This window comes from Mariniflexile jejuense (assembly GCF_042675665.1).
In the GTDB taxonomy this organism is placed as follows: Bacteria; Bacteroidota; Bacteroidia; order Flavobacteriales; family Flavobacteriaceae; genus Mariniflexile; species Mariniflexile jejuense.
This window is the reverse complement of record NZ_JBHTJI010000001.1, coordinates 2,185,665-2,301,007: the sequence shown is the minus strand read 5'-3', so window position 1 is coordinate 2,301,007 and position 115,343 is coordinate 2,185,665. Positions and strand designations below refer to the sequence as shown.

The window sequence follows — 115,343 nt, the reverse complement described above, 5'->3', positions numbered from 1 at the left end:
TTACTGGCAGTGTTACTTTTTCACCGGGGCTTAATTTCCGCGGAAGCGTAGCCAATACCATTAATGGTTTTTTAACTTCAACCGATTTGTCTGTGCTTCCATAGGCTTTGGTGGTATGGTTTCCAGCAATAACCATGGTTCTTACCGCACCAATATAGTTGGGTAATTTGATGTTGTGCTTTTTGGTTTCGCCTGCTTTTAATGTAAACGGACCCAAATAGGTTACAACGGGTTTAAAACGGTTTGCTTTTTTGTTTTTTCCTGCTGTGGCATTGCCATCACCACCAATTGCAAATACTTGGTCTATGCTACCGGAGTATGCACCAATAACATCATCAAAAACATCCCAAGTTTTCACACCCAATGCTTCACGTGCATAAAATTCATCCCACGCATTTGGTGTTTTAAAACGAGTTAAATCCAATAAGCCTTCTTCAACAACCGCAACAGTATAGGTCATGGCTTTTTTGTTTTTTTCTGACACATATATATCAAAAGCCTGTTCTGGTCGCAATGTTTCAGGCATTTTTAATTGTGGCTGTAATATGGTACTTGGGTCTTTAACAAGTATTGGAATAACGCCATATAAACGAATTGGTAAATCGTTGGCAGTAATGGCATGTGGTTGTAAAAGTGAAATATTGATGAATACGTTTGGCGCCATATCATCGGTTATTGGAATTTCAACCATTGTTTCACCTTGTTTTGTTTTTATCCATTTGAAATTTAAAACTTCAGTGCCATTTTCAACACTTACCAAGGCGCGCCCTTCACTACCCGATTTGAATTTAATTTTAGCTGTTTCACCAACATGATACTGTTCTTTATCTGCTGAAAAAACTAACATTTTTGCCGCTTCTTTATCACCTGCGGGCACATACCAATTTTTGTAAAAATAGGCGGTTTCACCTGTAGAATGACCACTTTCAGGATCTGTAACTCTTATTAGATAACGCCCACGTTCGTTATCAGGAATATTTAATTTGAAACTGGCTTTTCCATTAGTATCTGTATTAATTTTGGTATCGTAAAACGGTTTATGGTAGCTGCTTGATACGTAACTGGACAAATTATCATACGATGAATTCCACCACCATCGCCATTCAATTTTATACACTTTTACCTCCACATTACTGCGTTTTACGGGTTTGCCGTTGGCATTTACAATCACCACATCAAACATTTGATTTTCGTCGGTAGAAAAGGCGCCATAATCATTTCCTTTTGGGGCATGTAAACCAACAAACGATTCGTAAGGTGCGTATTGTTTGGTAAAGGCATCCATGGAAAAATCGCCGCCATTCTCAAAAGCTCGGGCTAAAAACTGCACCTGCAACATACCTGGGGCATTTTTACTAATTTCCATTTTTTTGTTAATTTTTGCTAATCCATCAGCGTCAACAGCACCTTCAAACACAGTGATTTCTTCAGTCTCAAATTGTTTGCTTGGGTCGTTAAAAACATAGCCTTTATAGTTTTTAAACGACGTTTTAGTACTGCTAAATTTCGCTTTAATTTCAGCTTTTAAGTTTTTACCGGGTGCACCGTGAAGCCATTTTACATCAAGAGTTCCCTTTAATGGCTCTTTTTTGGTAAGAATCACATTTTCAAAATCTATTTTTATTTTTAAGCGATTGGGTTTAACGGTTTCAATTTTTAAATCTTTATAAAATGTTGCGCCACCAAGTGATACTTTGGCTTTATAGTTTCCTGTTTTATCTTCGGTAGCTGTTGGTACCGTAAATTTGTAGAAGTTATTAACGTTATATAATGTAACTTTTTTATAAATAAGTTTGCCATACGGATCTGTAATTTCCATTTTAACGGGATGGCCTTTTGGTAACGGATTTGTAAAATCATTCAAAATAAAAGTTAGGTGCAAGGTATCTCCAGGTCGCCAAACACCACGTTCACCATAAATGTAGCCTTTAAGTCCGCGTTGTATTTTGCTACCAGCAACATCAAATTTACTTAACGATAGCGAGTTGCCATCTGCCAGTTTGATGTAGGTTTTGTTTTTCCCTTTTGAAACAATGGCAAATGCAGCATTTTTGTTTAAATCAACCAATGTTAACCCTTCATTATCAGTTATGGTGCTTGCTAATTCTTGTTGCTGAAAATTATAAAGTTTTACCGTAGCGCCCGCTTCTGGACTGGTAGTTAAAATATTAGTAACTGCAAAATAATATGAATTGTTTGACCCTTGTTTTACAATAACACCAATATTTGAAGCCAATAAATTTTGAGTTACTATTCTTGATTCGTTATAGTAGGCATTATGGCATGGGTTGTTTTCTTCACGCCAGTTATAGCTATAGTTTTTGTAGCGATATATTAGATTATCCCAATAAGCCTGCTCGCGTAATTCTTCATTTTCTGGTGTGTTACTTTCATTGTCATCATTGTCATAATATTCATCCTCGTAGTATTCATCTTCATTATTTTCAGAATTTGAAATGGCGCTATTTTCATCACAATTGTATAATGAAAAGTTTTTGTTAAAACTTACTTCTACACGGTAAATAGCACCGGGATCTGCTTTAAAAAATTTGGATAAATCTATACTGTAGGCTTTCCATTTACCTGTGTTTTCTATTTCAGATTGCAGTTGAATGGTTTGTTTTGCTATACGGCGACCTACTTGCCGAACATTATAGGAGTTGGCATCATTCAACTCATTGTCTTGTAAAAATTGAAGTACGTTATTTTCAAAAATCTTGATAATTCTAACATCTACGGCTTTTAAATTAACTGCTTCAAAATTAAATTTCAATTCTTGTGAATTTGGCAAAATAGTACCATTGTTTAATAAGCGTACTTGAGGCTTTAATTCTTCAAAAGCAATAAATTCAGAAAATTGTTTTTTAAGCTTAAAACCATCGGTATTTGCTATACCTCTATATATATCAACTTGAATATTTCCAGTTAATCGACTTTCTGGATATACTTTTAAAACATTACCATCAACAATATATTTAGGGTTTTTTACACCTTGAAGCGTTACCAAACCATCAAAATTTTGTTGTTTTTTTAGTGGATCGGAAAAGTTAATTGACAAACATTGTTCTGGAGCTTGAATCACTTCTACATTTACAATAGTGAAGTTATTAATCCCTGGGATAAATACTTTATTTTCTCCTTTGTTATCCGCTTTTATGGCAGCACCATCCCATTTTATAAGAACTTCGCTATCTTCAATTTTTCGATGGATGCTATCAATTTTAAACTCAAAGATTTTAGAATGATTAGTAGCTTCGTTAAACGCAATTGAAAGTTTTTTATCAGCTTGAAAAGCTTCAACCAATTTTTTTGCATCGTTAAGCGATATTACATCGGCCGAACGAAGTACCGCTTCTAAATACTGCCAATTCTTACTATACGATTGTAAATTATTGGTTTCAATACTAAAATTTGGTGTTATGGTTTTAAATTGAAAGGTGTACGTTTCAAATTCCTTGGAAATTTTTTTGTAAATGTCTTTTAAATTAACACTTACGGTATATTCTGTTGAAGGTTCCAAATGCTCGTCAGGTATAAAAAGGAGTGCATGGTTGTTTGCTACTGTTAATTTTCCTTGAACATGGGGCGTAATGGTAATGAGGTTTTCTGTTAATTCTTTGCCCGTTTCCCAGCCATTAACTTCCTTCGCTAAATTAATTTCGACAGGGTCGGCAACCGATACTAACCCAGATGTTGTATAGCTTATATACTCTCTAAACTTGAATAAATTATCGGTTTCAACTTCTTTCTTTTTGCAGGATACCACTAAGAAGATTAACATTGCGAAGGTGAAAAGCTTTTTGAACGACATAGAATGCTGATTTTTTTTGAACGATGAAATTTACGAAAAGAAAGCGTAGGTTGTTTCTTGTTAAGAAAAGTACGGAAGATTTTATGAAATAAGATTTTAGTTTAGCGTTAAATTGTTCTTAAAGTTACGTTTTTTATAAGGTTAGTCAATTTAAAAAAAGTGATTATATATTAGTATCTTTACTTTTTACTAAATAATTCGCAAATATTCAATATATATGAGTACAATTTCTGCAAATTTCGGAATTGAAAAAACTTTAAACCTATTAGGAGTTAAGCATATAAATGAAGGCACATCTACAGGCCTTAATAATTTTTCGTCAGGAGATGTTTTAGAATCCTATTCACCGGTGGACGGAAAATTAATTGGAAAAGTAGCCACCACCACCAAAGAAGATTATGAAAAAGTGATGGATGCAGCTACCAAGGCTTTTAAAACTTGGAGATTGATGCCTGCGCCACAACGTGGAGAAATTGTACGCCAATTTGGTGATAAACTCCGAGAAAAAAAAGAAGCCTTAGGAAAACTGGTTTCCTATGAAATGGGGAAATCGTACCAAGAAGGGTTGGGCGAGGTTCAAGAAATGATAGATATTTGCGATTTTGCTGTTGGCTTATCGCGCCAGCTTCATGGGTTAACCATGCATTCAGAGCGTCCAGGACACCGGATGTACGAGCAATACCATCCTTTGGGTGTAGTTGGTATTATTTCAGCATTCAATTTTCCCGTGGCTGTTTGGGCGTGGAATACCGCATTGGCTTGGGTTTGTGGCGATGTTACCGTTTGGAAACCCAGCGAAAAAGCACCACTTTGCGGAATCGCTTGCCAAAATATAGCAGCCGAAGTTTTTAAAACAAACAACTTGCCCGAAGGCATTTCGTGCTTAATAAATGGCGATTCTAAAGTTGGTGAATTTATGACGAAAGATACTCAGATTCCATTAATTTCCGCAACAGGTTCTACCCGTATGGGTAAAATGGTGGCACAAGCTGTTGCAGGTCGTTTAGGTAAAAGTTTATTAGAATTAGGAGGAAACAATGCCATTATTATAACACCAGATGCCGATATAAAAATGACAGTTATTGGTGCCGTTTTTGGTGCTGTTGGTACCTGCGGACAACGTTGTACTTCAACACGTAGGTTAATTATTCATGAGTCTATTTATGACAAGGTGAAAACTGCAGTTACCGATGCGTACAAACAACTTCGAATAGGCAATCCTTTGGATGAAAAAAATCATGTTGGCCCTTTAATTGATACCGATGCTGTAAAAATGTATGAAAATGCATTAATTAAAGTGGTTGAAGAAGGCGGAAACATTATTGTTGAAGGTGGCGTATTGCGTGGAGCAGGTTACGAAAGTGGCTGTTACGTAAAACCAGCCATTGCCGAAGCAAAACCCGAATTTAAAATTGTGCAGCACGAAACCTTTGCGCCTGTTTTATACTTGTTAAAATATTCGGGTGATGTTGAAAATGCCATTGAAATTCAAAACAATGTTGCTCAAGGATTGTCTTCAGCTATTATGACGAACAATTTACGTGAAGCAGAGCGTTTTCTATCGGTTTCTGGCTCCGATTGTGGTATTGCCAACGTGAATATAGGAACTTCAGGTGCTGAAATTGGAGGTGCTTTTGGTGGCGAAAAGGAAACAGGTGGCGGTCGTGAATCTGGTAGTGATGCTTGGAAAGTATATATGCGTCGACAAACAAATACTATTAACTACACAACAGAATTACCTTTGGCACAAGGCATTAAATTTGATTTGTAAACTAGAGAAAATAAAAAACCCTGCTTCAATGCCGAGTATTTCGGGAGAGACAGGGTTTATATCTTAAAAAGATTAATAGCGAGACAAATATATGTTTTATTTCGTGAGAAAAAAAGCACTAAAGTTATTTTAAGGTTAAATTAATTTAAAATTCGATTAACTGTATTTCACCTTTCTTAAAACACGCATTGCCTCTTTATGTAAGTGGTATAATTCATCACTATATGCTCTTAAATAGGATTTAGCTTCTTCTAGTTTATCAATGGCTTCATGAAATAAATTGAGGTAACAAATAAGGTAAGTTACAGGCAAATTTTTTAAATCTGCTTCTTCAGCTTTTGTAAATGTTTGTCCTTTTTTAAGCTTTTCTAAAATGGCATTTGTAGTATTGTATATGTGATGAAGCACTTTCTTATCGTATTGTGGTGCTTCAAATAATAGTTTTGTTTCAATAGTGTAGTTCGCATTATTTTCAAAATTAATAATGGTTTCCTCTAATTGATAATATTTATTAGAATTTTGAAAACCAAGATTTACATATTCAATAATTTTAAATGAATCTTCATCAATAAAAATGGCAACTTCATCTAAAGCCGAAAAAAACAAGCGTACTTGCTCGTTAATTAATTCAATATCAACTCTAGAAAAGAAGGTTTCATGTTTTACAACCTTTTTTTGTCCTGCCCAACATACTACAAAATATTCTTTAAAAACCTTGTATTTTGGGTTATAGTCTTTTCGGTTATTCATAAAATCGAAAACACCTTTTAGTGTATGTTCAATATTGTTTTGCGAATTGTTTTCAATAGCTTCAACAATTTTAGAATTGATGTCTTTTATTTCAATATCAAATACTTTTGGCATACTCATGCTACCATCTCTAAAAAACACCGAACCGCCATAATATTTCCAAATGTTTTTACGTAACGATGTAATTTTTCCTGTTGGGCGAATGGTAACTAGACCAACAACTTTATGGTCTGGTAGATGCGGAAATGGAATGTTTTCGTATTGAACAATAGGCGGATTGGTTAAATAGGCATTGATGAGGTTTTGAATTTTACTATCGTCAAAAAAATCGACACCAACTATATCATTATCAACATCTTCAACGCCAATAACAATATAGGAATTGTTTTTTGGGTTGCTGTTTGAAAGGGCACAAATGTGTTTTAAAAACTTCGCTTTTCCTTCTTTAAAACTGATATCAATCTTACGCTTTTTATCATAAAAGCTGTTTTCATCGTTATGCGATAATAAGTTTTTTATGAGGAGGCGTTTGTTGATCATTTTTTGTTTCCGCTAAGGTGAAAATCTTAAGGTTTGTGTTAACTATTTTTTTTCAACGTAAAAGCGTTAGCCTGCGCCGTTGGAAACACTAATAAATCTGCAATATTTACATGGTTTGGTCGCGACACAACAAAGTATATAATTTCTGCAATATCTTCAGCTTGTAGCGCATCAAAACCTTGGTAAACAGCATCAGCTTTTTTATCGCCTTTAAAACGTACTTGCGAAAATTCAGTTTGTACCAAGCCAGGACTAATAGCACCAACTTTTATTCCAAACGGATTTAAATCAATACGCATGCCTTCAGTAATTGCTAATACCGCATGTTTACTAGCACAATATACATTTCCGTTAGGGTAAACTTGCTTGCCTGCCGATGAGCCAATATTGATGATGTGACCAGATTTTCGTTCGGTCATTTGGGGTATAATAGCTTTACTTACGTACAGCAACCCTTTTACATTTATATCCATCATGGCATCCCAATCGTCAATATCACCTTCGTTTATAGGGTCTAAACCATGTGCATTTCCTGCATTGTTTATTAAAATATCTATAGTTTTAAAACCTTCAGGTATCGATTTGATGGCTTTAAACGTTTCTGTTTTATCTTTAACATCAAAATTTAATATATGCACATTGGTTAGCTTTTCTAAAGCTTCTTTAATGGTATTAAGCCTATCTAAGCGTCTGCCACATAAAACCAAATTGATACCATGTTTTGCAAATTCATAAGCTGTAGCATGACCAATACCACTTGTAGCACCAGTAATTAAGGCTGTTTTTGTCATTATATTTTAATCTTATTATTTTAATTATGTATAAAAATACTTAAAACTTGTTTTAATATTAAAAAAGTGGTAGTTATAGTTTTATTAAACGCTATTTTTAACCTATTATTAACGGGAAATCCAAATTATTTTAACCAATATTTAACAGCGTTCAAAGAAAAATTTTAACAATTTGCATGCCTCAAATATGCTTACTATATTCGGGCTTTTAAAAATAAAACATGATGGAAGATACTGGTACAATTGATATTAAGACAATTAACGAGAAAATTGAAAGAGAGAGTGCTTTTGTTGATTTACTAATGCTTGAGATGAACAAGGTTATTGTTGGTCAAAAACACATGGTTGAACGTTTGCTTATAGGTTTGCTTGGTCAAGGACATATTTTACTTGAAGGTGTTCCTGGTTTAGCAAAAACCTTAGCTATAAATACCTTGGCACAAGCGGTTGATGGTAGCTTTAGCAGAATACAATTTACCCCCGATTTATTACCTGCCGATGTAACCGGTACATTAATTTACAACATGAAGGTTAACGATTTCTCCATCAAGAAAGGACCAATTTTTGCAAACTTTGTGTTGGCAGATGAGATTAACCGTGCACCAGCAAAAGTGCAATCGGCATTACTTGAGGCAATGCAAGAAAAGCAGGTAACCATTGGTGATGAAACTTTTAAATTGGACAAACCATTTTTAGTAATGGCAACCCAAAACCCAGTAGAGCAAGAAGGAACCTATCCATTGCCAGAAGCGCAAGTAGACCGTTTTATGCTTAAAACAGTAATTGATTACCCAAAAATAGCCGAAGAACAATTAATTATGCGCGCAAACATGAAAGGCGCTTGGGATAAAGTAAATGCAGTTGTTTCCGTTGAACAAATTTTGAAAGCACAATCTGCTGTTCGTGAGGTGTATATGGACGAGAAAATTGAAAAATACATTCTCGATATTATTTTTGCAACACGTTACCCAGAAAAATACAAACTTGCCGATTTAAAACCACTTATTTCTTTTGGCGCATCGCCTCGTGGAAGTATCAATTTAGCTACTGCAGCAAAATGTTATGCGTTCATTAAACGTCGGGGTTATGTAATTCCAGAAGATGTTCGTGCCGTAGTTTATGATGTATTAAGACACAGAATTGGCATTACTTATGAAGCGGAAGCTGAAAATGTAACGTCGGTAGACATCATCAACAAAATAGTAAACGAAATAGAAGTACCTTAAAATTGACAATTGATAATTGACAATTGATTATTAAGTGAAAATTAATCAATAAAAATATTCAATAGACAATTGAAAAATGGATACTAAAGAATTACTAAAAAAAGTACGAAAAATAGAAATCAAGACACGTCGTTTGTCTGATCATATTTTTGGAGGCGAATACCATTCTACCTTCAAAGGGAAAGGTATGACTTTTAGTGAAGTTCGCCAGTACCAATTTGGTGATGATGTTAGAAATATCGATTGGAACGTTACAGCACGTTACAACGAACCTTTTGTAAAAGTTTTTGAAGAAGAACGCGAGCTTACCATGATGCTTATGGTTGATGTTTCGGGTTCTGAATTATTTGGTACTGAACAACAATTTAAAAATGAGGTAGTTACCGAAATAGCTGCAACCTTAGCATTTTCGGCAACACAAAATAACGATAAAATAGGTTTAATTCTTTTTTCCGATAAGGTTGAACTTTATATTCCACCAAAAAAAGGACGCTCGCATGTACTTCGTATTATTCGCGAGTTGATAGAATTTGAACCAGAAAGCAAACAAACCAATTTAGCCGAAGCTTTAAAATTCATGCAAAACGTGATGAAGAAAAAAGCGATTGTGTTTGTACTGTCTGATTTTATTGCAGACGATTACCATCAAACCATGAAAATTGTTTCAGGTAAGCACGATGTTACAGGTATTCGAGTATATGACAAACGTGAAGAGGAAATTCCAAATTTAGGTCTTGTTCAAATGCAAGATGAAGAAACGGGCGAGTTGATGCTGGTAAACACAGCATCAAAAAAAGTACGTTTAAATTATGGTAAGTTTTACCAAGAAAAAGTAGATTATTACAAAGAAAGCTTCAATAAATCGGGTGCAGGAAGTATTGATTGCAGAGTTGATGAAAGCTATGTTAAGAAACTATTGGGCTATTTTAAAAGAAGAGGATAAACAAGTTATGAATTACGAATTACGAGTTATGAATATGAAAACGATGGTCTTTGGTCTTCGGTCTTCGGTCTTTTTTACTTTCGTTTTTGTTCTTTCATCTTGCTTCTCATTTTCTCAAGTAAAAACCTCTATCGATTCAACAAAAATCAAAATTGGCGCACAAATTACCTATAAAATTGAAGTAGAGGCCAAAGCCAATAGCTTGGTGGTTTTCCCCGAAGGGCAAACATTTTCACCACTAGAAATGATAGAATCTTATGCTGTTGATACCATTAAAAAGAACGATAAATACAACCTTATAAAAAAATATGGGTTAACCCAATTCGATTCTGGTAAATACACAATTCCAAGGCAAAAAATTATTATTGGCGATAAAACATTTTTTACCGATTCGTTAAAAGTTGAGGTAAATAATGTGGTTATTGATACCACAAAACAAGGACTTTACGATATAAAACCCATTATTGAAGTTAAAAAACAAGGTAGCGATTGGTGGAAATATCTATTACTAACACTTTTAATACTAGGCATCGTTGGTTTTTTAATGTATTGGTTTATTTGGCGAAAAAAACCATTAACTGAAGAAGAAGAAATAGCCCTTTTACCGCCTTACGATCGTGCGAAGTTAGCTTTAAAAAAGCTGGATGAAAGTCATTATTTGCAAACCGATTCTATCAAAGAATATTACTCTGAGTTAACCTTCATCATCCGTAAATATCTAGACGAAAAAGTATATGACCGTGCTTTAGAAAGTACAACAGACGAGCTTATTAGTAGACTTCATTTACTAAAAGAAGGCAATCAAATTGAATTGAGTAAAGAAGATATTAGAAACTTAGAAAGTATTTTAAAGCGTGCCGATTTAGTAAAATTTGCAAAATCTGGCGTTGATGTAGAGCTTGCTAAAATGGATAGAAATACCATTGACATTGAAATTGACCACGTTAAAGAAGCACTTCCAGAACCAACCGAAGAAGAAAAGCTTTTAGATGAAGCTTACCGTGAAACTTTAGAACGTAAAAAGAAACGTAAAAAAATAATCATTACCGTAGTAATTGGTCTGTTTTTATTAATGGCAACATTTGTTGGTTTTGGTTTAAAATATGGTTTCAACTATGTAAAAGATACCATTATTGGGCACGATAGCGTAGAGCTTTTAGAAGGCGAATGGGTAACCAGCGAATATGGTTTTCCACCCGTTACTATTTCTACACCAAAAGTTTTAACGCGTGATTTGAATGGAAGTTCAGAAAACGAAAAGGCAACAATAACAAGCTTTTATTACGGTAGTATGATTGACTTTTTTGTTATTGACGTCACAAATATTAGAGCAAAACAAAATGTTTCAAAGGAAAATATTGATTTGAAATTAGCACAAGAAGAAGCACTTAAAAAGCTTGAACAAGCTGGAGCAACAAATATTGTTGTAAAAAGTGAAAAATTTGTAACACCTAATGGTGCCGAAGGTTTAAAAACCTATGGTTCAGTGGATTTACCTGAGCCTAATAAGGCAGAAACTATAAAGGGAGAATATGTTGTTCTGCATTTTTCTGCCGATAATATTTTGCAAAGAATTTCAATGGTTTGGAAACAAGATAACATCTATTCTAAACAGATTATTGAGCGTATTTTAAATTCAGTAGAACTTAAAAAAGCAGAAGAATAATGTTTGAAGGCGTAGAGTTTGTAAATAAACAATGGTTTTGGGCACTTTTAGTGCTTCCAATTGCTATTGTATGGTATTTATTTAAACACAAAAAACAAACTGCAGAACTTAAAATATCCAGTTTAAAAGGTTTTAAATTAACCAGTTCAGTATTGCCAAAATTAAAACACGGCTTGTTTATTTTACGATTGTTGGCAATAGCTTTACTTATAACGGCATTAGCAAGACCACAAACGGTTGATGTTTCTTCAAAAACAAAAACTACACGCGGTATTGATATTGTTATGGCAATTGATGTTTCAGCAAGTATGTTGGCTAAAGATTTATCACCAAATAGATTGGAAGCTTTAAAAAATGTTGCGGCAGAATTTATAAAAGGCAGGCCAAACGATAGAATAGGTTTAGTAGAATATGCAGGTGAAAGTTATACAAGAACGCCAGTAACGAGCGATAAATCTATCGTGTTACGTTCGTTAAAAGACATTCAATACAATACCATTATTGAAGGAGGAACAGCAGTAGGAATGGGTTTGGCAACTGCTGTAAACCGTTTAAAAGACAGTAAAGCAAAAAGTAAAGTAATTATTTTACTAACAGATGGTGTAAACAATACAGGTTTTATAGACCCTAAAATAGCCAGTGAATTAGCTATAGAATATGGTATTAAAACATATACAATAGGTTTAGGTACAAATGGTATGGCGCTATCGCCAGTGGCTTTAGACCCACGAACTGGTGGTTTCCAATATGCACGCGTGCAAGTAGAAATTGATGAGGTTTTACTTAAAGAAATTGCTGCAGTTACAGGTGGAAAATATTTTAGAGCAACCAATAATAAAAAGCTTGAAGAAATATATAGTGAAATTAATAAGCTTGAAAAAACAGATGTAGAGGAATTTAAATATTACAATCATCAAGAAAAGTTTAGACCCCTAGTATTATTAGCAGGTTTATTATTACTGATAGAATTTTTACTAAGAAACACACTTTTTAGAAGTTTTATTTAGAAGGAAGTATGTCGGGTCGACGACAGTCGAGACCTATTTATATATTAGTGAATTCGTGGTAAAACAATTAAATAACGCCACGACAAACAAATAAACAATTAATGTATCAATTAGACGAAAAAATATGGTTTTGGGTATTAGGTGTTATTCCAGTAATAATCCTAATATTTTTGATGCTTCAATTTTGGAAACATCGTACCCAACGCAAATTTGCCGATAAATCTTTGCTTAAAAGGCTAAGTCCAAATGCATCATTATTTAAGTCAGTTTTGAAAATTGGCGTGTTATGTTTAGCATTTGCATGTATAGCAATTGCCTTAGTAAATCCTAAAATTGGTACAAAATTAGAAACCGTTAAGCGCGAAGGCGTTGATATTGTATTTGCTGTCGATGTTTCAAAAAGTATGTTAGCTGAAGACATTGCACCAAACCGATTGGATAAAGCAAAACAATTGGTAACTCAAATCATTAATAATTTAGCAAGCGACCGCGTAGGTATTATTGCTTACGCAGGAAAAGCATTTCCGCAATTGCCTATAACAACCGATTATGGTTCTGCAAAAATGTTTCTTCAAAGTATGAATACCGATATGCTATCTTCACAAGGAACAGCAATTAATGAAGCAATCAAATTAGCCACAACCTATTTTGATGATGAAGAGCAAACCAACAGAATTCTCATTATAATTTCCGATGGTGAAGACCATAGTGAAGAAGCTACAGCCATAGCTGAAGAAGCAAATGAAGCGGGTATTCGCATTTTTACCATTGGCGTTGGCGATGTAAAAGGCGGTCCAATACCAGAAAAACGCAATGGTATTGTTTTAAATTATAAAAAAGATAGTCAAGGCGAAACCGTAATTACACGCTTGGATGAAGAAACATTAAAAAACATTGCCGCTGAAGCTAATGGTGTTTATTTAAACGGAAGAAACACCAACGATGTAGTTAAGCAAATAGGCGATATTTTAAATGGCATGGATAAGAAAGAATTTGAAACTAAAGAATATGCCGATTTTAAAGACCAATTTCAATGGTTTTTAGGCTTTGCAATATTTTTCTTGTTGTTAGATATTTTCTTATTAGACCGAAAAACAGCATGGTTAAAAAGATTGAATTTATTTAACGAAAATTTATAATTCCCGTGAAAGCGTCGTTTAATTTTTATAAAACCTTTAACTATAACCGGTTGCTAGGTTTTATATATTTATAAGTCGAATAAAGAACTAAAAAAATGAAACATTTAGCATTATTCATAATCACATTTACAAGCATTTTTTCTTTTTCACAAGAGAAAGATAAAGAAGCATTACAGGCTGCAAAAAAAGCTAATAACTATGTGTATGAAGCTAATAATTTAATTGATGAAGATGATTTTGTTGCCGCTGAAAAGGAATACCGAAAAGCCATTTCAGAACAATCAACATCTGTTGCAGGAATTTATAATTTAGGAAATTCATATATAAAAAAAGGTAGTTTAGATGAAGCTATTTACCGTTTAGATCAAGCGGCTAAAATAGCGACTTCAAAAACCGAAAAGCACAAAGCATACCATAATATTGGCAATGTGCTTATGCAAAACAAAAAGTGTAAAGAAGCTGTTGAAGCTTATAAAAGTGCCTTAAGAAACGACCCTACCGATAATGAAACACGTTACAATTTAGGTTTAGCAAAAATTTGTGCCGAAAAACAAAAAGACAAAGACGACCAAAATAAAGACGACAAAGACAAGGATAAGAAGGACGATAAAAAAGACCAAGACAAGAAAGAAGGCGACGATAAAAAGGACGATAAAAATCAAGACCAAAAAGATCAAGACAAGAAGGAAGGCGACGATAAAAAAGATGATAAAGGCAAGCCTAAAGATGAAAAAGACGATAAAGGAAAAGGTGACGATAAGGAAAAGCAACAACAACCAAAACCACGTCAAGGACAAATGTCGCCACAACAGGTTAAAAACTTGTTAGAAGCCATGAATAATCAAGAACAAAAAGTTCAAGAAAAAATAAATGCCGAAAAACAAAAAGGCACAAAAGTAAAAACTGAAAAAGACTGGTAAAAGCGAATCTAGATTACAGAATAACGATTAACGATTTTTGAAGTAAAGCGTGTTATGAAAACAAACGATTTAGAAGAACGGGTAATTAATTTTGCGGTATTAATTATAAATATTGTTGAAGAATTAAAATCTAGTTACGCTGCCAACTATTACTGAAATCAATTAATTCGTTCTTCGGGTTCACCAGCATTAAATTATGGCGAAGCTAGAAGTGCTGAATCGCATAAAGATTTTGTTCATAAAATGGGCATTTGTTTAAAGGAATTGAGAGAAAGTTATAATTGTTTAAAAATTATTAACAAAGCTAATTTATACACAGGAAACCAAGAAAAAATGGATAGAATTTTAGATGAAAACAATCAATTAATATCAATTTTTGTTTCGAGTATCAAAACATCTAAAAGTAAAAATTCAACAACAAATAATCAATAATATGTTCGTAAATTCATATTTATCAACCACCAATCCCTGTTCGTTATTCGTTACTCGTTAATCCTTGTTCGTTAATCTTTCATGAAATTTATAAAACACATATCAATATTACTAATCATACTTTCAACAAGTATGCTTTCTGCTCAAGTTAAATTTGAAGCAAAAGTTAGCAAACAAAGGTTAGGTGTAAATGAACGCTTACGAATCGATTTTGAAATGAATCAAGATGGTGATAATTTCAATCCACCCGATTTTTCAAATTTCACAGTAGTAGGTGGTCCAAATCAATCGGTTAGCAATTCGTGGATAAATGGTGTTCGAAGCTATAAAAAAGTTTACAGCTATTTTTTAGCACCAAAAGGTAGAGGTAATTTTACCATTTCGCAAGCAACCATTCATATTGCAGGTGAAACTTATAAAACGGTGCCAATTACTATTGAAGTTACTGCAGCTATTGATATACCTAAAGACCCGAACGACCCTAATTATATTGCTTCAGAAAGTATTCATTTGGTTGCAGAAGTTTCAAAAACCAATCCGTATTTAAACGAAGCTATTACGGTTGTATACAAGCTTTACGTATCGCCAAACATTGCAGTTGATAATTGGAATGAAATTGATAGTCCAAGATACAACGATTTTTGGAGTCAAAACATAGACACACAAGGTCAAAAAGTTCAAAATGGCACATTTAAAGGAGAAGAATACCGGTTTTTAATATTAAGAAAAACGGTATTATATCCACAAAAAACAGGCAAACTAAATATAGAACCACTTAGTTTAGATATCGCCTTGCGAGTACCAACCAACAGACGCGATATTTTTGGTAGTATTTTAATGACTAGAGCAAGCAAAGTAGTATCTGCAGGCAATAGTACAATAACCGTTAAACCATTGCCAGAAGAAGGAAAGCCGTTAGATTTTACAGGTGCTGTTGGTAATTTTAGTTTCGATGTTGCAGCTTCAAAAAAAGAGCTTAAAGCTTCAGAATCGTTAGAACTTAAAGTGAGTGTAAAAGGTAATGGTAATTTAAAACTTTTCAAATTACCTAAAGTATCATTACCAAGTTCTTTAGAAGTTTATGAACCAGAACATACCGAAAATGTAAATACCAGTTTAGCAGGTATGCAAGGTTCAATTTCAGATAGTTATACGGTCGTGCCACAATATAAAGGCAAATATCCTATACCTAGTATTTCGTTTTCGTATTTCGATTTAAAAACAGAAACTTATAAACGATTAACTTCTGAAGAAATTATTTTAGATGTTTTAGATGGTCCACTTAACGGCTCTAATACAGCAAATGCAACAGGCGGAAACAAGCAACCTGTGGTTTTAAGTAAAGACCAATTTGCATATATTAAAACCAAATCGGACTTTGTAAATACTAATACTTCCAATTTTTTTAAAACCACAACCTTTTGGAGTTTGTTATTGTTACCATTTTTGGCAATACCAATAGCTATAGTTGTTAGAAACAAAAAAGCAACTAGAGATGCCGATGTGTATGGAAACAAAATAAGAAAAGCCGATAAATTAGCTAGGAAGTATTTAAGTAGTGCTAAAAAATCTTTAGGCCAAAAAGAAGCGTTTTACATTGCCTTAGAAAAAGCACTTCATAATTATTTGAAAGCGAAATTACACATTGAAACTTACGAATTAAGTAAAGACAGAATTACCAATTTACTTTCAGAAAAGAAAGTAGAAGCCAGTGTAATAAAAGACTTTGCTAGTATATTAGAAAGTTGTGAATTAGCACGATATACGCCAATTGATATTGTAACCATGCAGGAAGATTATGAAAAAGCTGCAGCAACCATTTCATTAATTGATAAACAAGCACGTTAAGATGAAAAAGTTACTATACATACTATCGTTTTTGTTAAGTTTAAGTGTTTTTGCACAAAATAATGCCATTTTTGATAGTGCCAATGCGTTGTATAATGAAGGTAAATATGCCGAGGCTATTGATAAATACAACACCATTTTAACCACAAAAAAGCATTCTGCCGAACTGTATTTTAATTTAGGAAATGCGCATTACAAGTTAAATCACATTGCACCTAGTATTTATTATTACGAAAAAGCATTGCAATTAGCGCCAAATGATGCTGATATAGAAAACAATTTAGCCTTTGCTAGAAACATGACTATTGATGCTATTGATGTTATTCCAGAAGCAGGTTTATCAAAACTATTAAATAATGCAGCAAATTCGTTTACGTTTGATGCTTGGGCTAAAATAAGTATAGCTTTCGTGTTTTGTTTTGTAATCTTATTTTTAATCTACTATTTTGCTTATACATCTTTAAGAAAACGCCTAACATTTTTAGGTAGTTTAGCATCATTAGCATTTATGTGTATAACACTATTATTTGCGTTTCATAAATTTAATTTAGATAAGAAAGACAAGCCAGCAATTGTTTTTGCAAAAGAAAGTTTAATTAAAAACGCACCAAATAACAGAAGCGAAGAATCCTTTAAATTACACGAAGGCACTAAAGTACAGGTTATTGATACCGTAAATAACTGGAAAAAAATTAAGCTTCAAGATGGCAAAACAGGTTGGATTCCTTCAGAAGATATTAAGGCACTATAATTTTTTTTCATTTATCTTTAACTAAAGAAATTTTTTACACATGAATTTAGATAAAGTATTTCAGAATAATGAAAAATGGATTAAAGAAAAACTAACTTCTAATCCAAATTATTTTGATGCCTTAGGTGAAGGACAAAATCCTGAATTATTATTTATTGGTTGTTCTGATAGTCGTGTTACAGCAGAAGAATTAATGGGTTTAGGTCCGGGCGATGTTTTTGTGCACCGAAACATTGCAAATATGGTTATAGGCACAGATTTAAATGCCATGTCTGTTGTAGAATATGCTGTTGTACACCTAAAAGTGAATCATGTTGTGGTTTGTGGGCATTATGCCTGTGGCGGTGTTAAAGCTGCGATGCAATCGGCAGATTTAGGAATTCTTAATCCGTGGTTACGAAACATTCGTGATGTGTATCGCATTCATAAAAAAGAACTTAATGCTATTGTATCTGAAGAAGAAAAGTACGATAGATTGGTTGAACTAAATGTTCAAGAACAATGTGTTAATTTAATAAAAACTGCGGCAGTTCAAAAAGCACATAGAGAACGCGGTTTAAAAGTACATGGTTGGGTTTTTGATGTTCATACAGGAAAACTTATCGATTTAAAAATAGATTTTGATATTATTTTAGAAACCATAAGAGAGATTTATCACTTAGATTGATTTTTCACAAATAAAAAAAGGATGTTTTACACTGTGTAAAACATCCTTTTTTTTTAACACTTAATTATATATTAATGCTCATTTAACCTGAAGTCTGGATAGGCATCCATACCATGTTCGTGAGCATCTAAACCTTCTAATTCTTCTTTTTCAGAAACGCGTATTCCCATTGTTTTCTTAAGTGCAAATATGATTATAAATGCAGTAGATAAACAGAATACAGCATAAGCACCAACACCTATTAACTGGCTAATAAACTGGTCAAAACCTGCTAAGTTTCCAAAGATACCAACCGCTAAAGTTCCCCAAATACCACATACTAAGTGAACAGCAATAGCACCTACTGGATCGTCTAATTTTAATTTATCAACCAAAGCAACGGCAAATACTATTAAAGCACCAGCAATAGAACCTATTATAACAGCATCGGTAGGACTCATTTGGTCTGCACCAGCAGTAATACCAACTAAGCCACCTAAAATACCATTTAAAAACATGGTTAAATCTAAGTTTTTGTACATACCAGCAGACACTAACATAGCTACAACACCACCAGCTGCAGCAGCTAAACATGTAGTAACTAAGGTTAATGAAGTTAATGTAGGATCTGCAGAAAGTACAGAACCACCATTAAAACCAAACCAACCTAACCATAAAATTAACACACCAGCAGTAGCTAATGGAATATTATGACCTGGAATAGCTTGAGGTTTTCCTTCTTTAAATTTACCAATACGTGGGCCTAATAAACAAACAGCAACAACAGCTGCCCAACCACCAACAGAGTGAACTAATGTTGAACCAGCAAAATCATAAAAAGGAGTAGTCATTGTTTGTAAAAAACCACCACCCCATTTCCAAGAACCAGCAATTGGGTAAACTAAACCTACATATATTATTGTGAAGATCATGAAAGGCACAATTTTAACACGTTCTGCAACTGCACCCGAAACAATGGTTGCAGCAGTAGCAGCAAACATACCTTGGAATAAGAAATCAGTCCAATATGTATAACCTGCATTGTATGTTAAATCTAAAGTGCCTTCAGGTGTTAAAGGTGAACTTAAACCAAAACCTGAAAAGCCTAAAAAGCCATTAAAGTCGCCTGGATACATTAAATTGAAACCTACAAAGCAGTATAATAATAAGCCAATAGTAACAATAAAAATGTTTTTAAATAAAATGTTTAAGGTATTTTTTTGTCTTGTTAAACCTATTTCTAGTAGTGAAAAGCCAAGGTGCATAAAAAATACAAGTGCTGTACAGATCATCATCCATACATTATTAGTAGTAAGTAATTCCATAATATTATTTTAGTTTGATGATTAATTATTTTAAAGTGTCTCCGCCTTTTTCGCCAGTTCTAATTCTGTAACATTCTTTTACATCTGATACAAAAATTTTACCATCACCCACTTCCCCAGTTCCAGCAGATTTAAGAATGGCTTGTACGGTTATTTCTTCAAAATCATCATTTACAACAATAGCAATATGTCTGCGTTGGATGTCGCTAGTGCTGTAAGATACACCGCGGTATACGTGACCTTCTTTTTCATTTCCTATACCAGTTACATCCCAATAAGAGAAAAAGTTTACACCAACTTCGTGTAAAGCTTCTTTAACTACACGATATTTGGATTTTCTAATAATTGCTTCAATTTTCTTCATTGTGTTAAAATTTTAAATTTGAAAGCTCAAAAGTAAAAAATAAATTTAAAAAGGGTACAAAATAGAAGGTGTTGCTTTCAGATTAATGATAAAAAAACAAAAGTACCCCTAAAATTTTAGGGATACTTTTAAAAAATTATGTTTTTATTATTAAATATTGTGTAGTTAATGCTCGTTTAATCGGAAATCTGGGTAAGCCTCCATGCCATGTTCGTGGATGTCAAGACCTTCAACTTCTTCTTTTTCAGAAACGCGTAAGCCCATTGTTTTCTTAAGAATGAATAAAACAACAAAGGACGTTGCTACTGCCCAAGCACCTATTCCAAAAACGCCTGCTGCTTGCGCGCCTAATTGCCCAAAGCCACCGCCATAGAATAAACCACCATCTGTAGCAAATAGACCAACACACAATGTGCCTACTGCGCCACAAACGCCGTGTACTGAAACAGCACCAACTGGATCATCAACTTTTAATTTTTTATCTACAAATTCAATAGAAACGACAACCAATATCCCGCATATAAGGCCTATTGCTGTTGCACCAAAATTATCTACAGCGGCACAACCTGCTGTTACGCCTACCAATCCTGCAAGCACACCATTTAATGTCATGGATGCATCCGGTTTACCGTATCGTAACCAAGTATAAAACATTGCGGCAAGTGCGCCAGCTGCACCAGCTAAATTTGTTGTAATTATTACATTAGAAACTGCTGTTACATTTTCACCTGAAATAGCTAATTGTGAGCCGCCATTAAACCCATACCAACCTAACCATAGAATAAACACGCCTAATGCACCAAGCAAAATGCTATGTCCTGGTATAGCATTGGATTTTCCGTTGGTATATTTTCCAATTCTAGGACCTACCATTATAGCTGCAACCAAAGATGCCCAACCGCCTACGGAGTGAACAACTGAAGAACCTGCGAAATCTATAAATCCTAATTTAGTTAACCAGCCGTCACCTTGCCAAACCCAATGTCCTGAAACAGGATAGATAAGCACTGTCATTAATAAGGAAAATACTAAATACGTAGTGAACTTGGTTCTTTCAGCAATAGCACCAGATACTATGGTTGCCGCTGTTGCACAAAAAACTGTTTGAAAGAATAAATTGTGCATTTCTCCTGCAGTATTAAAAAACAAAGAAGGTGTTCCAATAAAAGATCCTATATCATCACCATACATAAGTGCGTAACCTATTAACCAAAATCCAACAGACCCAATGCAAAAGTCCATTAAGTTTTTCATAATAATGTTAATTGTATTTTTAGATCTTGTAAATCCAGTTTCTACAAGTGTAAATCCTGCTTGCATAAAGAAAACTAATGCACCTGCAATTAATATCCACATGATGTCTAATACACCATTTATATCGGCTATATTTTTTACTATTTCTTCCATAATTATATTATTTAAATTGATTGTTTCAATAAGTTATCTCAATGTTTCTCCGCCTTTTTCGCCAGTTCTTATTCGGTAGCATTCTGTAATGTCTGATACTGTAATTTTGCCATCTCCAACTTCACCTGTTGCTGCAGAACTAAGAATTGCTTTAATGGTTATTTCTTCAAAATCATCATTAACAACAATGGATAAATACCTGCGCTGAATATCACTTGTGCTATAGGATATGCCGCGGTATACATGTCCTTCCTTTTCGTTTCCTATACCAGTAACATCCCAGTAGGAGAAAAAATTTACGCCAACTTCGTGTAATGCTTCTTTTACTACACGAAACTTGGATTTTCTAATAATTGCTTCGATTTTTTTCATAATAAGTATATATTTATTTAATGTTTATATTCAAATTCAATAAATCTTTAAAAGCTTTTTTTGTGTTATTCTTTAAATAATTTAGTTTTTAGAACCCAAAAAAGCCTTATTAAAATTAATAAGGCTTTTTTCGATTTTGTGTTTTTAAATTGAGTTATTCTATTTCTCTTTGTCTTTTGCCAGGGTAAGCTAAAGAGCCATGTTCAGAAATATCTAATCCAGCTATTTCCTCAGCTTCAGAAACTCTTAATCCAATAGTCTTTTTCAAAATAAGTAAAAAGATGTATGATAAACCAATTGACCAAACTGCATAAGCTAAAACTCCAATAGCTTGAGCACCTAATTGAGCAGCACCTCCACCATTAAAAAGACCTATGCCAGTATCACCATCAACACCCCAAAGACCTATAACTAAAGTTCCCCAAGCACCTGCAACACCATGTACGGATATGGCACCAACGGCATCGTCAACTTTTAATGTTTTTTCAACAAATCCTATCGAAAAAACCACAAGTAATCCGCCAATTAAACCAGCTAATACGGCACCACTTTCGGTCATATTTCCACAACCGGCAGTAATACTCACTAAACCAGCAAGCGAGCCATTTAAGGTCATTCCTAGGTTAGGCTTACCGTTTTTAATCCAAGTAAATAACAGGGCAGCAATAGCACCTGCGGCTGCGGCAAGATTGGTAACTAATACTACTTGCGAAGCGGCAGTAGCATCATCACCACCCCAAGCTAATTGAGAACCACCATTAAAACCAAACCATCCTAACCATAAGATAAATACACCTAGCGTAGCATACATTTGGTTATGACCATGCATTTCAATTGGTTTGCCGTTTAAATATTTACCAATTCTAGGGCCAACCATCCACGCGGCAACTAATGCAGCCCATCCACCTACAGAGTGAACAATAGATGATCCAGCAAAATCAATAAATTCAGCAGGCATGATATCGGTATTGTTTAACCAGCCGCCATTCCATTCCCATCCACCTGCTATCGGGTAGATAACGGCAGTCATGATAATACTAAAAATAGCATAAGTTGTATATTTTGTTCTACCTGCAATAGCTCCAGAAACAATGGTAGCAGCAGTAGCAGCAAATACAGTTTGAAAAAATAAATCGGCTGCACCTTGAGAAAAGGTGAAACCTCCCCAGTGGATGAAACCACCTGAAGCATCAGCTCCATACATTAAAGAATATCCAACAAACCAGAAAGCTAATGAGCCAACTGCAATGTCTAAGAAATTTTTCATGGCGATGTTTACAGCATTTTTTGAATCGGTCATTCCAGATTCAACTAAGAAAAATCCTGCTTGCATGAAAAACACTAAGATACCTGAGATAAGCATCCAAAGCATTCCCATGTCACCTTTAACAGATTCGGCTAGTACTTCAACTGCTGTGGCATCTTGAATTATTAGGGGCATGTTGTTAAATATTGACATAATAAAAAAGTTTTAATGGTTAATTAGAGAAAATAAAGCAGTACATTTTTTAAATGTTAAAGCTGTAATGCTTTATTTTCTGTTTTAATATAAGTTGTGTTTATTTCATTCTTAGAAAGAATAGATAGCAGCTAGTACAAAAGAACCTAAGCTTTTCACTGAATCACCATCGTTGTTAAAGAATGGCTCATAGTCTTTATTCCAAGAGTCTAATCTTATCTCAGGTTTAATAGTTAAGTTGTCTATTGCATAACTTCCTGTTAATGTTAAACCTAGTACGCTTGGAATATCGTCAACATCTTTTTCATGGTAACCAAAAAGTTCACCTCTTAACCCAACAGAGAAAGCATCTGATGCAGCCAGTTGAGGGTAAAGAGCAACACCGTAAAAACCAGCATCATCTTTAGTTTGGTATGCTCCATTAATACCTAAGAAGAAAGAGTCAGATAAATCGAAACCTCCAGTATAATCAACTTCAAAGCCTAGACCTGCGTCGTCGTATAAGAAATTAAGAAATTGTCCTGAATAGCCTAATTGAGCTCCAAAAGCATAACTTCCATTAGGATTAAACTCAGTTAAATCAGTCCCATTCATTACACCAACCATTAAGCTAAAATCATCAGATAGTGTAAAATCTGCTTTTAAACCTGTATGGCTGAATGGACCATTTGTAAATAAATATGAGGTACTATAGTTAAAGTTAGCAGTTGGAGAAATTACTTCGTACCCTAAAAAGGTATTAAAGTTACCCATGGTTAATTTAACAGATTCACTAACATTCCAGTAAGCATACAATTGGTTTACAATATCACCAGTATTAGAGTACATTGGTGAGTTAAATATCGCATCAGTACCTCTTGGTCCAAAAACTAAATCGGCTACAAAACCAACTTTTTCACCTTCGTAAGAAGCAATTACGTTTGCCATACCTAATGCAAATCCAGGTAGATTAGCAAAAGAAGTTCCAGGTGATTGAGTTAATGTTCCTTCATTATTTGGAGCGTTTAAATTAGCTCTATAATAAGCATCAATACTACCACTCAAAGAAAATTTAGGAGTTTCTGTAGTTTCTTCTTGCGCAAATAGTGCCGTAGCCATTAAAAGCATTGAAAGAGTTATTAGTTTTTTCATAATGTTTAAATTTTAAGTTATTAATTTTTATTGGTTATGTTCCTTAAGAATGCTTCAAAACTAGATTAAAATTTTTAAACCCCATAAAAAGCAGGGGTTACATTTAAATTTTTATGAATATTTCATTTTTAACCCTATTTTTTAAAGGGTGTTGTTTAAAAAATTATATTTTTTTGTTTTTTTAACAAATAGCAGAATTGAATTATTGTTAGTATTTTTAATTTTTTTATGATTTTATTCTTATTTAATTGAATAAATTTTAGCATTAATTCACTTATTTGTATTTATTCTTAATTAATAGGTGTTGAGTATTTATTAAAAAAACACTTTATTATTGATATATAATTATTTTTAACTCGACTTCCTTTCTAAAATCGAAATAATATATAAGCCCTTATTGTTATTCAAAAACTAGGTCATATCTTAGCGTTTCAACTCAAGTTTTAAACCAATATTTGTTGATTATGCTGAAGAAACAAGGAATGTATTTGCCTGAATTTGAACACGAAAATTGTGGTGCTGGTTTTATTTGTAATCTTAAAGGAGAGAAAACAAATCAAATCATTCATGATGCTTTAGAAATTCTGGTAAAGTTAGAACACCGTGGTGGTGTAAGTGCAGATGGAAAAACTGGCGATGGTGCTGGTTTGTTAATTGATATTCCTCACGATTATTTTAAACGCGTATGTAGTTTTGATATACCTACACAACGCGAATATGCTGTAGGTATGGTATTTTTACCCAAAGTACCTAATCAATACCAATACTGTAAAGATACGTTTGAAAAAGAAATAAAAGGACAAGGACTTTCCGTTTTAGGATGGCGAAAAGTGCCTGTAGACTCTACACAATTGGGTGCAATAGCATTAGCTTCAGAGCCTACTATCGAACAATTGTTTATTGGTAAAACTAGCGAGATTACTGAAGCTACTTTCAAAGCTAAATTATACGCTGCAAGAAAAATTACCGAACATACTATTAGAGAATCTAAAATTTCTGAAAGTAGTTATTTTTATGTGCCAAGTTTATCAACTACAACCCTTATATATAAAGGTATTATAATGCCTGAAGATATTGGACCATATTATACCGATTTACAACAACCAGATTTAGTAACGCGTTTAGCATTAGTACACCAACGTTTTTCTACGAACACCATGCCAACATGGGAGTTGGCGCAACCATTTAGATATATGTGTCAAAATGGGGAAATTAATACGCTTCGTGGTAACGTAAGTAGAATGCGTGTGCGTGAAGAAATCATGAAAAGTGATGTTTTCGGGCCACAAATAGAAAAATTATTCCCAATTATATTACCAGGAAAATCAGATTCTGCATCAATGGATATGGTTGTAGAGCTATTAACTCATACTGATAGATCACTACCAGAAATTATGATGATGATGATTCCTGAAGCATGGGAAAAGCATAAAACCATGTCTGAAGAACGTAAAGCTTTTTACGAATACAATGCATGTATTATGGAACCATGGGATGGTCCTGCGTCAGTTCCTTTTACAGACGGTGATTATGTTGGTGCACTATTGGATAGAAACGGTTTAAGACCTTCCAGATATACGGTTACAAAAAGTGGTAAATTAATCATGTCTTCTGAAATAGGCGTGGTTGATATTGCTCCAGAAGATGTTGAAAAACACGGAAGATTAGAACCAGGAAAAATGTTCTTGGTTGATATGAATAAAGGTCGCATTATTGAAGATGAAGAAATTAAGAGTAAAATTGTTTTAGAACGCCCATATAAAGAATGGTTAAGCAAAACACGTTTACACTTAAAAGACGTGCCTTATACTAATGAAACATGCCCAATAGAAACGATTGATATCAAAACTCGTCAACGTTTATTTAATTATACGTTTGAAGATATTCAAGATGTTATTACGCCAATGGCTGTTTCCGGTAAAGAAGCTTTAGGTTCTATGGGAACTGATACACCATTAGCAGTATTATCGGATAGACCTCAATTAATTTCAAACTATTTTAAACAATTATTCGCGCAAGTTACCAACCCACCTTTAGATGGTATTCGTGAAGAAATTGTTACTGATATCGCCTTAAACTTAGGAAAAGACAGAAATATTTTTAGTATTACTGAAAGACAATGTAGAAAGCTAAGAATACAAAATCCTGTAATTTCTAATGCCGATTTAGAAAAAATTAGAACAATAAATATAGAAAGCTTTAAAGCAGAAACTATACATATTTTATATACAAAAGCACAAGGGCTTAATGGTTTAGAAGATGCCTTAGAAGACATTATAACTCAAGTTTCAAAAGCTATTGATAGAGGTGTAAACATCATTATCTTATCAGATAGAGGTGTGAATAAAGATTTTGCACCAATACCAGCATTATTAGCCTGTTCTTATGTAAATCATCAAATGAATCGTTTACGTAAACGTTCTTATTTCGATATCATTATCGAATCTGCAGAACCACGTGAGCCACATCATTTTGCAACCTTATTTGGCTATGGCGCAAGTGCTATTAACCCATATATGGTAAATGAAATTATTAGATCGCAAGTAAAAGAAGGCTTTATTACAGGAATGGATGAAGATAAAGCTGTTAATAACTTCAATAAAGCTATTGGTTCAGGCATTTTAAAAGTTATGAATAAAATTGGAATCTCTACGCTTCATTCGTACAGAGGTTCTCAAATTTTTGAAATAGTTGGTTTCAATTCACAATTTGTTGAAAAATACTTCCCCTATACCGCTTCAAGAATAGAAGGTATTGGCTTGTATGAAATTGAAAAAGAAATTACAGAACGCTATAAATACGCCTATCCAGATAATTTGATAGACAAACGTTTAGGTTTAAATATTGGAGGCGATTACAGATGGAGACGTAACGGTGAACGCCATATGTTTAACCCAACAACCATTTCAAAATTACAACAAGCGGTTAGGCTAAGTGATCAAGCAAGTTATGATGTTTATGCAAAAGCCATAAACGAGCAGTCTGAAAACTTAATGACCATTCGTGGTTTGTTTGAATTTGATAAACTAGATCCAATTCCGTTAGATGAAGTAGAACCTTGGACAGAAATTGTAAAGCGTTTCAAAACAGGTGCCATGTCTTATGGGTCAATTTCAAGAGAAGCCCACGAAAACTTAGCTATTGCCATGAACCGTATTGGTGGTAAATCAAATTCTGGTGAAGGTGGAGAAGATAGAAAACGTTTTCATCCAGATTTAAATGGCGATAGCAGAAATTCAGCTATCAAGCAAGTTGCTTCGGGTCGTTTTGGTGTAACATCACATTACTTAACCAATGCTAAGGAAATTCAAATTAAAATGGCTCAAGGAGCTAAACCTGGTGAAGGTGGCCAATTACCTGGCGAAAAAGTATTACCTTGGATTGCTGCGGCAAGAAATTCAACACCGTTTGTTGGGTTGATTTCACCGCCACCACATCACGATATTTATTCTATTGAAGATTTAGCACAATTAATTTTCGACTTAAAAAATGCAAATCGCGAAGCTAGAATCAATGTTAAATTAGTATCTGAAGTTGGTGTTGGTACCATTGCTGCTGGTGTAGCAAAAGCCAAAGCCGATGTAGTATTAATTGCTGGTTATGATGGTGGTACAGGCGCATCGCCATTAACATCATTAAAACATGCTGGTTTACCTTGGGAACTTGGTTTAGCCGAAGCTCAACAAACACTGGTTTTAAACAACCTAAGAAGTAGAATTGTTGTAGAATGTGATGGTCAATTAAAAACAGGTCGTGATGTTGCTATTGCTGCATTGTTAGGTGCTGAAGAATTTGGTTTTGCAACCGCACCTTTAGTAGCTTCAGGATGTATCATGATGCGTAAGTGTCACTTAAACACATGTCCTGTTGGTATCGCAACCCAAGATAAAGAATTACGTAAAAACTTTAAAGGTACACCAGAACACGTTATTAACTTCTTCTACTACATTGCTGAAGAATTAAGAGGTATTATGGCGCAATTAGGGTTTAGAACACTGGCTGAAATGGTTGGTCAAACACATAAAATTAACGCTAACAAAGCTATTAAGCATTATAAAGCTAAAGGCTTAGATTTATCGGCAATTTTACACCGTCCAGAAGCTTATAAAACAATGCCTGTTAGAAATACTGAAAAACAAGACCACAACTTAAACGATGTTCTTGATTTTCAAATATTAAAAGATTCGCACAGAGCATTATATAGAAAAGAAAAAATGACGTTGGCTTACCCAATACATAATACCGATAGAACAGTTGGTGCCATAGTAAGTAACGAAATTTCTAAAATATACGGTCATCTTGGTTTACCAGAAGATACGCTAAACATCAATTTTACAGGATCAGCGGGTCAAAGTTTCGGAGCTTTTGGAGCAAACGGACTAACATTTACACTTGAAGGAAATACGAACGATTATTTAGGTAAAGGTTTATCAGGCGCTAAATTAATAGTAAAAAAACCTGCTAAAGCCACATTTATTGCAGAAAACAATATCATTGTTGGTAACGTTTGTTTATTTGGTGCTATTCAAGGTGAAGCTTATATTAACGGTATTGCAGGCGAGCGTTTTGCAGTTCGAAATTCAGGAGCTATTACTGTTGTTGAAGGTGTTGGTGATCATGGTTGTGAGTATATGACAGGCGGAAAAGTAGTCGTGCTTGGTAAAACAGGAAGAAACTTTGCTGCAGGTATGAGTGGTGGTATTGCTTATGTTTACGATCCTGAAAATAAATTTACTAACGGATTATGTAATACAGGTACTATAGAATTTGAAGAAGTTTTGAATTCAGATGCAGAAGATTTAAAAGCTTTAATTGAAAACCATGTAAGATACACTAACAGTAACCGAGGTAAAGAATTATTAGCCGATTGGGAAACTAGCGTGAAAAATTTCGTAAAAGTAATGCCTACCGAATATAAACGAGCTTTAATACGTTTAGAGACAGAAGAACAAATGGTAGAAGAATTAACAACAGCATAATTGTCATGGGAAAAGTAACAGGATTTAAAGAATTTGAAAGACAAGATGAAAGTAATACGCCAGTAGCTGAGCGTGTAAAACATTATAATGAATTTACCATTCCATTAAGTGAAGCCGAATTAACAAAACAAGGTTCTCGTTGTATGGATTGTGGTATTCCTTTTTGCCATAGTGGTTGCCCACTGGGTAATTTAATACCCGATTTTAACCATATGGTACACCAAGGGGAATGGCAAAAAGCTTCTTGGTTGTTACACTCAACTAACAATTTTCCAGAGTTTACAGGTCGTTTATGTCCTGCGCCTTGCGAAAAATCGTGTGTATTAGGTATTATAGAAGATCCAGTTTCTATTGAAAATATTGAAAAAAATATTGTAGAACGTGCTTTTAAAGAAGGTTGGATAAAACCACAACCACCAAAAACTAGAACAGGAAAAACCGTTGCAATTGTAGGTTCAGGACCTGCAGGATTAGCTGCAGCACAACAATTAAACAGAGCTGGTCATACAGTAACTGTTTTTGAAAGAGATGATGAAGTTGGAGGGTTGTTACGTTATGGTATTCCAAATTTCAAAATGGAAAAAGGTATTATAGACCGAAGAATTGCCATTTTAGAAGCTGAAGGAATTACGTTTAAAACCAATGTAAATGTAGGTGTAAACTATGATGCTAATCAATTAAAAGATTTTGATGGTGTTGTACTATGTGGTGGCGCTACAGAAAGACGCGGCTTACCAACACCAGGAGCAGATGCCGATGGCGTTGTTCAAGCCATGGATTTCTTAACACAACAAACAAAAGTAGTTTTTGGTAAAAAAGTTGAAAATCAAGTATTAGCCACTGATAAGCATGTTATTGTTATTGGTGGAGGAGATACAGGTTCAGATTGTGTTGGAACATCAAATCGCCAAGGAGCGAAATCGGTAGTTAATTTTGAAATTATGCCAAAACCACCAGGACATCGTTCACCAACTACACCTTGGCCTTTTTGGCCACTACAGTTAAAAACATCATCATCGCATGAAGAAGGTGTTGAAAGAAACTGGTTAATTAATACCAAAGAGTTTGTAAAAGATGCTAAAGGTAAATTAATCGCTTTAAAAACGGTTAATGTAGAATGGAAAATGATTCCAGGTGAACGACCACAATTAATAGAGGTTGCTGGCACTGAAAAAACATGGCCTTGCGATTTAGCATTACTTGCTTTAGGTTTTACAGGACCAGAAAGCACTATAGCAGACCAATTAGGTATCGATAAAGATGCCCGTTCTAACTATAAAGCTGAATACGGTAAATATCAAACAAATATACCTAACATATTTACAGCTGGTGATATGCGTCGCGGACAATCATTAATTGTTTGGGCAATTTCGGAAGGTCGTGAAGCAGCACGTCAAGTAGATATTTATTTAATGGGTAAATCTGATCTGCCAACTAAAAATCAAGCGGGCGATTTAGTTGCTTTATAAATAATTAAAAAAAACTCCTTATTGTAAACTTACTAAGGAGTTTTTTTGTATTTTTTCAAGGGGATTTAAATTTTATTTAACAGGATTAATTAAGCTAAAAGCTTATATTTGGTTTTTAAACTTTATAAATGAATAAAAGAATAACAGCATTTTTCTTTACAATATTATTTACTGCACTTATAACAGCACCCACAATAATTGTTGTTTTAGATGATTCTGTTGATACTTCTATTTTTTATTCAATTACAGAAGAAGAAGAAACGGGTAAAATAAAAAATGTGGTATCACCATTTTCTTTGGTTTCCTCTGAGTTTGCTATACATTTTACATTAAAAAATAACCAAATTTTTAATTATAGGTTTAAGAGTTATCCTAAACCTCACCTTAATTTAATTTCACCGCCTCCTGAGTACGTCATATTATAATTTTAATTTTGTAACCTTTTTTTAAAAGGGTTATTATCAAGTTTAACACCTTTGGTTTTTATAACCTAAAGGAAAAAATATTTATAATATGTTTAAAAGTTTTAAAAGCGACTTGCCTGCAAGTATCGTTGTGTTTTTTGTAGCCTTACCATTATGCTTAGGAATTGCTCTTGCCAGTGGAGCACCATTATTTTCAGGCGTTATTGCTGGTATTATTGGTGGCGTTGTAGTTGGTGGTTTAAGCGGCTCTAAAGTAGGAGTTAGTGGTCCAGCTGCTGGTTTAGCAGCCATTGTATTAACAGCTATTGGGACTTTAGGTGGTTACCAAAATTTTTTGGTAGCTGTTGTTATAGCAGGTATTATTCAAATAGTATTTGGAATACTTAAAGCTGGTGTAATTGGGTATTATTTCCCATCATCAGTAATTAAAGGAATGCTTACTGGTATTGGTATTATTATTATACTAAAACAAATTCCACATTTTTTTGGTTATGACAATGAAGCTGAAGGTGCCGATAGTTTTTTTGAAGCATCAGGAGAGAATACGTTTTCTGCTATCATCAATATATTTGGTAATATTACTTTAGGTTCCATGCTAATTGGGTTAATTGGTTTAGCAATTATTCTTTTTTGGGATAAAATATTATCAAAAAAAGCAAAGTTTTTTCAAGTTATTCAGGGACCTTTGGTTGCTGTTGTTATTGGTATTATTTATGTTTTTGTTACTAGTGGAAATGAAGGTCTTGCTATTTTACAAAAACATTTAGTAAGTGTACCTATACCTGAAGATGCTACATCGTTTTTCAATCAATTTAGTTTTCCTAATTTTGCTGCTATTACTAATACCGAAGTATGGGTAGTAGCTTTTACAATAGCTTTGGTAGCAAGTTTAGAAACATTATTATGTGTTGAAGCAACCGATAAACTAGATCCACACAAAAACGTAACACCTACAAATAGAGAGTTATTGGCTCAAGGTACAGGAAATATTGTGTCTGGTTTAATTGGTGGATTGCCTATAACACAAGTAATTGTTAGAAGTTCGGCCAATATCCAATCTGGTGGACAATCAAAACTTTCAGCTATTATACATGGTTTCTTGTTACTAATTTCGGTAATTATAATACCAAAATTGCTAAACATGATTCCACTTTCTGTTTTGGCAGCCATTTTATTAGTTGTAGGGTATAAACTTGCAAAACCTGGACTTTTTAAAACCATGTATCAATTAGGTTGGAAACAATGGTTACCATTTATTACAACTGTACTTGGTATTGTGTTTACAGATTTGTTAGTAGGTATTAGTTTAGGGCTTTTAGTTGGTATTATAGTTATATTATTGAAAAGCTATCAAAACTCTCACTTTCTTCATATTGAAGATAAAAGTAATGGAAAACATATAATAAAAATGACGCTTGCCGAAGAGGTGACTTTTTTCAATAAAGGGGCTATTCTTAAAGAATTAGAAGGTTTGCCAAAAGATACTCATTTAGAAATTAATTTAATTAATACTAGATACTTAGATAATGATGTTATTGAGATTTTAGAAGATTTTTTATTCAAAGCAAAGGAAAGAAACATAGACATTAAGTTGGTCTCTAAACGTGGTGTTATTGAAAATCCATCAAGTTTTATTAAGTTTTTTAATGAAAATCCTAAATCTGAATTAAGTTTAAGTTAAACCCTAAAACTTTATTTAAGATAAAATAATAATAAACTTTTAGTATTATAAAAAATAAATTAAGCTGTTATGAAAGCACATACAAGAGAAACACAGGCAACCATGACGCCTCAAAAGTCATTGCAATATTTAAAAGAAGGAAATCTTAGGTTTCAAAACAATTTGAAAGCAAACCGTAATTTACTAGAACAGGTAAACGATACCAGTGAAGGACAGTTTCCATTTGCTACCATTTTAAGTTGTATAGATTCCAGAGTTTCTGCTGAACTGGTTTTCGACCAAGGTTTAGGTGATATTTTTAGTGTACGCATTGCTGGAAATTTTATAAATGAAGATATATTAGGAAGTATGGAATTTGCCAGCAAACTAGCAGGTACTAAACTAATAGTTGTATTAGGGCACACAAGTTGTGGCGCCATAAAAGGTGCTTGTGATGATGCTAAACTAGGCAATTTAACCACCATGTTAGGTAAAATAAAACCAGCAGTTGAAGCTGTTTTAGAACCTTCAGATGAAAGTTTAAGAAATTCAGCTAACCCAGAATTTGTAGATAGTGTTGCTGAAAAAAATGTAAGAATTGCCATTGAAAACATAAGAAAACTGAGTCCTGTATTAAAAGAAATGGAAGATAAAAACGAAATAGATATTGTTGGTGCTATGTACGATATAAATACAGGTGAAGTACAATTCTTTGAATAAGAAAGTAAAAAATAATACAAATCTGAAAAGCAATTATGGTAGCGCTATTGTTAAAATTAGTGCTACCTAATGCAATTGGCATAACATAACAATTACATTCCAAAAAAGAACGACTATAATAGCTATTTATTGAATGATGAAAGTAAATTACCTAGGTAATTTAAAAACAACTAAAACCAAAACAAGTTTAATCTCAACATTAAACGAAATCAAAATGAAATACATAGCAAAAAAAACACTAAAAACACCAAAAACACCAAATTTGTAGGTTAAAACCAATAGGATGTTAAAAAAACTTAAACTCTTTTTTTAAATTTTATTTAAGTTTGTTTTATAACACACGTTTGTTCTTAAACATTAGGAGTTTCATTTTATGAAACCAATACTTTCATGTATTGCTTTTTTTATTCAAAAAGGCATTATTGTGCGTTACGCATAAATTCTTCACATTTTTCAACCATGTTTTTGCTTCCACAAATAAAAGGAACACGTTCATGTAATTCGGTTGGTTGTATATCCATAATTCTTGTAAAACCATCACTAGCCTTACCATTTGCTTGTTCTGCTAAAAAAGCCATTGGGTTACATTCATAAAGTAAACGCAGCTTTCCGTTTGGGTTTTTAGAACTTTGAGGATACATATAAATACCACCTTTTATCATATTTCTATGAAAATCTGAAACTAGCGAACCAATATATCTTGAAGTATAAGGTCTGTCGCCTTCGTCTTTTTGACAATATTTAATATAATCTTTTACACCTTGCGGAAATTGAATATAATTACCCTCGTTTACAGAATAAATATTTCCATCTTCAGGAAATTGCATGCTTGGATGGGATAAATAAAACGAGCCTATAGCAGGGTTTAGTGTAAAGCCATTAACACCATCACCAGTTGTATAAACCAACATAGTAGATGTTCCATAAACTATATAACCTGCAGCTACTTGCTGGTTACCTTTTTGTAAAAAATCTTCAATAGTAACAGGCGTACCAACAGGTGTAAGACGTCTGTAAATAGAAAAAATAGTTCCAACAGATACGTTTACATCAATATTTGAAGAGCCATCAAGCGGGTCAATTAAAACAATATATTTATTCTGATGGTTTTCATCAATACTATTTATAGAAATAAAATCATCTTCCTCCTCACTAGCAATTCCACAAACAATATTACGCTTCGTTAGTGTTTGTATAAACTTTTCGTTGGCATAAACATCCAATTTTTGTTGGTCTTCACCTTGTATGTTTGTATCACCAGCAGCACCAATAATATCAACTAAACCAGCTTTATTAACTTCGTGGTTTACAATTTTAGCAGCTAATCGAATAGAGTTAAGTAGGCTTGATAATTCGCCTGAAGAATATTTGAAAGACGATTGATTTTCAATTATAAATTCTCCTAAAGTTTGCTTTTTGTGAGACATAAACTGGGTTTTTATACTGCAAATATCCATTATTTTTTAATGAACTACAACGTTTTCGTCAAAGATTAATAGTTTAAATATTCAACTTTAAGCTATCTTTGAAATAATTAAAAAATATTATGAATTTTACAATTAGAAAGGCAAAAAAAGAAGATATGCCACAAGTGCTAGCGCTAATAAACCAGTTAGCACACTTTGAAAAAGAACCCGAAGCGGTAGTAATAACCGTTGAAAATTTACAAAACGATGGTTTTGGCGAACATCCTGCATTTTTTTGTTTTGTGGCAGAAATAAATTCTAAAATTGAAGGCATAGCTTTAGGGTATAACCGTTATTCTACATGGAAAGGAAAAACAATCCATTTAGAAGATTTAATAGTTAATGAAACTAGCAGAGGTATAGGTTTAGGTTCGGCACTTTTAGATGAAATTGTAAAATATGGGCATCAACTTGGGGTAAAACGTATAAATTGGGAAGTTTTAGATTGGAACGAACCAGCAATAGCATTTTATAAACAAAAAGGCGCACAAATTAAAGACGAATGGCGCGTGGTTCATATGGATGAACAGAGTATAAAAAATTACATATCAAAATTATAGTATGCAAGTTTTCAAATTTGGTGGTGCATCGGTTAAAGATGCTGATGGTGTAAAAAATGTAGCTTCAGTATTGCAAAAAGTAGGTTACAAAAACACACTAATTGTCGTTTCTGCAATGGGAAAAACAACAAATGCTTTAGAAGTTGTTATTAAAAATTATTTTGAAAATAAGTCAGAATTGCAAAGTGCTATTCAAGATGTGAAAAAGTACCACAATCAAATCTTATTAGACTTATTTGAAAATGATAACCATCCTGTTTTTAAAAAAGTAACTACTTTTTTTAATGAGTTAAACGCTTTTTTTAACACAAACAAATCACCTGATTATAATTTTGTTTACGACCAAGTTATTGGTTATGGTGAATTAATTTCAACCCTTATTCTTAGCGACTATTTTAATACAATTGGTATAAAAAATAATTGGATAGATGTGCGAGAGCAAATTAAAACCGATAATTATTACCGTAGAGGCAACGTAAACTGGGAAGATACACAGCGTTTAATAACAACCAATTTCAATACAACTGTTTTAAATATCACACAAGGGTTTTTGGGTAGCGATACAAACAATTTTACTACAACATTGGGCAGAGAAGGAAGTGATTATACAGCAGCCATTTACGCCTATTGTTTAAATGCTGAAAGCGTTACCATTTGGAAAGATGTACCTGGTGTTTTAAATGCAGATCCGCGGTATTTTGAAAACGCCCAATTACTTAACCAAATAAGTTATAGAGAAGCTATTGAATTGGCTTTTTATGGTGCATCGGTTATACATCCAAAAACTTTGCAACCACTTCAAGGAAAAGAAATTCCGCTGTATGTTAAGTCGTTTTTAAACCCCGAAGCAGCAGGAACTAGAATAGGAAAAAACATTACCTTAGAGCCTATGGTGCCATGTTTTATTGTAAAAAAAGACCAAGTATTAATTTCGTTATCATCGCTAGATTTCTCATACATTGTTGAAGAAAATATTAGCGAAATTTTTAATTTGCTACACTTATACAAAATGAAGGTAGATGTTATTCAAAATTCGGCCATTAGTTTTTCAGTATGTGTAGATAATGTTTACAATAATCTTGATAAATTATTACATCATTTAAAAGCAAAATTCAAGGTTACTTGTCACGAAAATGTTTCACTTTACACAATACGTCATTACAACCAAGCTGCAATTTCACAAATTGAAGCAGGTAAAACCGTGTTGTTAAAACAATTAACACAAGAAACTGTTCAAGTAGTAAGTAAATAAACAATTTAGTACATTTACAGTCATGACCAAACAACAAGATTCAGGATTAGTCTCAGCTAAAGAAGTAGCTAAAGTAATAAACGTAGATAACTATGGGTTTGTAGGAACGTTTATAGGTTGGTTACTTATGAAAGTGTTAAAAATATCTACCTTAAATAAATTTTACAAACGCCATAAACACCTAGAAGGTGTCGAATTTTTAGATAAAATTTTAGATGAATTTCAAATTAAATTCGAGATTCCAGAGGAAGATTTAAAACGGCTGCCCAAAGATGGTGCTTATATTACCGTGTCAAACCATCCGCTAGGAGGTATTGATGGTATATTGCTTTTAAAATTAATGTTGGAGCAACGAAACGATTTTAAAATAATTGCCAACTTTTTATTGCACCGTATCGAGCCTATGGCACCTTACATCATGCCTGTAAATCCGTTTGAAGATCGAAAAGATGTTAAATCTAGCCTTGTTGGATTTAAAAATTCAATTCTTCATTTACGAGAAGGTCGCCCATTAGGTATTTTTCCAGCGGGTGAAGTTTCTACTTATAGAGATGGCAAATTAGTGGTTGATAAACCATGGGAAGCTTCTGCCATGAAATTGGTTAAAAAAGCAGAAGTTCCTGTAGTTCCTATATATTTTCATGCTAAAAACAGTAGACTATTTTACAAACTTTCAAAAATTAGCGACACGTTTAGAACCGCTAAATTACCTTCGGAAGTATTAACCCAAAAACGACGCACAATTAAAGTTCGTATAGGAAAACCAATTTCTGTAGAAGACCAAAAAGAACATACATCTCTTGAGGATTTTTCAGAATTTTTAAGACGAAAAACCTATATGCTTTCTAATGCTTTTGAAGATAAACCGAAAATATTAGACAATATACAATCTACTTTAAAAACCCCAAAAACCCCAAAACGTATTGTTACACCAGTAGCAACAGAATTAATGATGCAAGAAGTTGAAGCTTTGCGCAGTGATGATTCTAGGTTATTACAAAGTAAAAACTACGAAGTTTTTTTAGCGCAGGCAAATAAAATACCTAATATACTTCGTGAAATTGGTCGCTTACGCGAAATCACATTTAGAGAAGTAGGTGAAGGCACCAATGAAGCGATTGATTTAGATGCGTTTGATAATTACTACCACCATATGTTTTTATGGGATAATGAAAGTAATGTGCTTGCAGGAGCTTACAGAATGGGTTTGGGTTCAGAAATTTTTAAAAATTATGGTATAGATGGTTTTTATTTGCAAGACCTTTTTAGATTTGAACCCGAACTACATAAAATGATGAGCCAATCTATAGAAATGGGACGTGCATTCATCATAAAAGAATACCAACAAAAACCAATGCCCTTATTTTTACTTTGGAAAGGCATTGTACACACAACGCTTCGTTACCCCGAACATAAGTTTTTAATAGGTGGTGTAAGTATCAGTAATCAGTTTTCAAACTTCTCAAAATCACTAATGATTGAGTTTATGAAATCGCATTATTATGACCCATATATAGCACAATATGTACATCCTAAAAAAGAATTTAAGGTAAAATTAAAGGATGCCGATAAAGACTTTGTATTTGATGAAACCGAAGCAGATTTAAATAAATTTGATAAGGTAATTGATGAAATTGAACCAGGAGCGTTGCGTTTACCAGTGCTATTAAAAAAGTACATAAAGCAAAACGCCAAATTAGTAGCGTTTAACGTAGACCCATTATTTAATAATGCCGTAGATGGTTTAATGTATATTAAAATTGCCGACTTACCCGAAAGCACCGTTCGCCCTGTTATGGAAGAATTTCAAGCAGAGTTAGAGCGTAAACTTATGGAAAGTAATGATGATTAACGTTATTGCGACAGCAAGATGACCTAAGCAATCTTTCTAATTGAATTTCAGCAATCTACACAAAACTATTATAGTGAAATTCTTTTCTTACGGTAAACCCGTAACGCTTTTTTGTGTTTTTAACAAATAAACCATTTTTTACAAAAAAAGTTGCATTTTCTTGTTTTTTTTTTTTTTTACATTTGTAATGCCAATACTATTTTTTGTTTAGTCTATACAAATAATAGTAAAAGCCAAAAAGTACTTTTAACTAGCGCTAGTTTTTTTGTTTAAAGTATTTTAAACAAACAGGGTTTAGGCAACCTCGTTTTTTTAATAGACTAACCACAACCATATAGACCACAATTTATAGACTACATAGGTAAAAACATATAGGTTATAAGCAAACAAAAAAATAATTTAGTAAACAAACTATAAGTTTATTAACTTAAAACAATTTGCAAAAATTAACCTATTTATTATTAACAACATGAAAACATTAACATTATTTTTCTTTTTAGTATTTGCTATTGCTACAACACTAAATGCCCAAATTACCCAAGGAAATTGGATGGTAGGAGGAAGTGGAAATTTTTATAATTCTGAAATTAAAGGAGAAAATGGAGAATCCTTAGGATCTTCACATGGAATAGGGCTTTACCCTAATATAGGTTATTTTTTTACCAACCAATTTGCAGGAGGTTTAAATGCTAATTTTAACTACGGGAAACCTAGCGGTGGCCCTTCAAACATAGGTTTTGGGATGGGACCTTTTATTAGATACTACTTCTTAAATCCTGAAAAAAGAATAAATGTTTTTGCAGATGCTAATTACAATTATTATTATTCAAAAACCAAAAATTTTTCAGTTAGCAATGGTAGGAATTATAGATTTAAAGCAGGACCTGTTATTTATTTTAATAGTAGTGTAGGATTAGAACTTACTTTAGACTATAGTTCTACAGAATTTGATACTCACACTTCAAATGATTTTAGATTTGCTTTAGGTTTACAAATACATTTAGAAAAATAATTTTAAAGGTTTTATAAAAACTAATATTTATAAAATGAAACTAAAATTTATTCTAGTATTTACACTCATTTTAATATGTAAATCTTATGCTCAAATTACAACCACTATAACAAATGTATTGGTTAATAATCAATCTACTATTTCTAATTGCAGTTTGATAGATTTCGGTTCGAATGCAAATAATAGTATTACTATTAATTTTAAATTGACAAAACCATCAAATCAAGTTGTTGGTAATTGTGATTTGGATATTCTATTAAAATATGCTATTGGTTCTATTGGAACATCAAAAGCAAGTAATATTGTTCAATCTGGTAGTTGGACAAATAACAATACAGAATTTAATGGGCAGATTACAGCAAATATATCAGCAGGCGATATTCAAGTTACTGGAAGTAGTATATATATTGAGTGTAAAACTGATACAAGTGCAAAAACTCAAAGTTGCTAATATCCATTAATCAAAACACCACTTCCATCATTTTCTTTGTCTCCATCAACATTAAGTTTAGCATGCGATAATTTGAGCCCTAAAACATTTACGGTAGCAGCTGCAAATATACCTAGTGGTGCAACTGTAACTTATAATTGGAGCTATGTTGGTTGGGCATTGGTTAGCCAAACGGCTAATAGCATAACGTTAACACCTAACTCTGCAGGCAATTTGCCGTCTTCGGTTTTAGTTACACCCTATATTAATGGAGTAGCACAATCTTTAAAAACATGTACCGTTTCACGTTCTAGTATTGCCAAAACCATCACAGCCATTTCTGGTGCTTCAACAATTTGTAATGGCAGCAGTATATTTAATTTTGGATCAGAAAATGTATTACCTGGGCAAATAGTAACTTGGAGTTTATCTAATAATAATGTTGGTACTTTAAGTGGTATTACCAATACGGGAGTTACTTTTAATTTAATAGGTAGCGGAGACGTTACTTTAACTGCAAATATATCAAATGGTTGTGGTCAATCGTACAGTGTATAAAAAAATATTTTTGGTGGTTCGCCACCAAATTTTAACGTAGCTAGAGGGTCTTTTGAAAATGAGTTTTGTGATACAAAGTATCATTATGTACCTTATACAATAAGTAATAAAAGTAGTTTTTTAAATTACAGTGTAGTAGTTGCAGGTATGCCTTTAAACACTTTTGCTGGCTTTACAAATGATGGGTTTATATTAAAATTTTCAAAAAACTTTAGTGGCAATGTAGCTTTTACTGTTTCGGTTAGTAATGGATGCGGAGTAAATTCTGTTTTTACCGATGATTTTGTTGGTAATTGTAATTCGCTAAACACTTCAATAGCCTTAAAAAGTAGTCAATCATCTACAGTTTTTAAAGTACATCCAAATCCTACAAACAATATTGTTTATATAAACTTAGTAGATGCTAATAACATACCTTATACAGGTACACAAATTAAAGCTTCACTGCATGATATGTTTGGAGTAGAAAAAGAAAACATAAAATTTAAAAATAATTTTGAAACAACTATTAATGTAAGTGAATTTAAATCTGGTTTGTATGTGTTAACAATTTGGTTTAATAACACAATTGAAACGCATTTAATTTCTGTAAAATAATTATAACAAAGCCCTAAACTGTGTTTAGGGCTTTGTCTTTTATAAAGATTTAAACCAATCTTGAAAATACTCACCTACAATTGGTACTAATTTTTTTTGTCCTTCTAAAGCACCTATTAAACTTATTACCCAAAGGGCAATTAAGCCTAAATTTAATACCCAACCCACAAGAGGTATAAAATATAAAAGGAACGATATAATCATTAAACCCAACATTTGCCTAATGTAAAATGAAGCTAATTCGTTTTTATTACCGTTGTTCATTACCAAGGCTATAATCCAGCCAATTAACGTAATGTGCGCAATAATTGCCACGTTTTTACCATCACTTAGACTTGTTTGGCTTCTTCTGTAAACTCGGTTGCAGCTTCTTTAGCATCTTCAGCAAATTCTTTTGCTTTGTGTTTTAAATCGTCTCCTAAATTTTTTTCTTCTTGCATGATTAACTGTTTTATAGTTAGTACCTTAAAAGTAATAAAAAAACATATGTAAAACTTTTTATGTTACCTAAACAACATAACAATTCCACCTAAAGCAGTTACAATAAACACAAAACGTCTGTAATTTATATTCGATATTAGTTTTACAATATAAGCACCTAAGAAAAAGCCTAAAATAGTAGTGGGTATTAAAACCGTGTTTAAGGTTAACGTTTCCATGCTTACTGTATTCCATACAAAAATATGAAAGGGTAGCTTAAACACATTTACAATAAAAAATAACCAAGCCGCAGTACCTATAAATTCGTTTTTTGGTAAACGCATCGCCAGAAAATAAACATCGGAAATAGGTCCAGCCAAATTACCAACCATGGTTGTAAAACCTGCCATAAACCCCGCCGAATTAGAAAACCATTTATTAGTAGGTACAGCACTATTTTTTCGGTTTTCCATAAAAAACATAATGAAAACAGATGCTATAATGATAACTGCCATAATGCGTTTAAAAACCACTTCGGAAATATGATTACCAACCCAAACACCTACCAAAACCCCAATAATCATAGTAGGCAACAGTTTTATAATATAATGCCACTGCGCATGTTTGTTATAATAAACAACTGCAAAAATATCGGCAAAAATAAGCATGGGTAATAAAATGCCCGTTGAAGCTTTTTCGCCAAAAACATAAGCCAAAATAATGACAATAATAATACTTATGCCTTTTATGCCCGATTTTGATAATCCTAAAATAAACCCTGCAAAGCCAATAGAAATCCATTGTAGTGTTGTTAGGTTGAAAGTTTCAAGCATGTGGTTGGTGGTTTTTGGTTGATGGTTTTTGGGGTGTTATTTCAAATTTTTACAAAAAAGCACTGTCTTTAGGTTCCCAAAGTTCTATTTTATTACCGTCATTATCTAAAATCCAACCAAATTTTCCATAGTCAAATTCTTCCATGTTGCCAACAATGGTTACGCCTTCTTCTTTTAAAACCTTAAGGAGTTCTTCTAAATTTTCAACCCGATAATTAAACATGAACTCTTTTTTTGAAGGCTCGAAATATTTAGTGTTTTCTGCAAACGGACTCCATTGGGTTGAGCAATCGTTTCCTTCTTTATCTTTCCACCAAAATGTGCATCCATAATCATCGGTATTAAATCCTAAATGTTTTTTGTACCAATCTTTTGATGCTTTTGGGTCGTTGGTTTTAAAAAACAAACCACCAATGCCTGTAACTCTTTTTTTCATCTGTATTGTAGTTGCAATTTATATTATACATGTTGATCTAAAACTATAAAACTGTTTTGACACTTTAATGTCTTTAACACTAAGGCTAATAGAAAAGGCACCTAATTTCATAATAGTTAATTTTATAGTTTATTTTTTAAAGGCTTGTTCGTAAACGGAAATCCATTCAGTTACCGTCATTTTTGAGGCTAGTTCACCAATAAGTTCAAATGGAATATCGTCAATGTATTTAAAACGGATACAACTTTTACCCATATCTAGCTTGCGCTTGCTATGTTTTGGATATTCTGTTACAAACCAATCATACAATTCTTTTTTAGCGTACACGCCCATGTGATAAACGTTTATAGAGTTTTTTTGCGATGCAAAACTCATAAATGGTAGTGGCTCGTTAGGGCTACAATGATACCCGTTTGGATACAAGCTATGCGGAACAAAATACCCAATCATGCCATATTGTATGCCTTCTTGAAAACCTTTTGGTAAATTTTTAGTGATTTCTGAACGTAATTTTTTAAGTATAGGTTGGCGTTCTTCAGGTACTTGGTTTATGTAATCTTCGGGCGAATTGGCTTGGTATAGCATGGTGTTAGCTTTAGAACTCTAAAGTTAACAAAATTTTGCTTTAATTTTATCTACAATAGTTTGTGCCAATTTTTCCTTGCTTTCAACGGTCCAACCAGCTATGTGTGGGGTTAACAATACGTTTTCTGAAGTTATTAAATATTGAAAAGGTTCTGGCATAATTGAAGTGAACATATCCTCAAACGATGCTTTTTCGTATTCTAAAACATCTAATCCCGCACCAAGGATTTTGCCAGATTTTAATGCTGAAACCAAATCTTTCGTAACTACACTTTTACCTCGTGCTGTATTGATAAACCAAAACGGTTTTTTAAAACCATTGATAAATTCTGAGTTTACCATGCTTAAAGTTAGTGGTGTTTGTGGCGTGTGTAAACTTACAACTTCCACCTTTTCTTGAAATTCATTTAACGCTACTTGTTTTGCGTTGGCATCGCCTACGCCATCTTTAATATCGTAACACAATACCTCAACATCAAAACCTCTTAATTTTTTAGCAAAGGCTTTTCCCATATTACCGTAACCTATAATGCCAACAGTTCGTCCATCTAGTTCAATACCTCGGTTGGCTTCGCGCTGCCATTTGCCATTTTTAACTTCTTGGTCGGCTTTATTTAATTTGTTGAATAGTGATAGTAGCATGCCCAAAGCATGTTCGCCAACAGCATTGCGGTTGCCCTCGGGTGCTGCAATAAGTTCGATGCCTTTTGAAATGGCATAATCGCAATCTATATTTTCCAAACCTGCACCAACTCTTCCTATAAATTTTAGGTTGGTGGCGGCATCTAAAAATTGCTTATCTATGGAAAAACGACTTCTTAAAATAATACCATCGTATTCTGAAATTTTAGCTTCTATATCTTGTTTTGAAGAGGTATAATCTTCATGATTGGTGAAACCTAAATTGTTTAGTTGGTTGATTAGAAGTTCGTGGTTGGTATCTAGGTGAAGGATTTTCATGGTTTTTACCTTAAAAACAAAAGTTTGGTTGTTTAATAAATCAAAAGTAATTATTATGGGATGCTGAAACAAGTTCGGCATGACGTTTTTTAGCTGATATTCGCGTTAGGGATTGTAGTGAAAAGCCCACAGCGAGGTACGAGCGAGGACTTGCAACGTAAAGCCCGACCCGATAGGGTAACGCCCAAAGTATTTAAAAACCGAGTATTAGTTTGGCTATTAAAAAGTACATTAAAATACCAAATACATCGTTGCTGGTGGTTATGAATGGTCCTGTGGCTACGGCGGCATCAATACCCCGTTTATCTAAAAATATGGGGATGAATGTGCCTATTAGTGCTGCCATTATGATAACGGAAATAAGCGCGATACAAATAGTTAACGACTCTAAATAGGTGGTTTTGAAGGCGAAATGACTTATGAGTAGCACGATACACGCAATGGCAAGACCGTTTACCAAGCCTAATAGGAATTCTTTTAACAGGCGGTTTAGTATACTGCCATCTAAAGTGTCGTTTGCTAAACCTTGCACCACGATAGCCGATGATTGTACGCCTACGTTTCCTGCTGTTGCTTGTATAAGTGGGATAAACATTAATAGTGCTGGGTATTTTAACATAGCATCGCTAAACCCATTAATAATGCTTGCAGCTCCTAAACCGCCAAACATACCTATTAGTAGCCATGGTAAGCGTGCTTTTGTTAATTCCCAAATGTTATCATCGGCCTCAACATCGGCGGTAATACCTGCAGCTAATTGATAATCTTTTTCGGCTTCTTCTTTCATCACGTCAACGATATCGTCAATGGTGATTCTTCCTAAAAGCTTTTGTGTGTCATCAACAACTGGGATGGCTTCCAAATCGTATTTCTGCATTACTTTGGCAACATCTTCAGCGTCATCATGTACATTAACATAATCTACACTTGCGTTTGATATTTCGGCTATTTTTTGGTCACTTTTTGCAACAATTAAATCTTTTAATGATAGGCGACCAACCAATTTATCTTGTTTATCAACTACATAAATGGAATGTACACGGGTTACTTCTTTTGCTTGTCCACGTATGCGACGTAAACAACCTGCAACGGTCCAAGTTTCATAAACTTTAACAAGCTCTTTTGCCATAAGTCCACCCGCAGTATCTTCATCATAAGCTAGTAATTCTTCAATTTCTGCTTTATGTTCTTTATCTTCAATGTGCGAGATTACTTCGCGTTTACGATCTTCTGGAAGTTCTGAAATGATATCGGCAGCATCATCGGTATCAAGTTCACCAATTTCATCGGCAATTTCTTTAGAAGATAGGTTTCTTAATACTTTTTCTCGATTGTCTTCATCGAGTTCCATTAAGATGTCGGCAGTGGTTTCCGAATCTAGTAGTTTGATGATGTAGATGGCTTCATCTAAATCTAATTCATCTAAAATTTCGGCAATATCGGCGTAGTGAAAGTCTTTTAAAAGTTTTTGAAGCGCTTTATCATTGTTTGCTTCAATAAGACGTTCTACCTGATTGATTAAATCATCGGTTAATTCAAATTGTATGTTTTCTATTTCTTCAGACAAAATGCGATGTTTACATGTCTTTTTCAATTAATTGTGTTAGCTCAATAAATTGCTGTACATTTAATTGTTCTGGACGTTTGTCAAATATACCATTTGCTTTTAAATTATCGCTTAAATTGAGTGTTTTTAAACTGTTACGAATGGTTTTTCTGCGTTGTTGAAAGGCTGTTTTTACTACTTTGAAGAAAAGAGCATCATCACATGGTAATGTGTAGTCTGTTTTTCTAGTTAAACGCAACACACCAGAATCTACTTTTGGTGGCGGATTGAATACTGATGGCGGTACTGTAAACAGATATTCAGCATCATAATACGCTTGTGTTAAAACAGATAAAATGCCATACACTTTACTGCCTTCTTTAGAGCAAATACGTTCGGCTACTTCTTTTTGAAACATGCCTGAAAACTCTGGAATTTGGTCGCGCATGTCCAAAGTTTTAAATACAATTTGTGTTGAAATATTATACGGAAAATTACCAATAATAGCAAAGGGTTCGCCTTTAAATACTTGGTTTAAATCGTATTTTAAAAAGTCTTTTTCAATTATTCTTGGAGCAAGATTTAGGTAGTTGGCTTGTAAGTATGCTACCGATTCGGTATCTATTTCAATAACGTGTGTTGTTACATCTTTTTGCAGCAAATATTTTGTAAGCACACCCATACCTGGACCAATTTCTAAAACCGTTTTGTAATTTTTTAAGGTAAGTGTATCGGCAATTTTTTGCGCAATAGTTTCGTCATTTAAAAAATGTTGTCCTAAATGCTTTTTTGCTTTTACTTGATGTTGGTTTGGAATATTTGCCACTAATTCACGAATGTTTAAGGATTGAAGACTTTTACACTGCTAAGTTAACGATTGATAATTGAGAATTTACTATTGCTAAGCGTTAATTGTCAATTGAAGGTAACCGAATACTCATCAATAATTTCAAGTTCGGTTCTAAAGGCTAATACTTTATCGGCAAACTTTTTAAGAATTTCTGTTCTTAATTTTGGTGCATCTTCTTTGTAATAGGCTTCTAAGGCTTCGCGAGATGGTGTTTTGTATTGCACAGAATAGGTTACACCACCCATATCTTCTTCAACTAAAACCCTTACTAATGTAGCTTTTTCAAACTTTCCGGTTGCTAAAACTTGCGGAATGTGTTCTTCTTTCATCCATTTTAGCCATTGGTTGTGAATGCTTTCATCTATATTTGATGTTACGTTGTATATTATCATTTGGTTGTTAGTTATTGGTCTTTAATCTAATAGCTTAAGTTTAATTAATAGCATCACCACGTAAAGCGCGATATCGTTTTCTAGCTTCAACAAAGTAAATACTATCGGCATGATTGAAAATAATTTTTTCATATAAAGGTTTTGCTTTTTCTGGACTGTTTAATTTGGTTTCGTAAAGTTCGGCCAACTTAAAATAGGCATCATCAACTAAAATACCATCGCTATAATTTTGAATAATGGTTTCATAGTTTGCTTGGGCTTTATCAAATTGTGCTTTTTCTTCAAATAATTCTGCTTGTTTAAATAAAGCTTGCGGAATAATGGGTTCGGTTTTATGCTCTAGTAGTATGGTGTTTAAAAGCAAAATAGCATCATCATTTCTGTTTTGAAAAGCTAATAAATCGGCTTTAGCATACCGTTTTAAGGCTATTTGAAGTGAATCGTCGTATTTATTATCTGTAATAAGTAGCTTTAAATCTAGAGCATCATTGGCAATAAGTTGCGATGTTGATGCTTTTAATACTTTAAGTTGCGATTCTGCCCATTTAAAATCGCCTTTATAATAACTTGCTTTAGCTACTTTAAAGCGTGCTGTTTGCGAAAGCGTGCTATTTTTTAAATTACGCTGAATTTGTGTGTAGTAAATTAAAGCATCATTAAATTTTTCTTGTAGTACTAAAATATCGCCTAATTCTAGTTTTATGTCGGCTTGTTGAATTTCAGTTAGTGGTAATTTTAAAGCTTCTTCTAAAAACTTGGTTGCTTTTTGGGTTTCGTTTTTATTGAAAGCTAAAAAATGAGCATAGGCAATTTGAAGTTTTAATGTTTGGGCAAATGTGCCATATTTTTTAAATAAATCTTGGTAAGCAACATCAATAGTACTGTAATTGGTTGCTGTGCTTTGTTTGGTTTCTAATTGTAATAAGTTGTAATGTGCTTCAAGCAGCAAATCTAAATCTTGTGATGTTGTAGTTATGTAGGTGTAAATTTCTTTGGCAGTTTCAAACTCATTTTTACTAAAAGCAATATCAGCTAATTCTTCAATTTTGTATAGGTTTTCGGGTTGGCGACTAAAAATAGCTTTTTCTTGAGCAAATGCTTTTTTAAAATCGTTTTGCTGAATAAATAGCCAACTTAACAAATCGTTCCAAATAATTTGTGGGTCTAGTTGTGCTTTTTTAAGTAATATTTTTTTAAGTAATAAGTTGTTTTCGGTTTCGCCATTTTCACTTATAAATTCACTAATAGCGCGTTTAATATTACTTAGCGCTATTGGGTTTGATTGTGCAAAATCTATATAGCTTACAAACATTTTTTCTATGTTGCCTTGTTCGCCGTATAATTTTGCCAATTGTAAACTAAAATTATAGTTTGGGTTTTTTGACATAGCTTTTTCATAAGCAATAATGGCTTGGTTTGTAAGTGCGTGAGATTCAAAACTTCTAACAATTGAAAATACGTTGCTTGGATTTAAATCGATGCTTTCAAGCGCCTTTTGGTAATTAAGATTAGCTTTGTCAGTATCATTTTTAAGTTGGTAATTATAACCTAATTCTACCGTAAACGACGGATAATTTACACGTTCCATTATTTTTAGTAGAAACGATTCGGCTTCATTGTATTGCTCAAGTTCTTGATGTGAACTTATTATTTGAAAAATATAATTAATGTTTGAAGGCGATTGAGCATATAACTTTTTATATTCATACAGGGCTTTTTCAAAGTTACCATTTTTATAGTAGTCGTTTGCTGATGCATCATTTTGCGAAAGCATTTGGGCACTAACCAGAAAACATAAAATAAAAAGGATTTTCACGTGATTATATTTATTGGGTTTTGTGGTTGATGTGGTAAAGATAACAAATACGGTTTGTAGCTACTGCTAATATAAATATAAAAAATGCCCGAATAAAAATTCGGGCACTAACCAACCAAAATAAAAGTTCCATTAACTACCGTTAATATAAAAAACGATGTAATACTGATTGGGGACAGTTTTTTTATAAAGAAACGAATCCCTTATTTACTTACAATGGCAGTAGTGTTGTTTTCAGGTTTAGTAATATGAAAATCTGAAAAGAACACTAAACTAGCAACAAAAACAAGTGTAATTAAAATTACGAAGCGTTTAATATTTTTCATGGTTAGTAGGTTTAATAGATTTGGGTGCTCTAACTTCTAAAATATTTCTAAATACGCAAAACAAAACGATTTAAAATCGTTAAAAAACGTATTAAATTTACACTTAATCGATTAAATTAGAGCGTTTGTTGTAAATAAATAAGAAAAAACTTATTATTTTTTGTTTTGTAGTTTAATGTTATTGCATAAAAAAACACTCATTTTACATGCTTAAAAATGAGTGTTTTGAAATTTTAATAATGCATTTATTTAATTTATAATTTTAAAACCTGTATAAGCTTGTAAAACCTCTGGTATTACAATGCCATCTTTTGTTTGGTAGTTTTCTAAAATACCAGCCAAAACACGTGGTAATGCTAACGAACTTCCGTTTAAGGTGTGTGCCAATTCGTTTTTGCCATCGCTATTTTTAAAACGTAATTTTAAACGGTTTGCTTGAAAAGTTTCAAAGTTTGATACTGACGAAATTTCTAACCAACGGTCTTGTGCTGTAGAGAAAACTTCAAAATCGTAGGTTAAGGCTGAGGTAAAGCCTAAATCGCCACCACAAAGCCTTAATATTCTGTAAGGTAATTTTAATTCTTGTAAAATGGTTTTTACATGTTCAACCATACCATCTAAAGCTTCATACGATTTTGTTGGATGTTCAACACGTAAAATTTCTACTTTATCAAATTGGTGTAAACGGTTTAATCCGCGTACATGTGCACCATAACTTCCAGCTTCACGACGGAAACATGGCGTGTAGCCAGTAATACCAATTGGTAATTCGCTTTCATTTAAAACTACATCTCTAAAAATGTTAGTTCCAGGTACTTCGGCAGTTGGTATTAAATATAAATTATCTTCGGTTACGTGGTACATTTGCCCTTCTTTATCGGGTAATTGCCCAGTGCCAAAACCAGATGCTTCGTTTACTAAATGTGGTAGTTGGTATTCGGTGTAACCTGCTGCTGTGTTTTTATCAAGAAAATAAGCAATTAAAGCACGTTGCAATCTGGCACCTTTTCCTTTGTAAACAGGAAAACCTGCACCTGTAATTTTGTTGCCTAATTCAAAATCGATAATGTCGTATTTTTTTGCCAATTCCCAATGTGGTAAAGCACCTTCGTGTAATACTGGTATATCGCCTTCTTTGTAAACCTCTACATTGTCAGTATCTAATTTTCCGTTAGGAACTATCTCGTTTGGGATGTTAGGAATTTTATAAAGTAATTGGTTTAAAGCTTCCGTTTTAGTATTTAAATCGTCGTTTAATGTTTTTGAAGTTTCTTTTAATTGGCTTGTTTTCTCTTTTAAAAGATTTGCTTTTTGGGTTTCGCCAGATTTAAATAAATTCCCTATTTCTTTTGAAAGTGCGTTCGATTCTGCTAGTGTATTATCTAGTTCGGTTTGGATACGACGACGGTCTTCATCTAATGAAATGACGTCATGTATCATTTCAGTAGCATCAATATTTCGTTTTGCTAATCGGGTAATTACCAAATCTTTGTTTTCTCTAATAAAAGGGACTTGTAACATGTTTTGAAAAATTTAAGCGACAAATTTAATGAATTGAGACTATAATTTGCTGTGTTTTGAAAGTAAAATCAAATTTATTAAAAATGCGATTTTATGTAGTTTAATGAGGTTTGTTTATCTGTTTCTAGTTGTGATTTTAAGGCTTCAACCGATTCAAATTTTTGCTCGTCGCGAAGCCTGTGTAATAAATCTATTTGAATGGTTTTGTTGTAAATATTTTTATTGAAATTGAAAAAATGAACTTCAATTGTTTCTTCATCGCCATCAACGGTTGGGTTAAAACCTATATTCATCATGCCGTAAACTAACTGTTTGTTAATTATTGAACTTACAATGTAAGCGCCATGTTTTGGTATTAATTTATAATCTTCAGCAATTTGAATATTGGCAGTAGGGTAATCAATTTGTCTGCCTAAAGCTTTTCCTTTAACCACTTTGCCTGTTAGCATAAATGGGTAACCTAAAAATGCATTGGCTTTGGTAATGTTGCCTTCTTCTAAAGCTTTTCTAATTTTGGTTGAACTTACAGCAACGTCATTAATATCTTGGGCTGAAATTTCTTCAACTTCAAACCCATAAATAGCTCCGAATTTCTTTAAATCGTTAATATCAGCATTTCTGTTTCTTCCAAATCGGTGGTCATAACCAATAATTACTTTTTTGGCGTTTAGCTTGTCTATAAGAATGGTTTTTACAAAATCTTCAGCCGAAAGTCTAGAAAACGCTTTAGTAAATTTTTTAACAAGTAAGTAATCTAAACCAAGAGCGTCTAAAATGGCACCACGTTCGGTTATGGTATTTATTAGTTTAATGCCAGAATCTTTTTGCAACACCATGCGAGGATGTGGAAAAAACGTAAGGATAACCGATTTTAAATGGAATTCTTTACCATTATTAATTAAGCGATTAACAATTTTTTGGTGCCCAACATGAACGCCATCAAATGTACCAATGGTAACAATTGTAGGTTCTGTTAATTTGTAAGTACTTATGTTTTTAATTTTGCTCATAACAAGCTAATAATTGGCAATTTGACTAAAAAAAGTTAGATTTGCTATAACTGTTTATTAAAATAGTCCCAAATATCTTTTATGAAATTGCCGTTATAATACATTTTAAAAAATATTTGTAAGTATAAGGCAATACCATATGACCATTGAAAACAATAATATCTACTTATGAAAGCAAAACTACATTATGTTTTATCAATAGCAATGTTTTTAGCCATATTTTCGGCAACATCTCAAAATTCTTCTTGGAAAAAAATTGAAGGTATTAAAGATTCTGAGGAACTTTCAAAATTACATTTAGATAAAAGTAAAGCACATGGTTTTGAATTGGATATTGCATCATTAAAAACGGCATTGTCAGCTACGGTTTCAAGAAATTCAAAAACAAAAGGAAAGTCAATTGTAATTTCAGTTCCAGCTGAAGATGGAAAATTGGAAACCTTTAAAATTTATGAAGCATCTGTTTTTGCGCCAGATTTAGCTGAAAAATACCCAAATATAAAATCGTATGTTGGTTTAAGTACCAATAATTCTGGAACTAGATTACGTATGAGTGTGTCGCCTCAAGGTGTACAAACCATGATTTCTTATGTTGATAAACCAGATGTTTACATGCAACCAGTTTCAAAAGGATCAAAAGACTATGTTTTATATAATAGAACTTCTAAAACTAATAAGGGAAATAGATTTAGCTGTAAAACCGTTGATGCTATAAATGGTACATTAAACAAAAGTGATATAACATCAAAAATTAGTATAAATGAAGGTGGCGCAAACAACAAAACACTTCAAAAATTTAGAATAGCTATTTCTGTAACTGGTGAATATACAGCGTATCATGATGATGGTATTCCTGGTAATGGCGATGCAGTTGCCGATGCTTTAGCTGCTATAAATGCAACACTTACTAGGGTTAATGAAGTATTTGAAACCGATATGGCAATTACGTTTGAACTTATAAACGCTACACAACTAATTTATACAAATGCTTCAACCGATCCATACTCAATTGCAAGTGTTGGTGCAGATGAAGATAATTTTGAGAATACAAATGGCTGGAGTCTTCAGTTACAAAACAATTTAACCAACACTATTGGAAATGGCGCCTATGATATTGGACATTTGTTTGGCGCAACAGGTGGTGGTGGTATAGCTGGATGTATAGGTTGTGTATGTACTGATGATACACCAAGTACTACAGACCATAATAAAGGTAGTGGTTTTACATCACCAGCCAACGCAATGCCAGAAGGTGATACATTTGATATAGATTTTGTGGCTCATGAAATAGGGCATCAAATGGGAGCAAACCATACCTGGGCTTTTGATAGTGAAGGTACGGGTGTAAACGCCGAACCTGGAAGTGGAACAACCATAATGGCGTATGCAGGTATTGAAGGCAGTAATAATGTTGCTTTAAATAGCGATCCATATTTTCATTACCATAGCATAAAACAAATTTTGAATAACATTATTGGTAAATGCCAAACAACAGAAGCAATCACTAATAATCCACCCATTGCAAATGCTGGTGCCGATTATAATATTCCTGCTGGTACAGCATACGTTTTAAAAGGTTCTGCAACCGATGCTGATAGTGGTGATAATTTAACCTATTGCTGGGAACAAATTGATAGCGGTATTGTAAATTATTTAAATTTTGGACCAAATTTGGTGTCTGGTTCTATAAATAGGTCGTTGCCACCAAGTAGCGATTCTAATAGATATATACCAAAATTTAGTAGTGTTTTAGATGGTAATACCACACAAACCAACCCTACTTTAGGTAGCGATTGGGAAACGGTATCAACTGTAGCAAGAAATTTAAATTGGGCTTTAACAGTAAGAGATAGAAATCCATTAAACGCTAGTGGTGCACAAAGCAGTTATGATACCATGAAAATTACTGTTGAAGCAGTTACACCATTTACGGTTTCTAACCCTGTAAGTTGGGCTCAAGGGAATAACGTTACTATTAATTGGGTAGTTGGACAAACAACAAACGGCACTATAAATTGCCAGAATGTGAATATTAAGTTATCTACCGATGGCGGACTAACATTTCCAATTACTATAGCAACAAACACACCAAATGATGGAACACACCTATATACTGTACCTGCAATTCCTGATACAGCAAGCGCAAGATTATTAGTTGAAGCTGCAAATAATATTTTTTACGATGTATCGGATTTTGATTTTTCAATTTCAACAACTCCAGATTTTTTTATGGTTGAAGAAACTATAGATCCTATAGCTTGTAGCGCTACTTCAGTTACTTTTCATTTTAATTATGTTGCAGCGAATGGTTTTTCTGAAAATACGGTATTTAGTGCTTCTGGAAATCCAGGAAGTTCTATGGTTAGTTTTTCGCCTGCTAGTTTAAATACCTCAGGAAGTGTGACAATGACAGTTAGTAATTTAACAGGTGTTCCGTTAGGCGATTATCCAATAACAATTACAGGAACAGCAACTAGCAAAACAAAAAATAAGGGTGTAAATCTTCCTTTTTATAATGGTGTATGTGCTTCGGTAGCAAACACAGAGTATGAAACAAGTACAACTTCAGTACAATTTAATACCATAAACAATAATTCCGCTAAACCATCTGGCTATAGTAACTATACTAATATTTCTACTAATGTTAATAGAAATAGTTCGTATAACTTAACTGTAAAGGCAAATACTGATGGCGATTTTATAACTAGTACAAAAGTATGGATAGACTGGAACCAAAACTGTAGTTTTAATGATGCCGGAGAAGAATACAATTTAGGTGATGCAAGTAATGTTGCAAATGGAACAACGGGCAACTCGCCACGTTCTATAACGGTACCATTAACAGCACTTTTGGGAAATACCATAATGCGTGTATCAACTAAATTTAAAGATGATGGACAACCAACGGCTTGCGAAAATGGTTTTGATGGTGAAGTTGAAGATTATACTTTAAATATTATGCCTACCTTAGATATTGAAGAGTTTGGTTTTGAGAATTTTATTGTATTTCCAAACCCAAATAAAGGCATGTTTAATATTCAATTAAATGGTTCATTAGAACGAAGTATTTTTGTTAATGTTTTTGATATTAGAGGACGTAGTATTTATAATAAAGAATATCCTAATGTAGGTGATTTTAAACAAGAAATACAACTAAACAATGCGCAATCTGGCATGTACATTTTAAATGTAAGTGATGGCGTTAGAAAATCTACAAAGAAAATTGTTGTTGAATAAAAAGCTAGTTTATAAGTTAAATATTAACGTCTTTGCGAGGTACGAAGTAATCTGTTTCTTGATTAAATGATACGTAAAGTTTTGATTGAAAAAATTATTTTCGGTTGTGGTTTCTTTATAATAACAGGATTTTTTTACTTCCCATTAAAGGTATTCATGGTAATATTGATGCCTGCTAATGCAAACGATTTTATAAGCTCGACAGATTTATCTAAACGTTCTTTTAGTTTTTCGTTTTCTTCATTGGTCCATTCGCCTAATACATAATCAACTTGTTGTCCTCTATTAAAAGCGTCGCTTATGCCAAATCTAAAACGGTTATAGTTTGTGGTGTTTAGTTTTGCTTGTGTATCTTTTAGTCCGTTATGTCCGCCATCACTTCCTTTTGTTTTTACGCGGATGCTTCCAAAAGGCAGGTTTAAATCGTCGGTTATTACTAGTAAATTTTCTAACGGAATGTTTTCTTTTGTTAACCAATACACGATGGCTTTTCCGCTTAAATTCATGTAGGTACTTGGTTTTAGGAATATAAAGGTTCTTCCTTTTAGTTTGTAGGTGGCAACATCGCCTAGTTTTTGGGTTTCGAAGGTTATGTTTTCTTGGGTTGCAAAATGGTCTAGTATTTTGAAGCCTATGTTATGGCGTGTGTTGGCATATTCTGCGCCAATATTTCCTAGGCCAACTATTAAATATTTTTTCATTTGATTTTGTTCTTCAGTATATGGCTTATTTTTAAACAGGTTTGATAGAAATTGCCACATGGTTTTGTTTTTTGATTGCTGATAGGTGCGTTAGGGATAGCAGTGAAAAGCCCGCAGCAATAGCGAGGACTTGTAACGGATAGCCCGACCTTAATACTGAAACTAATTTCAGTATTAAGGTAACGCTCAAACTATTATTTGTGTAAAAATAAAAAAGCATCCTTAATTAATTAGGATGCTTTTAATATTTAATCTAGAATTTTATTTATTCTTGAGTTGCTTCTGCTGCTTCAGTTGTAGCTTCTGCTCCTTCTGCTGCTTCATCTTCATCATCATCTTCAGTTACTGCTGCTCTTGAACGTCTTACTAAACATACTACGGTATTGTCTGGGTGCATAAATTTGAATGCATCGTTTTGTAATGTAGTAATGTAAAGTTTGCTTCCAATTTTAAGCGGTGTAATATCTGCCTCAATAAAATCTGGTAAGTTTGCAGGTAATGCTTTAACACGTAAGCTACGACGGTTTTTACGTAAAACACCACCATTTTTAACACCACGAGAGTTACCAATGAATACCACTGGAATATCCATAGTAATTTCTTTGTCTTCGAATAATTGGTAAAAATCGATGTGTAAAATTTTGTCGGTTACAGGGTGAAATTGAATGTCTTGTAAAATAGCATTGTATTTTTCACCATTTTCCAAAGCAATCACAACTGTATGCGCATTTGGTGTGTATACAAGATGTGAGAACGCTAATTCTTCTGCACTAAAATGAACTGGCTTATCTCCTCCGTATAATACGCAAGGAACCTGACCAGCATTACGTAAGGCTTTTGTTGCTTTTTTGCCCACGCTTTCTCTTTGAGATCCGTTGATTGTAATTGATTTCATTTTTAATATATATAGTTAATAATTATTCTTTTTTAGTGTAAACCTTTTTTGGGGCTTACATTACAAATTTTGAACTTATAGATTTGTTATTGTGTACTTTTTCCATAACCTCGGCAAATAAATTGGCACAGCTAAGTACTCTAATTTTATCACTTAAAGGTTTTACAGGTATAGAATCGGTTACTATAAGTTCTTCTAATTTTGAATTGTTTAAATTATCATAAGCTTTACCAGATAAAACAGGATGTGTACAAATGGCTCTTACACTTAAAGCACCACGCTCCATCATTAAATCGGCTGCTTTTGTTAAAGTGCCTGCTGTATCAACCATGTCATCAACTAACACGACATTTTTTCCTTCAACATTACCAATTAATTCCATGTGAGAAATAATATTGGCTTTAGCGCGTTGTTTGTAGCATATTACCACATCGCATTCTAATGCTTTAGAATAGGCGTAAGCTCTTTTTGAACCACCCATATCTGGTGATGCAATGGTTAAATTATCTAAATTTAAACTTTGCAAGTATGGTAAAAAGATGGTTGATGCAAATAAATGATCTACAGGTTTTTCAAAAAAGCCTTGTATTTGATCTGCATGCAAATCCATAGTTATAATACGTGTAGCACCTGCTGCTTCCAACATTTTTGCTACTAATTTTGCAGCAATTGGTACTCTAGGTTTGTCTTTTCTATCTTGTCTTGCCCATCCAAAATAAGGTAAAACAGCTGTTATATGTCTTGCTGATGCACGTTTTGCAGCATCAATCATTAGTAGCATTTCCATTAAGTTTTCAGGTCCAGGGTTGGTAGATCCAATAATGAAAATTCTAGTACCTCTAATAGATTCTTCATACGATGGTTGAAATTCACCATCACTGTAAGTAGAGGTAATTACATTACCCAATTCAGCCCCAAAAGCACTAGCTATTTTTTCACCAAGCACTTTGCTTTGTGTACATGCAAAAATTTTAGCTTCGGTTATAACAATTGGCATAGATAACGTGTTGTTTTATAGCGCATAAAGTGCGCCTTATTTTAAACGAGGTGCAAATTTATACATTTATTTTAACCTAAAAAGTATATTGCCTAGTATTTTTATGAATAATATTGAAAAAATATATATTTTTGCAGTCCTGTAATGAAGCTCAAGTGGCGGAATTGGTAGACGCGCCGGATTCAAAATCCGGTTCTTCGGAGTGCGGGTTCGATTCCCGCCTTGAGTACTTTTTAAACACCAAATTATAATAAAAAGCCTGTAAATCAATTATTTACGGGCTTTTTAATTTTATTTGATGTCATATAATAGCATAAAATACCATTTAAAAAGGGGCTAATTCGGTGTCACTAAATTTGATTTTTCAACTGACACCGAATAGCTTATAAGCGTTTGTATTTCAGTTAATTATGAAAAGTATTGTTTGTTGAATTTTTAGTATATTAAAGTCTAAAATAACAACTGACACCGATGAACAATTCATTATCAATTTTGTTTTACATTAAAAAGAGTAAAGCGGATAGCCTTGGGAAGGCTAATATCTATTTAAGAATAACGGTTGATGGTAAACGAGCGGAATTTAGTATTCGACGCAAAATAACCCCAGCTAGATGGAGCAATGAAACAGGCTTAGCCAAGGGAAACTCTAGTGAAACGCAGGAGCTCAATAGATATATTTCGTCAATAAAAAACAAATTATATCAATGCGAACAGCGTTTTATTGACAAGGGAATACCAATTACATCTAAAAAATTACGTGATGCCCTTTTAGAAAAGGAGACCAAATTTAAAATGCTGATTGAGGAATTTGAGAATCATAATAACCAAGTTGAAAAACTAATAGGGATTGATTTTGCTCCAAATACATTGATAAGATATAAAACAACGTTAAATCACTTAAAAAAATTTCTGTTAAATGAGTATAACATTAAGGATATTGCATTGAATCAAATAGACAATGTCTTTATTAATAGATTAGAATATTATTTTAAAACATCGGAAAATTGTGGACATAATACCACATTTAAATATATTTCAAATTTAAAAAAGATTGTCAGGATCGCATATAATAATGGTTGGATTAAAAAGGATCCTTTTGTTCATTATAAAACAAAGTACAAAACTGTAGATAGAGAGTTTCTAACGGAACAAGAAATTCAAACCCTGATTGAAAAGGATTTCAGAATTGAAAGACTGAATCAAGTCAAAGATATTTTCATATTTTGTTGCTATACAGGTTTAGCATATATTGATGTAAAAAAATTAGTGAATAGTCACATTGTTTTAGGAATTGATGGAGAATATTGGATTAATACAAAAAGGACTAAAACAGATAGTAAAATAAACATTCCACTTCTTCCAAGCGCCTATAATATTATTAAGAAGTATCAAAATTTCTCTGAGATTATAGATGATGACAAAGTTCTACCAGTATTAAGTAACCAAAAAATGAATGCATATTTAAAAGAAATTGCTGTTATCTGTGAAATAAATAAAAACTTAACATTTCACTTGGCACGACATACTTTTGCAACTACTGTAACGCTTACTAATGGTGTTTCAATAGAATCGGTAAGCAAAATGCTTGGTCACAAATCATTAAGAACTACCCAGCACTATGCCAAAATTCTTGATAAAAAGGTAAGTGAGGATATGAATGCATTGAGGATAAAAATGAGTGGAGTAAAACAAACAAACTCTAATAAATCAATAAAATAATGGGTAACTATAAATGCCACAATAGAAATTAATAGTAAATCTGCGTTTTTCTATTCCATTATTTACAAAAATCCTCGAATTCCATTGTTAATAACTCAAAACACCCTCAAATCGGTCATTTTCTGATATTTAGTTTGATGTCATTTGATATCATATAACATCAAAAAAAAATAGAGAATAATCTTATGATGGTATATGGTCTAATTTGTTGTTTTATAATTAGTTGTGAATAACTAATTGAAATTCTTTTTTCTTTCAATAGCCAACTTTAATACCTTTATTACCATAATCCCTTAAGGGAAGACAAAAGCGCTTTTGTTCATTTTATTAAACTAAAAGCAATAAAAATGGACACTATTTTAATTCTTGAACGATTGGATCGTTTAGAAAAACTACTCATAGGAAGTAAAGAGGTATTGACCTTTGATGAAGCCAGTGATTATACGGGCATATCCAGAAGTTATCTTTACAAACTCACAGCTTCTAAAAAAATTCCACACTCCAAACCCAATGGTAAGATGGTTTTTTTTGATAAAAAGAAACTTGTGGATTGGTTACTCCAACATAAGCGAGAACCCGAACTAAAAATAAAGGGCAGCACCCAAGCAGGTAATCTAGCAAAAAAGAATATCTAACATTTTTAAGACAAAATCAAACGGTCTAACAATCTGCTGTGATTTCTCATGGCATAAAAACAATTCTTATGGAAAAGACACCCTATATACGTGTGGGCACGTCCTACTTTAAACGCGTCAAAGCTCCAACCATAGCCGGTCACTTCAACGAGATCCTGGTGCACTGGAACATGGAGACCATTAAACAAGACCATGGCAAAGACCACTTAAGCAAAATCCCAAAATATGATGGCTTTACCTGTATTCCAAGCCACATGGATTTTAAACAAGAATATCTCGGGTTTTATAATATCTATTCTCCGTTGGGCAAAATACCCAAAGAGGGAAATATTACGTTGTCCCTAAAATTTGTAAATCACATCTTTGGTAAACACTATGAGCTTGGATTGGACTATCTCCAATTGTTATATTTAAAACCTATTCAGGTACTTCCTATCCTCTGCCTCGTCTCCAAGGAACGCTCCACGGGTAAAAGCACTTTTTTAAAATGGCTTAAGGAAATTTTTGAAAATAACCTCACCTATTTGACCAATGACAGTTTTAGTAGCCAGTTCAATGCCGATTGGGCTAATAAGCTGTTGATATGCATCGATGAAGTTCTGTTCAATAAGGAAGAGCTCACGGAACGCATTAAATACCTAAGTACCACCAATATCAATAAATTGGAGGCCAAGGGCAAGGATAAACGCGAGGTTGAGTTCTTTGGCAAGTTTATTCTTTGCAGTAACAATGAAGATAGTTTTATAAAGATAGATGCCAATGAAACCCGATTTTGGGTAATCAAAGTACCCGTTCTTGAAGAAGAACAGACCAATTTCCTGGACAAATTGATTGAAGAGATTCCTGCCTTACTATATTTTCTAGCAAACCGCAAACTTCATTCAAAACACCTAACACGCATGTGGTTTACGGCGCAACAGATCAAAACAACCGCCTTGACTAAGTTGGTACAGAACAATCGAAATAGAGTTGAAAAAGAATTAGCAAGTATTCTAATGGGTGTGATTGAAAAATTTGATTTGGAAGCCGTTGACCTTTGCCCCATGGATGCCCTTTTGGCATTAAACAGAACACGGGTAAAAACGGATTTGACGCAACTGCGGAGGTTACTAAAAAATGATTGGAAACTAAGTAACAAGGATAACTCAAACAGTTACCAAAAATTTGTGATTTGGACGGACGGCGATATGACCTTGGTGGATGCTAAAGGGCGCTATTTTACCATTGATAAATCATTTTTAACTGAAAACTTTGATGATTTGATGACAGAATAGAAAACCTGCCGTATCTATTGGGCTAAAGCTGTCATCATTATATCATCATTTAGTCATCAAAAAAAATAATGATGACAGGATAATGCTATAAAAAACCAAGAATGATGAATTGATGACATATTGATGACAAAACAAAGCTACTGTTTATAGGGCTTTACAGATGAAATCATCAAATCATTAAAAAAACAACCTAAAACACATTGGCTTATGAAAAGAAAAATAAATTGTGAAACAGCCCGTAATTTTCCAGTGGAAAAAGCACTGGAAAAATTAGGGCACTTTCCCAATCGCACAACGGAACAAGAAGCTTGGTTTCTGAGTCCATTTCGGTCAGAAACCCAAGCCTCTTTGAAAGTCTCCAGAACCAAGAACCGATGGTACGACCACGGTGAAGGTATAGGTGGCAATGTGATTGATTTGGTATGCAGGATTTTAAGATGTACAATAAAAGAAGCGCTGTCCTTTTTAGATGATGATAATGCTAATGGTTCTATCAAACGGCAACCCTTAGGCAATACCTTGGAATCCCAGATTCAAATTATAGAAGTGAAGGAATTAGAACATCTTGCCCTGCTCCAATATTTAAGTTTAAGAAGTATACCCATAATAGTTGCCAAAACCTATTGCAAAGAAGTATGGTATAACTATAGGGATAAAACGTTTTTTGCTGTGGGCTTAAAGAACCATAAAAGCGGCTGGGAATTAAGAAACAGGCTTTTTAAAAATAGTAGTAGCCCAAAATCCTATACAATCATTCAAAACAAAAACAAACAACTCATTCTATTGGAAGGCATGTTTGATCTATTGTCCTTGGCTATGTTGGATACAAAACTTTTGAACACCTCGGATATACTCGTTTTAAATTCCCTAGCTTTTATTAAGGACGCTGAAAAATATTTTGAAACATATGATTTGGTAAACCTTTATTTGGATAGGGATACAACTGGGCAAAAGGCTACCAAATATTTAATTGATAAGCACAATCATGTTTTGGATAAAAGTAATAGATATGAAAACCATAAAGATTTAAACGACCTATTAAGCCATGAAAAAGGAAGATGAAAATGATTTTTATTTTAAAGAAGAAACAACACGGACACTAAAGATTCCTACTGAAGTAATCGGTCAATCAGATAGTTTGGAACTTGATTTGGAAAAGGATCTATCGGAAAACGAAAAGCTTGTGGGTAGGAATTCGAGATGTGTGCCTGTGGACACATTCTCGTTTGCTCCCCTTGGTCGCAAAGTAAAAAAAGTGTTTAAGGGGAAAGGTGACCTCGTTAAGTTTCGATGTTCCGTATATGAAAAAAAGCTACTAAAAGTAAAGTCAAGTCGTAGTGGATTGACCTTAAGCGAATATATCCGACGTAGCTTATTTGGTCAGGAAATCACGGAACGATTTTCAGATGAACATATTGAAATATATAAAATGCTTATTAAATATCACAATAATTTTAAGTCCATTGGAAACATGTACAAAAAACGAAATCCGAAGCTTACCCAAGAAGTATATGATTTAGCAAATGACATCAAGAAACATCTTAAAAAATTTCAATAATGATAGGCAAAGGCAAAAGCATATCACACACCATGGCATCCATGTCCTATGGATGGAACCAGGAAAAGGATGCTGAAGTGGTCCTCAAAGAATTTCTGCATGGTGATACGCCAAAAGAGATCACCCAAGAATTCAAAATGGTCCAAGATCAAAATTACCATTGTACAAAAAACACCTTGTCTTTTGTTTTAAGTCCGACCATTGAAGATGGTAAACGGTTGGGAAAGGAAGAGCTGCATGCCGTTACCAAACGCTTTATACATGAAATGAAATTGGGAGAACGACAAGCCATCGCTTTTGTACATCAGGATAAGGAGCATAAGCACATCCATCTATACGTCAACCGTATTGATTTTAGAGGGGCTGCCTATAACGATAGCTTTATTGGGAAACGGAGCCAACAGGCTGCTGAGAAAACAGCGGAACAGATGGGATTGACCACCGTAAAACAGATCCAATTTGAAAAGGAGTTCAATCTTAAGGAAATACGAACTGAAATCAAGCGGCGGCATGATCTGACCATGAAACAGTTCCAGCCCAAATCCTTTGATGATTATGTAAAAGCCATGCAGGTAAATGGGGTTAAGGTCATCCCGACCATTAATAATCAAAACAAGCTACAGGGCTTTCGGTTTGAATTTGATGGTCATAACTTAAAAGGTAGCGAAGTACATCGTAATATGTCTCTTGGTAATATTGGAAAACAGATATCAGGTATCCACGGGGCAAGAATATTAAAGGAAAACAATGTAAGCGTCACACTAGCTAGTAAGGTGGTTGATTTGACACCGAGTTTGGCTCTTAAAATCACCAAGTTCATTATTAAAAAAGCCATCAAAGGGATGGATATAGGCTATTAAATAAAACAGGATAATCATGACAAAACTAGAAGAATTATCTGCTTTATTGGTCAACGAGCTTCATGAATTTAATAAGAACATTGAAAAATTGGAATCAATCAGCCAGCAATTAAATGACCTGAAAATCCAAATGGATATGTCGGAATATAAAACTCTCTTTGCTGACCATCAAAAAGAAATAACGACACATAAAAGCATGATAGAAGGTTTTGAAAGCCGCTTTAATGATAAAATTAAGGAGGCTAAAATTTATCCTACTTGGGCGGTGGTGGTTTTTATAATTGCCCTGTTGTTTGGTTTTTGTTCAATAATTTACGGAGCTATCTAAAAAGTGTTTAACAATTTATTGTTTTTTTAAACATCTTTTTAGATGTTATGATTCATAATTGTCAATATAAAAGGGGTAGTGTTAAAAATACTTTTATTAATTTTCGAATAAAATAAATATCAGGGAATAGTTCCACTAAATATTTTTTACATTCGATAAACATACCATAATAAAAAAATGAAAGAGATTAACTTGTCAAATATTTCAAAATCAATCTTTCTTATAGCTGTAATTTTAATTTTAGGATGTTCTAAAGGTTCAGAACCAAAAAAGTACAAAATAGGATTTTCGCAATGTATTAGTACTGATGATTGGAGAAAATCAATGGATCATGAAATGAAAGTGGAAGCTTCATTAAATGAAGAAATAGATTTAAATATTTTTCAAGCTAATGGAAATATAGAACTTCAAAAATCACAAATTGAGTTCATGATAAGTAATCGTTTTGATGTAATTATTGTTTCTCCTCTAAGTTCAGAACCATTAGTTCCAATAATTGAAAAAGCTTATGATAAAGGGGTTCCTATTATTATTGTAGATCGTAAAATTAATTCACAAAAATTCACAGCATATATTGGAGCCAATAACATTGACGTTGGTCGTACTGCCGCAAATTATATAGCTTCACAAAATGAAAAAAAAATCAATGTTTTAGAATTAAGAGGAGGTGATGATTCTTCACCAGTTATAGAACGACATTCTGGGTTTAATCAAGTAGTTAACAATGAGCCAAATATAAATGTTTGTTGTAGTATTAAAGATGGAGATATTGGCCGAAGAATACCTCAAATCATAGATTCTTTAAATGTGAAACCAATTAACTATGTCTTCGCATTTAATGATGGAATTGCTTACAATACTTGGAAAATTTTTAAATCTAAAGGAATTGAAAAAACTATCAAATTTATTGGTGTAGATGGTTTAAATGGTGAAAATAATGGTATTCAATTAGTACAAAAAGGGATATTGGCTGCAACTATATTATATCCAACAGGTGGTGATGAAGCCATAAAAATTGCCATAAAAATTTTGAGAAAAGAAAAGGTTCCCAAAAACAATATATTGAGTACCACCGTAATTGATTATAGAAATGCTGAAATTATGAAAAATCAGTATGATAAAATTAATAAACATCAAAATGACATAGAAATTCAACAAGAAAAAATAAAAAAACAAGAACAAACATATACCACGCAAAATAAAACATTGAAATTGGTTCTAGGATTGTTAATCATTAGTATATTTTTAATAATACTTACTATTTATTCATGGAGTTTGATTAGAAGAAAAAAACGCCAATTAGAAATAAGCAATAAAAAGATTCTAGTTCAAAGAGATCAGATAAAGACCAGTAATGATGCTCGGTTAAATTTCTTTACAGGATTATCGCATGAGTTTAAAACACCAATTACTCTTATTTTATCATCTATTGAATCCATAATTGAAGATAATATTAAGAGAGATTTTAAACTAAAAAACGAATTGGGTTTAATTTTTAATAATTCCAAGAGATTACTTAGACTAATTAATCAATTATTGGACTTTAGAAAAGTTGAAGACAGAAAATTTATTTTAAGAGCCTCAGAAACAAATATCTTCAATTTTACTAATAGTATCTATAGGGATTTTGAGCGTGAAGCCATAAAGCGTAATATAGATTTTCAAATACATAGTAATAATGAAGATTTGCTTGTTTACATAGATAGAAATCTAATGGATAAGGTGTTTTTTAATTTGTTATCAAATGCCTTTAAATTTACCCCAAATAATGGGAAAATTTCTATTGATATTATAGATAATAAGACTACCAATTTTGTCAATATTCATTTTAAAGATTCAGGAATAGGTATTCCAGAAAATGAACTAAAAAATGTTTTCAAACCCTTTTTTCAAGGTTCAAATAATAATAATCTTAGTTCTGGTATTGGATTACATATTTCTAAAGAGTTTATTGATCTTCATAAAGGAAAGATTGAAATCAAGTCTAATAATGGTGTTGAGATAATTATAGTGCTTTATAAAGATAGAACTCACCTCAATAGTAATCAAATTGTTTTTGAATCCGATAACCTTGAAAGTCCTAATTTAAATTTTATTACAGATTATGATGATGATTTTACACCTATAATCCTCAATAAAAATGAAAGCGAGAGATTTAGTATTTTGATTATTGAAGATAATTCTGATTTAGTAAAGTTTTTAAGAAATAAACTATCACAAGTATATGAGATACACGAATCGGATGGTCATGATGGAATTGAGAAAGCTTTCGAAATCATCCCCGATATTATAATTTGTGATGTTAACTTACCTATTAAAAATGGTTTTGAAATTTGTGAAATTTTGAAGAAAGATTTAAGAACTTCTCATATCCCAACCATTATTCTAACAGCACTAAGCAATAAAGAATCATATATTAAAGGTTTAGAGTCAGGTGCAGACTTGTATTTAACTAAACCGTTTAGTTTATCTATACTGTTCCAATCTGTAAAAACCTTATTGTATAATAGAGAAAAACTAAGATATTATTATATTAATAATATTCATAAGTTAAATGAGAACCATGATTTTATTGCAACTGAACAGGATTTCCTTCATAAAATGAATGCTATAATAGGTGTGAACCTTGATAACTCTAATTTCACAGTTGAAATTTTAGCTGAAGAACTTGGAATATCAAGAGTGCAGTTATACAGGAAAATAAAAGCTATTTTGGATATTAAAGTTAGTGATTATATCCAAAATATAAGATTAGAAAAAGCAGAGGAAATGCTAAAGAATAATTTAGATCTATCCATTTCTGAAATTGCTTATTCTACAGGATTTTCTTCTCAGACTTATTTTTCTACCAGTTTTAAAGTCAAATTCGGGGTAACACCTAAGCGTTTCAGAGATAAGTTATAAACCAATTTTAACTTCAAATTATATATTCAATACTATTTGAGCTATTTGGGTTGTAAGTTATTATTTTGATTAAGATTAATTGAGGGTTCAATAACATCTAGGTCAAAATTTTATCATATTATAATTTCCTGTTATTACTTCTATGTAACATTTCTTTAAAAACCACTTTAGAAATGTAAAAAAAGTATCTTCTAAAACATGTTTTTAATTAGTAACTAATTGTTTTTTAGGTAGTTGTGTTTTTTTTATTAAATTTTTATTCTATGTAACAAATTTTAACCCTATTTCATTTATGGCTGCATAAATTGCCATTGGGAAATCAAAATCCCAAATAACTAAACTAAATACACCACATGAACAGAAAGATATTGATATGGTCTATTACCGCAGCTTTGGCTGGTTTCCTTTTTGGATTTGACACAGTAGTTATATCGGGCGCAGAAAAAAAATTACAACTATTATGGGGTTCTTCAGATATGTTTCACGGTGTTATTGTTATAGGAATGGCACTTTGGGGGACTGTAATTGGAGCCTTTTTTGGAGGAATACCAACTAATAAATTAGGAAGGAAAAACACCTTAATCTGGATAGGTGTACTATATACCATTTCAGCCATTGGTTCTGGTTTAGCAAACGACCCTTGGACATTTGCTGTTTTTAGATTTATTGGAGGCTTAGGCGTAGGAGCTTCAACTATTGCGGCACCAGCATATATATCTGAAATTGCGCCAGCGAGGGATAGAGGTAAACTAGTGGGTCTTTATCAATTTAACATTGTATTTGGTATTCTTATAGCCTTTTTATCAAATTACTTATTAAATAATGTGGGCGAAAACGCTTGGCGTTGGATGATAGGTGTCGAAGCTTTTCCTGCTGCTATTTACACAATATTTGCTTTAACAATTCCCAAAAGCCCACGTTGGTTACTTACCAAATTTAGAAATAGCGAAGCTATAGGAGTACTTAAAATTATTAATCCAGATCAAGATCCAGAAAAGCTCATGTTAGAGATTAAGGATGAGATGGAAAACACCGTGCCTAACGAAAATATATTTCTTAAAAAATATAGATTCCCTTTGATTTTGGCTTTTTTAATAGCTTTCTTTAATCAACTATCAGGTATTAACGCATTATTGTATTATGCTCCAAGAATTTTTGAAGAAGCAGGTCTTGGTGAAAGTACAGCCTTATTAAGTAGTATAGGAATAGGAGTTACCAATATGATTTTTACACTATTAGGTATTATTCTAATAGACAGATTAGGACGAAAACAATTAATGTACATATGTTCATTTGGTTATATAATTTCATTGAGTCTAGTTTCTGCTGCCTTTTTTTTTAGTTGGGAAGGTAGCATTGTACCCATATTACTGTTCATGTTCATAGCATCACATGCTATAGGACAAGGAACTGTGATATGGGTATTTATTTCAGAAATTTTCCCTAACCATCTAAGAGGCTTTGGGCAATCATTTGGTAGTTCAGTGCATTGGGTGCTGGCAGCAGTTGTGCCTTCTTTGGTCCCCATATTATTTTCTACCATTGGAGCAGGCATGGTATTCTTGATTTTTGCCATAATGATGGTACTACAATTACTATTTGTGATTTTTATGATGCCAGAAACGAAAGGAGTATCTCTGGAAGAATTAAGCAATAAACTAATTAAAGAACGAAATATATAAGCCTATGAAACGTATTAATAATCCAAAATTTGTCATAACTATTTTGTTGTTATCATTATTTGTTAGTTGTAAAAATAAGACAGAAGAAAGTCAAATTACAGAAAACAAATCAGATAAAACAACATATTCAGAAGAAGATCTTTATCGCCCAAACTTTCATTTTACACCTAAAAAAGGTTGGATGAATGACCCAAATGGGATGTTCTATAAAGATGGGTTTTATCATTTATATTTTCAGCATTATCCAAATGGAAATACTTGGGGGCCTATGCACTGGGGGCATGCCATAAGTACAGATATGGTAACATGGAAAGAAATGCCCATAGCAATATATCCAGATGAAAAAGGATATATCTTTTCAGGAAGTTCTGTTGTAGATGTTAATAATAGCTCAGGGTTTTCCAAAAATGGTATTGCGCCCATAATTGCCATGTTTACTTATCATGATATGGATGGTGAAAAAGCTGGTAAATTAAATTACCAATCTCAAGCCATTGCATATTCTTTGGATGAAGGACAAACGTTTACTAAATATTCTGAAAATCCAGTAATTAAAAACCTAGGCATTAAAGATTTTAGAGACCCTAAAATGTTTTGGGATTCCATACATAAAAAATGGCTAATGGTATTGGCTGCAGGTCAAAAAATCATGTTTTATAGCTCTTTAAATTTAAAAGATTGGAAACTAGAGTCTGATTTTGGCGATGGTATAGGAGGCCATGGTGGAGTTTGGGAATGTCCAGATTTATTCCCAATGAAAGTTCAAGGAACAGATGAAGTTAAATGGGTATTACTTGTTAGTATTAATCCTGGTGGCCCCAATGGTGGTTCTGCAACGCAATATTTTATTGGTGATTTTGATGGTAAAAAATTTACTATTGATGCTTCTTTTGAAAATGACCTAAATAAATCTGAGTATAAATCTATATGGATTGATTATGGCAAGGATAATTATGCGGGTGTAACCTGGTCCAATATCCCAGATAGCGATGGCAGAAAATTATTTGTGGGATGGATGTCCAATTGGGATTATGCCAATGTAGTACCTACTGAAAGATGGAGAAGTTCCATGACGGTAGCAAGGCAAATTGAACTTCAAAAAGAAAATGCTAGTTATAGATTATTATTTCAACCAGTAAAAGAATTAACCAAGTATAAAAGTACAAAGTACAAAAAGGAAGATATTGCCATTAAAGCTCTTACAAAAATTATTGATTCTGATGCTATTGATTTATCCAGTGTGGAAATCCAGTTTAAAATTTCAGATTTAAAAAACAGTGGTTTTACCTTCAAACTTACAAATAAACAAGACGACACCTTAGCTTTTGGATATAATACTAGCGATAAAAACTTTTTTGTAGATAGAAGAAAATCTGGAAAAACAGCATTTTCAGAAAAGTTTGCAGATCGTATTTCTGTTGCTAAAAGAACGTCAACTAATGTCAATATATCGGGTACGATTATTCTCGATAAGACATCTATAGAACTGTTTTTTGATAATGGAGAAACAGTCATGACAGAAATATTTTTTCCGAACTCACCATTCGATAAACTAAGTATTGAACCTAAAGATCAAGAATTTATTCTTGACAATATTGAAATTCACAAACTAAATATTAACTAAATTAAATTAAAATGAAATTAAAACAACTTTTATTTCTGCCTGTATTTGCTCTTATAGGCATGTTGGCACAAGCTCAGGTAAAAGGTGCTGTTACCTCCCAAGAGGACGGAATGCCGCTACCCGGAGTATCTGTTATTATATCTGGCACTACGCAAGGAGCTGCTACAGATTTTGATGGTAATTATGTACTTGATAATGTTGATGCAAATGCGATATTGATTTTTAGTTATATAGGCTATAAGACAGTCAATATTCCAGTAAATGGGCAAAAAACAATTAACATTAAGTTAGAAATAGATAAAAATGAGTTAGATGAAATTGTTGTTGTCGGATATTCAAGCCAAAAAAAGGCAGACATTACTGGTGCTGTGGCGGTAGTGGATATGGATGAACTGAATAAACAAGTAGAACCAAATCCAGTAAAAGCTTTACAAGGGCGGATTCCTGGGGTTCAAATTAGCACAGATGGATCACCTAGTGGGGGAAATACAGCCATATTAATTCGTGGTGTTGGAACTCTAAATAATACATCACCCCTATTTGTTATAGATGGTGTGCCTACAAAATCTGGTATGCATGAGTTAAACCCTAATGATATTGCTTCCATACAGGTTTTAAAAGACGCTTCTTCTGCAAGTATTTATGGGTCGCGAGCATCCAATGGGGTTATTATTATAACAACAAAACAAGGAAAGAGTGGAAAGATGAGGGTTGAGTTTAGTTCCTACCTAACTGCATCTTCTTATGCAAACAGATTAGATGTTCTAAATGCTAAAGAATACGGAGAAGTACTTTGGCAAGCCAATATTAATGATGGTCTGAATCCTAATAATAATAATTTGAGTTATAAATTTGATTGGAGTTTTGACTCAAATAATAATGCTGTACTAGATTATATTACAGTTCCAGAATTTTTAGATAATGAACAAACTTTAAAATCTTCTGATACAGATTGGTACGATGAAATATCACAAACTGGAATTGCTAGTTCTTATAATTTAAATGTTTCCAATGGTACCGAAAAAGGTAATTATTTGTTTTCCCTAGGGTACTTAGATAATGAGGGTATTGTTAAAAATTCAAATTTTGAACGCATTTCTGCACGTTTAAACACCAGTTATAAACTTTTTAATAATAAACTTGAAATAGGCGAAAACTTATCACTAAATAAAACGGAGGAACTTCAAATTCCTGGGGTATTAGATTTAGCGTTGAAAGCGTCTCCAATTATTCCAGTAAGAACTGTTGATGGTGAAGGATGGGGTGGCCCAATTGGAGGTATGAATGATAGACAAAATCCTGTTCGTTTGCTGGATGCGAACAAATATAATAGTTATCAATACCATAGATTATTTGGTAATGTATTTGCGAATTTGGAAATCGCAAAAAATTTGAATTTCAAAACAAACTACGGGTTAGATTATGCTAATTTTTATAAAAGGTCATTACAGTTCAGTTATCAATCAGGCTATTTAAAAAATGACCAAAATGCAGTTAATATTGAAAACTTTAGAAGCACCAAGTTTACATGGACTAATACTCTTAATTATAAACTTAATGTAAAAAAACATAACATAGAAGCATTTATTGGTTCAGAAATGTTTAAAGATAAATTTGAAAATACTTTTTTAAGGGCTGAAGATTTTACAATTGAAACCCCAAGCTTTATGTTTCCTGATGCAGCAACTGGTCAAAGAACTAATTCAGGATCAGAAACAGCCTATACCTTAGTATCATATTTCGGAAAAATAAGTTATGATTTTGATGGTAAGTATTTATTCTCTGCAACGCTAAGACATGATGGTTCATCAAGATTTGGAAGGAGCAATCAGTTTGGTACATTTCCTGCTTTTTCAGGAGGTTGGAGAATCAGCAATGAAAAATTTATAGAAGATAATTTCTCTAAGATATCAGATTTGAAATTTAGGGTAGGATGGGGTCAGACAGGAAATCAAGAAATAGATAATAGCGCAATTTATTCGTTATATGTAGCTGATTATGCAGGAGGAGATCCAACATGGAGTACATCTTATGGAACAGCTTATGATTTATTTGGCCAAGGTTCAGGTTTATTACCATCTGGATTTAGATCGACTCAAATTGGTAATGATAATTTAAAATGGGAAACTACTACGCAATTAAATTTTGGTCTTGATTTTGGGTTTTTTAACCAAAAACTTTATGGTTCAATAGATTATTATAAAAAAGAAACTGAAGATATTTTGGTTTTACCACCGTATTTAGCAGCTATAGGTGAAGGAGGAAATAGATGGGTAAATGGTGCTAGCATGGAAAACGAAGGTCTGGAATTTTCAATAGGTTATAGAAATGAAACTTCAGGAGGTTTTACTTATGAAATCAATGCTAATATTTCATCAAATAAAAATAAAATAACTAAGCTTCCAGAAGAGGTGAAAAATAATTATGGGGGTAATGGTGGTGACGATAATATTTTGGGAAGACCATTAAATTCTATGTATGGTTATGTAGCAGATGGATTGTTTACAACAAATGAACAGGTATTGAACTCGGCCGAACAACAAGGAAAAGATTTGGGGCGCATTAGGTATAGAGATTTAGATGGAAATGGTATTATCAATGATCGTGATAGGACTTGGATAGGCATACCTTATCCTGATTATGCTTATGGTTTAAACATAAATCTAGAATATAAAGATTTTGATTTCACCATGTTTTGGCAAGGTATAGGAGAAGTCGCTATTGTAAATCAACTTAAATATCAAACTGATTTTTGGAGTGTGGATGATATAGGCTCAAACAAAGGCTCACGTCTTTTAAATGCTTGGTCTCCAAGTAATCCAAATTCTAGTATTCCTGCATTAACAACTATTGACAAAAATGCTGAATCCCGTTTTTCAACTTATTTTATTGAAAATGGCAGTTATCTTAAATTACGAAATGTTCAGTTGGGATACTCTTTGCCAGGTTCTATTTTGGATAAATACGCCTTAAATAAGTTTAGAATTTACCTTGGAGTTCAAAATTTGTTAACTATTACAACTTCAGGATTCACAGGAGTTGACCCAGAAAATGCTGGGTTTGGATACCCTTTGCCTTTAACATCAACCCTTGGTTTTAACATAACATTTTAACAATAAAAAATATTTATCATGAAGAATATAAAATATTTATTTGGATTCATTCTGTTAGTCATTACTACTGGATGTTCTGATTTTTTGGAAGAAAGTCCTAGATCAGTTTTGTCTGAAGAAGAACTTATTACTCCAGACAATATAGATGGATTTGTGACGGCAGCTTACGCTTCTTTGGGTAACGATCATTATGACATACCATTTAGTTTATGGCCTTATGGAAATGTAAGGTCTGATGATGCCTATAAAGGAGGTAGTGGACCTAATGATATTCAAGTATTTCATTTTTTTGAAATATCTGAAAATATAAGGACAGACTTTGGGGAATTGGATAAGTTCTGGTTTAATAGTTATATAGCTATTTCTAGAATTAACAGAGCCATAAGAAATTTGAATAAAATAAGTGCGAGCGATTTCCCTTTGAAAGAAACAAGGATTGCTGAAATGAAATTTTTGAGAGGACATTTTTATTTTATGCTTAAAATAATGTTTAAATACATACCTTATATAACTGAAGACATAGCTATTGAAGATTATGGTACTATCTCAAACAGAGATCTTACAAATGATGAATTATGGGATGCTATCGCTGGAGATTTTCAAGCAGCAACTGAAGGCCTTCCAGTTTCACAACAAAACATTGGAAGAGCAAGTAGAACTGCAGCTTATGCTTATCTAGCAAAAGTTAGGCTTTATCAAGCTTTCGAACAAGATGATGATAATAAAGTAACAAACATTAATCCGGCTAAATTACAAATGGTAATTGATGCGACCAATAACGTGTTGGGTCAGGGATCTCTTGAGCCTGATTTTGCAAATAACTTTTTGCCAGGTGATTATGAAAATGGGTCTGAATCTATCTTTGCTATTCAATATACAGATAGTGACAATACACTACATGGAAGGTTAAATTTTTCTGATGTATTATCGACTCCTCAAGGACTTGGTTGTTGTGATTTTCATAAACCGAGTCAAAACCTTGTAAACGCTTACAAAACGGATGCTAATGGTCTTCCATTATTCAATACATATAATGACGCAAATGTTGATTATAACAATTTGAACAGTGTTAAGGTTGATCCGCGTTTGTATCATACAGTAGCAATACCAAATTTACCATATAAATATGATAATGATTTTATTTATGTAGAAGGTTGGGTTAGATCTCCTAATCCTTACGGCTATTATGCTTCATTAAAAGAAAATGTATCACCAAACTGTGGTAGCTGCTTTGTAAACATTGATCCGTTTTATGGAAACTCAAAGAATAGAATTCAAATTCGATATGCCGATGTCTTACTTATGCGTGCTGAAGCATTAATAGAATTGGGTCAGTTTAACGATGCCTTACCTATAATAAATCAAATAAGAAATAGAGCGTCTCAAAGCACCGGCTTTATTGGATATGCAAACAATTTAAATGTAAGCCCATATATAAATGGTGTTAATTGTACTTGGACGCAAGATTTTGCGAGACAAGCTTTAAGGTGGGAACGTCGATTGGAGTTTGCCATGGAAGGAAGTCGTTTTTTCGATTTAGTACGTTGGGGAATTGCTGCAGAAACACTCAACAAATATTATCTAGAGGAAAAGGATGAGGTTGAATATTATAGTGGTGCTAAATTTGATTCAGCTAGAGAGGAGTATTGTCCAATTCCTCAGGCACAAATCAATTTTAGTAAGGACGTTTACAAACAAAACAAAGGATATTAAATTAATCTGTTAAAAAATAATATTATGAAACATACATTAAACATAATAAAGATAACAATATTAAGCCTATTTGTTATCATAAATTATTCTTGTTCTCAAGATCGTGAAATAGAAGCTGCTGCTGATGCTATAGTTCCTTCAGTAGAAAATTTAAATGTTGAATTAGTTGGTGATATTGCTACAGTAACATGGAGTAATCCAACATATACAGGAAATGTTACGACAGTATTAAAACACAACAACGGATTGGAATTACTCGATTTTTCAAAATCAAGTTATGAATTTGAAATTCGTGAAGTTAATATAGAATACTTTTTTACTCTAAAATTAAAAGATAATGATACAGGAAACTTCTCGTTAGGAGAAACGGTTAGTATAACTAGAGAAGGACCACGACCAGTTTTAAATTTTGCTGGCACACAAGAAGAAACTAATGTTATTTTGACATGGGGTATCCAAGACACTAATATTACCGGTATAAAATTAACAATTGATGGTTCTGAAGTGATTGATTTGCCAAGTAATGTTACAACATACACGCTTGAAAATGCGGAACTTAGAGAATATAGTTTTAAAATAAATACTATTAATTCACAAAATCAAGAATCACCATCTAGAAACTTAATTTTTAAGGTTGGGAAAACTAAAATAGGTTACCTAGGTTTAGCACCAGATGTTGCTTCAATTAGTGATGATGATGAAATGGCATCAGCTGCATGGCTTTTCGAAAACTATCCAGATGCGGAATATATCTCATTTGCCGATATAGATAACGGAAAAGATTTAAGTGAGTTTAGAGTGCTTTGGTGGCATTATGACAAAGATGATGATAACCCAGCACTTCCATCTGTAGCATTAAGCGCAAATGTAGTTTCTGCAATTACAAATTTTCATGCTAATGGAGGAGGGCTATTACTTAATACACACGCTATAGAATATTTATGGACAATTGGAAGAATTACAGATAATATAGGGAAACTTAAAGGAGCAGGTGCTGGATTTTCTAATGGAGACACATGGTCTGTTGGGATAAATATTGGTCTTGTGCATGATGAAAGCACTCATCCGATTTATCAAGGGGTAGAAATTATACAACCAGATGAGCGAAAAATAATTCCATTAATAGGACCAGGATACAGAGAGGATCATAATTTCGTTTTATGGATAGGAGATTATTATGGTATTGGTAACGCTAATGAGCAGGTGTATTCGAATTTATTTAATGATGCAAAACTTAGAATTCTTGGAGTTTGGGATGGAATTAGAGATTATTGGATGATGGCTAATTTTGAAGCAATGCCAAATGATGAATTTGAGGGGACTGCTATTGCGATTGGAATAGGTGCTTTCGAATGGAATCAAAACGACGGAACAAATCTTTATCAGGATAATATAGAGACTATAACAAAGAATGCATTAGAATACTTAAAAACCAAATAATATGAATATGATAAAAGTTATTAGAATATTATTGCTTGCTAGTATAATAATTTTATTCCAAAACTGTAATGAGGATGATATATCATCTAATTCAAATGCTGAATTAGTAACAGTTGGAGATAATGAATATAGACCGGAATTTCATTTTACACCACGAAACAACTGGATGAATGATCCTAATGGAATGGTTTACTATGCAGGTGAATATCATTTGTTTTATCAATACAATCCCAATGAAAGTGTTTGGGGGCCTATGCATTGGGGGCATGCAATTAGCAAAGATTTAGTTAATTGGGAAGAATTGCCAATTGCTTTGTATCCTGACAATTTAGGAAACATTTTTTCTGGTAGTATTGTTGTTGACAACAACAACACGTCTGGGTTTAAATCGGGTAGCGAGAGTCCTTTAGTGGCTGTATTTACGCATCAAAATCCAGAAAACAATAAGCAAACCCAGAGCTTAGCTTATAGTAATGATAAAGGTAGAACTTGGACTAAATATGAAAACAACCCTGTTTTGGTAAATAATGACAAAGCAGATTTTAGAGATCCTAAAGTATCTTGGCATGAAGGAACACAAAAATGGGTAATGGTACTTGCAGCAGGTGATGAAATTATGTTTTACACCTCATCCAATCTAAAAAATTGGGTATATAAAAATAGTTTTGGAAAAAATGTAGGAGCACATGGTGGTGTTTGGGAATGTCCAGATTTGTTTAAAATTAAAGATGCAAACGGTCAAGAAACATGGGCGTTATTGGTTAGTATTAATCCTGGAGGTCCTAACGGAGGCTCTGGAACACAGTATTTCTTAGGGGATTTTGATGGTGAAACATTTACCTCTTCTCAAGCAGAAACTTTATGGTTAGATTACGGAACGGACAATTATGCTGGTGTAACTTGGAGTAATGAGCCAAACAATAGAAATTTATTCATGGGATGGATGAGTAATTGGTCATATGCTCAAAATGTTCCAACCTATAGTTATAGAAGTGCAATGACATTCCCAAGGACGTTACATTGGCAAAAAAATAATGGGAAAAGCATAATTGTAAGTAAACTGCCAACGGAGATGATCTATGCAATTGGTGGTAAAGTTGTTGAAAACAATAATGCTGGAAGTAGATTTGAATTGCTGAATGATGAAACATTGGGAGAAGGTAAATTCTACCTAGAAACTACTATAGATTTTAGTGCTATTAATGAAGCAAAAATTGAATGGGGTAATAAAAGCTCAAGCGTTGTTATAAAATATAACAAAATTAAAGGTGAATTAATCTTAAATAGAGCAGAATCTGGATACAAATTTAACAACTTGAATAGTAATATTTTAAAATGTCCATATGTGTTACCTGATTCGAATCAGTTAAAAATAAATATGCTGGTCGATAAGTCTTCAATGGAAATTTTTCTTAATGATGGTGAACGGGTTATAACAGCTTTGGTATTTCCATTAGCACCTTTTAAAAATTTAGAGATTACTGCTAACGAGGAAATACAATTTATTGAACAGATTAAAATTAATAAATTGTCAAAGTAGCATTGCTTAAAAAGGCAGCATTAAAATATTTACCGTTAAAAGAACAAAGTAATAATATAGAGTTTGAGTTAGTTTTTTTATTTAGTTATTTAAATTCCAGAAGATATTAGTGGTTTTAATATCTTCTGGATTAAATTAATATTGATATGTCAAAAATCACATGTTTCGGAGAAGTGTTGTGGGATGTATTCCCAACCCATAAAAAAATAGGAGGCGCACCTTTAAATGTTGCAAATAGATTGCAATCATTAGATAATGAGGTTACTATGATCAGTGCTATAGGTAATGGAGAAAATGGTGCTAAATTACTTAACTATATTAAAGATGTTGGTATTGATTCAAGTTGTATACAAGTACATAATGAATATAAAACCGGAAAAGTAAAAGTGATGCTGAACGAAAAGGGGTCTGCTTCTTATGACATTAAATATCCAAGAGCTTGGGACAAAATCAGATTAACAGAAGTGAATAAAAAAGCTGTAAAAAGCTCGGATGCATTTGTTTTTGGGAGTTTAGTGGCAAGAGATGATAGTTCTAGAAGCACCTTATATGGCCTCATTGAGTTAGCGAAATACAAAATATTCGATTTAAATTTAAGACCACCTTACTATACAAAAGACGTTTTGTTTCATTTAATGGATAAGGCCGATTTTATTAAGTTTAATGATGATGAACTTTTTGAGGTATGTAAATACATGGGCTCTAAATTTAATTCGCTGGAACAGAATCTTATGTTTATTTCAGAAAAAACAAATACAAAACAAATCTGTGTAACAAAAGGGTCGCATGGAGCTGTTTTGCTATACGACAATAAATTATATTACAATAGTGGTTTTCTTGTAAAAGTTATTGATACTGTAGGTGCAGGAGATTCATTCTTGGGCACTTTAATCAGTCAATTATTAAATAATGTAAATCCTCAAAAAGCAATAGATTTTGCTTGTGCCGTAGGGGCATTGGTGGCGCAAAGCGAAGGTGCGAACCCAGTTTTGTCGAGATCTGATATTGATGCTTTTATAAACCCACATTGATAACTGATTAAGTTCAGAATTAAATACAAGAATGATTTCTTAATAGAAAAAAGAAAAAATTTAGCTTAGCTCAGACAAACGAAGAACCTTATCCAAATTATCACAGGTATTTTAAAATATTATTATAATTAAGTTTATAACAGAAGGATGCAAATTCAATTAAAATCATGTCAAATTCAACTAAATGAGTTAAATTATTGTTAAAAAGGGGCTAATTCGGTGTCAGTAAATTTCACACCCTCTTAAAGACCTTTAAAAACACAGGTTTTCCCATTTTTGGTTAGTTCCGCCTTGAGTACAAAAACGTAATTATCTAAATAATAGATGGTTGCGTTTTTTTTATTTCAAAAACAACCCATACAAAAAATGGTTAAAACGCATACAAAGTTTAAAGTGTTTTCTATACCTTAAGTTTTAATTACATTTGCATAACTTAAAACATCGGTTTATGATATATTCAATGACAGGTTACGGAAAATCTGTATTGCAATTGCCCACTAAAAAAGTGACAATAGAGCTAAAATCTCTAAACAGCAAAAGTTTAGACTTAAATGCCAGAATGCCTTCAATATATAGAGAAAAAGAACTTTCTATTAGAAAATTACTAGCCGATTCACTTGAACGTGGTAAAATAGATTTTTCTATATATGTTGAAGCTACTGCCGAAGACACTTCAACACAAATAAACACACCTGTTGTAAAACAATATATTGAACAACTACGACAAGTGGTAGATGGTGATGCTATTGAACTATTAAAAATGGCAGTGCGTTTTCCCGATGCTTTAAATACAGTTCGTGAAGAAATTGACGAAAATGAATGGCAAATAATAGCTAAAGAAATTGATAAAGCTGTTGAAGATTTAAACAGTCATCGTTTAGATGAAGGCAAGGTTTTAGAGCAAGAATTTAACAAACGTGTAACCATAATTAGCAATTTGTTAGATCAAGTAATTGTTATGGATCCTGAACGTGTTGATGGTGTGCGCGAACGATTACTAAAAGGTGTTGAGGAATTAAAAGAGAAATACGATGAAAATCGTTTTGAGCAAGAATTGGTATATTACATTGAGAAATTTGATATTACTGAAGAAAAAGTGCGTTTAAAAAATCATTTAGATTATTTTATAGAATGTATAAATTCTAAAGATTCTAACGGAAAAAAATTGGGTTTTATTAGTCAGGAAATGGGACGCGAAATAAATACAATTGGTTCCAAAAGTAATTATGCACCTATGCAACAATTGGTGGTACAAATGAAAGATGAATTGGAAAAAATTAAAGAACAATTATTAAACGTGCTTTAAAAAGCATTATGCTATACGCCATATGCTTTAAGCCTACATTTAGCTTAAAGCCTATAGCCTAGGCATAGAGCAAAAACATATATTAGTGACACAGCAAAATACCACAAAACAAGGCAAATTAATAGTGTTTTCAGCACCATCAGGTTCTGGAAAAACAACCATAGTAAGGCATTTATTAGGTTTAAAAGAATTAAACTTAGAGTTTTCAATATCTGCGGCTTCGCGTGAAAAACGCGGTAACGAAGTACATGGAAAAGACTACTATTTTTTATCGCTTCAAGAATTTAAAAGCAAAATAAAAAATGATGCCTTTTTAGAATGGGAAGAAGTATATCGAGATAACTTTTACGGTACTTTAAAAACGGAAGTTGAGCGTATTTGGGCTATGGGCAAAAACGTAATTTTTGATATTGACGTTTCAGGTGGTTTACGTATAAAACGAAAATTTCCTGAACAAACCTTAGCCATATTTGTAAAACCACCAAGTATTGATGAGTTAAAAATTCGTTTAAAAAATCGTAAAACAGAAACTGAAGATAAGATAAACATGCGCGTAGCCAAAGCTTCGGCAGAATTAGCAACGGCACCACTTTTTGATGTTATTGTGGTGAACGACGATTTGGAAAAAGCACTAAAAGAAGCCGAAAAATTGGTGAGTAATTTTGTAAACTCTTAAAAACGCCACATGAAAATCGGTTTGTATTTTGGTTCTTTCAACCCCATACATATTGGGCATTTGGTTATTGCTAACCATATTGCCGAATACAGCGATTTAAACGAAGTTTGGTTTGTAGTAACACCACACAACCCATTTAAAAAGAAAAGTACATTACTTGATAATTACCAACGCTTAGAAATGGTTTACCGTGCTGCTAAAAATTACCAAAAACTAAAACCTTGCGATATAGAATTTAGTTTACCGCAGCCCAATTACACCATAAACACGCTCGTATATTTACAAGAAAAACACCCTGATTATCAGTTTTCATTAATTATGGGTGAAGACAATTTAGATAGTTTTCATAAGTGGAAAAACTACGATGTTATACTTGAAAACCACGATATTTATGTGTATCCAAGAGTTTCTGAAGGGAAAACACCAACACAATTTGATGGACATAAAAAAATTCATCATATAGATGCTCCTATTATGCAACTATCTTCCACTTTTATACGTAATGCTATAAAACAAGGCAAAAACGTAAAACCTATGTTGCCTGAACATGTTTGGGAATACTTGGATGAAATGAATTTTTATAAATAGGTATTTTTTTGAAGGTATTTAAAAATTACTTAACTTCGTGAAATACAATGTGTAAATAACTAAAATGCAGCGTGAATAAGCGTTAAAATTCCTAAAAAGAATAATAATAGACTATTCAAAATTGGCAGATATACTAACAAAACCAAGAACACTTTCAATAATTACAGGAATTAGTTACCTAATTATTTTCTTTGCTGCCATATTTGCTAATTTTTTTGTACTCGAATCAATTCTTGAAAGTCCTTTAATTACTATTCAAGACCATCATGTTATGGTTAGGTTTGGTATTGTTGCCTTTTTAATTACGGTTGTTTTTGATGTTGTAATTGCGTGGGCTTTGTTTCTTTTATTTAAAGAGCATAAATTATCAGTACTCAGCACTTTTTTTAGATTAATGCATGCTGCCATTATGGGTGTTGCTATATTTGCTTTACCCTTAGCTTTATCATCAACAACCACTTCACAAATACTTTATCAAATTAGCATATTTAATACCATTTGGTTAATTGGGTTGTTCTTTTTTGGGCTGCATTTAATTTTGTTAGGAATCATTATACAAAAACCAAAAATCATTTCTATATTCTTAATAATAGCAGGCATTATGTATATGCTTGATACAGTAGCTCATATTTTACTATCAAATTACGAAGATTATAAAACTGTTTTTTTAGCAATGGTAGCAATTCCAAGTATTATTGGAGAAATGTGGTTTGCTTTGTGGTTACTGGTGAAAGGTGGTAAAACAAACTAAATGAGAAAAAATAACAAAAAATTGATTATTAGAATAGTGTTGTTTGTAGGGACAATTACATCATTATTTTTTGTGCCTTGGGTTTTAGTTAAAGTTTGGCTAACACCATTACCAAACACTGTTCAAGAACAAGTAAACGCGTCTATAAATTACGGATTTGATGGCATTATTGTATATGTGCAGCAAAAAGAAAATCAACCAAAATTTTACGCTGCTGGTTACCACAACAGAAAAAGCAAAACACCTGCAAACCCGCATGCATTATTTAAAATAGCTAGTATTGGTAAGTTGTATGATGCGGTAGCCGTTAGTAAATTAGTAGCCAATAAACAATTGGATTTAAATCAAAACTTAGCCTATTATTTTCCAGAATTGGTTGGAAGAATAGAAAACGCCACAACAATTACACTAAAAATGTTAGTACAACACAGAAGTGGTATTCCTAATTTTACTAATACACCCAATTTTTGGATTAATCCACCCAAAACGCCCAATGAAGCCCTAAAGCGCATTTTAGATTTGCCAGCCAATTTTCAACCCGACAAAAAATATGAATACTCAAACACTAATTATTTATTAATTTCTAATTTAATAGAAAAAGTAGTTGGACATAGTAAATTTCAATTTATAAAAGAAGAAATTTTAAACCCTTTACAGCTAAAACATACATTTGGCTCTATTAATGATGTTAATCTAGATGATGTTATGAGTGGTTATTATGTTGGTGTAGAAGAAGATATTAAAACTACCAATTATGGGTCTATGATAGCTACCGCTGAAGATGTTGGAATTTTTATAAGAGCTCTAAATGATGGGTCTTTGTTTAACAATAACGAACAAGAAATTTATACATCTTTATACAAATTGGATCATACAGGGTTAATACCAGGTTATCAAAGTATTGCCAAGTATCATGAAGACATTGATACTGTGGTTATACAATTTGTTAATACAACCAATTTTGATGGATATACCTGGAGTTTAGGGGAAATGGTATATAGCCGTATGGTCAAGATATTAAAAAAAACTCAAAATGAGTTATAACCTGTAAGGGTTAACGTTTCAAAATCTAAATTAATAGTTTTTTTGTAAAAAAAACGCAATTTTTTTTGTGAAACCAAAAGGTTGCGTATATTTGCAACTAATTGGTTGCTTATTTTATGAAATGCTTCTAATCAAATATTTTGATACCAATTAAAACCAAAAAGTTTAAATAGATGAAACGAGATATTTTCCAAGCCATAGCAGACCCAACAAGACGAGCCATTTTATTATTAATAGCCACACAAGCATTAACACCAAATGCGTTAGCCCAAGAATTTCATACAACCAGACAAGCTGTATCTAAACACATAAAAATTCTAAACGAATGTGAATTATTGCAACAAGAAAAAGTTGGTAGAGAAATATATTACTCACTCAAAGTTGAAAAAATGAAAGAAGTTGAGTTGTGGATACATAAATTTAAACAATTTTGGGAAGATCGATTTGACAATTTAGATGCTTATTTAGAAAACATTCAAAAAGATAAAACATAAAATAACTAACAAAAATAATTTATAAAATGAAAAACAATCTGTTATTCGATTTTACAATAAACAAAGAAAACAATACTGTTAATGTAAAACGTGAGTTTGCTGCAAATTTAGATTTAGTTTGGGATGCCTGGACAAAGCCAGAAATTCTAGACCAATGGTGGGCGCCAAAACCATACAAAACTGTTACAAAATCTATGGATTTTAAAGAAGGTGGAACGTGGTTGTATTACATGCTTAGTCCTGAAAACGATAAGCATTGGTGTAAAAACGATTATTTAAAAATAGATATTAAAAAAAGCTATACAGGTTTAGATGCTTTTTGTGATGAAAACGGAGTAACAAATACAGAATTTCCAAGAACTACTTGGACAAACACCTTTAGTGAAAGTAATAATAAAACGCTTGTTACAATTTCGGCAACCTATGATAGTCTTTCAGATTTAGAAAAAATAATTGAAATGGGCTTTAAAGAAGGCTTTACAATGGCTCTAGGAAATTTAGACGATTATTTAGAAAGTTTATAATATCGCAAAAGTTAAATAAAAAAAGAAACCGCTTAAAGCATAAATCTTTAAACGGTTTCTAAACTAAATAACCAACCAAACTTTTATTAAACCCTTGTATTTTCGCGAGGGTTTTCTATTTTATCTTTTCTTTCTTTTCGTAATTTTTCAGTAGTAACTGTTTTACCTTTAGTATCAGTTGTTTTCATAAATTGTATATAGCCTCTTCCAACAAACTCATAAGCTGTGCCAGAAGCTGGATGATACAATTCTATCTTTCCATCATTTATAACGCTTAATTCAAAGTATTCATTGTCAAAATAATCATAATCTAATGTTAAAGTTTTTAGGTACATATTATTTGTAACATTGCCAACACCATAAAGTCCTGTATAATCCCAATATAAATTAGTTACGTTTTTGCCGTTAGCATCTTGCGAACTTCTAAACTCCGAGTCGTTTCCGCCTGCTAAAAATTGTAAATAATTTTCGTTATCAAATTCGTTTATTGCACCATAATTACTGGTATATGTTTTTTCCCAAGCTTTGTATTCTTGTAAGAAGTAGTGAATGTTATCATAAAAAACAAAATCATAATCAAAATTACTACGTTGGTAACCATTTAAAAAGTACGATGTATCGTTGTTTGGGTTGTAAAGTTCGATAGTATTATTATCAACTTGATAAATATCAAACGTTTCATAACCATCAATTACGTGGTATATATCTAAAATCATATCATAAGCATCGTAAGTTCCAACGTTTATACCAAAACCACCACCTGTATTGCCTAAACCAACTATATTGTTGTTAGCGTACACATTACCATTTCTAAACGACAAGGTAAATGCTTTTTGTAGAAAAGGTGTAGAGCCATAGCCAACGGTTTTATTTATATCTACATACCATAATTCGTATGAGTTTAATAGTTGGTTTATTGATATTCTTGGTTCTTCTTCAATATAATTTTCTTCTATAATACACGATGTAAATAGGGTAGCTGATATAGCAAATGCAAAAAGTAATTTTATAGTCTTCATAATCAAACATTTTGTGGGTTTATAGTTTAAGGTTTTCAAAACGCGTGCCAAAGTTTTTTTCTTAATGGTTTGTTCACTTAACAATAACTAATATTTTATGTATTTTTGAAGTATCAAACAACGAAACTATATATGAATAAACCTTTAAAATATGCGGTTTTTGGTGCAGGAAGTTGGGCTACAGCTATTGTAAAAATGCTTTGCGAAAATTTAGATGAAGTTGGGTGGTATATGCGCAGTGTTTATACAAAAGAACATTTGTTGCGCGAGTACCACAACCCTAATTATTTAAGTTCAGTTGAGTTTCATATAAATCAATTAAAGCTAAGCAACGATATAAATGAAATTGCAAACTATGCAGATGTATTAATTTTTGTAATCCCATCTGCGTTTATACATGCTGAACTACAAAAAATGAATGTTGATATTTCTAACAAAATAATAGTTTCGGCGGTAAAAGGTATTATTCCAGAAACAGGCTTGTTGGTTGGTGAACATTTTCATGAAGAATACAAAATCCCTTATAATGATATAGCTGTTATTGCAGGTCCATGTCATTCTGAGGAAGTAGCTTTAGAGCGTTTATCATATTTAACTATTTCATGTTCAGATGCTAAAAAGGCACAAACCATTGCCAATGCGTTATCTAGCGATTATATTAAAACCAAAATAAGCGATGATATTATTGGTGTAGAATACGCTGTTATGCTAAAAAATATTTACGCTATTGCCGCAGGTATTGCGCATGGTTTGGGTTATGGTGATAACTTTCAAAGTGTGCTTATGAGTAATTCTATTCGAGAAATGAAACGTTTTATAAAGAAAATGCATAAAATGAAACGTAACATAAACAATTCGGCGTATTTAGGCGATTTATTGGTTACAGGTTATTCGGTGTTTTCAAGAAATCGCATGTTTGGAAACATGATTGGTAAAGGTTACACTGTAAAATCTGCCCAAATGGAAATGAGTATGGTAGCCGAAGGCTATTATGCTACCAAAAGTGCCCATTTGCTAAACGAAAAAAACAAAAGCAAAACCAAGTTGCCTATTATAAACGCAGTTTACGATATTTTGTACGAAGGTAAAGATCCTAAAAAAACCTTTAAAAAATTGACAGATAAGTTGGACTGATTTGTTATTGTAAGAAACAAAGCAATATGTTTATTGGGCGTTACCCAAATTGGGTCGGGCTATACGTTACAATCTTTTTTTCGTGCCTCAAAAAAGGATTTCCACTACTATCCCTAACGCAATTTAGAACTTCCATTAAATATGTGGAGCTAAATTTAATAAAATTCCTGTCTTCACAGGAATTTGTTACTTCACCAAAACCCCACGTGCTTCCATTAAAGGAATAGGTTGCAATGCTTTTAAATTAATAGTGTTTTTTCTAAATAGATAGGTTTTGTCAAACATGCTGTTTCCTTCAAAAAAAGACACTTTAAAGGTATTATTTAAAGCAAATAATTCTTCTTGCATCAATTCAATTTTGGCATAACTTTTTTTAGGAAGCGTGTCTAATTTTTTTCGAAAGGTTGAGGTTATTTTTTCTTCGGAATAGCCTGTGGTTACAATTAAAACCATTTCTAAATCAATGTCTTTATCGTTGATGATGTATGCGTTCCAATCTTGGGTTTTATAAATGTCGTTATATTCGTTTACAATGGCAACGTAAACACCTTCAACTTTAGGGATTTCAATATCTTTCTTCATGCTGCAAAAATAGCAAACTATTCAAAATAATGGTTTTTATAATTTGAAACGGTAATGCCTCTTAAATTGTATATAATTAAATGGTTTAAAAGCTCCTTATTATTATAGGTTTCAAAAAGGTTGTTATTCTTAAAAGCAATTTCTTCAAATCGTTTAAAATATAATTCGCAAAATAAATTTAAGTTGATTTCTGGTTTAATAATGCCCAATTTTTTAGCATCATATAGAAGATTGTAAATGGTTGTTTTGGTAAAACTATCTCTAAAATCATCAAAAATTGTATTGGCTTTGGGGTAATATTTTTTCAATCCGAATATAAACGAAGGTTTAAAATGTTTTAAATGCTCAAAGCCTTTTTTATAAATTAAAATGATGCTTATTATTGGCTCATTTTGAGAAGTTACAATGGTTTTAATGTCATCTTTAAAATCTTCAATTAAAAAGATGACACTTTCTACCACTAAATCTTCTTTGCTTTTAAAATACTTGTAAATGGTTTTTTTTGAAATTCCCAATTCACTGGCTAGCTCATCCATAGTAAAACGCTTGCTACCAAACTTGGTAAAGTTTGTTACCGAACATTTTAAAACGTCTTGTTTACTAGACACTTTAAGTTATTTTATTTCCATCCACCACCTAGGGCTTCGTATAAATTTACAACCGTAAGCAATTGTTGTAATTTGCTATCAATCACGTTTAATTCAGCATTTAAAGCACTTTGTCTTGCCGTTAATAAATCTAAATAATTGGCATATCCGTTTTTAAGTAATTCTTCCGAGTTGCTTTCAGCATTTCGCAATGCCTCTACTTCTTTTTGTTTAAAGTCATACTTTCGGGTTTCGGCATTGTAAGCAAATAATGCGTTTGAAACTTCATTACCTGCAACTAACAATGATTTTTTAAAGTTTAACAAAGCTTGTTCTTGCTGTGCTTTACTTACTTCGTATTGTGTTTTGATTTTTCGCTGATTGAAAATAGGTTGTGATAAACCACCCAATAAATTGGCAAACAATGAATTAGCATTAAATAAGTTATCGAAATCTAAACTTTGAAAACCAGCTGAAGCTGTTAGTTTTAAAGATGGATAAAAATTACTTCTAGCAACATTTGTTAATTCAAACGATTGTATTAAATTATATTCTGCAGCAATTACATCTGGACGATTACTTAATAATGTTGCAGGAACACCTAATTTTAAATCAGATTTAATTGTTTGCAAATCAATTGTATTTCTTTCAAAATGCTGAGGTGCTTTTCCTAGTAAAATACTTAGGGTGTTTTCAGTTTTAAAAATTGCTGTTTCTAAATCTATTTGTAACGATTTTGCATTGTTGAATTGCGCAATATTTTGATCTACTGCTATTTGGGTAACTTGTCCAGCATCTTTTAACGCTTTAATGGTTTCTACGCCTGTTTCACGAGTTGCTATCGTTTCTTTAGTAATTGCTAATTGCGCATCTAAAGCCAACAATTGATAATAGGTTGTGGCAATATTTGAAACCAGTTGTGTTTTTACTGCTTGATGTGCAGCAACACTTTGTAAATAGCTGGCTTGATAAGCACGCTTATTGCTTTGTATTTTTCCCCAAATATCGGCTTCCCAAGATAAGGCTCCTGATAATTCAAACTGGTCAATATGGTCTACTCCAAGACTGCTTAAAATAGCACCTTGTTGTCCGTTTCCTGAAATATAAGAACGATTTGCAGAAGCATTACCGGTTAACGTTGGAAAAAATCCTGCTTTGCCTTGTTTTAAATAGGCTTCGGCTGCTGCTATTTGTTGAATAGCAATGCGAATATCCATGTTATTTTGAAGGCCTTCATCAATATATTGATTCAAATAACTATCTGTAAACAAGGTTTTCCACGATACATCTGCCATTGATATGCTATCTGTTGGTAAATTATCGGTTCTATATAAATTTTGAGTTTCAACAAATTCGGGTTGTTTATAATCTTTAGCAACAAAACAGCTTTGTAATGTTACTGAAACCATCACCAAAAGGATGGCTTTATTTTTTAAAATAGTTATCATAAGTTTTAATCTTCAATAGTTTGTATTGCTGGTTTACTCGAAACTTTTTCTTGTAACCATTGAAATAATATAAATAAGATTGGTATTACAAACACCCCTAGAATAGTACCAATAAGCATACCTCCGGCAGCACCAGTACCAATGGAGTTGTTTCCTTCAGCCCCAACACCTTTTGCTAAAACCAATGGCATTAAGCCTAAAATAAAGGCGAAAGAGGTCATTAAAATAGGGCGTAAACGTGCTTTGGCACCATGAATAGCGGCGTTAACAATGCTCTCGCCGTTTTTTCGTCTTTGAAGTGCGAACTCTACAATTAATATGGCGTTTTTAGCGAGCAATCCAATTAACATGATTAAGGCAATTTGGAAATAAATATTGTTTTCCAATCCAAAAAGTTTTGTACTTATGTAAGCGCCAAATACACCAAAAGGCAATGATAATACTACTGCAAATGGTAATAAATAACTTTCGTATTGTGCGCTTAATAAGAAATACACAAACAAAATACTCAATATAAATATGAAGGTTGTTTGGTTGCCGGCATTTACCTCTTCACGCGTTAAACCAGAATAAGCAACTGTATAATTACTTGGTAATTTTGCAACTTCTTCTTCAATAACTCTAATAGCATCACCTGTACTAAATCCGTCGTTTGTTGCACCAGTGATAGTTGTTGAGTTAAATAAGTTGAAACGTGTAACCGATTGTGGTCCATACACACGTTTTAAGTTTACAAACTGTGTAATTGGTGTCATTTGTCCAGAATCTGTTCTAACATACATGCTATTTAAAGCTTCTTCATTATCTCTATCTTCTGGTAACGATTGAATATAAACACGGAATTGTTTTCCGAATCTAGAAAAATCTGAAGCATACACACCGCCTATATACCCTTGCAAGGTTGAAAAAATGCTATTAATAGGCACGCCTTTTTCTTTAGCTAAAGGTACATTAACTTCCATTTCATATTGTGGATAATTAGTATTGAAGGATGATTGCGCGTATTTAATTTCAGGATGCGCCATTAAAGCCATAGCAAATTCTTTATTAACTTTATCCAAATCTGTAAATTCTCCACCAAACTTATCCAATAAATTCACCTCAAATCCTGCTGAATTACCAAACCCACGAATACTTGGAGGTGAAAAGAAAATAATATTTGCTTCTGGTACAGATGCTGCCATTCCAAATAATTTACCTGTAATGGCTTGTACAGAAAGTGAAACATCTTCACGTTTACTCCAATCATCAAGTTTTATAATTCCGAAACCGTAATTACTACCAGAACCACTAATTAAACTTCTACCTTTAATGAAGTTAACAGCTGCTACGCCATCTAATCCATTAATTTTATCGTATAGTTTTCTTGCTACGGCGTCAGTTCTGTCTAAAGATGAACCTGCGGGTAATTCGATATTGGCAAAAATCATTCCTCTATCTTCATTAGGCACAAAGCCTGTAGGAGTTGTTTTGGCTGACCAAAAAATACCTACTATAACGATTACTAAAAGTACGGCAGATACCCATTTTCTTTTGTATAAAAACTGAAGTGATTGACCATATTTATTTACAGTTGCGTTAAATCCACGATTGAAAAGTGTGTAAAAACGTTGCAACGGATTTTTGCCTTTTAGTTCATCGTCTTCTTTATGTGCTTTCAATAATAATGCGCATAAAGCTGGACTTAATGTTAATGCATTCACTGCAGAAATAAGAATAGCAATAATTAAAGTCACTCCAAATTGTTTATAAAAAACTCCTGTTGGTCCAGTCACAAAAGTTACTGGAATAAATACTGCTGCCATTACTAAAGTGATGGATACAATGGCTCCAGATATTTCGGTCATAGCTTTCAATGTTGCCGTTTTAGGGTTCTTTTCGCCTTGATCTATTTTTGCATGTACTGCTTCCACAACCACAATGGCATCATCTACTACAATTCCAATAGCTAGAACCAAAGCGAACAGTGTTAATAGGTTAATGGAATACCCAAAAACACTTAAGAAAAAGAACGTACCAATAATGGAAACGGGTACAGCAATAGCAGGAATTAAGGTAGAACGAAAATCTTGTAAGAAAAGAAATACCACCAAAAACACTAATAAAAAGGCTTCCAATAAGGTGCTAACTACTTTATCTATCGATGCGTTTAAGAATAAACTCGTATCGTATGGTACAAATATTTTTAAGCCATTTGGAAGGTCTTTTTCAACAGTTTCTAAAGTGGTCTTAATATTTTCAATAATTTCTTGTGCGTTCGATCCTTTTGTTTGAAAAATTCCCATAAATACCGCAGGATGCCCCAAACTCATAGCATTGGCAGAATAAGATTGTGCATCTAATTCAATACTTGCAACATCACTTAAATGTAAAAACTGCCCATTACCTAATGCTTTTACAACAATATCGGCATATTGTTTTTCATTTTTAAAACGACCACTATATTTTAAAACATATGAAAATGCTTCGCCATTGTTTTCACCTAATGAACCCGCAGCAGCTTCTAGATTTTGTTCCTTTAAAACAGCCGTGATATCTGAAGGTATTAAATTGTAAGCTGCTAATTTTTCTGGTTTTAACCAAATACGCATCGCATAATCTTGCTGTGAAAACACACTAACATCACCCACACCATTAATACGTTGCATGGCTGGAATAACGTTTATTTTTAAGTAATTTTGAATAAAGGTGGCATCATATTCTTCTTCATTTTCAGAGTACATAGACACAAACATTAAAGCACTTGTTTGCTGCTTTTTGATGGTTACACCTGTTTGAATAACTTCTTGTGGCAATAAAGAATTTGCACTGGCTACACGATTTTGAACGTTAACGGCAGCAATATCTGCATCTACTTCTTGATTAAAATATACCGTTATAGAGGCTGTGCCATTATTTGAAGCTGTAGAAGTAATGTATGTCATACCTTCTACACCATTAATTTGCTCTTCAATAGGAATAATAACACTTTCTAATACCGTTTCGGCATTAGCACCAGGATACGATGCTGTTACCTGAATTGTTGGTGGTGCAATATCTGGATACTCTTCTATGGGTAAACTTGAAATACTTATAAAACCTAGTATAAGTATAATGATAGAAATAACTGTAGAAAGTACAGGTCTTTCAATAAATGTCTTTAACATAATTTATAAGTTTCTAGTTTTTGAATAATGTTTTAATAGGTTTAAGAATACTATCGAATGGAACATCTTGAGGTGTAATAGCCATGTCATTTCTCAATTTTCCAACACCTGTAGTTACTATTTTATCACCTTCTTTTAAGCCTGATTCTACAACATATAAATTATCAATAGTTGCTTTAATTTTTATGATTGAAGATGTTACTGTATTGTTTGCTCCTAATATAAAAACCATCACATTACCTTGTTGTTCATAAGTTGCTTCTTGAGGAATAACAATGGCATTTTCATAATTGGTTGGTACTTGAATTTTTCCGCTATTTCCATTGGTTAAAAGCTGATTTGGATTGTTAAAAACAGCTCTAAAACTTACAGTTCCCGTATTTTGGTTTATTTGACCTGAACTGGTTTCTATTTTGCCTTTTTCAGCAAAAACAGTTCCATTGGCTAATACTAAATTAACCTCTGGGAAATTGATGATTTTTTCTTCTAAATTTTTACCTGTAGCATTTTGTAGGAAGTTTAAGTAATCGGCTTCATTCAAACTATAAAAAGCATAAACTTGTTTAATATCACTAACGGTTGTTAAAGGTGTAGCATCACTTGAACTTACCAAAGAACCCTCTCTAAAATTAATTGCGCCAACATAACCATCAACAGGACTTTTCACGGTTGCATAATCAATATTAGCAGCAATACTGCTATAATTGGCTTGCGCTTGTGCTAAATTGGCTTTGGCAGTTTCTAATTGTACGGGGCTTATAATGTTTTTTTCTACTAAAGGAATTAATTTATCAACCTCAACTTTTGCCACATTTATTCGGGCTTTTGCTGCACCAGCATCTTGACTTAACGATTGGGTTTCTAGTTTAAATAAGGCTTGACCTTTACGTACTTTTTGACCTTCATCAACCAAAACTTTTTGAATGTAGCCAGATACTTTTGCACGTACATTACTGTTTACAATACCTTCAATATTGGTTGGATATTCTTGAAAGCCTGTTACTGTTTTAAGACTAATTACCGCTACAGGTAACGTTGGTGCTACCTGTGCTACTTGTTGGTCTTGTTTTTTTCCACAACTTGATAACACTAGTGTTAAACAAATTGTTGCTATTGAATATAGGTTGATTTTTTTCATGCTGATTCCTTAAAATTTATTGTTTTTTGTTGTGATTTTTGATCTTAATTTTAATACAGATTTGGTAACTTCATCTAAAAATTGAATATAATCATCATGAAATTCTAAATCGAATTTTGAATCTTCTTCTAAGTTTCCTGAATTATTTGAATGGTTCTTGTAGTCTCTAATTTCAAGATGTAATTCTTTTTGATTTGTCCAAGATTCAACCATTTCATCAATACTTTGAACAATAGAATCTTTATTAATGATGAAGTATTTTTTTCTATCACCCAATTTAGTGAAATACACAATTTTTTTTAAATCTTGTAAATGGTTTAAGTGAGTAGAAATGGTGCTTTTACTAGCACATAAATCGGATACTAAATCTTCAAAAGTAGTTCCTGATTTTCCTTTAAGGATAATATATGCTTTAATACGAGCTGCAACAGGTGCTAATTGATCTTTGCTTTCTAATGAAATACCCAACTTTTCAATAAGGGCACTTTTTTGTTTACAAACTATCATTTTAAATAATTTTTTGGCAAAATTATCAATAAGTTCGGAACAAACCGAACTAAACGAAGTTAAATAATTGTTAAATGAATATTAAGCTATATTTTGTGATTTTGAAAAGTAAAAAGCAACAAAAAAGCCTATGCTAGTTTAGTAAAGCATAGGCTTAAATAGTAATATGTAGAAAACGGGATGTTTTATTTTTTAGGTTGCGCAGCTTGCGATTGTAATACTTGTTTTTGGCGTAGTAATTCGTTTTTTGTTAGTTGTATTAAGTTGAAATTAGGCGAATTTTTGTAAGCAGCATCCAAAACATCAACAGCTGCATCAATGTTTGCTTTTTTGTCTTTGTTATAAAGTAATAATGCATTTAGATACATAAAAGCCGATTTTAAAGAAACCTCGTAAGGTGTTTGGGTTTCGTAAAATGCTTTTTTCATATCGTCTTTAGCATTTGCTAAACCATAGGTAATATGTTTTTCTGCTTCGGCAAGTTTTTGTGTTTGCAAATTAAGTTCAGCAAGTTCGTAAGCCAAAAGTGCATTTGGATTTCTTTTAAAAAGCTCTTCAAAATGTCCAATAGCTAATTCGGGTTGTTTTAAAGATTTTAATGAAATTCCCTTTACTTCAAGGGCAATATCAGAATCATCAACCATACGTTCATAACCTATAGTGTTTATAGCTTGAACATATTTATCTTCACTCATATAAATGTAAGCCAAGGTATCTTTTCTTGCTACTGAAGGTGCTAATATATTTAAATGTGTCATGGCATTAATTACACCTTGCACATCGCCTTGTACTTTCATTTGTTTGTAATAAGCTTCATAATGTTTTATTAAATCTGTGTTGCTTTGTGCACTCATTAAAAATCCACTAACCAATAATCCGAATACCAATAATTTTTTCATTTTTATAATTTATTTTAAAGTGCTAAAACTATAAAAATTTAACATTTAAAGTCTTAAAAGAGTATTAAATATTTCATTTTTTAATCAAATAATTATTTTTTTAATGATACAGGTATTTGTTTTAGAACAAAACAATTTTTATTAATCAAAAAAAATAATTACATTAGGAACGATAAATTTGTGAATTATGGGAATTAAAAGTTTTTTAGGAGCTAGAAAAAATCAACAAAATGCAACTGTAGATGTACCTATAAAGGTTAGCGATTATATGTCAAGAAACTTGATAACCTTTAAATCGGAAGAACTTATTGAAAAAGTTATAGATTCCTTAATTAAGAATAGAATTTCTGGCGGACCAGTAGTTAATGATAAGCATGAATTGGTTGGAATTATTTCAGAAGGCGATTGTATAAAGCAAATAAGTGAAAGTAGATACCATAATTTACCAATGGAAAACAATACCGTAGAAAAATGTATGGTTAAAAATGTTGAAACTATTGATGGTAATATGAATATTTTTGATGCAGCCAACAAGTTTTTAGAATCTAAACGTCGTCGTTTTCCTATTGTAGAAAATGGAAAGTTGGTAGGTCAAATAAGTCAAAAAGATATATTGAAAGCAGCAATTGCTTTAAAAGGTCATAATTGGAAGTAAGTACTTAACTTTCTCGTTTTACCAATGCGTAATATTCATCTTCTAAAGGTAAATAGCCTTGGTCGTAAACAAAATAATATACAGTTCCAACTTTTGTAGTATAGGTACTTGTGAAAAAATTAAAATCGAAACCATGTTGAATAAGTTTAGTTCGCGTGGTTTTTGTTTTTTGGTCTGGGTTTAGCGTTTCCAAAATGCGCCAATTTTTCCTAAGTCTGTTATTTATGTTTCTTATCAGATTTTTAGAATCTTTATTGATAGTATTATTATATGCATTACGGCAATAATCGCTACAAAATTTTTTGTCGCTTCTGCCAATAATTTTTTCTTCACACTCCAAACATGTTTTTAACATAATTATTTTTACATAAATATATAAATTTATTTTTATATGAAGTTCCCCTATTTTAGGGACTTATATACCACTTTACACCGTTATCTGGCTTTCAGAAAACGATTCAATTTACAAAAAAGCTAGGCTATGAAAAAAGAGTTTAGTTTTTCATTATTCCATAAGAAATTAACAGGATTAATGAAGCAAGAGAAGAAGTGTAAAATAGATATCGAAAAAAAACATATAGGAATCTTGGTTTTATCACACCAGTATGTAAATTGTTATCGCCACGCATTCGTTTTGATAGACTTTCCAAATCAAATTTTATTGTCTGATTTAATAAATCAATTGTATTATATAAGTAAACAGCACCCGAGAAAATACTTAGACCTATCGAAATTAAAGTATACGAAAATAATTTATGATTTAGATATGAAAACACCTCATTAGATTTAAACGCTATAAGTATTGTTAGTAAACCAGTTAATAATGTCAATATGTGCTTAATCCAATTTTCGGTTGATATGTTTTTATCTTTTCTTAAATCAGATATAATATTCATTTGTTTATCTATATACTTAGCTAATTCGTTTTCGTCCATAATTTAAAAAGCTTTAAAATTAATTTATAATAAAAATGAGAGAAATTATTTTTTTATTAAAGAATCGCATTGAGTTTTGGAACTACGCAAAGAATCGACCTTTTTGGTTTGGCTGGAAGTTGAAATACTGTCTACTATATGTATTATTTCATCTTTTGATAATTGTTTGTTGTTCGATTTATTTATTGGCTTGAAGTAAGCAAAGAAAGCTATCATTAAGCTAAGTGCTGATAAGAAATATGGTAAAAGTTGACTTTTAGCTTGAAATTTAGAAATTAGAAAATCAAAATTTTCTTTATCAACTCTTTTTTCTTCTTTTAATTCTTCTAATTTAAGATATTTATTCCAACCACCTGCTTTTAAAACCTGTTTACCCTTTAATGTAATAGAGAATTGAGTTCCCCCAATATTTTCTATAATACCTCTTTTAACCAAAATATTCCAAGCAATTTTGTCTTCTTCACTATATGAAGTCATGTATAATGTGTCGTTTTCTTGGAATTTTTGTAAAAACTTATATGCGTAAGCCTCGTTAAAATAAAATGCCATAAATATTTATATTAAATTAGAACATTATTACACCAAATATTTGTTTATTGTGTAATTAACTACTATATTTGTTATATCAAAATACAATACAATGTTTAACAAAGAAGTAAAATCAGTTTTAGACCTTATAAAAGCCTTTCCAACAGAGCAAGCTTGTATTGACCATTTAGAAATATTACGTTGGAACGGTAACGTAGTAAGTCCTTTTGATGCTACTTCTAAAGTATATGATTGTAAAGGAAATAAATATAAATGTAAAAACACAGGAAAATATTTCAATGTAAAGACTAATACTATTTTTGATAACACTAAAATTGAATTACAAAAATGGTTTTTAGCTATTTGGATTGTTACTTCACATAAAAAAGGTATTTCAAGTTTACAATTAGGGCGTGATTTAGGCATTACTCAAAAAAGTGCTTGGTTCATGTTACAACGTATTAGAAACTGCTTTGGTTTAGATGATACCGACCAATTAAGCGGTGAAGTTGAAATTGACGAAACTTATGTAGGTGGTAAAATGGGAAATAGACCTTCAAAAATAAGAAACAACCAAACTGAAGAAATAAAAGAGCATTACAAAAAATCTGCTGTTTTAGGCATGGTAGAGCGTAATGGCGAAGTAAGGGCTAAACACGTACAAGATACTACTCAAAACACTTTAATACCTCAAATAATTAATAACATTAGTTTTGGTTCAACTATCTATTCAGACGAATTGAAAGCATATAATGTTTTAGATAGAGTTTATGACCATAAAGCAGTATCACATGGTAGAGGCGAATATGTAAGAGGTCGTATTTCTACAAACTCAATAGAAAGCTTTTGGGCGTTATTAAAGCGTGGTATTTACGGTATTTATCATTTTACTTCTAAAAAGCATTTACAATTATACGTTGATGAATTTGTGTTTAGATATAATACTCGCAAAGGTTCTGAAAATGATAGATTTAATTTACTTTTGTGTAACATCGAGAATAGAATAACTTATAAAGAATTAATTAAATGAGTAATTTAGAAGAACAACAGAATTTTTTGTTTTATACCGCTGATGATGGCACTACAAATATTCAAGTTATTGTTGATGAAGATACTGTTTGGGCTACACAAGGTTCAATGAGCGATATTTTTGGAGTTGAAGAAAACACGATAAATTATCACATTAACAATGTATATTCTGATGGAGAGTTGGCTAAAAGTTCAACTACTCGAAAAATTCGAGTAGTTCGACAAGAAGGAACTAGGCAAGTTAATAGAGAGCTGGATTTTTATAACTTAGACATGATTATATCTGTAGGTTATAGAGTAAGTTCACCGAAAGCTACTCGTTTTAGAATATGGGCTACTACTGTTTTAAAAGATTATTTAATAAAAGGATTTGCTTTAGATGATGACAGATTAAAACAAGGAAAAACTTTATTTGATAAAGACTATTTTGATGAGTTAGTTGAGCGTATTAGAGAGATACGGGCATCTGAAAGAAGATTTTATCAAAAGATTACAGATATATACTCAACAGCAATTGATTACGACCCAAAAGCAAAAGTTTCACAAGATTTTTTTGCAACGGTTCAGAATAAACTTGAATATGCTATAACACATCATACAGCTTCCGAAATAATAAAATTAAGAGCAAATGCTTCGTTGCCTAATATGGGGTTAACAAGTTGGAAAAACGAGAAAAAGGGCGGAAAAATATTAAAATCAGATGTTTCAGTTGGTAAAAACTATTTTAAGCACGAAGAGATATCAGAATTAAATATATTAGTCAATATGCTGTTAGACTTTGCTGAACTACAAGCTAAGAGAAATAATGGTATGACTATGTATGATTGGGTGAAAAAACTAGATTCTTTTATTCAATTTAATGATTATGATATATTGAAAAATAAAGGAACTGTTAGTGCAAAAGTTGCTAAAACATTTGCTGAAAGGGAATATTCTAAATTTAGAATAGTACAAGATATCGAATTTAAATCCGATTTTGATAAACTCGTTGAAAAAACAAAAAAAGGTGAAATACCTCCGCCACCTAAAATAAAATCAGAAGAACCTTTATCAGACTTTAATCAAAAACTAAAACAAGGGTTAAATTACAATCCTAAAGACGAAAAATAAATTTTACACCCAGTATTAGCTGTTTAGTCAGGGCTACGCCTTACCTTGAAAACGGAAAGGGCATTGATAAGTGTAATAAGTTCCTAAACATTAAAGATTTAATTCTGTACTTGTAAAAGTACTCGCAAGAAGCACACAGATATTCTGATACTGTGGAATTAAATACTTTCCTAAAAAAAAGCACTTTTTACAGTGCGAAATTAAACTTTGCAATTTAGTGTAAACTTATATATAGTTCCCCTATTTTAAGTTATTTAAAGCGATTTAAACGAATACAAATATTTACAAACGAACACAAACGTTTACTAACCGATTATAATTTTAAAGCTGTTGCATCTTTGCCATGTCGAAACATAAGAACTCGATAGTATTAACTGTTTAACGATTAAAAATTAAAATTATGAACACACTTAAAAACAAAGTACAGTTGATTGGTAACTTAGGAAATGATCCAGAAATCATCAATTTAGAATCTGGAAAAACATTAGCAAAATTCAATATTGCTACAAATGAAAGCTATACAAATGCTAAAGGCGAAAAAATTACAGATACGCAATGGCATAATGTAGTAGCCTGGGGAAAAACGGCTCAAATAATTGAAAAATACGTAACCAAAGGAAAAGAAGTAGCTATTGAAGGTAAATTAACTTCGCGTAGTTATGATGATAAAGATGGTAATAAACGTTACATTACAGAAGTAGTTTGTAGCGAATTATTGTTATTAGGAAAATAATATTTTGTTTTAAAAAATAAATGAGGTTTTTAGTATTTTAAGAGCCTCATTTATTTATATTATCTATGTTATAATAACCACCTTTATTTTCAGTACGTTCTAATGAATGACTAATGATTAAATGAGCAATATTTACCATATTTCTCAACTCACAAAGTGAGGTTGAAATTTTAGATTCTTTATAGAGTTCTTCAACTTCACTATAAATTAAGTCAAGATGCTTAATGGCACGTTTTAAACGTTTGTTGCTTCTTACAATGCCCACATAATCACGCATTAAAGCTTGCATTTGTTTTAAATTGTGTTGTACCAAAATATGTTCTTTTGGTATTACAGTACCTTTATCATTCCAGTCTGGAATTAATACATTGGTAGCATTATAGTCGTTTTCACTATGGAATTTAAAAATATTATGAGCATAAACCAATGCTTCCAATAATGAGTTTGATGCTAATCTATTAGCGCCATGAAGTCCTGTTCTTGTACATTCGCCACATGCAAATAAATTGGCAATACTAGTGCTTCCGTTTTTATCAACTTCAATACCACCACATAAGTAATGCGATGCAGGAACCACTGGAATCCAATCACTTTCAATTTTTATATGATGTTCTAAACACTTATTATAAATGTTTGGAAAATGCTTTTTAAACTCGGTCATATCCAAATGTGTACAATCTAAATACACATGCGATTCGCCCGATTTTTTTAATTCACTATCAATACTTTGGGAAACAATATCTCTAGAGGCTAATTCGGCACGTTCATCGTAATCTAACATAAAACGATGCCCAGATTTATTGCGTAAATACGCACCAAAACCTCTTACAGCTTCAGAAATTAAGAATGACGATTCACCTTTTGCTTCATATAATGCTGTAGGGTGAAATTGTACAAATTCCATGTCTTTAATTTTTGCTTTGGCTCTGTAAGCCATAGCAATACCATCGCCCGTAGCAATAATAGGGTTTGTAGTATGGCCATAAACACAACCAATACCGCCAGAAGCCAGCAAAGTACTGTTAGCTTTTATGGTGAAAATGTTATCTGTTTTTTGGTCGAAAACATAAGTACCGTAACATGATAATACTTTAGAGTTATCATCAATAATGTGATGGTTTGTAACCAAATCGATAGCAAAATGGTGTGGTAAAATGGAAATATTTGGTAATTGATGTGCGCGTTTTAGTAATGCACGTTCAATTTCATAACCTGTAATGTCTTTGTGATGTACTACGCGATATTCTGAATGTCCACCTTCTTTACCTAAATCAAATTCACCAGCAGCATCCAAATCAAAATTTGCGCCCCAAAGTAAAAGTTCTTTTAAGCGTTTTGGGCCTTCTTCAATAACCATCTTAACAACAGCTTCGTCACATAAACCATCGCCAGCAATTAACGTATCTTCAATATGTTTATTAAAAGAGTCTTTTTCTGTATCTAAAACAACAGCAACACCGCCTTGTGCATATTTGGTGTTCGATTCGTCTTCATTGGCTTTGGTTACAATAATAATAGTTCTTTCAGGAAATTTTTCAGCTATTTTAACTGAAAATGTTAAACCTGCAATACCCGAACCAATAACTAAATAATCTGTTTCAATCATGTTATTTTGATAATTCTAACATACGCTCAATAGGTAATAATGCTCTTGTTCTTATTTTTTCTGGAACATCAATTTGAGGTGATTCATTTAACATGCAATCATATAATTTTTGAAGCGTGTTCATTTTCATAAAATGGCATTCGCTACAAGCGCAAGTGTTATCTTCTTTAGCAGGTGCAGGAACCAATTCAGTATTGGGCATTTCTTGTTGCATTTTGTGCAGAATACCAGCTTCAGTAGCTACAATAAATTTTTCTTTTGGATGTTGCTTAACAAAATTTATCATTCCAGAAGTAGAACCTATATAAGTTGCAGTATTTAAAATATGCGTTTCCGATTCTGGATGTGCAATAATTTTATGGTCTGGATATTTTTTATGAAGTTCAATTAATTTATCAATAGAAAACGCTTCATGTACAATGCAACTTCCATCCCAAAGCAACATGTCACGTCCTGTTTGGCTAATAATGTATTTACCTAAATTTTTATCGGGTGCGAATATAATTGGTGTTTCCTTCGGAATAGAATTTACAATTTTTAGTGCATTTGAAGATGTGCAAACAATATCACTCAACGCTTTAATTTCAGCAGAACAATTCACGTAAGTAATAACCACGTGGTCTGGATGCGCTTTTGTGAATTTCTCAAAAGCATCTGGTGGACACGAATCGGCCAACGAGCAACCTGCTTTTAAATCGGGTAGTACAACTATTTTGTCTGGACTTAAAATTTTGGCGGTTTCTGCCATAAAATGAACGCCTGCAAATACAATCATGTCTGCATCAGTTTCGGCTGCTTGTTGCGATAATTGTAAACTATCACCAACATAATCTGCAATATCTTGTATTTCTGCAACTTGGTAATAATGCGCAAGTATTACAGCGTTTTTCTCTTTTTTAAGACGATTTATTTCTTTTACTAAATCCATGAATTCTATTAATCTTCAACATTTTACACAAGAAAATATTCCTGTGGTATTCGTAATATTTTACAAATATCTTAATTAAAATTTTATTGAAATGTGAATCCTTAAAAAAATGAACTAGAATTAATGGTCTTTTATATTATTATCAATTCTTTAAATTCTTTGTAAACAAAAGTTTAATTATTTAACAATATAAAAACTGTAATAAAAATAGCTTTAAGAAACTGCCTGAAAGTTTTGGTTTACTATTGCTATTTCTTCAATAGATAAACGAATTGTGTTTAGTGTTTTTTCACTGTTTTCTAATTCATGTAAAACATCATTTTTTATGTTTTCAAATGTATTTTTTAAATTTGAAAACAAGGTTTTGTAATATAAAATGCCTTCGTTTAAATTGCTAGTAAAGGTTTGCAGATATTTTTCTTCTTTAGCCGTCATAGTTGTTTTTGCTTCTTCTAACTTATTTTTTAAATAGTCAATGTAGATAGCAAGTTCTTTTATGAATAGGTTTGGTCTATCGGTTCTAGAAATCATATTGTCTCTGCCATAAATATGGTCTGTCATATTTTTTAAACTCATTATTTTAGAATAATATGCCATGTTTGGTCCAGGACAAATTGAAACACCTTCTCCTTCTGTTTTAGTATCTATATTATAAGCTAATAACGCTGAAGTGCCTAAACCAACGCAAGTGCACGATTTTTCAGTTATTTTATTCCACTCAATTTGGTATTCTTTTAATGAAAGTCCTTTTGCATCTAACTCTTTTATTTTTAAATGTTGGTATTCTCTTGAAGCTATGCAAACGCCTTTTTCTTTAAATTCTTTGTTTAATGCTACAAACTTTTTTGGACAAGAACTTCCTGGGCGACCTTTTTCAATAAGTATTTCCTTTTCTAAATCTTTGGTGTTAGCTTTTAGGTTATTAAATGGCACACCTAACGGAGAAATATTGCTTAAGTATAAATCGTCTTCTTTGGCTAGTATTAGTTTGTCTATTGTTTTTTCATCAACGGTTGTGGCTTCTGGTACCAATAAAAATGGCGTTCCCCAGCCTATAGCGTCTAATTGATATTCATTTAGCAAAAATTCATGTTCTTCAAAGGTGCCAACACCGCCTTGTGCTGAAATTTTTAGCTCCAATGGTTTTTGCGGAACTACACGATTTTGGTTTATTAATTCCTGATTAACCATAGTTTCAATGGAAGCTCTTAATTCCTCACGTTTTTCTTTAAATTCAGCTAAAACAGGACCAAGTAAATTGCCATCGGTAGCAAATGCATGACCGCCACAGTTTAGACCAGATTCAATTCTGTATTCTGATACCCATAACCCTTTTTTGGCTAAAAATTTGCCTTGAATTAATGCCGAACGGTAATCGCTTACTTTTAATATTATTTTCTTTTTGAATTCGCCGGTTTCGGTTGGATAGAAATCATTAAATTGACTCATATAGGCATATAAGCGTGGGTTCATGCCTGCTGATAATACTACTGAAGATTGCAATTTGCTATTAGCAAACCCGCGTAAAGCGGCATGTGCATCGTTATATTCAACAGGCAATTTTTCATCTTTTATATAATTGTCTTTGTCAACTTTAGTCATAATATTCACATCAATACTGCCTTTAATTAAGTTTTGAGATACCCAATTTTTAATTTCAGAAATATTAAAGCCTTTTTCAGTAAGCTTGTTAAATTCTTGTTTTATGGCCGATGTTGAAGGCAACATGTTGATGTATGCTTTAAATTCGTCGCTTTTTTCAAAAGCACCGTTTTTCAAATTTTCAAATTTTTTATCAACTAAGTCGCTTATTAAATTTAGGTAAGAAGTGATTCTTTTAGCTCTAAAATCATCAATTTTATCAGTAATTTCAATATAAGGTATTTGAAATTTTTCACTGTACATTTTTCTTAGCTTTTCTATTAAAATGTCATCTACCAGAGAAATTACAGAATCAATGCCATATTGTGCTACTTTTAAAGGAGAATCTATTGTAAATCCAATACCCATTACAGGAATGTGGAATGAATGTGCTTTAGCCATGGATGTTATTTTTAATTAAATTAAAAAAGGCGAAGATAGGAGTTGTAGTTAGGGTAAAACATGATATTTATCATATCTTTAAACACGATTAAACTTAAAAAAACTCTTAAACGGTAAATAGTAAGGGTAAGGTAAGAGTAGTAATTATAAACAATCTTAATTATGTACCTATTTATTTAATTATTCATAATTAGAATTCAATAAATAAAAAAAATTAATAAAATTTAAATTTGACTACCTTCTTTAATTAAAGCTTCCTTACTTTTATGGTTAATTTCAATAGAACTACCTTATGTCTGTAGAACCTAAATTAAAACGATTCCAACAAAGTGTACTGTCCAAATACCAAATATACAACAGTATATTTATGACATTACCTTTTGATTCCATTACAAAAACTGGTGTATTGTTGCCATTGTTTCATGAAACTTGTAAAAAAGGATTTGCAAACGGTGATGACCCAACTACCATTGTAGATACTTTTTTTAGAAAATACCAAGGAAGGCGCGATGCAGAAAGCCAGATAAATTTACTTTTTAGATTTATTCAATATATTGAACGTCAAGTAGTTTTGTTTGATGCTGTTGAAGATGCTGCGTTTCCTATTGTTAATAATATGGAAGGGATAGGTACCTTAAGAAACTTAAAAGAATCGGCAGTTTCAAACAACAGTCTTGAAGAATTACAAAGTTATCTTGAAGAATTTAAGGTTCGTATTGTTTTAACGGCGCATCCAACACAATTTTATCCAGGATCTGTTTTAGGAATTATTACAGATTTAACACAAGCCATAAAAGACAATAATCTTTCAAACATTCATAATTTATTTGGACAGTTAGGAAAAACACCTTTCTTTAAACATGAAAAGCCAACGCCATATGATGAGGCAAAAAGCTTAATTTGGTATTTAGAAAATGTTTTTTATCACTCATTTGGAGAAATTTACAATTACATCCAACAAAATATTTATGATGATGGAAAAAAACATAACGAAATAATAAACATTGGCTTTTGGCCAGGTGGCGATAGAGATGGAAACCCATTTGTAAAGCCAGATACTACTATTAGAGTAGCTAGAAAACTGAAACAAGCAGTACTTAAAAAGTATTACGCCGATTTAAAAAATTTAAGACGTAAACTTACTTTTAGAGGTGTTGAAGAGCGTGTAATTCGTTTAGAAACTATTTTATACAATTATAGCATCAATTTAAATTATCCAGATGCTATTTCTGCTAAAGAATTACTAACAGAATTATTAAGCATTAGAAACCTTATTGAAAAAGATTTTCAATCATTATACGTTACAGAAATAAATAGTTTAATAAACAGAATCCATTTATTTGGATACAATTTTGCAACACTAGATATTAGACAAGATAGTAGAATTCACCATTCGGTTTTTACAACGGTTATAGACCATTTAATAAGCACAGGAAACACATCGTTCCCAAAAAATTATCATGATTTATCAGAGGCTGAACAAATAAAAATCCTATCGGAAGTTAAAGACGTATCTATTGATATAAATGTTTTTGAAGATGAAATGGTTTTCAATACGTTAAAAACTATTGAAGCCATTAAAGAAATACAAGAAAGCAATGGCGAGCGTGCTGCTAATAGATATATTATTAGTAACAACCAAACGGCTTTAAATATGATGCAACTTTTTGCGATGCTTAAAATTGTAGCTTTTAAAGAACACTTACCTGTAGATGTGGTGCCACTTTTTGAAACCATTCCTGATTTAGAAAATGCACCAGCAGTTATGGAGCAGTTATATACAAATCCAGCATATATGGCACATTTAAAAAGCCGTGGAAATAAACAAACCATTATGCTAGGTTTCTCTGATGGTACAAAAGATGGTGGTTATTTAATGGCAAACTGGGGTATTTATACCGCCAAAGAATTCCTTACCGAAATGTCTAGAAAATATGGAATAACTGCCATATTTTTTGATGGTCGTGGTGGACCACCAGCACGTGGTGGTGGAAAAACACATCAGTTTTATGCATCATTAGGACCAAAAATTGAAGATAAAGAAGTACAACTTACTATTCAAGGGCAAACTATTAGCTCTAATTTTGGAACTTTAGATTCGTCACAATACAACTTAGAACAATTAATAAGTTCAGGAATGTTTAATCGTTTGGGAAGCAAAAATCATGCAATGTCTGAAGAAGATAGAGCAGTTATGACCGATTTGGCTCAAACTAGCTACCAAGCGTATAAAGATTTTAAAAGTCATCCAATGTTCATACCGTATTTAGAACGTATGAGTACTTTAAAATACTATGCAAAAACAAATATTGGAAGTAGACCATCTAAACGAGGAACTTCAGATAAGTTAGTGTTTTCAGATTTACGTGCTATTCCATTTGTAGGTTCATGGAGCCAATTAAAACAAAATGTACCAGGATTTTTTGGTGTTGGAACGGCATTAAAGAAATATGAAGAAAAAGGCGAGTTTCATAAAGTTGAAGCGTTATACAAAAACTCAAAATTCTTTAAAACCTTGTTGGAAAATAGTATGATGAGTTTAACCAAATCGTTTTTTGATTTAACCAAATACATGTCTAAAGACGAAGAGTTTGGCGATTTTTGGAATATTATTTACAACGAATATATTACAACCAAAAGCTTATTGCTAAAACTTACTGGTTACGAACAATTGATGGAGAACGAACCATCTGGAAAAGCTTCAATTGAAGTTAGAGAATCTATTGTATTGCCATTACTTACCATACAGCAATATGCACTTAAAAAGATTCAAGAATTGGAAAAACAGCCAATTAAGGATGAAGAAAAAATAAAGATATTTGAAAAAATAGTAACACGTTCTTTATTTGGAAACATTAATGCAAGTAGAAATTCTGCTTAAAAAGAATAAAAATTTTATGTAAAAAAGCCACTCAAATTTGAGTGGCTTTTTTTTGAGGCAAAAAAATTAATTTAAAAAGTAGTTACACCATCATTTGGTTGGTAAACATAATTAAATGTGTAAAACTGCGAATTACTTAAACTCTCGTTTGGTTGGCTATTTTCGTAGTAACTTAAAATTTCCAACTTAGCATAATGCCCAGTATTGGTTTTAACAACAATAACTTTTCCAGCAATTGGCGAAATTATATGTGTTGTAGAATCATAATTATACCAACCATTACCAGAACCAGTTGGTATTGCTAAGCCATTTGTAGCACTATCTGTTTTAAACAGTGTTGTGTTAACTTCTGTAACACTTGCTAAAGTACCAGTTGCAATATAAACACCAGCGCTTGATGTTCTTGCAGGTTGATCTGTAGCTGTTGCTTCACCACCATTTACAATAATGGTAGAACCTCTAAAGGCAATATCCCAATCGTTGCCAGTTGTAACAGCTCCAGTTTCAAAAGAAAACTTAATGTAATCTCCTGTTATTGTTGGAGGATTAGTAGAGTAATCGGCACTTTGTGTTGCTTTCAAGTTTGAAAATGTTTCTGATGTTACTTCTAATAAAGGTGCATCATCATCATTACTACAAGCTGTGAAGCTAATTACAAGTACTATTAATGATAAAACTTTAATGGTTTTATTCATAAAATTGCGAGTGTTCATGTTTGGTGTTTTTGTTGAAAATTTCATAGTGTTTATATATAATTATTAAAATTGAATGTTCAGTTTTCCGTAAATAATACGTCCTGCAATGTTGCTTATGTTTTGAGTATCAGTAAATCCTAAAATATTATCAATACCAAATCCTAATCGGTAGTTATTAAAAAGTGATTTGTTAATGGCAACATCCCAAATTGTGTAACCTTTTACAAAGGTGTCGTAGGCATCTAAATAGGTATTTCCGTTGGTATCGTATAGCCCGTATTTGCTTCGGTAAGTTCCACGTATGTTTGCATCTAGCTTCCACTTTTTAAAATCATAAAACACCTTTGCATTAGCCATGTGGCGCGAGCGATTGTAAAGTCCGAAATAATCATTCTTGGCTAATTGAAATGATGAAGAACTTGGTGTTTTGCGGGCATAAACGTTGCCATTTTTAAATGCTTTTTCAGCAGCTTTATCTTTAGCAAAAAGCAATTGGTAACCACCAGAAATTTTTAATTGATTATTAGGTTTCCAATCGGTATTAAATTCCAAACCTTGTGTGTAAACTTCGTGTACATTGTAATAACTAAACACATTTTGCCCGTTGGTTTTATTGGCAATAACACGGGTATCAATTAAATCGGTTATGTTGTTTCGAAATAAGTTTAGGTTTAATTTTAAAGACGTTAAAGGCTTATAATCAAATCCTAAATTTAAGCTTACCGAGTTTTCCGGATTTAGTTCATTTTCAAATTCTGAAATTGGTACTATAATGTTTGCAATTTGCCCTTCGGCATCCAATTCTGGAAGTTTTGTACTAACAGCATTATAACCCAAAACGGTATAACCTACGGTTGAATTGGTAAAATCAAAATACAATTGCCTAAAATCGGGTGCTTTAAAACCGTAACCTAAAGAGCTTTTAATTGAGATTTTTTCTGATAATTTATAAAGAAGAGCTGCTTTTGGGCTGAATTGCGATTGATATGCGCTATGATTGTCAAACCGAGCGCCTAAAATAATGTTTATATTTTCAGTAGGATTGGTATCATATTGAAGGTAAACATAAGGCGCATTGAATTCAGGGTTTGTGGAAAAATCGGTTCGTTTTAAAGTTTCATGGTTCCATCCTAAACCACCAATAAAAGTGCTTTTTTGGGTTATGTTATAAGTACCTCTTATTTCAGGACGTACCAACAATTGGTTAAAATAAGCATCACTATAGTGCGAATTATCAGGGTTGTTTAAATATTCTTCAGCTTTGTAACGCGTTGCATAAAATTCAAAATAACTACGCCATTTGTTGTTGTATTTATGACTTAATTTTAAATGGGTATTCCATTCATTAATGTTGCTTTCACCTCTTAAAATTTCGGAAGCTACATAATCTTGGTTTTGTGTATAAAATCTTCCAGAAACAAATAAACTTGTTTGTTTATTAAAGTTATAAGTCAGTTTTGTGTTAAAAGTGTAGTTGCTATATGGTTCAATAGTATTTAAAGCATCATTTTTATTTAAATCATAACCATCACTATTAAAGCTATTTACAAAAGTGCTAATTGCAAATCTGTTTTTTTTATAACCTAAATCAAAACTTGTATCATAGGTGTTATAACTGCCAACGCGCGAATTTGCAGCACCATTAAAGCCATATTTTGGTTGTTCGGTAATGATATTAATTACACCACCAAGCGCATCACTTCCGTATAAACTAGACGATGCTCCTTTAACAATCTCAATTTGTTTGATGTTACCAACGGTTATTCTGCTAACATCTAAAGTGCCTGCTGAACGACCTATTAACGGCACGCCATCAATAAGAATAAGTGTGTATTGCGAGTCTAAACCTTGTAGCTGTATGCCCTCGCCACCACCAAAATCGGGCACCGTAATAAGACCCGTTTGTTCATTTAATATATCGCTTAATCGAAGAGAATTAACGCTTTCAATTTCTTTTTTTGAAACTATTTGAACAGGAAGCGGTAAAGAAGCTAGCTGCCTTAAGGTTCGTGTGGCACTAACAACAACTTCTACCAATGCTTCGGTTTTTGTTGAGTCTTGCTCAAAAGCTAAATCTTCTTGAGAAAAGCATAGACAACCAAAAAAAATTGATAAAAAAATGAAAATATTATTTTTATTTAGACTCATTCTATATAAATTTGCTACAAATATATAAAGCTTATTTAAATTAAGTCTAAATAAGAATAATTTTTTTAATAATTTTTTCAAATACAAAAACTTTAAAATGAAACAGCTTACTTTTTTATCAATTTTAACTTTCGTATTCACGTTTAATTTGAATGCACAAAACCAAAAAAAACAAGATCAAAATGCCATAAAAAATATGTGTGGTTGTTATGAAGTTGGTTTTAACTTTGCTGAAACGTTTCAGTATTCCAAAGATTCTACATATTTACCTTCAAAAACTAAACATGAAGAAGGTTTAGAATGGGTACAACTAGTTGAAGATACAGACAATAAAATAGTGATGCAGCACTTACTAATTGTTGGTCCGCCAAATAATAAAATGATTGTGAAACATTGGAGACAAGATTGGGAATATCAAAACACTAATTTATATGAGTTTGACCATGATAATAAGTGGAAATATGTAAGTTTGCCAATTGAAAAAGTAAAAGGCCAATGGACGCAAAAAGTATTTCAGGTAGATGATAGTCCGCGTTACGAAGGTTCTGCTACTTGGGTGCATGTAGATGGAAAAAGCTATTGGGAAAGTACAACCGATGCGCCTTTACCAAGACGTGAATACACCACAAGAAGCGATTATAATGTAACAGTTAGAACAAACAGACACGAAATTGTTAAAAACGGATGGATACACGACCAAGATAATGATAAGGTTATTAGAGAAGATGGAAAAGCCGATGTATTATTGGCAAAAGAAAAAGGTTATAATACTTATGTAAAAGTAGACGATAGTAAGTGTAAAGCAGCTCAAGACTATTGGAAAGCAAACCAAGCTAAGTGGGCTATAGTTCGCGCTAAATGGAATGACATTTTTGCAAGACATAAAGATTTGGCTTTAGAGGAAAAGGTTGATAATAAAGATCTTTTCAAATATTTATTTGATGAAGAAAAATATAAAACAGCTAGCGAGATTAATCCGTTAATAGAATCATTTGTAAAAAAATAGTATGAAACATTTAAAGTTATTTACAGTGGCAATAGCACTTGTTTTAGGAGTGCAAAGTTTTGCACAAAACAATGTGTTTTTAAATCGTGATTTTTGGAGTCCAAACACAACCATTGCCCAAGTTGATGAAAAAATTAAAGCAGGAAACAATATTTCAGAATTAAACAATAATAGTTTTGATCCTGTTGTTTTTGCTATCAATCAAGAAGCGCCAAATGAAACTATTAAATACATCATTTCTAAAGGAGGAAACGATGTAAATAGATTAACTCACGACAGTAGAACCTATATATTTTGGGCTGCTTACAAAGGAAATGTTGAGGTTATGGAATATTTGCTAAAAAAAGGAGCAAAAACCAACATTTTAGATAGTAAAGGATATACCATTCTCAATTTCGCAGCAAGTGCAGGCGTAAAAAACACAAAAGTGTACGATATATGTTTAGCCAATGGAGCCAATTTAAAAAAGGATTTGAATTTAGATGGCGCCAATGCATTATTGTTGGTAGCATCAAGCGATACTAATTTTACGTTAATTAACTATTTCACATCAAAAGGTTTAGATATTAATAGTGTAGATGCAAATGGCAATGGCATATTTAATTATGTTGCAAAAACTGGGAATATCGATTTGTTAAAGCAGTTAGTTGCAAAAGGTGTAAAAAGCAATAACCAAGCATTTGTATTTGCAGCTATAGGAACTCGTGGAAAAGCCAATGGATTAGAAGTTTACAACTATTTAGAAAGCATTGGTTTAAACCCAAATATTACAACAAATGAAGGTGTAACACCTTTGCAAATTGTGGCTTCCAGAAACAAAGATATTTCAGTAATAAACTACTTTATAGAAAAAGGTTTGGATGTAAATACGCCAGATAATATAGGTAATACAGCATTTTTAAACGCAGCAAATTCAAATAGTTTAGAGGTTGTAAAACACTTGGCTAGCTTCAACAAAAACATAAATGCTCAAAATAAAAAAGGTGAAACAGCTTTAATGTTAGCGGTTGAGAGAAATAGTCCAGAAGTGGTTTCTTATTTGTTAGACAACAAAGCAAATGCTCAACTTTTAGATGCTGAAGGTAATAATGCAGCATACTATTTAGTAAACGCATATACTAGTAGAGATAAAGGAAATTTTGAAAAGAAAGCACAAATTTTGAATGCACATCAAGTAAATTTTTCAGCAAAACAAGCAAAAGAAAACACCTTGTATCATGTAGCTATTGATAAACAAGATTTGGAATTACTTAAATACTTAGAAGCTTATAATATTGATATTAATGCAGTAAATGTTGATGGACTTTCGGTATTACACATGGCTGCAATGAAAGCTAAAGATGATGTAATTCTTAAATATTTAATAGCCAAAGGCGCAGATAAAAAAACTGTAACAGGTTTTGATGAATCTGTTTTCGATTTAGCTTCAGAAAACGAATTGTTAGCAGCAAATCGAGTAGATATTAATTTTTTAAAATAAACTAATAAAATGAAGAAATACCTTAAACAAGTTGCCGTACTATCACTTTTGGCAATTACACTTATAGCTTCCGTAGCATTTGCGCCAAAAACAAGTTCATACAAATGCATGATTCAAATGACAAATTATTCAGGTGAAGGTGCTTACATTGTAATTTCGCTAATAAACCCAAAAGGTAATTATGAAAAAACCTTATATGTGCAAGGTGATGATGAAAAATGGTACCATGATATTAAAGAATGGTGGCGTTTTTATGGTAAAAAAAGAACCAGTTTAGACGCCATAACAGGTGCAACAATTGGTGGTGGCGGACGCGCAATTAATGTTATTGAAATTGAAGATTCTAAAATAGATGCAGGTTACAGTTTGCGTTTTGAAACGGCTGTTGAAGACAAACCATATTACGTTAAAGATGTTGAAATTCCATTAACAACTGAAAATGTAAAAGCAAAACATGAAGGGAAAGGTTTTATTCGTTATGTGCGTATAATGCCTAATTAATAATTTTTTGAGTTAGTTTTATAAAATGTCCATTTCCATTTGGAGATACAGTCATTTAGCTTTGGCTGTATCTTCTTTCATCTTTATTTTCTTAGCATCGGTAACCGGAATTATTCTGGCATTTCAGCCTATTTCAAACAATTTGCAGCCTTATAAAGTTGCTAATTTTGAAGAAATAACACTTGCCGAAGTATTAGATGGTATCAAACAAAACTACGATGAGGTATTAGATTTACAAATTGATGCCAACGGTTTTGTATTGATTGATGCAATTGATATGGAAGGCGAAATGGTAAATGGTTACATAAACCCAAGCACGGGTGAATATCTTTCAGAACGTATTGAAACGTCTAAATTTTTCCAGTGGGTTACAAACTTTCATCGCTCATTATTTTTAAAAGGAATCGGACGCTTTTTTGTAGGCTTGTGTTCGTTTTTATTATTTTTAATTGCAATTTCAGGATTAATTTTAATATTAAAAAGGCAACGGGGTATTAAACAGTTTTTTTCAAAAATTGTTAACGATAATTTCAATCAATATTGGCATGTAGTTTTAGGGCGATTATCATTAATTCCAATCATCATCATTACCATTACGGGTGTTTATTTGTCTTTAGAAAAGTTCGATTTACTGCCAAATGAAAAAACCAAGCATCAAATAGATTTTGAATCACTTTCAGAAATCCCAAAACTTCAAATTAAAGATTTCGAGCTATTTAAAAACACCAAATTATCTGACGTTAAACAAGTTGAGTTTCCGTTTTCTAATGATGTTGAAGATTATTATACCATCAAACTAAAAGATAAAGAAGTTGTTGTAAATCAATTTACAGGCAAAGTTTTAAGTGAAATTAACTATCCATTAGTTACACTTTTTTCTAGTTTAAGTTTTAATTTACACACAGGTAGCGGTAGTATTTTGTGGTCTATTATTTTAGCTATTGCTTGTGTAAATATTCTATTTTTTATTTATTCTGGGTTTGCAATGACTTTAAAGCGTCGTGCATCCAAACTAAAAAACAAGTATAAAAAAGACGCTTGTAAATACATTATTTTAGTAGGCTCAGAAAATGGAAGTACTTTAAGTTTTGCAAACGCATTGCATCGGCAATTATTAAATATTGGCGAAACATCGCATATTACCGAACTTAATAAGTATGCAATTTTTGAAAAAGCTGAACATTTAATTATCATTACAGCAACTTATGGGCAAGGTGAAGCACCAACCAATGCTAATAAATTTTTAAAACGTTTAGAAACTATTAAACAAGTACAACCATTTACGTTTTCGGTAGTTGGTTTTGGCTCGTTGGCATATCCTGATTTTTGTCAATTTGCATTTGATGTTGATAAAGCATTATTGAATACAAATGGAAACCAACTGTTAGAACCGTTTACTATTCATGATAAATCGTACGATGCATTTTATCAATTTACAAAACAGTTTGGTGAAAAAGTAGGCTTGCAAATAAGCATTTCAAAAAACAAATTAACAGCAAAACCAAACCAAAATAAAAAGCTTAAAGTTGTAAGCAAAACAGAAGTTGAAGCAAATGTAGATAATACCTTTTTACTTACTTTAAAACCTAAAAAGATACATAAATTTACTTCGGGCGATTTGCTAGCGGTTTACCCAAAAAGCGATTATCGAGAACGTTTGTATTCTATTGGAAAAGTAAATGGCAATATCCAGTTAAGTATTAAATATTATAAAAACGGTTTAGGCTCTAATTACTTGAATGATTTTAAGATTAATGAAAAATTTAAAGCACGCATCATTCAAAATTCAGCGTTTCATTTTCCAAAAAAAGCATCACGCGTTATATTAATTGCAAACGGAACAGGCATTGCGCCGTATTTAGGCATGCTTCATCAAAACAAGCGTACTGAAACCCATTTGTATTTTGGGTTAAGAACGCAAGCATCTTTTTCAATGTATAGCAACCAAATTAATGCGTTTCTTCAGCAAAAAAAATTAACAAAAAGTAATTTAGTAT

96 protein-coding genes and 1 tRNA gene (2 of these 97 cut by a window edge) are annotated in these 115,343 nt (G+C 32.4%); 57 read left to right on the top strand and 40 right to left on the bottom strand.

Translation table 11 applies throughout. The annotated features are described in order from the left end of the window. Window positions 1–3,811, bottom strand: the 5' portion of a protein-coding gene (locus tag ACFQ1R_RS09830; RefSeq protein WP_449288662.1) for an alpha-2-macroglobulin family protein. Its footprint begins 1,754 nt before the window's first position; the window shows 3,811 of its 5,565 coding nt (coding positions 1–3,811); it begins with the start codon at window positions 3,809–3,811; its stop codon lies beyond the left edge, outside the window. Between the two features lie 217 nt (window positions 3,812–4,028). On the opposite strand from ACFQ1R_RS09830, the gene amaB reads away from it, so the two are divergent. Further along, window positions 4,029–5,582, top strand: a complete 1,554-nt coding sequence (gene amaB / locus ACFQ1R_RS09825) for an L-piperidine-6-carboxylate dehydrogenase (protein ID WP_379925995.1) — start codon at window positions 4,029–4,031, stop codon at window positions 5,580–5,582. Between the two features lie 156 nt (window positions 5,583–5,738). On the opposite strand, the gene ACFQ1R_RS09820 is transcribed toward amaB, so the two are convergent. Then, window positions 5,739–6,872 (bottom strand): ATP-binding protein, encoded by a 1,134-nt coding sequence (locus ACFQ1R_RS09820; protein ID WP_379925994.1) that lies wholly within the window; start codon window positions 6,870–6,872, stop codon window positions 5,739–5,741. Between the two features lie 38 nt (window positions 6,873–6,910). Next, window positions 6,911–7,663, bottom strand: a complete 753-nt coding sequence (locus ACFQ1R_RS09815; RefSeq protein ID WP_379925993.1) for an SDR family NAD(P)-dependent oxidoreductase — start codon at window positions 7,661–7,663, stop codon at window positions 6,911–6,913. 221 nt (window positions 7,664–7,884) lie between these two features. Between ACFQ1R_RS09815 and ACFQ1R_RS09810 the strand changes: the two genes are divergently transcribed. From ACFQ1R_RS09810 to ACFQ1R_RS09765, 10 genes are all read left to right on the top strand, one after another. Then, window positions 7,885–8,889, top strand: coding sequence for an AAA family ATPase (locus ACFQ1R_RS09810; RefSeq protein WP_379925992.1), 1,005 nt, complete (start codon window positions 7,885–7,887; stop codon window positions 8,887–8,889). 76 nt (window positions 8,890–8,965) lie between these two features. Further along, window positions 8,966–9,832, top strand: a complete 867-nt coding sequence (locus tag ACFQ1R_RS09805; protein ID WP_379925991.1) for a DUF58 domain-containing protein — start codon at window positions 8,966–8,968, stop codon at window positions 9,830–9,832. A gap of 7 nt (window positions 9,833–9,839) precedes the next feature. Then, window positions 9,840–11,498 (top strand): BatD family protein, encoded by a 1,659-nt coding sequence (locus tag ACFQ1R_RS09800; RefSeq protein ID WP_379926330.1) that lies wholly within the window; start codon window positions 9,840–9,842, stop codon window positions 11,496–11,498. After that, on the top strand, window positions 11,498–12,505 hold the full coding sequence (locus ACFQ1R_RS09795; RefSeq protein ID WP_379925990.1) for a vWA domain-containing protein: 1,008 nt from the start codon (window positions 11,498–11,500) through the stop codon (window positions 12,503–12,505). Before ACFQ1R_RS09800 ends, ACFQ1R_RS09795 begins: the two co-directional genes overlap by 1 nt. A 101-nt stretch (window positions 12,506–12,606) precedes the next feature. Further along, window positions 12,607–13,644, top strand: coding sequence for a vWA domain-containing protein (locus ACFQ1R_RS09790; protein ID WP_379925989.1), 1,038 nt, complete (start codon window positions 12,607–12,609; stop codon window positions 13,642–13,644). Window positions 13,645–13,739: 95 nt separating this feature from the next. Next, window positions 13,740–14,564: a tetratricopeptide repeat protein gene (locus tag ACFQ1R_RS09785; RefSeq protein WP_379925988.1), complete on the top strand. Its 825-nt coding sequence runs from the start codon at window positions 13,740–13,742 to the stop codon at window positions 14,562–14,564. 165 nt (window positions 14,565–14,729) lie between these two features. Continuing rightward, window positions 14,730–14,996 (top strand): four helix bundle protein, encoded by a 267-nt coding sequence (locus tag ACFQ1R_RS09780; RefSeq protein ID WP_379926329.1) that lies wholly within the window; start codon window positions 14,730–14,732, stop codon window positions 14,994–14,996. Between the two features lie 81 nt (window positions 14,997–15,077). Continuing rightward, entirely contained in the window at window positions 15,078–16,844 is a 1,767-nt protein-coding gene (locus tag ACFQ1R_RS09775; protein ID WP_379925987.1) for a BatD family protein, read from the top strand. 1 nt (window position 16,845) lies between these two features. Further along, window positions 16,846–17,595, top strand: coding sequence for an SH3 domain-containing protein (locus tag ACFQ1R_RS09770; protein WP_379925986.1), 750 nt, complete (start codon window positions 16,846–16,848; stop codon window positions 17,593–17,595). Between the two features lie 40 nt (window positions 17,596–17,635). Further along, window positions 17,636–18,262 carry a carbonic anhydrase gene (locus ACFQ1R_RS09765; protein ID WP_379925985.1) on the top strand — a complete coding sequence of 209 codons (627 nt, stop codon included), beginning with the start codon at window positions 17,636–17,638 and terminating at the stop codon, window positions 18,260–18,262. 71 nt (window positions 18,263–18,333) lie between these two features. Here the strand turns inward: ACFQ1R_RS09765 and ACFQ1R_RS09760 are convergent, their stop codons facing one another. The 6 genes from ACFQ1R_RS09760 to ACFQ1R_RS09735 all read right to left on the bottom strand — a co-directional run bounded on the left by ACFQ1R_RS09760 (window position 18,334) and on the right by ACFQ1R_RS09735 (window position 24,299). Then, window positions 18,334–19,566 (bottom strand): ammonium transporter, encoded by a 1,233-nt coding sequence (locus tag ACFQ1R_RS09760; RefSeq protein ID WP_379925984.1) that lies wholly within the window; start codon window positions 19,564–19,566, stop codon window positions 18,334–18,336. A 25-nt stretch (window positions 19,567–19,591) separates the two neighbouring features. After that, window positions 19,592–19,930: a P-II family nitrogen regulator gene (locus tag ACFQ1R_RS09755; protein WP_379925983.1), complete on the bottom strand. Its 339-nt coding sequence runs from the start codon at window positions 19,928–19,930 to the stop codon at window positions 19,592–19,594. A gap of 165 nt (window positions 19,931–20,095) precedes the next feature. Next, entirely contained in the window at window positions 20,096–21,337 is a 1,242-nt protein-coding gene (locus ACFQ1R_RS09750; RefSeq protein ID WP_379925982.1) for an ammonium transporter, read from the bottom strand. A 33-nt stretch (window positions 21,338–21,370) separates the two neighbouring features. After that, on the bottom strand, window positions 21,371–21,709 hold the full coding sequence (locus tag ACFQ1R_RS09745; RefSeq protein ID WP_379925981.1) for a P-II family nitrogen regulator: 339 nt from the start codon (window positions 21,707–21,709) through the stop codon (window positions 21,371–21,373). A 154-nt stretch (window positions 21,710–21,863) separates the two neighbouring features. Then, entirely contained in the window at window positions 21,864–23,168 is a 1,305-nt protein-coding gene (locus ACFQ1R_RS09740; protein ID WP_379925980.1) for an ammonium transporter, read from the bottom strand. A gap of 111 nt (window positions 23,169–23,279) precedes the next feature. Then, complete coding sequence (locus tag ACFQ1R_RS09735) at window positions 23,280–24,299, bottom strand: outer membrane beta-barrel protein (RefSeq protein WP_379925979.1); 1,020 nt, start codon at window positions 24,297–24,299, stop codon at window positions 23,280–23,282. Window positions 24,300–24,763: 464 nt separating this feature from the next. On the opposite strand from ACFQ1R_RS09735, the gene gltB reads away from it, so the two are divergent. The 5 genes from gltB (at window position 24,764) to ACFQ1R_RS09710 (ending at window position 33,552) form a co-directional block, all read left to right on the top strand. Continuing rightward, window positions 24,764–29,278, top strand: a complete 4,515-nt coding sequence (gltB, locus tag ACFQ1R_RS09730) for a glutamate synthase large subunit (RefSeq protein ID WP_379925978.1) — start codon at window positions 24,764–24,766, stop codon at window positions 29,276–29,278. 5 nt (window positions 29,279–29,283) lie between these two features. Further along, window positions 29,284–30,747: a glutamate synthase subunit beta gene (locus tag ACFQ1R_RS09725; RefSeq protein ID WP_379925977.1), complete on the top strand. Its 1,464-nt coding sequence runs from the start codon at window positions 29,284–29,286 to the stop codon at window positions 30,745–30,747. A gap of 128 nt (window positions 30,748–30,875) precedes the next feature. After that, window positions 30,876–31,172, top strand: coding sequence for a hypothetical protein (locus ACFQ1R_RS09720; protein ID WP_379925976.1), 297 nt, complete (start codon window positions 30,876–30,878; stop codon window positions 31,170–31,172). Between the two features lie 88 nt (window positions 31,173–31,260). Beyond that, window positions 31,261–32,853 (top strand): SulP family inorganic anion transporter, encoded by a 1,593-nt coding sequence (locus ACFQ1R_RS09715; protein ID WP_379925975.1) that lies wholly within the window; start codon window positions 31,261–31,263, stop codon window positions 32,851–32,853. Between the two features lie 69 nt (window positions 32,854–32,922). Continuing rightward, window positions 32,923–33,552 carry a carbonic anhydrase family protein gene (locus ACFQ1R_RS09710; RefSeq protein WP_379925974.1) on the top strand — a complete coding sequence of 210 codons (630 nt, stop codon included), beginning with the start codon at window positions 32,923–32,925 and terminating at the stop codon, window positions 33,550–33,552. A 419-nt stretch (window positions 33,553–33,971) separates the two neighbouring features. Here ACFQ1R_RS09710 and fbp read toward each other — a convergent pair whose 3' ends face one another. Next, the gene (gene fbp, locus ACFQ1R_RS09705) at window positions 33,972–34,979 is read right to left on the bottom strand and encodes a class 1 fructose-bisphosphatase (protein ID WP_379925973.1); all 1,008 of its coding nucleotides are present in this window, start codon (window positions 34,977–34,979) and stop codon (window positions 33,972–33,974) included. 119 nt (window positions 34,980–35,098) lie between these two features. Here fbp and ACFQ1R_RS09700 point away from each other — a divergent pair, with 119 nt between their 5' ends. The 7 genes from ACFQ1R_RS09700 to ACFQ1R_RS09670 all read left to right on the top strand — a co-directional run bounded on the left by ACFQ1R_RS09700 (window position 35,099) and on the right by ACFQ1R_RS09670 (window position 41,279). Then, the gene (locus ACFQ1R_RS09700) at window positions 35,099–35,578 is read left to right on the top strand and encodes a GNAT family N-acetyltransferase (RefSeq protein WP_379925972.1); all 480 of its coding nucleotides are present in this window, start codon (window positions 35,099–35,101) and stop codon (window positions 35,576–35,578) included. 1 nt (window position 35,579) lies between these two features. Next, entirely contained in the window at window positions 35,580–36,830 is a 1,251-nt protein-coding gene (locus tag ACFQ1R_RS09695; protein WP_379925971.1) for an aspartate kinase, read from the top strand. Between the two features lie 22 nt (window positions 36,831–36,852). Further along, window positions 36,853–38,682, top strand: a complete 1,830-nt coding sequence (locus ACFQ1R_RS09690; RefSeq protein WP_379925970.1) for a GNAT family N-acyltransferase — start codon at window positions 36,853–36,855, stop codon at window positions 38,680–38,682. 469 nt (window positions 38,683–39,151) lie between these two features. Beyond that, a complete protein-coding gene (locus ACFQ1R_RS09685) occupies window positions 39,152–39,694 on the top strand; it encodes a hypothetical protein (protein WP_379925969.1) in 543 nt (180 codons plus the stop codon). A gap of 34 nt (window positions 39,695–39,728) precedes the next feature. Then, window positions 39,729–40,145, top strand: a complete 417-nt coding sequence (locus ACFQ1R_RS09680; protein WP_379925968.1) for a hypothetical protein — start codon at window positions 39,729–39,731, stop codon at window positions 40,143–40,145. A 36-nt stretch (window positions 40,146–40,181) separates the two neighbouring features. Further along, window positions 40,182–40,682: a hypothetical protein gene (locus ACFQ1R_RS09675; protein ID WP_379925967.1), complete on the top strand. Its 501-nt coding sequence runs from the start codon at window positions 40,182–40,184 to the stop codon at window positions 40,680–40,682. Window positions 40,683–40,829: 147 nt separating this feature from the next. Beyond that, on the top strand, window positions 40,830–41,279 hold the full coding sequence (locus ACFQ1R_RS09670; RefSeq protein ID WP_379925966.1) for a T9SS type A sorting domain-containing protein: 450 nt from the start codon (window positions 40,830–40,832) through the stop codon (window positions 41,277–41,279). 39 nt (window positions 41,280–41,318) lie between these two features. Here the strand turns inward: ACFQ1R_RS09670 and ACFQ1R_RS09665 are convergent, their stop codons facing one another. The 12 genes from ACFQ1R_RS09665 to ACFQ1R_RS09610 all read right to left on the bottom strand — a co-directional run bounded on the left by ACFQ1R_RS09665 (window position 41,319) and on the right by ACFQ1R_RS09610 (window position 51,974). Continuing rightward, window positions 41,319–41,594, bottom strand: coding sequence for a hypothetical protein (locus tag ACFQ1R_RS09665; protein ID WP_379925965.1), 276 nt, complete (start codon window positions 41,592–41,594; stop codon window positions 41,319–41,321). 188 nt (window positions 41,595–41,782) lie between these two features. Next, window positions 41,783–42,532, bottom strand: coding sequence for a sulfite exporter TauE/SafE family protein (locus ACFQ1R_RS09660; protein ID WP_379925964.1), 750 nt, complete (start codon window positions 42,530–42,532; stop codon window positions 41,783–41,785). A 49-nt stretch (window positions 42,533–42,581) separates the two neighbouring features. Continuing rightward, a complete protein-coding gene (locus ACFQ1R_RS09655) occupies window positions 42,582–42,968 on the bottom strand; it encodes a VOC family protein (RefSeq protein WP_379925963.1) in 387 nt (128 codons plus the stop codon). A 129-nt stretch (window positions 42,969–43,097) separates the two neighbouring features. Beyond that, window positions 43,098–43,553 carry a DUF1801 domain-containing protein gene (locus tag ACFQ1R_RS09650; RefSeq protein WP_379925962.1) on the bottom strand — a complete coding sequence of 152 codons (456 nt, stop codon included), beginning with the start codon at window positions 43,551–43,553 and terminating at the stop codon, window positions 43,098–43,100. 24 nt (window positions 43,554–43,577) lie between these two features. Then, window positions 43,578–44,513, bottom strand: coding sequence for a 2-hydroxyacid dehydrogenase (locus ACFQ1R_RS09645; protein WP_379925961.1), 936 nt, complete (start codon window positions 44,511–44,513; stop codon window positions 43,578–43,580). Between the two features lie 193 nt (window positions 44,514–44,706). Next, window positions 44,707–46,080, bottom strand: a complete 1,374-nt coding sequence (gene mgtE, locus ACFQ1R_RS09640) for a magnesium transporter (protein WP_379925960.1) — start codon at window positions 46,078–46,080, stop codon at window positions 44,707–44,709. Window positions 46,081–46,090: 10 nt separating this feature from the next. Continuing rightward, a complete protein-coding gene (rsmA, locus tag ACFQ1R_RS09635) occupies window positions 46,091–46,876 on the bottom strand; it encodes a 16S rRNA (adenine(1518)-N(6)/adenine(1519)-N(6))-dimethyltransferase RsmA (protein ID WP_379926328.1) in 786 nt (261 codons plus the stop codon). Window positions 46,877–46,974: 98 nt separating this feature from the next. Further along, the gene (locus ACFQ1R_RS09630; RefSeq protein ID WP_379925959.1) at window positions 46,975–47,301 is read right to left on the bottom strand and encodes a DUF4286 family protein; all 327 of its coding nucleotides are present in this window, start codon (window positions 47,299–47,301) and stop codon (window positions 46,975–46,977) included. 40 nt (window positions 47,302–47,341) lie between these two features. Continuing rightward, window positions 47,342–49,117 carry a tetratricopeptide repeat protein gene (locus ACFQ1R_RS09625; RefSeq protein WP_379925958.1) on the bottom strand — a complete coding sequence of 592 codons (1,776 nt, stop codon included), beginning with the start codon at window positions 49,115–49,117 and terminating at the stop codon, window positions 47,342–47,344. Window positions 49,118–49,320: 203 nt separating this feature from the next. After that, a complete protein-coding gene (locus ACFQ1R_RS09620) occupies window positions 49,321–49,443 on the bottom strand; it encodes a hypothetical protein (protein WP_379925957.1) in 123 nt (40 codons plus the stop codon). A gap of 249 nt (window positions 49,444–49,692) precedes the next feature. Then, complete coding sequence (serS, locus tag ACFQ1R_RS09615) at window positions 49,693–50,964, bottom strand: serine--tRNA ligase (protein ID WP_379925956.1); 1,272 nt, start codon at window positions 50,962–50,964, stop codon at window positions 49,693–49,695. Between the two features lie 77 nt (window positions 50,965–51,041). Then, complete coding sequence (locus ACFQ1R_RS09610; protein ID WP_379925955.1) at window positions 51,042–51,974, bottom strand: bifunctional riboflavin kinase/FAD synthetase; 933 nt, start codon at window positions 51,972–51,974, stop codon at window positions 51,042–51,044. A gap of 168 nt (window positions 51,975–52,142) precedes the next feature. Here ACFQ1R_RS09610 and ACFQ1R_RS09605 point away from each other — a divergent pair, with 168 nt between their 5' ends. Continuing rightward, window positions 52,143–55,211 (top strand): zinc-dependent metalloprotease, encoded by a 3,069-nt coding sequence (locus ACFQ1R_RS09605; protein WP_379925954.1) that lies wholly within the window; start codon window positions 52,143–52,145, stop codon window positions 55,209–55,211. A 134-nt stretch (window positions 55,212–55,345) separates the two neighbouring features. Here the strand turns inward: ACFQ1R_RS09605 and pth are convergent, their stop codons facing one another. The 3 genes from pth to ACFQ1R_RS09590 all read right to left on the bottom strand — a co-directional run bounded on the left by pth (window position 55,346) and on the right by ACFQ1R_RS09590 (window position 57,804). Continuing rightward, entirely contained in the window at window positions 55,346–55,972 is a 627-nt protein-coding gene (gene pth / locus ACFQ1R_RS09600) for an aminoacyl-tRNA hydrolase (RefSeq protein WP_379925953.1), read from the bottom strand. A 205-nt stretch (window positions 55,973–56,177) separates the two neighbouring features. After that, window positions 56,178–56,807 (bottom strand): 50S ribosomal protein L25/general stress protein Ctc, encoded by a 630-nt coding sequence (locus tag ACFQ1R_RS09595; protein ID WP_379925952.1) that lies wholly within the window; start codon window positions 56,805–56,807, stop codon window positions 56,178–56,180. A gap of 55 nt (window positions 56,808–56,862) precedes the next feature. Continuing rightward, window positions 56,863–57,804, bottom strand: a complete 942-nt coding sequence (locus ACFQ1R_RS09590; protein ID WP_379925951.1) for a ribose-phosphate pyrophosphokinase — start codon at window positions 57,802–57,804, stop codon at window positions 56,863–56,865. A 149-nt stretch (window positions 57,805–57,953) separates the two neighbouring features. On the opposite strand from ACFQ1R_RS09590, the gene ACFQ1R_RS09585 reads away from it, so the two are divergent. From ACFQ1R_RS09585 to ACFQ1R_RS09475, 23 genes are all read left to right on the top strand, one after another. After that, a tRNA-Leu gene (locus tag ACFQ1R_RS09585) sits at window positions 57,954–58,033 on the top strand. A 242-nt stretch (window positions 58,034–58,275) separates the two neighbouring features. Next, window positions 58,276–59,523, top strand: coding sequence for a site-specific integrase (locus ACFQ1R_RS09580; protein ID WP_311935826.1), 1,248 nt, complete (start codon window positions 58,276–58,278; stop codon window positions 59,521–59,523). Window positions 59,524–59,870: 347 nt separating this feature from the next. Further along, the gene (locus ACFQ1R_RS09575; RefSeq protein WP_379925950.1) at window positions 59,871–60,158 is read left to right on the top strand and encodes a helix-turn-helix domain-containing protein; all 288 of its coding nucleotides are present in this window, start codon (window positions 59,871–59,873) and stop codon (window positions 60,156–60,158) included. Between the two features lie 68 nt (window positions 60,159–60,226). After that, window positions 60,227–61,432: a primase-helicase family protein gene (locus ACFQ1R_RS09570; protein ID WP_379925949.1), complete on the top strand. Its 1,206-nt coding sequence runs from the start codon at window positions 60,227–60,229 to the stop codon at window positions 61,430–61,432. A 207-nt stretch (window positions 61,433–61,639) separates the two neighbouring features. Continuing rightward, window positions 61,640–62,494 carry a toprim domain-containing protein gene (locus tag ACFQ1R_RS09565; protein WP_379925948.1) on the top strand — a complete coding sequence of 285 codons (855 nt, stop codon included), beginning with the start codon at window positions 61,640–61,642 and terminating at the stop codon, window positions 62,492–62,494. Beyond that, window positions 62,478–62,990, top strand: coding sequence for a mobilization protein MbpA (gene mbpA, locus ACFQ1R_RS09560; RefSeq protein ID WP_379925947.1), 513 nt, complete (start codon window positions 62,478–62,480; stop codon window positions 62,988–62,990). The genes ACFQ1R_RS09565 and mbpA overlap by 17 nt, the downstream gene beginning before the upstream one ends. Then, window positions 62,990–63,850, top strand: a complete 861-nt coding sequence (locus tag ACFQ1R_RS09555) for a relaxase/mobilization nuclease domain-containing protein (RefSeq protein WP_379925946.1) — start codon at window positions 62,990–62,992, stop codon at window positions 63,848–63,850. The genes mbpA and ACFQ1R_RS09555 overlap by 1 nt, the downstream gene beginning before the upstream one ends. 16 nt (window positions 63,851–63,866) lie before the next feature. After that, on the top strand, window positions 63,867–64,178 hold the full coding sequence (locus ACFQ1R_RS09550) for a DUF6730 family protein (RefSeq protein WP_311935806.1): 312 nt from the start codon (window positions 63,867–63,869) through the stop codon (window positions 64,176–64,178). A 177-nt stretch (window positions 64,179–64,355) separates the two neighbouring features. Further along, the gene (locus tag ACFQ1R_RS09545) at window positions 64,356–67,082 is read left to right on the top strand and encodes a hybrid sensor histidine kinase/response regulator transcription factor (RefSeq protein ID WP_379925945.1); all 2,727 of its coding nucleotides are present in this window, start codon (window positions 64,356–64,358) and stop codon (window positions 67,080–67,082) included. Window positions 67,083–67,435: 353 nt separating this feature from the next. Then, window positions 67,436–68,764 carry a sugar porter family MFS transporter gene (locus tag ACFQ1R_RS09540; protein WP_379925944.1) on the top strand — a complete coding sequence of 443 codons (1,329 nt, stop codon included), beginning with the start codon at window positions 67,436–67,438 and terminating at the stop codon, window positions 68,762–68,764. A 4-nt stretch (window positions 68,765–68,768) separates the two neighbouring features. Beyond that, entirely contained in the window at window positions 68,769–70,388 is a 1,620-nt protein-coding gene (locus tag ACFQ1R_RS09535; protein WP_379925943.1) for a glycoside hydrolase family 32 protein, read from the top strand. A gap of 11 nt (window positions 70,389–70,399) precedes the next feature. Beyond that, on the top strand, window positions 70,400–73,501 hold the full coding sequence (locus ACFQ1R_RS09530; RefSeq protein WP_379925942.1) for a SusC/RagA family TonB-linked outer membrane protein: 3,102 nt from the start codon (window positions 70,400–70,402) through the stop codon (window positions 73,499–73,501). A gap of 18 nt (window positions 73,502–73,519) precedes the next feature. Further along, window positions 73,520–75,214 carry a RagB/SusD family nutrient uptake outer membrane protein gene (locus ACFQ1R_RS09525; protein ID WP_379925941.1) on the top strand — a complete coding sequence of 565 codons (1,695 nt, stop codon included), beginning with the start codon at window positions 73,520–73,522 and terminating at the stop codon, window positions 75,212–75,214. Between the two features lie 24 nt (window positions 75,215–75,238). Beyond that, window positions 75,239–76,654 carry a DUF4960 domain-containing protein gene (locus ACFQ1R_RS09520; RefSeq protein WP_379925940.1) on the top strand — a complete coding sequence of 472 codons (1,416 nt, stop codon included), beginning with the start codon at window positions 75,239–75,241 and terminating at the stop codon, window positions 76,652–76,654. A gap of 1 nt (window position 76,655) precedes the next feature. Next, the gene (locus ACFQ1R_RS09515) at window positions 76,656–78,194 is read left to right on the top strand and encodes a glycoside hydrolase family 32 protein (protein WP_379925939.1); all 1,539 of its coding nucleotides are present in this window, start codon (window positions 76,656–76,658) and stop codon (window positions 78,192–78,194) included. Between the two features lie 146 nt (window positions 78,195–78,340). Next, the gene (locus ACFQ1R_RS09510) at window positions 78,341–79,225 is read left to right on the top strand and encodes a carbohydrate kinase family protein (protein ID WP_311935780.1); all 885 of its coding nucleotides are present in this window, start codon (window positions 78,341–78,343) and stop codon (window positions 79,223–79,225) included. A 448-nt stretch (window positions 79,226–79,673) separates the two neighbouring features. Next, entirely contained in the window at window positions 79,674–80,531 is an 858-nt protein-coding gene (locus tag ACFQ1R_RS09505) for a YicC/YloC family endoribonuclease (RefSeq protein WP_379925938.1), read from the top strand. A gap of 85 nt (window positions 80,532–80,616) precedes the next feature. Beyond that, window positions 80,617–81,207: a guanylate kinase gene (gene gmk, locus ACFQ1R_RS09500; RefSeq protein WP_379925937.1), complete on the top strand. Its 591-nt coding sequence runs from the start codon at window positions 80,617–80,619 to the stop codon at window positions 81,205–81,207. A gap of 9 nt (window positions 81,208–81,216) precedes the next feature. Then, window positions 81,217–81,795, top strand: a complete 579-nt coding sequence (gene nadD / locus ACFQ1R_RS09495) for a nicotinate (nicotinamide) nucleotide adenylyltransferase (RefSeq protein WP_379925936.1) — start codon at window positions 81,217–81,219, stop codon at window positions 81,793–81,795. A 121-nt stretch (window positions 81,796–81,916) separates the two neighbouring features. Beyond that, complete coding sequence (locus ACFQ1R_RS09490; protein WP_379925935.1) at window positions 81,917–82,546, top strand: DUF4386 domain-containing protein; 630 nt, start codon at window positions 81,917–81,919, stop codon at window positions 82,544–82,546. Next, entirely contained in the window at window positions 82,547–83,590 is a 1,044-nt protein-coding gene (locus ACFQ1R_RS09485) for a serine hydrolase domain-containing protein (protein ID WP_379925934.1), read from the top strand. It begins immediately after the preceding gene. Between the two features lie 173 nt (window positions 83,591–83,763). Next, window positions 83,764–84,084 (top strand): ArsR/SmtB family transcription factor, encoded by a 321-nt coding sequence (locus tag ACFQ1R_RS09480; RefSeq protein WP_379925933.1) that lies wholly within the window; start codon window positions 83,764–83,766, stop codon window positions 84,082–84,084. Window positions 84,085–84,110: 26 nt separating this feature from the next. Then, on the top strand, window positions 84,111–84,608 hold the full coding sequence (locus ACFQ1R_RS09475; RefSeq protein WP_379925932.1) for an SRPBCC family protein: 498 nt from the start codon (window positions 84,111–84,113) through the stop codon (window positions 84,606–84,608). 86 nt (window positions 84,609–84,694) lie between these two features. Here the strand turns inward: ACFQ1R_RS09475 and ACFQ1R_RS09470 are convergent, their stop codons facing one another. Beyond that, window positions 84,695–85,627 (bottom strand): nicotinic acid mononucleotide adenyltransferase, encoded by a 933-nt coding sequence (locus ACFQ1R_RS09470; protein WP_379925931.1) that lies wholly within the window; start codon window positions 85,625–85,627, stop codon window positions 84,695–84,697. Window positions 85,628–85,759: 132 nt separating this feature from the next. Between ACFQ1R_RS09470 and ACFQ1R_RS09465 the strand changes: the two genes are divergently transcribed. Next, window positions 85,760–86,761, top strand: coding sequence for an NAD(P)H-dependent glycerol-3-phosphate dehydrogenase (locus ACFQ1R_RS09465; protein WP_379925930.1), 1,002 nt, complete (start codon window positions 85,760–85,762; stop codon window positions 86,759–86,761). Between the two features lie 186 nt (window positions 86,762–86,947). Here the strand turns inward: ACFQ1R_RS09465 and ACFQ1R_RS09460 are convergent, their stop codons facing one another. The 7 genes from ACFQ1R_RS09460 to ACFQ1R_RS09430 form a co-directional block, all read right to left on the bottom strand. Next, entirely contained in the window at window positions 86,948–87,343 is a 396-nt protein-coding gene (locus ACFQ1R_RS09460; RefSeq protein WP_379925929.1) for a hypothetical protein, read from the bottom strand. Between the two features lie 17 nt (window positions 87,344–87,360). After that, on the bottom strand, window positions 87,361–87,951 hold the full coding sequence (locus ACFQ1R_RS09455; protein WP_379925928.1) for a TetR/AcrR family transcriptional regulator: 591 nt from the start codon (window positions 87,949–87,951) through the stop codon (window positions 87,361–87,363). Between the two features lie 11 nt (window positions 87,952–87,962). Beyond that, the gene (locus tag ACFQ1R_RS09450; RefSeq protein WP_379925927.1) at window positions 87,963–89,378 is read right to left on the bottom strand and encodes an efflux transporter outer membrane subunit; all 1,416 of its coding nucleotides are present in this window, start codon (window positions 89,376–89,378) and stop codon (window positions 87,963–87,965) included. A gap of 5 nt (window positions 89,379–89,383) precedes the next feature. Then, window positions 89,384–92,524 (bottom strand): efflux RND transporter permease subunit, encoded by a 3,141-nt coding sequence (locus ACFQ1R_RS09445; protein WP_379925926.1) that lies wholly within the window; start codon window positions 92,522–92,524, stop codon window positions 89,384–89,386. A 13-nt stretch (window positions 92,525–92,537) separates the two neighbouring features. After that, entirely contained in the window at window positions 92,538–93,662 is a 1,125-nt protein-coding gene (locus ACFQ1R_RS09440; RefSeq protein ID WP_379925925.1) for an efflux RND transporter periplasmic adaptor subunit, read from the bottom strand. A gap of 9 nt (window positions 93,663–93,671) precedes the next feature. Beyond that, entirely contained in the window at window positions 93,672–94,169 is a 498-nt protein-coding gene (locus ACFQ1R_RS09435) for a GbsR/MarR family transcriptional regulator (protein WP_379925924.1), read from the bottom strand. A 185-nt stretch (window positions 94,170–94,354) separates the two neighbouring features. Continuing rightward, complete coding sequence (locus ACFQ1R_RS09430; protein ID WP_379925923.1) at window positions 94,355–95,068, bottom strand: hypothetical protein; 714 nt, start codon at window positions 95,066–95,068, stop codon at window positions 94,355–94,357. Between the two features lie 187 nt (window positions 95,069–95,255). Between ACFQ1R_RS09430 and ACFQ1R_RS09425 the strand changes: the two genes are divergently transcribed. Further along, window positions 95,256–95,723 (top strand): CBS domain-containing protein, encoded by a 468-nt coding sequence (locus ACFQ1R_RS09425; RefSeq protein WP_379925922.1) that lies wholly within the window; start codon window positions 95,256–95,258, stop codon window positions 95,721–95,723. A 4-nt stretch (window positions 95,724–95,727) separates the two neighbouring features. Here the strand turns inward: ACFQ1R_RS09425 and ACFQ1R_RS09420 are convergent, their stop codons facing one another. Together ACFQ1R_RS09420 and ACFQ1R_RS09415 are read right to left on the bottom strand one after the other, a co-directional pair. After that, entirely contained in the window at window positions 95,728–96,078 is a 351-nt protein-coding gene (locus tag ACFQ1R_RS09420) for a hypothetical protein (RefSeq protein WP_379925921.1), read from the bottom strand. Between the two features lie 625 nt (window positions 96,079–96,703). Then, a complete protein-coding gene (locus ACFQ1R_RS09415; RefSeq protein ID WP_379925920.1) occupies window positions 96,704–97,207 on the bottom strand; it encodes a hypothetical protein in 504 nt (167 codons plus the stop codon). A gap of 91 nt (window positions 97,208–97,298) precedes the next feature. Between ACFQ1R_RS09415 and ACFQ1R_RS09410 the strand changes: the two genes are divergently transcribed. The 3 genes from ACFQ1R_RS09410 (at window position 97,299) to ACFQ1R_RS09400 (ending at window position 100,058) form a co-directional block, all read left to right on the top strand. After that, the gene (locus ACFQ1R_RS09410) at window positions 97,299–98,216 is read left to right on the top strand and encodes an IS1595 family transposase (protein WP_379925919.1); all 918 of its coding nucleotides are present in this window, start codon (window positions 97,299–97,301) and stop codon (window positions 98,214–98,216) included. Then, window positions 98,213–99,325: a virulence RhuM family protein gene (locus tag ACFQ1R_RS09405; RefSeq protein WP_379925918.1), complete on the top strand. Its 1,113-nt coding sequence runs from the start codon at window positions 98,213–98,215 to the stop codon at window positions 99,323–99,325. Before ACFQ1R_RS09410 ends, ACFQ1R_RS09405 begins: the two co-directional genes overlap by 4 nt. Before the next feature lie 400 nt (window positions 99,326–99,725). Then, window positions 99,726–100,058 carry a single-stranded DNA-binding protein gene (locus tag ACFQ1R_RS09400; RefSeq protein WP_379925917.1) on the top strand — a complete coding sequence of 111 codons (333 nt, stop codon included), beginning with the start codon at window positions 99,726–99,728 and terminating at the stop codon, window positions 100,056–100,058. Window positions 100,059–100,104: 46 nt separating this feature from the next. Here ACFQ1R_RS09400 and nadB read toward each other — a convergent pair whose 3' ends face one another. The 3 genes from nadB to ACFQ1R_RS09385 all read right to left on the bottom strand — a co-directional run bounded on the left by nadB (window position 100,105) and on the right by ACFQ1R_RS09385 (window position 104,635). After that, the gene (nadB, locus tag ACFQ1R_RS09395) at window positions 100,105–101,664 is read right to left on the bottom strand and encodes an L-aspartate oxidase (protein ID WP_379925916.1); all 1,560 of its coding nucleotides are present in this window, start codon (window positions 101,662–101,664) and stop codon (window positions 100,105–100,107) included. A gap of 1 nt (window position 101,665) precedes the next feature. Further along, entirely contained in the window at window positions 101,666–102,592 is a 927-nt protein-coding gene (nadA, locus tag ACFQ1R_RS09390; protein ID WP_379925915.1) for a quinolinate synthase NadA, read from the bottom strand. Window positions 102,593–102,805: 213 nt separating this feature from the next. After that, complete coding sequence (locus ACFQ1R_RS09385; RefSeq protein ID WP_379925913.1) at window positions 102,806–104,635, bottom strand: hypothetical protein; 1,830 nt, start codon at window positions 104,633–104,635, stop codon at window positions 102,806–102,808. A 292-nt stretch (window positions 104,636–104,927) separates the two neighbouring features. On the opposite strand from ACFQ1R_RS09385, the gene ACFQ1R_RS09380 reads away from it, so the two are divergent. Then, a complete protein-coding gene (locus ACFQ1R_RS09380) occupies window positions 104,928–107,516 on the top strand; it encodes a phosphoenolpyruvate carboxylase (RefSeq protein WP_379925912.1) in 2,589 nt (862 codons plus the stop codon). Window positions 107,517–107,587: 71 nt separating this feature from the next. On the opposite strand, the gene ACFQ1R_RS09375 is transcribed toward ACFQ1R_RS09380, so the two are convergent. Continuing rightward, window positions 107,588–108,229 (bottom strand): HmuY family protein, encoded by a 642-nt coding sequence (locus ACFQ1R_RS09375; RefSeq protein ID WP_379925911.1) that lies wholly within the window; start codon window positions 108,227–108,229, stop codon window positions 107,588–107,590. Between the two features lie 45 nt (window positions 108,230–108,274). Further along, the gene (locus tag ACFQ1R_RS09370; RefSeq protein WP_379925910.1) at window positions 108,275–110,359 is read right to left on the bottom strand and encodes a TonB-dependent receptor plug domain-containing protein; all 2,085 of its coding nucleotides are present in this window, start codon (window positions 110,357–110,359) and stop codon (window positions 108,275–108,277) included. A gap of 97 nt (window positions 110,360–110,456) precedes the next feature. Between ACFQ1R_RS09370 and ACFQ1R_RS09365 the strand changes: the two genes are divergently transcribed. The 4 genes in view from ACFQ1R_RS09365 to ACFQ1R_RS09350 are tightly spaced (at most 25 nt apart) and all read left to right on the top strand, a layout consistent with a single transcriptional unit that may run on beyond the window. After that, entirely contained in the window at window positions 110,457–111,365 is a 909-nt protein-coding gene (locus ACFQ1R_RS09365) for a DUF6607 family protein (protein ID WP_379925909.1), read from the top strand. A gap of 1 nt (window position 111,366) precedes the next feature. Beyond that, window positions 111,367–112,845, top strand: a complete 1,479-nt coding sequence (locus tag ACFQ1R_RS09360; protein WP_379925908.1) for an ankyrin repeat domain-containing protein — start codon at window positions 111,367–111,369, stop codon at window positions 112,843–112,845. 9 nt (window positions 112,846–112,854) lie between these two features. After that, the gene (locus tag ACFQ1R_RS09355; protein ID WP_379925907.1) at window positions 112,855–113,346 is read left to right on the top strand and encodes a DUF2271 domain-containing protein; all 492 of its coding nucleotides are present in this window, start codon (window positions 112,855–112,857) and stop codon (window positions 113,344–113,346) included. Window positions 113,347–113,371: 25 nt separating this feature from the next. Next, window positions 113,372–115,343, top strand: the 5' portion of a protein-coding gene (locus ACFQ1R_RS09350; RefSeq protein ID WP_379925906.1) for a PepSY domain-containing protein. 221 nt of this gene lie beyond the right edge of the window; only the first 1,972 of its 2,193 coding nucleotides appear in the window; it begins with the start codon at window positions 113,372–113,374; its stop codon lies off the right edge, out of view.

What these genes read in the sequence shown, in the direction of transcription:
- amaB (WP_379925995.1), top strand. Translation starts at nt 4,029, where the DNA reads ATGAGTACAATTTCTGCAAATTTCGGAATTGAAAAAACTTTAAACCTA.
- ACFQ1R_RS09820 (WP_379925994.1), bottom strand. Translation starts at nt 6,872, where the DNA reads ATGATCAACAAACGCCTCCTCATAAAAAACTTATTATCGCATAACGAT.
- ACFQ1R_RS09815 (WP_379925993.1), bottom strand. Translation starts at nt 7,663, where the DNA reads ATGACAAAAACAGCCTTAATTACTGGTGCTACAAGTGGTATTGGTCAT.
- ACFQ1R_RS09810 (WP_379925992.1), top strand. Translation starts at nt 7,885, where the DNA reads ATGATGGAAGATACTGGTACAATTGATATTAAGACAATTAACGAGAAA.
- ACFQ1R_RS09805 (WP_379925991.1), top strand. Translation starts at nt 8,966, where the DNA reads ATGGATACTAAAGAATTACTAAAAAAAGTACGAAAAATAGAAATCAAG.
- ACFQ1R_RS09800 (WP_379926330.1), top strand. Translation starts at nt 9,840, where the DNA reads ATGAATTACGAATTACGAGTTATGAATATGAAAACGATGGTCTTTGGT.
- ACFQ1R_RS09795 (WP_379925990.1), top strand. Translation starts at nt 11,498, where the DNA reads ATGTTTGAAGGCGTAGAGTTTGTAAATAAACAATGGTTTTGGGCACTT.
- ACFQ1R_RS09790 (WP_379925989.1), top strand. Translation starts at nt 12,607, where the DNA reads ATGTATCAATTAGACGAAAAAATATGGTTTTGGGTATTAGGTGTTATT.
- ACFQ1R_RS09785 (WP_379925988.1), top strand. Translation starts at nt 13,740, where the DNA reads ATGAAACATTTAGCATTATTCATAATCACATTTACAAGCATTTTTTCT.
- ACFQ1R_RS09775 (WP_379925987.1), top strand. Translation starts at nt 15,078, where the DNA reads ATGAAATTTATAAAACACATATCAATATTACTAATCATACTTTCAACA.
- ACFQ1R_RS09770 (WP_379925986.1), top strand. Translation starts at nt 16,846, where the DNA reads ATGAAAAAGTTACTATACATACTATCGTTTTTGTTAAGTTTAAGTGTT.
- ACFQ1R_RS09765 (WP_379925985.1), top strand. Translation starts at nt 17,636, where the DNA reads ATGAATTTAGATAAAGTATTTCAGAATAATGAAAAATGGATTAAAGAA.
- ACFQ1R_RS09760 (WP_379925984.1), bottom strand. Translation starts at nt 19,566, where the DNA reads ATGGAATTACTTACTACTAATAATGTATGGATGATGATCTGTACAGCA.
- ACFQ1R_RS09755 (WP_379925983.1), bottom strand. Translation starts at nt 19,930, where the DNA reads ATGAAGAAAATTGAAGCAATTATTAGAAAATCCAAATATCGTGTAGTT.
- ACFQ1R_RS09750 (WP_379925982.1), bottom strand. Translation starts at nt 21,337, where the DNA reads ATGGAAGAAATAGTAAAAAATATAGCCGATATAAATGGTGTATTAGAC.
- ACFQ1R_RS09745 (WP_379925981.1), bottom strand. Translation starts at nt 21,709, where the DNA reads ATGAAAAAAATCGAAGCAATTATTAGAAAATCCAAGTTTCGTGTAGTA.
- ACFQ1R_RS09740 (WP_379925980.1), bottom strand. Translation starts at nt 23,168, where the DNA reads ATGTCAATATTTAACAACATGCCCCTAATAATTCAAGATGCCACAGCA.
- ACFQ1R_RS09735 (WP_379925979.1), bottom strand. Translation starts at nt 24,299, where the DNA reads ATGAAAAAACTAATAACTCTTTCAATGCTTTTAATGGCTACGGCACTA.
- gltB (WP_379925978.1), top strand. Translation starts at nt 24,764, where the DNA reads ATGCTGAAGAAACAAGGAATGTATTTGCCTGAATTTGAACACGAAAAT.
- ACFQ1R_RS09725 (WP_379925977.1), top strand. Translation starts at nt 29,284, where the DNA reads ATGGGAAAAGTAACAGGATTTAAAGAATTTGAAAGACAAGATGAAAGT.
- ACFQ1R_RS09720 (WP_379925976.1), top strand. Translation starts at nt 30,876, where the DNA reads ATGAATAAAAGAATAACAGCATTTTTCTTTACAATATTATTTACTGCA.
- ACFQ1R_RS09715 (WP_379925975.1), top strand. Translation starts at nt 31,261, where the DNA reads ATGTTTAAAAGTTTTAAAAGCGACTTGCCTGCAAGTATCGTTGTGTTT.
- ACFQ1R_RS09710 (WP_379925974.1), top strand. Translation starts at nt 32,923, where the DNA reads ATGAAAGCACATACAAGAGAAACACAGGCAACCATGACGCCTCAAAAG.
- fbp (WP_379925973.1), bottom strand. Translation starts at nt 34,979, where the DNA reads ATGTCTCACAAAAAGCAAACTTTAGGAGAATTTATAATTGAAAATCAA.
- ACFQ1R_RS09700 (WP_379925972.1), top strand. Translation starts at nt 35,099, where the DNA reads ATGAATTTTACAATTAGAAAGGCAAAAAAAGAAGATATGCCACAAGTG.
- ACFQ1R_RS09695 (WP_379925971.1), top strand. Translation starts at nt 35,580, where the DNA reads ATGCAAGTTTTCAAATTTGGTGGTGCATCGGTTAAAGATGCTGATGGT.
- ACFQ1R_RS09690 (WP_379925970.1), top strand. Translation starts at nt 36,853, where the DNA reads ATGACCAAACAACAAGATTCAGGATTAGTCTCAGCTAAAGAAGTAGCT.
- ACFQ1R_RS09685 (WP_379925969.1), top strand. Translation starts at nt 39,152, where the DNA reads ATGAAAACATTAACATTATTTTTCTTTTTAGTATTTGCTATTGCTACA.
- ACFQ1R_RS09680 (WP_379925968.1), top strand. Translation starts at nt 39,729, where the DNA reads ATGAAACTAAAATTTATTCTAGTATTTACACTCATTTTAATATGTAAA.
- ACFQ1R_RS09670 (WP_379925966.1), top strand. Translation starts at nt 40,830, where the DNA reads ATGCCTTTAAACACTTTTGCTGGCTTTACAAATGATGGGTTTATATTA.
- ACFQ1R_RS09660 (WP_379925964.1), bottom strand. Translation starts at nt 42,532, where the DNA reads ATGCTTGAAACTTTCAACCTAACAACACTACAATGGATTTCTATTGGC.
- ACFQ1R_RS09655 (WP_379925963.1), bottom strand. Translation starts at nt 42,968, where the DNA reads ATGAAAAAAAGAGTTACAGGCATTGGTGGTTTGTTTTTTAAAACCAAC.
- ACFQ1R_RS09650 (WP_379925962.1), bottom strand. Translation starts at nt 43,553, where the DNA reads ATGCTATACCAAGCCAATTCGCCCGAAGATTACATAAACCAAGTACCT.
- ACFQ1R_RS09645 (WP_379925961.1), bottom strand. Translation starts at nt 44,513, where the DNA reads ATGAAAATCCTTCACCTAGATACCAACCACGAACTTCTAATCAACCAA.
- ACFQ1R_RS09630 (WP_379925959.1), bottom strand. Translation starts at nt 47,301, where the DNA reads ATGATAATATACAACGTAACATCAAATATAGATGAAAGCATTCACAAC.
- ACFQ1R_RS09620 (WP_379925957.1), bottom strand. Translation starts at nt 49,443, where the DNA reads ATGAAAAATATTAAACGCTTCGTAATTTTAATTACACTTGTTTTTGTT.
- serS (WP_379925956.1), bottom strand. Translation starts at nt 50,964, where the DNA reads ATGTTACAAGTCCCTTTTATTAGAGAAAACAAAGATTTGGTAATTACC.
- ACFQ1R_RS09610 (WP_379925955.1), bottom strand. Translation starts at nt 51,974, where the DNA reads ATGAGCAAAATTAAAAACATAAGTACTTACAAATTAACAGAACCTACA.
- ACFQ1R_RS09605 (WP_379925954.1), top strand. Translation starts at nt 52,143, where the DNA reads ATGAAAGCAAAACTACATTATGTTTTATCAATAGCAATGTTTTTAGCC.
- pth (WP_379925953.1), bottom strand. Translation starts at nt 55,972, where the DNA reads ATGTGGCAATTTCTATCAAACCTGTTTAAAAATAAGCCATATACTGAA.
- ACFQ1R_RS09595 (WP_379925952.1), bottom strand. Translation starts at nt 56,807, where the DNA reads ATGAAATCAATTACAATCAACGGATCTCAAAGAGAAAGCGTGGGCAAA.
- ACFQ1R_RS09590 (WP_379925951.1), bottom strand. Translation starts at nt 57,804, where the DNA reads ATGCCAATTGTTATAACCGAAGCTAAAATTTTTGCATGTACACAAAGC.
- ACFQ1R_RS09580 (WP_311935826.1), top strand. Translation starts at nt 58,276, where the DNA reads ATGAACAATTCATTATCAATTTTGTTTTACATTAAAAAGAGTAAAGCG.
- ACFQ1R_RS09575 (WP_379925950.1), top strand. Translation starts at nt 59,871, where the DNA reads ATGGACACTATTTTAATTCTTGAACGATTGGATCGTTTAGAAAAACTA.
- ACFQ1R_RS09570 (WP_379925949.1), top strand. Translation starts at nt 60,227, where the DNA reads ATGGAAAAGACACCCTATATACGTGTGGGCACGTCCTACTTTAAACGC.
- ACFQ1R_RS09565 (WP_379925948.1), top strand. Translation starts at nt 61,640, where the DNA reads ATGAAAAGAAAAATAAATTGTGAAACAGCCCGTAATTTTCCAGTGGAA.
- mbpA (WP_379925947.1), top strand. Translation starts at nt 62,478, where the DNA reads ATGAAAAAGGAAGATGAAAATGATTTTTATTTTAAAGAAGAAACAACA.
- ACFQ1R_RS09555 (WP_379925946.1), top strand. Translation starts at nt 62,990, where the DNA reads ATGATAGGCAAAGGCAAAAGCATATCACACACCATGGCATCCATGTCC.
- ACFQ1R_RS09550 (WP_311935806.1), top strand. Translation starts at nt 63,867, where the DNA reads ATGACAAAACTAGAAGAATTATCTGCTTTATTGGTCAACGAGCTTCAT.
- ACFQ1R_RS09545 (WP_379925945.1), top strand. Translation starts at nt 64,356, where the DNA reads ATGAAAGAGATTAACTTGTCAAATATTTCAAAATCAATCTTTCTTATA.
- ACFQ1R_RS09540 (WP_379925944.1), top strand. Translation starts at nt 67,436, where the DNA reads ATGAACAGAAAGATATTGATATGGTCTATTACCGCAGCTTTGGCTGGT.
- ACFQ1R_RS09535 (WP_379925943.1), top strand. Translation starts at nt 68,769, where the DNA reads ATGAAACGTATTAATAATCCAAAATTTGTCATAACTATTTTGTTGTTA.
- ACFQ1R_RS09530 (WP_379925942.1), top strand. Translation starts at nt 70,400, where the DNA reads ATGAAATTAAAACAACTTTTATTTCTGCCTGTATTTGCTCTTATAGGC.
- ACFQ1R_RS09525 (WP_379925941.1), top strand. Translation starts at nt 73,520, where the DNA reads ATGAAGAATATAAAATATTTATTTGGATTCATTCTGTTAGTCATTACT.
- ACFQ1R_RS09520 (WP_379925940.1), top strand. Translation starts at nt 75,239, where the DNA reads ATGAAACATACATTAAACATAATAAAGATAACAATATTAAGCCTATTT.
- ACFQ1R_RS09515 (WP_379925939.1), top strand. Translation starts at nt 76,656, where the DNA reads ATGAATATGATAAAAGTTATTAGAATATTATTGCTTGCTAGTATAATA.
- ACFQ1R_RS09510 (WP_311935780.1), top strand. Translation starts at nt 78,341, where the DNA reads ATGTCAAAAATCACATGTTTCGGAGAAGTGTTGTGGGATGTATTCCCA.
- ACFQ1R_RS09505 (WP_379925938.1), top strand. Translation starts at nt 79,674, where the DNA reads ATGATATATTCAATGACAGGTTACGGAAAATCTGTATTGCAATTGCCC.
- nadD (WP_379925936.1), top strand. Translation starts at nt 81,217, where the DNA reads ATGAAAATCGGTTTGTATTTTGGTTCTTTCAACCCCATACATATTGGG.
- ACFQ1R_RS09485 (WP_379925934.1), top strand. Translation starts at nt 82,547, where the DNA reads ATGAGAAAAAATAACAAAAAATTGATTATTAGAATAGTGTTGTTTGTA.
- ACFQ1R_RS09480 (WP_379925933.1), top strand. Translation starts at nt 83,764, where the DNA reads ATGAAACGAGATATTTTCCAAGCCATAGCAGACCCAACAAGACGAGCC.
- ACFQ1R_RS09475 (WP_379925932.1), top strand. Translation starts at nt 84,111, where the DNA reads ATGAAAAACAATCTGTTATTCGATTTTACAATAAACAAAGAAAACAAT.
- ACFQ1R_RS09470 (WP_379925931.1), bottom strand. Translation starts at nt 85,627, where the DNA reads ATGAAGACTATAAAATTACTTTTTGCATTTGCTATATCAGCTACCCTA.
- ACFQ1R_RS09465 (WP_379925930.1), top strand. Translation starts at nt 85,760, where the DNA reads ATGAATAAACCTTTAAAATATGCGGTTTTTGGTGCAGGAAGTTGGGCT.
- ACFQ1R_RS09460 (WP_379925929.1), bottom strand. Translation starts at nt 87,343, where the DNA reads ATGAAGAAAGATATTGAAATCCCTAAAGTTGAAGGTGTTTACGTTGCC.
- ACFQ1R_RS09450 (WP_379925927.1), bottom strand. Translation starts at nt 89,378, where the DNA reads ATGATAACTATTTTAAAAAATAAAGCCATCCTTTTGGTGATGGTTTCA.
- ACFQ1R_RS09445 (WP_379925926.1), bottom strand. Translation starts at nt 92,524, where the DNA reads ATGTTAAAGACATTTATTGAAAGACCTGTACTTTCTACAGTTATTTCT.
- ACFQ1R_RS09440 (WP_379925925.1), bottom strand. Translation starts at nt 93,662, where the DNA reads ATGAAAAAAATCAACCTATATTCAATAGCAACAATTTGTTTAACACTA.
- ACFQ1R_RS09435 (WP_379925924.1), bottom strand. Translation starts at nt 94,169, where the DNA reads ATGATAGTTTGTAAACAAAAAAGTGCCCTTATTGAAAAGTTGGGTATT.
- ACFQ1R_RS09430 (WP_379925923.1), bottom strand. Translation starts at nt 95,068, where the DNA reads ATGAAAAAATTATTGGTATTCGGATTATTGGTTAGTGGATTTTTAATG.
- ACFQ1R_RS09425 (WP_379925922.1), top strand. Translation starts at nt 95,256, where the DNA reads ATGGGAATTAAAAGTTTTTTAGGAGCTAGAAAAAATCAACAAAATGCA.
- ACFQ1R_RS09420 (WP_379925921.1), bottom strand. Translation starts at nt 96,078, where the DNA reads ATGTTAAAAACATGTTTGGAGTGTGAAGAAAAAATTATTGGCAGAAGC.
- ACFQ1R_RS09415 (WP_379925920.1), bottom strand. Translation starts at nt 97,207, where the DNA reads ATGGCATTTTATTTTAACGAGGCTTACGCATATAAGTTTTTACAAAAA.
- ACFQ1R_RS09410 (WP_379925919.1), top strand. Translation starts at nt 97,299, where the DNA reads ATGTTTAACAAAGAAGTAAAATCAGTTTTAGACCTTATAAAAGCCTTT.
- ACFQ1R_RS09405 (WP_379925918.1), top strand. Translation starts at nt 98,213, where the DNA reads ATGAGTAATTTAGAAGAACAACAGAATTTTTTGTTTTATACCGCTGAT.
- ACFQ1R_RS09400 (WP_379925917.1), top strand. Translation starts at nt 99,726, where the DNA reads ATGAACACACTTAAAAACAAAGTACAGTTGATTGGTAACTTAGGAAAT.
- nadB (WP_379925916.1), bottom strand. Translation starts at nt 101,664, where the DNA reads ATGATTGAAACAGATTATTTAGTTATTGGTTCGGGTATTGCAGGTTTA.
- nadA (WP_379925915.1), bottom strand. Translation starts at nt 102,592, where the DNA reads ATGGATTTAGTAAAAGAAATAAATCGTCTTAAAAAAGAGAAAAACGCT.
- ACFQ1R_RS09385 (WP_379925913.1), bottom strand. Translation starts at nt 104,635, where the DNA reads ATGGCTAAAGCACATTCATTCCACATTCCTGTAATGGGTATTGGATTT.
- ACFQ1R_RS09380 (WP_379925912.1), top strand. Translation starts at nt 104,928, where the DNA reads ATGTCTGTAGAACCTAAATTAAAACGATTCCAACAAAGTGTACTGTCC.
- ACFQ1R_RS09375 (WP_379925911.1), bottom strand. Translation starts at nt 108,229, where the DNA reads ATGAACACTCGCAATTTTATGAATAAAACCATTAAAGTTTTATCATTA.
- ACFQ1R_RS09370 (WP_379925910.1), bottom strand. Translation starts at nt 110,359, where the DNA reads ATGAGTCTAAATAAAAATAATATTTTCATTTTTTTATCAATTTTTTTT.
- ACFQ1R_RS09365 (WP_379925909.1), top strand. Translation starts at nt 110,457, where the DNA reads ATGAAACAGCTTACTTTTTTATCAATTTTAACTTTCGTATTCACGTTT.
- ACFQ1R_RS09360 (WP_379925908.1), top strand. Translation starts at nt 111,367, where the DNA reads ATGAAACATTTAAAGTTATTTACAGTGGCAATAGCACTTGTTTTAGGA.
- ACFQ1R_RS09355 (WP_379925907.1), top strand. Translation starts at nt 112,855, where the DNA reads ATGAAGAAATACCTTAAACAAGTTGCCGTACTATCACTTTTGGCAATT.